General features: G+C 35.2%; 92 protein-coding genes, 1 tRNA gene and 1 riboswitch (2 of these 94 running past the window's edge). Of the genes, 37 read left to right on the forward strand and 56 right to left on the reverse strand.

All coding sequences use genetic code 11. From position 1 onward, the window contains the following. A protein-coding gene (locus tag OD90_RS00555) for an OmpA family protein (protein WP_144665280.1) crosses the window boundary here: on the forward strand, window positions 1-1681 show its 3' portion. The gene continues 344 nt to the left of window position 1, outside the view; the window shows 1681 of its 2025 coding nt (coding positions 345-2025); the start codon falls outside the window, past its left edge; it ends in the stop codon at window positions 1679-1681. Window positions 1682-1839: 158 nt separating this feature from the next. On the opposite strand, the gene OD90_RS00560 is transcribed toward OD90_RS00555, so the two are convergent. From OD90_RS00560 to OD90_RS00570, 3 genes are all read right to left on the reverse strand, one after another. Continuing rightward, window positions 1840-2727, reverse strand: coding sequence for a mechanosensitive ion channel family protein (locus OD90_RS00560; protein WP_144665281.1), 888 nt, complete (start codon window positions 2725-2727; stop codon window positions 1840-1842). 136 nt (window positions 2728-2863) lie between these two features. After that, the gene (locus tag OD90_RS00565; protein WP_144665282.1) at window positions 2864-3934 is read right to left on the reverse strand and encodes an endonuclease/exonuclease/phosphatase family protein; all 1071 of its coding nucleotides are present in this window, start codon (window positions 3932-3934) and stop codon (window positions 2864-2866) included. A 66-nt stretch (window positions 3935-4000) separates the two neighbouring features. Next, window positions 4001-5137, reverse strand: coding sequence for a TlpA disulfide reductase family protein (locus OD90_RS00570; protein ID WP_144665283.1), 1137 nt, complete (start codon window positions 5135-5137; stop codon window positions 4001-4003). 78 nt (window positions 5138-5215) lie between these two features. Between OD90_RS00570 and OD90_RS00575 the strand changes: the two genes are divergently transcribed. After that, window positions 5216-7603: a GAF domain-containing protein gene (locus tag OD90_RS00575; RefSeq protein ID WP_144665284.1), complete on the forward strand. Its 2388-nt coding sequence runs from the start codon at window positions 5216-5218 to the stop codon at window positions 7601-7603. A 71-nt stretch (window positions 7604-7674) separates the two neighbouring features. On the opposite strand, the gene OD90_RS00580 is transcribed toward OD90_RS00575, so the two are convergent. Beyond that, window positions 7675-8916 carry a Pycsar system effector family protein gene (locus OD90_RS00580; RefSeq protein WP_144665285.1) on the reverse strand — a complete coding sequence of 414 codons (1242 nt, stop codon included), beginning with the start codon at window positions 8914-8916 and terminating at the stop codon, window positions 7675-7677. Window positions 8917-8963: 47 nt separating this feature from the next. Between OD90_RS00580 and OD90_RS00585 the strand changes: the two genes are divergently transcribed. Next, window positions 8964-12686 (forward strand): metallophosphoesterase, encoded by a 3723-nt coding sequence (locus tag OD90_RS00585; RefSeq protein ID WP_144665286.1) that lies wholly within the window; start codon window positions 8964-8966, stop codon window positions 12684-12686. 654 nt (window positions 12687-13340) lie between these two features. Here the strand turns inward: OD90_RS00585 and OD90_RS00590 are convergent. From OD90_RS00590 to OD90_RS00635, 10 genes are all read right to left on the reverse strand, one after another. Next, window positions 13341-17024 carry an outer membrane protein assembly factor gene (locus OD90_RS00590; protein ID WP_261374435.1) on the reverse strand — a complete coding sequence of 1228 codons (3684 nt, stop codon included), beginning with the start codon at window positions 17022-17024 and terminating at the stop codon, window positions 13341-13343. A 153-nt stretch (window positions 17025-17177) separates the two neighbouring features. Beyond that, window positions 17178-17555, reverse strand: a complete 378-nt coding sequence (locus OD90_RS00595) for a hypothetical protein (protein ID WP_144665287.1) — start codon at window positions 17553-17555, stop codon at window positions 17178-17180. Between the two features lie 250 nt (window positions 17556-17805). Next, window positions 17806-18891 (reverse strand): endonuclease/exonuclease/phosphatase family protein, encoded by a 1086-nt coding sequence (locus OD90_RS00600; RefSeq protein WP_144665288.1) that lies wholly within the window; start codon window positions 18889-18891, stop codon window positions 17806-17808. A gap of 170 nt (window positions 18892-19061) precedes the next feature. Then, a complete protein-coding gene (locus OD90_RS00605; protein WP_144665289.1) occupies window positions 19062-19379 on the reverse strand; it encodes a heavy metal-binding domain-containing protein in 318 nt (105 codons plus the stop codon). A 65-nt stretch (window positions 19380-19444) separates the two neighbouring features. Beyond that, window positions 19445-21214: a mechanosensitive ion channel family protein gene (locus OD90_RS00610; protein WP_144665290.1), complete on the reverse strand. Its 1770-nt coding sequence runs from the start codon at window positions 21212-21214 to the stop codon at window positions 19445-19447. Window positions 21215-21228: 14 nt separating this feature from the next. After that, window positions 21229-21942, reverse strand: a complete 714-nt coding sequence (locus OD90_RS00615) for a pirin family protein (RefSeq protein ID WP_144665291.1) — start codon at window positions 21940-21942, stop codon at window positions 21229-21231. 168 nt (window positions 21943-22110) lie between these two features. Next, window positions 22111-22617, reverse strand: coding sequence for a GreA/GreB family elongation factor (locus OD90_RS00620; RefSeq protein ID WP_144665292.1), 507 nt, complete (start codon window positions 22615-22617; stop codon window positions 22111-22113). A 5-nt stretch (window positions 22618-22622) separates the two neighbouring features. After that, on the reverse strand, window positions 22623-24359 hold the full coding sequence (locus OD90_RS00625) for an FAD/NAD(P)-binding protein (RefSeq protein ID WP_144665293.1): 1737 nt from the start codon (window positions 24357-24359) through the stop codon (window positions 22623-22625). Window positions 24360-24551: 192 nt separating this feature from the next. Then, window positions 24552-25130 carry a YceI family protein gene (locus tag OD90_RS00630; RefSeq protein WP_144665294.1) on the reverse strand — a complete coding sequence of 193 codons (579 nt, stop codon included), beginning with the start codon at window positions 25128-25130 and terminating at the stop codon, window positions 24552-24554. A gap of 96 nt (window positions 25131-25226) precedes the next feature. Beyond that, window positions 25227-25817, reverse strand: a complete 591-nt coding sequence (locus OD90_RS00635) for a Crp/Fnr family transcriptional regulator (protein WP_144665295.1) — start codon at window positions 25815-25817, stop codon at window positions 25227-25229. Between the two features lie 356 nt (window positions 25818-26173). Here OD90_RS00635 and OD90_RS00640 point away from each other — a divergent pair, with 356 nt between their 5' ends. From OD90_RS00640 to OD90_RS00650, 3 genes are all read left to right on the forward strand, one after another. After that, a complete protein-coding gene (locus OD90_RS00640; protein ID WP_144665296.1) occupies window positions 26174-27568 on the forward strand; it encodes a sensor histidine kinase in 1395 nt (464 codons plus the stop codon). Continuing rightward, window positions 27568-28299 (forward strand): response regulator transcription factor, encoded by a 732-nt coding sequence (locus OD90_RS00645; RefSeq protein WP_144665297.1) that lies wholly within the window; start codon window positions 27568-27570, stop codon window positions 28297-28299. The genes OD90_RS00640 and OD90_RS00645 overlap by 1 nt, the downstream gene beginning before the upstream one ends. Before the next feature lie 134 nt (window positions 28300-28433). Continuing rightward, window positions 28434-29726 carry a hypothetical protein gene (locus OD90_RS00650; protein WP_144665298.1) on the forward strand — a complete coding sequence of 431 codons (1293 nt, stop codon included), beginning with the start codon at window positions 28434-28436 and terminating at the stop codon, window positions 29724-29726. 102 nt (window positions 29727-29828) lie between these two features. Here OD90_RS00650 and OD90_RS00655 read toward each other — a convergent pair whose 3' ends face one another. Continuing rightward, window positions 29829-30179 (reverse strand): hypothetical protein, encoded by a 351-nt coding sequence (locus OD90_RS00655; RefSeq protein ID WP_144665299.1) that lies wholly within the window; start codon window positions 30177-30179, stop codon window positions 29829-29831. 161 nt (window positions 30180-30340) lie between these two features. Continuing rightward, window positions 30341-31645, reverse strand: a complete 1305-nt coding sequence (locus tag OD90_RS00660; protein WP_144665300.1) for a DUF2254 domain-containing protein — start codon at window positions 31643-31645, stop codon at window positions 30341-30343. A 247-nt stretch (window positions 31646-31892) separates the two neighbouring features. Between OD90_RS00660 and OD90_RS00665 the strand changes: the two genes are divergently transcribed. After that, the gene (locus tag OD90_RS00665) at window positions 31893-32774 is read left to right on the forward strand and encodes a hypothetical protein (RefSeq protein ID WP_144665301.1); all 882 of its coding nucleotides are present in this window, start codon (window positions 31893-31895) and stop codon (window positions 32772-32774) included. Between the two features lie 134 nt (window positions 32775-32908). On the opposite strand, the gene OD90_RS00670 is transcribed toward OD90_RS00665, so the two are convergent. The 4 genes from OD90_RS00670 to hutI all read right to left on the reverse strand — a co-directional run bounded on the left by OD90_RS00670 (window position 32909) and on the right by hutI (window position 36694). Then, window positions 32909-33712, reverse strand: coding sequence for an MBL fold metallo-hydrolase (locus OD90_RS00670; protein WP_144665302.1), 804 nt, complete (start codon window positions 33710-33712; stop codon window positions 32909-32911). A 137-nt stretch (window positions 33713-33849) separates the two neighbouring features. Continuing rightward, window positions 33850-34308, reverse strand: a complete 459-nt coding sequence (locus OD90_RS00675; RefSeq protein ID WP_144669601.1) for a GNAT family N-acetyltransferase — start codon at window positions 34306-34308, stop codon at window positions 33850-33852. Then, window positions 34289-35308 (reverse strand): formimidoylglutamase, encoded by a 1020-nt coding sequence (locus tag OD90_RS00680; RefSeq protein ID WP_144665303.1) that lies wholly within the window; start codon window positions 35306-35308, stop codon window positions 34289-34291. Before OD90_RS00680 ends, OD90_RS00675 begins: the two co-directional genes overlap by 20 nt. Window positions 35309-35449: 141 nt before the next feature. Beyond that, on the reverse strand, window positions 35450-36694 hold the full coding sequence (gene hutI, locus OD90_RS00685; protein ID WP_144665304.1) for an imidazolonepropionase: 1245 nt from the start codon (window positions 36692-36694) through the stop codon (window positions 35450-35452). A gap of 158 nt (window positions 36695-36852) precedes the next feature. On the opposite strand from hutI, the gene OD90_RS00690 reads away from it, so the two are divergent. Beyond that, window positions 36853-38028, forward strand: a complete 1176-nt coding sequence (locus OD90_RS00690; RefSeq protein ID WP_144665305.1) for a trans-sulfuration enzyme family protein — start codon at window positions 36853-36855, stop codon at window positions 38026-38028. An 81-nt stretch (window positions 38029-38109) separates the two neighbouring features. Then, entirely contained in the window at window positions 38110-38826 is a 717-nt protein-coding gene (bshB1, locus tag OD90_RS00695; RefSeq protein ID WP_144665306.1) for a bacillithiol biosynthesis deacetylase BshB1, read from the forward strand. A gap of 60 nt (window positions 38827-38886) precedes the next feature. Here bshB1 and OD90_RS00700 read toward each other — a convergent pair. The 6 genes from OD90_RS00700 to OD90_RS00725 form a co-directional block, all read right to left on the reverse strand. Then, window positions 38887-38962: transfer RNA gene (locus tag OD90_RS00700), tRNA-His, on the reverse strand. Between the two features lie 120 nt (window positions 38963-39082). Continuing rightward, window positions 39083-40147 carry a M28 family metallopeptidase gene (locus OD90_RS00705; protein WP_144665307.1) on the reverse strand — a complete coding sequence of 355 codons (1065 nt, stop codon included), beginning with the start codon at window positions 40145-40147 and terminating at the stop codon, window positions 39083-39085. Window positions 40148-40331: 184 nt separating this feature from the next. Then, a complete protein-coding gene (gene dnaN / locus OD90_RS00710; RefSeq protein WP_144665308.1) occupies window positions 40332-41450 on the reverse strand; it encodes a DNA polymerase III subunit beta in 1119 nt (372 codons plus the stop codon). Window positions 41451-41569: 119 nt separating this feature from the next. Next, a complete protein-coding gene (gene gldG, locus OD90_RS00715; RefSeq protein ID WP_144665309.1) occupies window positions 41570-44014 on the reverse strand; it encodes a gliding motility-associated ABC transporter substrate-binding protein GldG in 2445 nt (814 codons plus the stop codon). A gap of 51 nt (window positions 44015-44065) precedes the next feature. Continuing rightward, complete coding sequence (locus tag OD90_RS00720; RefSeq protein ID WP_261374436.1) at window positions 44066-44737, reverse strand: vancomycin high temperature exclusion protein; 672 nt, start codon at window positions 44735-44737, stop codon at window positions 44066-44068. Between the two features lie 9 nt (window positions 44738-44746). Further along, the gene (locus tag OD90_RS00725) at window positions 44747-45133 is read right to left on the reverse strand and encodes an acyl-CoA thioesterase (protein ID WP_144669603.1); all 387 of its coding nucleotides are present in this window, start codon (window positions 45131-45133) and stop codon (window positions 44747-44749) included. Between the two features lie 77 nt (window positions 45134-45210). Here OD90_RS00725 and OD90_RS00730 point away from each other — a divergent pair, with 77 nt between their 5' ends. After that, the gene (locus tag OD90_RS00730) at window positions 45211-45843 is read left to right on the forward strand and encodes an NAD(P)H-dependent oxidoreductase (protein ID WP_144665310.1); all 633 of its coding nucleotides are present in this window, start codon (window positions 45211-45213) and stop codon (window positions 45841-45843) included. Between the two features lie 67 nt (window positions 45844-45910). Here the strand turns inward: OD90_RS00730 and uvrB are convergent, their stop codons facing one another. From uvrB to OD90_RS00745, 3 genes are all read right to left on the reverse strand, one after another. Then, window positions 45911-47911 (reverse strand): excinuclease ABC subunit UvrB, encoded by a 2001-nt coding sequence (uvrB, locus tag OD90_RS00735; protein WP_144665311.1) that lies wholly within the window; start codon window positions 47909-47911, stop codon window positions 45911-45913. Window positions 47912-48004: 93 nt separating this feature from the next. Then, complete coding sequence (locus OD90_RS00740; protein WP_144665312.1) at window positions 48005-49183, reverse strand: aspartate aminotransferase family protein; 1179 nt, start codon at window positions 49181-49183, stop codon at window positions 48005-48007. An 89-nt stretch (window positions 49184-49272) separates the two neighbouring features. Then, on the reverse strand, window positions 49273-49851 hold the full coding sequence (locus OD90_RS00745) for a DUF2892 domain-containing protein (RefSeq protein ID WP_144665318.1): 579 nt from the start codon (window positions 49849-49851) through the stop codon (window positions 49273-49275). A gap of 197 nt (window positions 49852-50048) precedes the next feature. On the opposite strand from OD90_RS00745, the gene rpmH reads away from it, so the two are divergent. From rpmH to OD90_RS00760, 3 genes are all read left to right on the forward strand, one after another. Next, window positions 50049-50210, forward strand: coding sequence for a 50S ribosomal protein L34 (gene rpmH / locus OD90_RS00750; protein WP_144665320.1), 162 nt, complete (start codon window positions 50049-50051; stop codon window positions 50208-50210). A gap of 105 nt (window positions 50211-50315) precedes the next feature. Beyond that, window positions 50316-53168: a carbamoyl-phosphate synthase large subunit gene (carB, locus tag OD90_RS00755; protein WP_144665323.1), complete on the forward strand. Its 2853-nt coding sequence runs from the start codon at window positions 50316-50318 to the stop codon at window positions 53166-53168. A gap of 209 nt (window positions 53169-53377) precedes the next feature. Then, window positions 53378-53725: a T9SS type A sorting domain-containing protein gene (locus OD90_RS00760; protein WP_144665325.1), complete on the forward strand. Its 348-nt coding sequence runs from the start codon at window positions 53378-53380 to the stop codon at window positions 53723-53725. Window positions 53726-53775: 50 nt separating this feature from the next. Here the strand turns inward: OD90_RS00760 and OD90_RS00765 are convergent, their stop codons facing one another. The 5 genes from OD90_RS00765 to OD90_RS00785 are packed head-to-tail and all read right to left on the reverse strand — an operon-like array spanning window position 53776 to window position 58581. Next, window positions 53776-54141, reverse strand: a complete 366-nt coding sequence (locus tag OD90_RS00765) for a 6-phosphogluconate dehydrogenase (RefSeq protein ID WP_144665327.1) — start codon at window positions 54139-54141, stop codon at window positions 53776-53778. 10 nt (window positions 54142-54151) lie between these two features. Then, window positions 54152-55561, reverse strand: coding sequence for a DNA recombination protein RmuC (gene rmuC, locus OD90_RS00770; RefSeq protein ID WP_144665329.1), 1410 nt, complete (start codon window positions 55559-55561; stop codon window positions 54152-54154). 32 nt (window positions 55562-55593) lie between these two features. Next, a complete protein-coding gene (locus OD90_RS00775; protein WP_144665331.1) occupies window positions 55594-56385 on the reverse strand; it encodes an ABC transporter ATP-binding protein in 792 nt (263 codons plus the stop codon). After that, complete coding sequence (locus OD90_RS00780; RefSeq protein WP_144665333.1) at window positions 56385-57410, reverse strand: iron ABC transporter permease; 1026 nt, start codon at window positions 57408-57410, stop codon at window positions 56385-56387. Before OD90_RS00780 ends, OD90_RS00775 begins: the two co-directional genes overlap by 1 nt. After that, on the reverse strand, window positions 57403-58581 hold the full coding sequence (locus OD90_RS00785) for an ABC transporter substrate-binding protein (protein ID WP_144665335.1): 1179 nt from the start codon (window positions 58579-58581) through the stop codon (window positions 57403-57405). Before OD90_RS00785 ends, OD90_RS00780 begins: the two co-directional genes overlap by 8 nt. 101 nt (window positions 58582-58682) lie before the next feature. After that, window positions 58683-58891: riboswitch (cobalamin riboswitch) on the forward strand. A gap of 32 nt (window positions 58892-58923) precedes the next feature. On the opposite strand from OD90_RS00785, the gene OD90_RS00790 reads away from it, so the two are divergent. Both OD90_RS00790 and OD90_RS00795 read left to right on the forward strand, forming a co-directional pair. After that, complete coding sequence (locus OD90_RS00790) at window positions 58924-60795, forward strand: TonB-dependent receptor plug domain-containing protein (protein WP_144665337.1); 1872 nt, start codon at window positions 58924-58926, stop codon at window positions 60793-60795. An 8-nt stretch (window positions 60796-60803) separates the two neighbouring features. Then, on the forward strand, window positions 60804-61856 hold the full coding sequence (locus OD90_RS00795) for a DUF5074 domain-containing protein (protein WP_144665339.1): 1053 nt from the start codon (window positions 60804-60806) through the stop codon (window positions 61854-61856). Window positions 61857-61927: 71 nt separating this feature from the next. Here OD90_RS00795 and OD90_RS00800 read toward each other — a convergent pair whose 3' ends face one another. From OD90_RS00800 to OD90_RS00810, 3 genes are read right to left on the reverse strand one after another with little or no spacing between them, the layout of a single operon-like run. Beyond that, window positions 61928-63373, reverse strand: coding sequence for a S41 family peptidase (locus OD90_RS00800; protein ID WP_144665341.1), 1446 nt, complete (start codon window positions 63371-63373; stop codon window positions 61928-61930). A 50-nt stretch (window positions 63374-63423) separates the two neighbouring features. Beyond that, window positions 63424-64092 carry a hypothetical protein gene (locus tag OD90_RS00805; RefSeq protein WP_144665343.1) on the reverse strand — a complete coding sequence of 223 codons (669 nt, stop codon included), beginning with the start codon at window positions 64090-64092 and terminating at the stop codon, window positions 63424-63426. Then, complete coding sequence (locus OD90_RS00810) at window positions 64085-65362, reverse strand: exo-beta-N-acetylmuramidase NamZ domain-containing protein (protein ID WP_144665345.1); 1278 nt, start codon at window positions 65360-65362, stop codon at window positions 64085-64087. Before OD90_RS00810 ends, OD90_RS00805 begins: the two co-directional genes overlap by 8 nt. On the opposite strand from OD90_RS00810, the gene OD90_RS00815 reads away from it, so the two are divergent. From OD90_RS00815 to fsa, 3 genes are all read left to right on the forward strand, one after another. Continuing rightward, window positions 65363-66595 carry an ABC transporter permease gene (locus OD90_RS00815; protein ID WP_144665347.1) on the forward strand — a complete coding sequence of 411 codons (1233 nt, stop codon included), beginning with the start codon at window positions 65363-65365 and terminating at the stop codon, window positions 66593-66595. A gap of 78 nt (window positions 66596-66673) precedes the next feature. Further along, window positions 66674-67477, forward strand: coding sequence for an SDR family oxidoreductase (locus tag OD90_RS00820; protein ID WP_144665349.1), 804 nt, complete (start codon window positions 66674-66676; stop codon window positions 67475-67477). A gap of 77 nt (window positions 67478-67554) precedes the next feature. After that, entirely contained in the window at window positions 67555-68211 is a 657-nt protein-coding gene (gene fsa, locus OD90_RS00825; RefSeq protein ID WP_144665351.1) for a fructose-6-phosphate aldolase, read from the forward strand. Window positions 68212-68290: 79 nt separating this feature from the next. On the opposite strand, the gene OD90_RS00830 is transcribed toward fsa, so the two are convergent. Beyond that, window positions 68291-69694, reverse strand: coding sequence for a TlpA family protein disulfide reductase (locus OD90_RS00830; RefSeq protein ID WP_144665353.1), 1404 nt, complete (start codon window positions 69692-69694; stop codon window positions 68291-68293). 164 nt (window positions 69695-69858) lie between these two features. Here OD90_RS00830 and OD90_RS00835 point away from each other — a divergent pair, with 164 nt between their 5' ends. Further along, window positions 69859-71478 (forward strand): ABC-F family ATP-binding cassette domain-containing protein, encoded by a 1620-nt coding sequence (locus OD90_RS00835; protein WP_144665355.1) that lies wholly within the window; start codon window positions 69859-69861, stop codon window positions 71476-71478. A 72-nt stretch (window positions 71479-71550) separates the two neighbouring features. Here OD90_RS00835 and OD90_RS00840 read toward each other — a convergent pair whose 3' ends face one another. The 3 genes from OD90_RS00840 to pheT all read right to left on the reverse strand — a co-directional run bounded on the left by OD90_RS00840 (window position 71551) and on the right by pheT (window position 75404). Beyond that, window positions 71551-72066 carry a putative signal transducing protein gene (locus OD90_RS00840; protein WP_144665357.1) on the reverse strand — a complete coding sequence of 172 codons (516 nt, stop codon included), beginning with the start codon at window positions 72064-72066 and terminating at the stop codon, window positions 71551-71553. Window positions 72067-72069: 3 nt separating this feature from the next. After that, on the reverse strand, window positions 72070-72792 hold the full coding sequence (locus tag OD90_RS00845; RefSeq protein WP_144665359.1) for a hypothetical protein: 723 nt from the start codon (window positions 72790-72792) through the stop codon (window positions 72070-72072). Window positions 72793-72977: 185 nt separating this feature from the next. Continuing rightward, window positions 72978-75404, reverse strand: a complete 2427-nt coding sequence (gene pheT, locus OD90_RS00850; RefSeq protein ID WP_144665361.1) for a phenylalanine--tRNA ligase subunit beta — start codon at window positions 75402-75404, stop codon at window positions 72978-72980. A 311-nt stretch (window positions 75405-75715) separates the two neighbouring features. On the opposite strand from pheT, the gene OD90_RS00855 reads away from it, so the two are divergent. Next, complete coding sequence (locus tag OD90_RS00855; RefSeq protein WP_144665363.1) at window positions 75716-77752, forward strand: endonuclease; 2037 nt, start codon at window positions 75716-75718, stop codon at window positions 77750-77752. A gap of 68 nt (window positions 77753-77820) precedes the next feature. Here OD90_RS00855 and recG read toward each other — a convergent pair whose 3' ends face one another. Next, window positions 77821-79923: an ATP-dependent DNA helicase RecG gene (gene recG, locus OD90_RS00860; protein WP_144665365.1), complete on the reverse strand. Its 2103-nt coding sequence runs from the start codon at window positions 79921-79923 to the stop codon at window positions 77821-77823. Between the two features lie 76 nt (window positions 79924-79999). On the opposite strand from recG, the gene OD90_RS00865 reads away from it, so the two are divergent. Next, window positions 80000-82102, forward strand: a complete 2103-nt coding sequence (locus tag OD90_RS00865; RefSeq protein ID WP_144665367.1) for a M1 family metallopeptidase — start codon at window positions 80000-80002, stop codon at window positions 82100-82102. A 21-nt stretch (window positions 82103-82123) separates the two neighbouring features. Here OD90_RS00865 and OD90_RS00870 read toward each other — a convergent pair whose 3' ends face one another. Further along, complete coding sequence (locus tag OD90_RS00870) at window positions 82124-82642, reverse strand: hypothetical protein (protein WP_144665369.1); 519 nt, start codon at window positions 82640-82642, stop codon at window positions 82124-82126. Between the two features lie 156 nt (window positions 82643-82798). Here OD90_RS00870 and OD90_RS00875 point away from each other — a divergent pair, with 156 nt between their 5' ends. After that, window positions 82799-83839 (forward strand): flavin-containing monooxygenase, encoded by a 1041-nt coding sequence (locus OD90_RS00875; protein WP_144669604.1) that lies wholly within the window; start codon window positions 82799-82801, stop codon window positions 83837-83839. A gap of 13 nt (window positions 83840-83852) precedes the next feature. Here the strand turns inward: OD90_RS00875 and OD90_RS00880 are convergent, their stop codons facing one another. Next, window positions 83853-85454, reverse strand: coding sequence for an FMN-binding glutamate synthase family protein (locus tag OD90_RS00880; RefSeq protein WP_144665371.1), 1602 nt, complete (start codon window positions 85452-85454; stop codon window positions 83853-83855). A gap of 80 nt (window positions 85455-85534) precedes the next feature. Here OD90_RS00880 and OD90_RS00885 point away from each other — a divergent pair, with 80 nt between their 5' ends. From OD90_RS00885 to OD90_RS00900, 4 genes are all read left to right on the forward strand, one after another. Then, window positions 85535-86626 (forward strand): DUF3810 domain-containing protein, encoded by a 1092-nt coding sequence (locus OD90_RS00885; protein WP_144665373.1) that lies wholly within the window; start codon window positions 85535-85537, stop codon window positions 86624-86626. Window positions 86627-86710: 84 nt separating this feature from the next. Further along, a complete protein-coding gene (locus OD90_RS00890; RefSeq protein WP_144665375.1) occupies window positions 86711-89668 on the forward strand; it encodes an amidohydrolase family protein in 2958 nt (985 codons plus the stop codon). A 1-nt stretch (window position 89669) separates the two neighbouring features. Further along, window positions 89670-90956, forward strand: coding sequence for an amidohydrolase family protein (locus OD90_RS00895; protein ID WP_186434684.1), 1287 nt, complete (start codon window positions 89670-89672; stop codon window positions 90954-90956). Between the two features lie 296 nt (window positions 90957-91252). Continuing rightward, window positions 91253-92779 carry an NAD(P)H-hydrate dehydratase gene (locus OD90_RS00900; RefSeq protein ID WP_144665379.1) on the forward strand — a complete coding sequence of 509 codons (1527 nt, stop codon included), beginning with the start codon at window positions 91253-91255 and terminating at the stop codon, window positions 92777-92779. A gap of 90 nt (window positions 92780-92869) precedes the next feature. Here OD90_RS00900 and OD90_RS00905 read toward each other — a convergent pair whose 3' ends face one another. The 9 genes from OD90_RS00905 to OD90_RS00945 form a co-directional block, all read right to left on the reverse strand. Further along, complete coding sequence (locus OD90_RS00905; protein ID WP_144665381.1) at window positions 92870-93436, reverse strand: type 1 periplasmic binding fold superfamily protein; 567 nt, start codon at window positions 93434-93436, stop codon at window positions 92870-92872. Window positions 93437-93509: 73 nt separating this feature from the next. Next, on the reverse strand, window positions 93510-95909 hold the full coding sequence (locus OD90_RS00910; protein ID WP_144665383.1) for a TonB-dependent receptor: 2400 nt from the start codon (window positions 95907-95909) through the stop codon (window positions 93510-93512). 39 nt (window positions 95910-95948) lie between these two features. Then, entirely contained in the window at window positions 95949-96230 is a 282-nt protein-coding gene (locus OD90_RS00915) for a hypothetical protein (protein ID WP_144665385.1), read from the reverse strand. A gap of 47 nt (window positions 96231-96277) precedes the next feature. Beyond that, window positions 96278-96796, reverse strand: a complete 519-nt coding sequence (locus OD90_RS00920; protein WP_144665387.1) for a DUF6787 family protein — start codon at window positions 96794-96796, stop codon at window positions 96278-96280. Between the two features lie 18 nt (window positions 96797-96814). Further along, on the reverse strand, window positions 96815-97222 hold the full coding sequence (locus tag OD90_RS00925) for a DUF6146 family protein (protein ID WP_144665389.1): 408 nt from the start codon (window positions 97220-97222) through the stop codon (window positions 96815-96817). A gap of 203 nt (window positions 97223-97425) precedes the next feature. Further along, a complete protein-coding gene (locus OD90_RS00930) occupies window positions 97426-98061 on the reverse strand; it encodes a DUF937 domain-containing protein (RefSeq protein WP_144665391.1) in 636 nt (211 codons plus the stop codon). A gap of 111 nt (window positions 98062-98172) precedes the next feature. Beyond that, window positions 98173-99123 (reverse strand): D-2-hydroxyacid dehydrogenase, encoded by a 951-nt coding sequence (locus tag OD90_RS00935; RefSeq protein ID WP_144665393.1) that lies wholly within the window; start codon window positions 99121-99123, stop codon window positions 98173-98175. A gap of 70 nt (window positions 99124-99193) precedes the next feature. Next, window positions 99194-100258, reverse strand: a complete 1065-nt coding sequence (gene serC, locus OD90_RS00940; RefSeq protein WP_144665395.1) for a 3-phosphoserine/phosphohydroxythreonine transaminase — start codon at window positions 100256-100258, stop codon at window positions 99194-99196. A gap of 73 nt (window positions 100259-100331) precedes the next feature. After that, window positions 100332-101411: an acyl-CoA reductase gene (locus OD90_RS00945; RefSeq protein ID WP_144665397.1), complete on the reverse strand. Its 1080-nt coding sequence runs from the start codon at window positions 101409-101411 to the stop codon at window positions 100332-100334. Between the two features lie 62 nt (window positions 101412-101473). Between OD90_RS00945 and OD90_RS00950 the strand changes: the two genes are divergently transcribed. Further along, window positions 101474-101827, forward strand: coding sequence for a 4Fe-4S dicluster domain-containing protein (locus tag OD90_RS00950; protein ID WP_144665399.1), 354 nt, complete (start codon window positions 101474-101476; stop codon window positions 101825-101827). Window positions 101828-101887: 60 nt separating this feature from the next. Here the strand turns inward: OD90_RS00950 and OD90_RS00955 are convergent, their stop codons facing one another. The 3 genes from OD90_RS00955 to OD90_RS00965 all read right to left on the reverse strand — a co-directional run bounded on the left by OD90_RS00955 (window position 101888) and on the right by OD90_RS00965 (window position 104670). Beyond that, a complete protein-coding gene (locus OD90_RS00955; RefSeq protein WP_144665401.1) occupies window positions 101888-102460 on the reverse strand; it encodes a hypothetical protein in 573 nt (190 codons plus the stop codon). 171 nt (window positions 102461-102631) lie between these two features. Then, window positions 102632-103039 carry a tRNA (adenosine(37)-N6)-threonylcarbamoyltransferase complex ATPase subunit type 1 TsaE gene (gene tsaE, locus OD90_RS00960; protein WP_144665403.1) on the reverse strand — a complete coding sequence of 136 codons (408 nt, stop codon included), beginning with the start codon at window positions 103037-103039 and terminating at the stop codon, window positions 102632-102634. A gap of 83 nt (window positions 103040-103122) precedes the next feature. After that, window positions 103123-104670 (reverse strand): bifunctional response regulator/alkaline phosphatase family protein, encoded by a 1548-nt coding sequence (locus OD90_RS00965; RefSeq protein WP_144665405.1) that lies wholly within the window; start codon window positions 104668-104670, stop codon window positions 103123-103125. A gap of 166 nt (window positions 104671-104836) precedes the next feature. Here OD90_RS00965 and OD90_RS00970 point away from each other — a divergent pair, with 166 nt between their 5' ends. The 10 genes from OD90_RS00970 to OD90_RS01015 all read left to right on the forward strand — a co-directional run. After that, complete coding sequence (locus tag OD90_RS00970) at window positions 104837-106072, forward strand: HD domain-containing protein (RefSeq protein ID WP_144665407.1); 1236 nt, start codon at window positions 104837-104839, stop codon at window positions 106070-106072. Window positions 106073-106093: 21 nt separating this feature from the next. Continuing rightward, window positions 106094-107116: a UDP-3-O-(3-hydroxymyristoyl)glucosamine N-acyltransferase gene (gene lpxD, locus OD90_RS00975; RefSeq protein WP_144665409.1), complete on the forward strand. Its 1023-nt coding sequence runs from the start codon at window positions 106094-106096 to the stop codon at window positions 107114-107116. After that, entirely contained in the window at window positions 107113-108519 is a 1407-nt protein-coding gene (locus OD90_RS00980) for a bifunctional UDP-3-O-[3-hydroxymyristoyl] N-acetylglucosamine deacetylase/3-hydroxyacyl-ACP dehydratase (protein WP_144665411.1), read from the forward strand. Before lpxD ends, OD90_RS00980 begins: the two co-directional genes overlap by 4 nt. A gap of 1 nt (window position 108520) precedes the next feature. After that, the gene (gene lpxA, locus OD90_RS00985; protein WP_144665413.1) at window positions 108521-109303 is read left to right on the forward strand and encodes an acyl-ACP--UDP-N-acetylglucosamine O-acyltransferase; all 783 of its coding nucleotides are present in this window, start codon (window positions 108521-108523) and stop codon (window positions 109301-109303) included. A 178-nt stretch (window positions 109304-109481) separates the two neighbouring features. Further along, window positions 109482-110048 (forward strand): elongation factor P, encoded by a 567-nt coding sequence (gene efp, locus OD90_RS00990; RefSeq protein ID WP_144665415.1) that lies wholly within the window; start codon window positions 109482-109484, stop codon window positions 110046-110048. A 113-nt stretch (window positions 110049-110161) separates the two neighbouring features. After that, the gene (locus tag OD90_RS00995) at window positions 110162-111097 is read left to right on the forward strand and encodes a UDP-3-O-(3-hydroxymyristoyl)glucosamine N-acyltransferase (RefSeq protein ID WP_144665417.1); all 936 of its coding nucleotides are present in this window, start codon (window positions 110162-110164) and stop codon (window positions 111095-111097) included. Continuing rightward, window positions 111097-111498 carry a nuclear transport factor 2 family protein gene (locus OD90_RS01000; RefSeq protein WP_144665419.1) on the forward strand — a complete coding sequence of 134 codons (402 nt, stop codon included), beginning with the start codon at window positions 111097-111099 and terminating at the stop codon, window positions 111496-111498. The genes OD90_RS00995 and OD90_RS01000 overlap by 1 nt, the downstream gene beginning before the upstream one ends. Before the next feature lie 72 nt (window positions 111499-111570). Next, window positions 111571-112443: a succinate--CoA ligase subunit alpha gene (gene sucD / locus OD90_RS01005; RefSeq protein WP_144665421.1), complete on the forward strand. Its 873-nt coding sequence runs from the start codon at window positions 111571-111573 to the stop codon at window positions 112441-112443. 276 nt (window positions 112444-112719) lie between these two features. Then, the gene (gene fabG / locus OD90_RS01010) at window positions 112720-113466 is read left to right on the forward strand and encodes a 3-oxoacyl-[acyl-carrier-protein] reductase (protein ID WP_144665423.1); all 747 of its coding nucleotides are present in this window, start codon (window positions 112720-112722) and stop codon (window positions 113464-113466) included. A gap of 79 nt (window positions 113467-113545) precedes the next feature. Next, window positions 113546-115343: the 5' portion of a VWA domain-containing protein gene (locus OD90_RS01015; protein WP_144665425.1), read on the forward strand. The gene runs 236 nt beyond the window's last position; 1798 of the gene's 2034 nt are visible here — the first part of the coding sequence; it begins with the start codon at window positions 113546-113548; its stop codon lies beyond the right edge, outside the window.

A 115343-nucleotide genomic window follows, 5' to 3' on the forward strand; every position in this document is an offset into this window, starting at 1 on the left:
ATATCATAATAATGGTGGACGACCTTTTGATAAAGAAAAAGCCTTACAGATACTAAAAGAACTAGAAGGTACCAACTCAGCCTTTAAAATAGTTAAAAGCAATTTAAGCTCTGAGTCTGATGATTTTGGAGCTGTAAGAGTAGGTGATAGCATATTTTTTGTTTCAGATAGACCTAGTGAAAATGTTTTAAGTAATTTATTTGGCAAGCGTTTTAAAACAACACAACGCCCCTTTTTAGATATTTATGGAGTACGTGTAAATGATAAAAATGAATTTGCAGATGAGCCTGTTTTATTATCTAAAGCTATTAATTCTAAATTACACGATGGAAACTTTTGCTTTAATTCTGAAGGTTCAGAAATGTTTATCTCTCGTAGTGCATTCAGTGAGGGTGATACAGATCGAATATTTGACGAAGAAGGAACAAATCGCGTTCACTTGTATAAAAGTGTTCGTATCGATGGTATTTGGAGAGAGGCAGAGCGCTTACCATTTGTAAGAGATGAATTCTCTTATATGCACCCATCACTTACGAGGGATGGTAGACGTTTATATTTCTCATCAGATATGGATGGGGGCCTTGGAGGTTTTGATATTTATTATGTAATGATTAGCCTTGATGGATCTTATGGAACACCTGTTAATCTAGGCCCTACAATTAATACAACTCAAAGAGATCAATTTCCCTATGTTTCTGGAACTGGAGATCTTTATTATTCAACAAATGGTCGTGTAGGTCTTGGTATGTTAGATGTTTTTGTGGCGCCACTTACCGTCAAAGGCTTTACAGAACCTATAAATTTGGGAGCACCTATAAACTCAAAGTATGACGATTTTAGTTTTTCTTATTATAAAGATAATAACGGTTTAGTAGCTACTAGTCGTAATGGAACAAATGATGACATATATAGCTTTATTCAAAACGGAGATTTTATTAAAAGAGAATTCAATACATTATTTGAAATACGTGACGCTGTAACAAATGAATTAATTCCTAATGCCAAAATAAGAATTGAAGGATACCAAGGGAAAGAAATTTATAATGAAAGTAAAGAGGCTCCATCAGCATTTAATATTCCACTCGCTGTAGATGACTATACATTTATTGGTTCTGGAGATAATTATCCAGAAACTAGGATGAAAATTGAAGTACGCGGAAATACTAATGAACCCTACGTGTTCAAAGTAGATAGAATCTTTACAGAAGAAGAACTACGAATAATCGATGAGAAAAACTTAGCAAAGGATCTCAAAGAAAAAGATCCAAGTCGTTTTGAACTTCTAACAGATACAATAGGACCAGAGGTCATAGAAAAAGATGGAAGATTATATATAGATGTCGCACCTATCTATTTTGACTTTGATTTATCAGTTATTAGAGAGGATTCAGAAAAAGTACTAGATGAGTTGGCAAAGAAGCTATTAAAGTATGAAAAGATAAAACTTAAAATTGAGTCACATACAGATAGTCGTGGCCCAGCAGCGTATAACTTACCACTCTCAGAAAGACGTGCTAAGTCAACTTTTGATTACCTAGTAAGCAAAGGTGTAAATCCGTCTCGTTTAGAATACAAAGGCTTCGGCAGTTCAGATCCTGTAGTTAAATGTGCCGCTGGAGAATGTACTGATGAGCAATATCAATTAAATAGGCGAAGTGAATTTGAAATTACAGGTTATTAATCAATTATAGATACACAATCAAAAACCCCATTTAATAATTATTAAATGGGGTTTTTAGTTACTTTAAATCCGACATGCTGTTTTACCAATTTCTTTAAACTAATTATAAAAAAACCAATATGGAGTAGCTTTTAAATTATTAATAAAATTAGTAAAAACTAAGATTCATTACCATTATGAGCCTTGGTTTGCAATGTATTGTCAAATTGTAGTGTTCTAATCGGGAATGGAATATTTATATCATTGGTGTCAAATGATTTCTTGATGGCAAGCATTCCTTTGTGTTTTGCAGAAAGTTTTTGTTTTCCATTTACACAATCTACCCAGTATCTACAGATAAAATTAATTGAACTACCGCCAAATTCAGTATAGAAAAACTCTACCTCTTCATTTTTTCCATCCTGAGAAAATTTTTCATTTATGGTATCTTTGGTAAGTTTTTCTACCAGCTCTAAATCAGATTCATAACCTACGCCACATTCTATAATAATACGCATGCGTTTAGTCACAGAGTAATTTTTCATAGGGTTATCTGTAACTGTTTTATTAGGAATCACTACAATATTATTATCTGGCTCTCTTATACTAAAATTGTTAAGCTTAATATCTTCAATAAACCCAGTGTAACCACTTGTTTCAATCCAATCCCCTATGTTAACCCTTTTTCTAAAAGATAGAATAACACCAGCGATTCCATTTGCTAAAGCTCCTTGTAAAGCAAGACCTATTACTAAACCTGAAACCCCAGCACCAGCAATAAGCGTATTTAATGTTTTATCCAGATTAAGCACTCCTAAGGCAAGGAAAAGTCCTATAAGTACCACAATTACCGCAAGAGCTCTCCCTATAAGTTTTACAATAGATCTTTGGGGAACATATTTCTGAATGATCTTTTGAGAATACTTATTTACAAAGCGAGATATAAAATAGGCAATAAGCAAAACAACTACTGCCACCCCAAGATTCGGTAGATTTTTAATAAATGCTTCAACCCAGCCCCATAATTTGTCACTAAGATTGTTAAATGATTCTGTAATTTTATCCATAGTACATTTAGTAAGTTTTGCGGTAAATTAATAATAGAGTTAAAAGAAATCAATTTTTTTAACCATCATTAACGGTCTATTTCATTAGAATTTATAATATAAGTTACGCTTTCGCGAAAGCGTAGCCCCTATAAAACTATAAAGCAATCCTTGGATTACCCTGTGTTTTTTTTGCAGATAAATGCCCCTCTTCGATAATATCTTCTATTTCTTCGTGAACATCTTCAGGGATGCTGGGGTTTTCAACATCAGTGTCTTTTAAAGGAAATGCAATTTCGTAATACATAGCAAAGTGATCTGAACCAAATGTTTCGAGACGATTCATTTTTGTTACATGGAGATCTTTTGAGTAAAATAGGTGATCTAAAGGAAACCTTAGTAACCAATAATTTGCATGAAAAGAAGGGTATAACCCCCGACCTACACGTGGGTCGTGATATCCAGTGATTTTTGTAAAAAGGCGAGATGTTTTTGACCACACTACATCATTTAAATCCCCACAAACTACAGTAGCATCTTTTGATTCTCTACAAATCTTCCCTACAATCATAAGTTCTGCATCTCTTTCTTTTGATGTTTCATTTTCAGTAGGACTAGGTGGAGCAGGATGGATCGCAATGAGATTAAATTGCTGGTGAGCAAATTTTAATTCACAATGGATGGATGGAATATCTTGTTCAACTAAGTATTTAACGTCTGCTGTTTGGAACGGAACTTTGGAATACATATGCATTCCATAAAAATTATCTAAAGGTACTTTTACAGTATGCTTGTATTCTGGAAATGCTTTAGAAATAGCTTTCTCCCACTTTTGATCAGACTCCATAGTGATGAAAATGTCTGGGGAATTCTTTTTTACAATTGATATAAACTTATCGTAGTTATGATTGGTTTGAAGCACATTTGCGGTAATTAACGTAAGCTTGTCTTCATGAAATGTTGCTTGTGGTTTACGTCTATGATAAAAAGGAGTGTATGGCTGTATTAACCATAGCTGATAAGATAAAACAGCTGCCAATAATCCTAAAAGGATATAATGGATATCTTGAAAAGAAGACCAAAATATAAACCCAGCAATAAGCAGTAAAATCTGTATAAAAGCTGTTTGAATTCGTACAAAATCAAAAAATCGTACACACCAGTGGCTAGACGGGAGTAGAGGTAGGAGAGGAAATAGAATAAAAATTACATATAGGGCTATAAGCATACGTAAAAATATAAAAGCATCGCCTTTAATGCGATGCTTTTTACAATAGTTTAAGATTGAATGTTTTTAGCTCTCTCCTAGAAGTTCTGCCATTTTTGCGCCTAAGGCAGGACCTCTAAGGTCTTTTGCGATAATTACGCCATTCTCATCAAGTAAAAAAGTAGCAGGTATTGCTCGTACACCATATTTTCTAGGGATAGGATCTTGCCAAAATTGAAGATTTGACACATGGTTCCAGTCCATTTTATCTTTAATGATGGCTTTTTTCCAACGTTCTTCTTGTCCTGGGCGATCTAGTGATACGCTTATGATATTAAGTCCTTTATCGTGATATTGATTATATACATTCACAACATTAGGATTTTCTCTACGACAGGGTCCACACCAAGATGCCCAAAAGTCAATAATTGTATATTTTCCTAAGACTTCATTAAGTGATAATTCTTTGCCATCGGGAGTTTTTGCTGTAAAATCTGGTGCTTTATTGCCTACGCTAGCAAGATTACTCGCAATACGTTGTGACTTAAGTTGTGCAATGTAATTCTCTACACTATTTCCTATAATAGAGTTTTGTACATCACTGGAAAGGCTGTTAAAATAGCTTTCTGTTTCTTCTATAGTTAATTTCTTAGCATTTACAAGGTCAGATAACGCCATTATAGCAACCATTTTATCAGGGTTATTAGTAACTAGTTGCTTTTTATCTTCAACAGAGGATTTATCTAAAGCTGCAATTTGTTTTCTTAATAAGTTCACCATTATACCATCAGTTTCTCTTTGCGAGACTTGCATATCAATAGACAACTTTTGTTTTTTTGTAGATTCAATCCTGTTTTTATTACGATACTGGTTGAATAGCTCATTTTCTACACTTCCTTCTACTAGAGAAGTTGCAATACTATCTTTATAAAGTGTAATCATGACTGGTTTATCCTCTTTTACTAACAAAAGTGGAGGTTGATTTTTTTCTATACTAAGCAACAGAAGCCCTTTTCCATCTGATATAGTAGTATCAAAGGAAAATTTTTCTGATGCCACTATTGCGGTATCAATGGCAATCCGTTTATTATTTTCGCCAAGTTCTTCAAGCACTATTTGAGTACCCTCTGGCACCCCCACAGCAGTTCCCTTTATACGATTAGTGTCTTTATTTGAGCAAGAAGATACTAGAACGATGAGTAATAAAATAAATATTCGATTCATTTTCTGTAATTTTAGGTAACAAAAATACGACTACATCGTATAATACAGAAAGGATGTGGATCTTTGTAGGTAAATAGTATGAAAAACACCTGGCATTTTAAACAGCAAGAATCACCTTTAGAGTTGCGCTTTAGTTTATCAAAACTAGCTCAACACTATAAGGAGCAGCTTTCTGATGCCACTGGTTCTCAGCTCCACAGGGCGCAAGAAATAACTGGGCTAATTGAAAGTAACCCTAAACTTGTAACTGGGCTTAAAAATACCGAGGAAATTGCTCAATACCAAAAGGAGATAGACAATTGTCTGAATGACTTGTTTCCAAATGCATTACAGCATAATGAAATTAAGGTTGCTTCTATGCCATTTCAAGAAGCTGCGATCAAATCAAGCCAGCGTTATAAAGATATTGTCGCGATACCTGGAAACGGCTTTATTCCTAAAATAAAAAATTTTAATGATGATCATTATTATATAATGGGATGTAGCATTATTTTAATGAAATGCTATAATTTTAAAATTGACTTCAGGAGACCATTTTTCTATGAAATACCAGATGCTACTGGTATGATGAGACATTATAGAATGCTATATAATGCAGATTATGTCGCTATAGAAAAGAAAAAGAATACACCTGTTATAACCCAAGAAGATGTAGATATACTCTTGGATAGTTTTGAAAATATTGATTTGTGGAGAGAGAAATTCCCTCCAGAAAGTTATATTTTTAAAGGATTTGTGATCGCTAATCTCTATGACGCAACCACAGATGCCTCCATATCAAATTTAAAATCTGGTTTGTTGAGGTATGAACAAGAAAACCATGATTTTACACACGACTTTCATACAATATTTCAATCTCTTTTTAATCTTCCAGAATTACAAATAGGTTTTTCAAATTATAATAAAGAACAACAAACTTTTGAACTTGTTCCTTTTAAAGAAATAAGCAGTTATTTGCTATATGGACAGTCTGAGGGATCATGTAATAGTATTTTATGTAAAGGTTCTTATGACTCTGTTTTCAAAACAGGTTCTTATTTTGCAATTTCAGATGTTGTAAAATATCACAAGCAGAACCCATCCATAAAGATGTACGAAAATCTTTATGATCAAGGTATTAAGAGTGTGATTTTAGCACCCATAAGAAACAACGGACAGCTATTAGGTATTCTGGAACTTGCTTCACCTAACAAAGGAGCGCTTAACAGTATTAACTCTAATAAACTGGCAGATGTAATGCCCTATTTAGTTGACTCTGTTTTGAGGAGTAAAGAAAAACAGGAGAATGAAATTGACCTTATTATACAAAATGAATGTACCTCTATACACAAAAGTGTGTACTGGAAATTTGAACAAGAGGCAAAACGATTTTTAAAGTTACAACTAGAGGGGGATAGTAATGTTCAGTTTAGAGATGTAGTCTTTAGAAACGTCTACCCATTATTTGCTCAGGTTGATATTAAGGGCTCTTCAGAGGCTCGAAATACTGCTACACAACAAGATATTTTACTGCAATTATCTAATGCAATAGAAATACTTGAGGAAGCTTTTAAAAATGAAAACTTACCTATTTACGAGCAATTAATTTTTACTCTTCAAGAATATTTTAAAGAAACCACGCTTGCTCTGGAAGTAGATAGTGAGCGTAAAATTTTAAACTTTTTAAGCTCAAATATACGCCCTTTATTTTCTCATTTATTAAAGAAAAACGATGAGTTACATAAACTCATATCTTCTTATAGAAGCCAGCTAGAAGATAACTTAGGTTTGGTTTATAAACATCGTAAGGTTTACGACGAGTCTGTTATGCTTCTTAACCGTCGCATGGCATCATTACTTGAAAGAAAACAAAAAGAAGCACAAAAGATGTACCCTCATTTTTTTGAGCTTTTTAAAACAGATGGGGTTGAACATAATATGTATATAGGAGAATCTATCACTAAGGACGAAAGTTTTAATAAGATTTACCTATATAACTTAAGATTATGGCAATTACAAATGGTTTGTGAGATGGAGAATGTACATTTCTCGCTTTCGCGAAAGCAAGAAAAACCACTTGAAGTAGCTTCTATGATTTTAGTATTTAATACATCACTTTCTGTTCGTTATCGTATGGATGAAAAACGTTTTGATGTTGATGGCACTTATAATGCTAGATACGAGGTTGTGAAAAAACGTGTAGATAAGGCATTTATAAAGGGCACCGAAGAGCGTATCACACAAGCTGGTAAATTGACAATTGTATATTCTCAAAGGGAAGATGAAAAAGAATATTTAAAGTATATAAGCTTCTTACAAGCTAAAAATCAGCTAGGAGATCAAATAGAAATTCTCGAGTTAGAGGATTTACAGGCTGTAACGGGACTAAAAGCTATACGGGTTAATATTCTATATAAACAGCAAAAAGGACCTAATAAAAAGGAATTTTATACCTACGAAGATTTAATTGACGAAATATCGTCTTAATTATTGAGCTCGGTAAAAAAAATCAGGTCTGTATAATTTATACAGACCTGATTTTGATTTTTACTGTTATGCTATATAAGGCTAGAAATTATATTTGCCAGTCCTTCTACATCTTCTACAACCTCTACAACTTTATCGCGATACGCAAAGAAAATCGCAAATGTCAAAACAGAAATGATAATTCCTACCATAAATACATTATAAGTTATACGCAGGAGTTTATACTTTCTATCTAAAACTACTCCTAAGAAATATAAATCTTTAGTGAGTGCAGAATAGATGTAATCTTTATCTTGAAGCATTTCTCCTATAGCCCACTCATAATCCTCTAGCTTCATCTTATGAAAATTTCCAAAGAACAGAAGGTTTACCTTTTTCTTCCGTACATCTTCTTTGTCAAACTCCCCACGAGTCACATTAGGTCTAGTGGCAAGAATACTCAAGACCATAGAAAGCACAGCAAACATAACAAAGATTGCCGTGGGATAAATAAGGTGTGCATTACTAGGTGATTCCAGTTTGGGAATAAGATTAGCAAGTGCCAATGAGATTACAATGGCATTTACAGAGAGTAAGATATTTGCTTTTGTATCTGCAATATCGCTCAGTTTAATATGATTACGCAAAGCAATACGATACATAGACTGTATTCCTTTTTCTGGACTAGCATCTTTAAGTTTAACCTTAATTCTCTCTTTCTTGCGCATTTTTTTATTTTTCTTGCGCGTTTTCAAAAGTTTTTTAAGATTTTCATCCTTCTTAGGCTTCCAATTCTCTAAGGCATAATCTGTATAATATTGATGCTTTACAGTAAACATCTCTATATTAGCTTTCACCCATTCTTCAGGGGTGTAGTCTTTGATGCCTTTTATTTTAAGCTCTTGTCTCAAATATTCACTTGCTTCTGGAAAATATCCTTTTGAGAAGTGCGAAGCATCAGCATCTCTAAGTACTTTTTCTAAAAATGTTTGAGGCTCCACGCGCATATCTGTCGCTAGGATAATATTGACTATTTCATCTGTTAATTCGCTGTCGACATTATTTTCCTGAAGAAACTCTCGAGCAATTTTTGCGCTTTCTGCCTCATGGTCTTTGGTCCCATTTATATACCCAACATCATGCAGAAGTGCAGCTAGTTGTAAAGCGAGCTTTTCATCATCTTTAAGTTTTCTTTCACTATTATCTATTATTTCTTGGGTACTTTTAAGAACTCTTTTAGTATGCACGTAGTTGTGATAAATACACGTTTTAGGAAGTTCATTATCAAATAGTTCAGAAACAAATTGATCAGCTTTTTTTAAGATTTGGCTCATGGTTATTAACTAATATTAGAGACTAAAAATACATCAAATAATAACAGATGAATAAAAATTACCTTTTTCTTAACGTCTTGCTCTGCCTGCTCTTAAGCGGCTGTGCAACGTACAATGCAAAATATCTAGATGAAAAATTTCAACCAGAAAATTTTGATAACAGTTCGCTTTCGCGAAAGCGTATAAACACCTCTTTTTATTTAATAGGTGACGCTGGTGGAGATAAAGATGGTGGGAGTACGTATGCTCTTGATGCTTTTAAAAAAGTTATAGATACCTCAAAAACTGAAAATGATTATGCCATATTTTTAGGAGATAATATATACGAGGCCGGACTTCCTAAGAAAAAAAGCCCAGAGCGTAAAGAAGCAGAAAGAAGACTAAATATACAAATAGCTTCTGTTGAAAATTTTGAAGGAAAGAAATTATTTATTCCAGGAAATCATGATTGGTACGCAGGAGGTGTAGAGGGAGTAAAACGTCAAGAGAAATATATAAAAGATGCTTTTGATGATAATGAGGCTTTTCAACCAGAGAACGGTTGCCCTATCGAGATGAAAGGTGTAAATGATGAGATAGAGTTAATGATTATTGATACACAATGGTATTTAGAAAATTGGGATAATCATCCTACGATAAATGATGAGTGTACCATTAGAACAAGGGAGGCATTATTTCTTGAGATCGAGAATGAGTTTAAGAAAAATAATGAAAAAACAATAGTTGTTGTCATGCATCACCCTATGTATACTAATGGTATTCACGGAGGAAAGTACAGTATTGATAAACACTTATACCCATCACAGAGTAAATTTCCATTACCAATACTTGCATCACTCGTTACTCAAATACGGTCGCAGGGAGGGGTTTCTATACAGGATAGATATAATAAACAGTATAATGAGTTAATGCAACGTATCTCTGTCTTAGCAAGTGATACTGATAAGGTAATATTTGCTTCTGGACATGAACATAGCTTACAATATATTGAGCACGATGCCATTAAACAGATCGTAAGTGGTGCGGGCGCAAAGCAATCTGCAGCAGCCTTAGGTGATGATGGTCTTTTCTCTTATGGAGGTCAAGGGTTTGCAATCTTAGATATATTTGAAGACGAGTCTTCTGCCGTGCGCTTCTACAGCGCTGTAGACGGAAATCCTAAGCTTTTATTTACTAAAGAGGTATTCCCCCCTAGAAAGAAAGTAAACTTAGATTCCTTACCAAAATTTTATCCACAAACCGTTAAAGCATCAATATACCAGCAAAATGACACAGATGTTTCTGAAGTTCATAAATCACTTTGGGGAGACCACTATAGAGAAGTCTATGGCACTCCAGTTACGGCTCAAGTAGCTACGCTAGACACACTTATGGGTGGGTTTACAGTAGATAGAAAAGGAGGTGGTCATCAAACAAGGTCTTTACGACTAAGAGACAAAGATGGTAGAGCATATAATTTAAGAGCTTTACGAAAGAGCGCAGTACAATTTTTACAAAGTGTTGCTTTCAAAGATAAATTTGTACAGGAAGAATTTAAAAATACTTTTACAGAAGATTTAATTTTAGACTTCTATACTTCTGCGCATCCTTATGCATCATTAGCCGTAGCAGAGCTTTCTAATGCGGTAGGTATTTATCATACAAATCCTAAGCTAGTATATATCCCTAAGCATAAAGCATTAGGTAAGTACAATGATGAATATGGAGATGAATTATACTTTATAGAAGAGAGACCCGATGAAGATTTCCTGATGGTAGATTCTTTTGGAAATCCAGACAGTATTGATAGCACAGAAGACTTATTTGAGAATTTACGAGATGATGAAGAGTATCAGGTAGATGAAAACGCTTTTTTGAGAGCACGTATTTTTGATATGCTCATAGGAGACTGGGATAGACATACGGACCAATGGAGATGGGCAAGATTTGATGAGAATGGAAAAAAAATTTATAAACCTATTCCAAGAGATAGAGATCAAGTCTTTTCTAAATTTGACGGAGCAATCTTAGGAACATTAAAAACATTAATACCCGCAGTACAACAATTTCAAAATTATGATGGTGATGTAGAAAATGTAAAATGGATTAATGAAGCAGGCATTAAGATGGACCGTACGTTACTAAGGAATGCCACAAAGCAAGATTGGATACGTGAAGCGCAGTTTATTCAAGATAATCTTTCTGATGAAGAGATAGATATCGCTTTTTCTAAGCTTCCATTGGAAGTGCAAGATCTGGGTGTTAGTACGATAAAGGAAAGTTTGAGAGAACGTAGATCAAATATTGTTGATATTGCAAAAGACTACTATAATTACATTTCTTCACTAATAATTATTACGGGAACAGATAAGGATGATCACTTTGAAATTACAAGAGGAAATGGAGAAACAAGAGTACAAATTTCTAGAATCAAAGATGATAAAGTCCAAGAACCTTTTGTAGATAGGCTCATTAGATCTGATGAAACTAGAGAAATATGGATATATGGATTAGATGATGATGATGTATTTCATGTAAGTGGTGAGGGCAAAAGACCTATAAAAATGAAAATCATAGGTGGTCAGAACAACGATATTTATGATATAGAAGATGGGCGTAGACTAAAGGTTTTTGAACACAAAACAAAACCTAATACTGTTAAACAGAGAGGTGGTGCACATATTAAATTTTCAAACATTTATAATTTCAATACCTATGATCCACTTAAGAAAAAGAGTGTATCTAATAGTATTCTTCCTGCCATAGGTTTTAACCCAGACGATGGGTTCTTGGTAGGAATATCAGATGTATTTACCACTTTTGGGTTTAAAAATGACCCTTTTTCTAGTAAGCATACTTTTAATGCTACCTATTCATTTGCCACAAAGGCGATTAACTTAAACTATGAAGGTGATTTTGCAAATGCCTTTGGACAGTGGAATCTCGTGGTAGGAGGTAAGTTTACCAATGAAAGCTTTTCCCGTAACTTCTTTGGTTTTGGTAATGAAACAGAAAATTTTGACGATGATTTAGGTCTAGATTACAATAGAGTACGCAATGGTGAGTTAGGTGCACACCTAGGTGTTGAGAGTGATAATACCTTTGGAAGCAAATTAAGAATAATAGCAAATTTTGAAAGAATTGAGATAGAACAAACAGAAGGTAGAGTTCTAGCAGACCCAGAAATCTTTACGCCAGATCTTAACAATTTCTATGGAGGGCAATCCTTTGTTGGAGTAGAAGGGGCTTACACTTATGTAAGTGCAGATAATGATGCTAACCCCACTAGAGGATTTGAATTTGCAGCGATTGTAGGTGGTAAGCGTAACCTTAGTTCTGGAGATAGAATGTATGCGTATCTCAACCCTAAAATGGGATTCTATAATGCGCTCTCTCGTAATAGAAAACTCGTTTTAAAAACGCTTATTCAATCGCAACTTAGATTGGGTGATGACTTTGAATTTTATCAAGCAGCTTCATTAGGAGCACGTACAGGATTAAGAGGTTATCGCTTTAATAGATTTACTGGAGAAGCAGCACTAGCAGGCTCTGCAGACTTGAGGTATAGCTTTGACCAATTCTCTGCTGGGTTATTACCTGTTCAAATCGGTGTTTTTGGTGGAGGAGATTTAGGTAGAGTTTGGGTTGATAATCAAGAAAGTGATAAATGGCATAATGACTTTGGGGGAGGATTTTGGGTCAATATGATTGATACCGTTTCAGGACAAGTAGGAGCATTTGTGGGAGAAGATGGAATGCGTATTGATTTTAGATTCGGTGTTCGTTTGTAGACCCTGCCTTATTACATTTTTAGTAACCTCAAGAACATCAATTATTTTAAAATGGTTGACAGTTTTAAATAGTTTAATTAATCCTGCGAGGTAACTTCGCAGGATTTTTTTTTTGATTAGAGCTAGTTCTTTAGCTCTTTTGAAAGCATACTTTTCTGATTGATAAAAAACTTGTTTGCTAAACCAAAAAAATGTACAGCAGTAGGATAGGCTCAGCCCTGGTTATTGTGGGACTTGTGAGATAAAAATTTTTATGATAGAAGTCTTTGCTGTTGATCATAGATATTAATAGTGGTATTAACTACTTTATTCTTTAGTTTTTCATCAGAGTGTTCATCTTCAAAGTACTTGATTTCTGAGCTGAAGTCTCTTTAGATTTAGGCATTTAGTGTTTGATTGTATTTGTTCAGTCTAAGGAACCCCGTTTACAGAACCAAAACATAACAAAATAATGCAGAGACAATAATCTTGCCCTGAATACCGTAAGTTTTTTTGTATTTCTATAAGTCATCTCGCACATTTCTAGGATGCTTTCGCGAAAGCGTAACTAATCTATAGTCTTCATGCTTCTTGTTCTAGCAGTGACATTTTTAAGATGCTATAAATTAGTGCTTCATCAACATAAAAAAGCTAAGTAAAATTATTACAAATCATTTAAAGACCCATGGAGAATGCAAAACCAAGTCTACCGCCTTCTGGCCCCGTAAAATAATTAATAGAAGCATTTACGACCGCTGCTGTAGATAACTTTACTCCACCTCCATAGCTATAATGCAGCTGTTTACTTTTCTCCTCTGTGATCCAGACGCGACCAGTATCATAACCTAAATACCCTTGCATTCTTAAAGGAAATAGTGCCGTACGTAACGGTTTAAATTTGTAAGCCAAATCTATAGATCCTGTCAATGACTGTTTTCCAGTAAATCTACTTTGTCTATAAGACCTCAAACCATTATCAGCTCCTATATTTGCTAACTTATAGAAGGGTATGCTTTCACCAAAACGAATTTGACCCTTTACAGAGGTTTTAAAAATTAAATTTCTAGAAGTATCTATAGCGTTCCAAAAAGTAATACTAGGATCCAAGATGCCTACAGTTGCTGTACTATTCAATTCGTCAGAAAACTCACCGTTTACAGTAAAGTTCATTCCCCTTGTTGGAAAAAGTACATCATCTATACTATGATAGGCATAGGTTGCATCTACAGTAAAGTAATCTGTAGATGTAATCAAATCGGGTTCTCGTAATTTATCACCTAGATCGTAATGTTCTGCAAGTAATTGAATTGCTGCTGCCGTACCGTACTCCCCATTGTAATAAGTACCTATCCCTCCAGAAAAATGCTGCATGACTATTCTATTTGCATCAAAAGAATTAGATCTATTTTCTGACTCGTTACCTAATCCAAAGAAATTCTGTGTGTAATTTGCTGTGGTAGCTCTCGCATTTGCTTGAAAGTTCCAATCTTTAAAAAGATGCCCACGATGCCATGCCATGCGAGCATCGGCTGCTTGCGTTAAAGAGAAATACTGTACACTTATATCAGTTTTTGTAGTAAAAGGGTTTCCTTCAAATCCTTTTGTTTTTTTACTTACGTTAAGATGCGGAGTTACTCCAGTATCTGGATTGTACGATAGTTCAAGGCCAAATCCAGAACCTCCACCAGGCATACGCTCTGTATCATAAATATGATTTTCATAAATATCATCTATATGATAGCTAGCATTTCCTTTTTTCTTTATTTCATTTTTATACGATTTCTGATCGTAAATCGTAACATTATTCCCTCCATTAACGATAAATGTATCCTCATCTAAACCTCCAGTAATTACAACTTTAATCGGACTTGATTTTGTTGCTTGAACTTCAAATATATCTTTGTCATCTAATCCATATATCCAAAGATCCTTCGTTTGAGATGGGCTAAAATAACGATCAAATAAAAGCGTTCCTTTCTCACCATCTTTGATTCTATGTGCCGTCACATGAACACCTCCTTCTGGAGTGTTTGTAATTACAAAATGATCATCTTTATCAGTTCCTTTTAAGGTCTGAAAAGTCATAAAATGATCGTAATAGCGTGTAACAATATCATTGAGGTTACGCTTTCGCGAAAGCAAATCGTCTTGAATACCTTTCCAAATGTCATCTTGAATTTCCTTAGGAGCTTCACTAAATGCTTTTGATACGACCTCTGGAGTGATCCGATCTTGTATAAATTTTATTTCTTCCTCCCATACGGACCAGTCTGATCGTTGCACAAGGGCTCTGTCTAGATTAATAGCACTTCTGCTAAATTGTTCTATATAGGGTATGTTGGGACCATATTTTCCAAACTGTCTAGTACCACTCATAAACTTTTGTAAACGTTCTAAAAAACTTCCATCAAAGTTTGCAAATACTTGATCTCTATCTCTAGGTACCGCAATATAGTTTGTGATCCCATCTTTCTCATCTATTTGAGATTGTGCCCATCTCCATTGATCTTCGTGTCGGTCCCAATCACCTATGAGCATATCAAATATGCGAGCCCTTATATAAACACGTTCATCAAGCTTGTTTTGCTCATCTTCACGTATTTCTTCAAAAAGATCAGGCGTACTTTCTACTTCTTTACTATTAGAAAACATATGTGAATTACTAAAGTCACCGTCTGGCTTCTCGACAATCATATATAATAAATTACCATGAGTTTCATTGAACTCACCAAGAGCCTTTTGTTTAGGTACGAAATAGAGCTTGGGATGTGTGTGATTAATTTTTATTGATCCCGCTAGTCTAGGTATTGCAAATGCTCCATAGGGGTGTGCTGCAGTGTAAAAGTCTTCAATTATAGTTGCAGGAACCGTTCCTTCAAAATAATCATCTGCATTAAGGTCATTGTATCCAGCAGATTTTAGAAAAGCGATTGGATCTTTTGCAATGGCGCGCATATTGAATTCTTTGTCATCCTTAGTAACAAGTCTAAGAGATAGTGTTTGATTACCACCACCAGCTCTTTCTACTTTAAGACCACCGTATAAAGTATCTAAAATGGCAACAGGAGCTTCTACGGGAACACCATAGACGTAGCGATAATGCTTTCCCCAAAATTTTTCATATTTAGCACTTTTAACAACACTTTCTGCAGGATATACAGAAGCAATTTTTGTTTTTGGGAAACTACTGCTTAGGCTATCTATATTGTACTCTTTTGGCTTTGGGAAGGCTTGTTTATTATAAATTTCTGTAAATTCAGTTCCATTAAAGGTGTAGAAATGCACAGATGATGATCCATCTTTATAAATTCTCGTTTCAGAAATACCTGGTTTTGTGGATGTAAAAAGCCCTCTTTTACCAAGACGAGCAGGTTTTACTGAACTACCAGTACCAGAGATTACTTGCTTTATACTTTTATGATCTATATATTGTAGAGAGCGCTCGTGTCCTGAAAGTACAATAACATTAGGCGCCTCAAAAGCGGCTAGCTCTATAATTTCCATAAGCTCATTCATAAGAGGATTATAACGATCCTGTTTTGACAAGCCTCCTTGAGAACGTAAGAATGACCAAAAGGTTCCTGCTACTGGTATAAAAACATTTTCTGTTGTAGGTCTATATACAACTTCTGCTGGAATTTCTCCTCCATATACACCATTTGTATAAAGAGGGTGGTGCATAGCTATAAGTATTGTTTTGTGCCGTGCTTTCCGCATCTCACTACTTAGTAGCGCTTTAAACTGTTCTCGCGTTTTAATTTGACATTTGTCATTGATTCCCGCCACCTTACTCCAATCTTCGATGTACCATTGAGAATTGATGAGCATAACCTCAATATCGTCACTCACATCAATAACTTCGAGAGGGCAACCATTTTTAGGTAAAAAATGGTCTTCCTCCTGATAATAATCTTCAATATAAGTTTCGATTTTTTCAAGACCTTCAACACCATATTCATTCCACTCTTGTTCACCAGTAAGGAAAAGTGTCTGTCCTTTAAACTTTGTAGAAAGATCAAGTTGAAGCGTCAAAGTTTCCTCATTTTGAGGTGTCTTTAGATTACTGCTATGTATATTATCACCTAAGAAAAGTAAAAAGTCACCGTCTTTACTTTTTAGGGATAGAGATTCTTTTAAAGCCTCTAGGAATTCTTTGTCAGGACCTTTTTTATAGGCTCCTACATTTGCTATGCTGTAAAAGCTTCTGTATGAATTAGACGTGTTAAGATATGTTAGACGTTTATTTGTGTCTTTAAACAAGTCAGAGTGAACTGCACATCCTTGAATAAATGTAATACAAGCCATAGCAATAATGATCTTGTATTTTGAAAAATGCCTGAGTAATAATTTAGATTTCAATAGTTGATATTTTGAGCAAGATACGAGGATATATGCCTAATTTTTTCCTACTAAAAACATAAATTATGTTAACTGATCTTTTCTAAGTACTGCATAAAAATAAACCTCCATACAGCTAACTGTATGGAGGTTTATAATTAATGGTTATAAAGATTAAATCCTTATAAAATCTTTGTTGAGGTTTGCGTCTTCAATCATATTTCTAGTAAAACTTAAGTGTCCCTTTGTTGTTACTATTCTAAATCTGTAATCTTTTACTTTGGTTAAAGTATCGAGTAATAACCATTTTGATTTTAATAATTTTGGCTTAGCTGATTTTAGGCTTACTTCAAAAAAGTATTTAATACCTCTTTTCTCAGCAACGATATCTGGTGTTAAAGCATTTCCTGTTTCTTGACGAGTATAGGAGTGAGGGGTTGTATAGCCTTCGACATCTGCTTTGATATTTTCGAATCCTTTATTTTCTAGATATTCGATAGTTTCTGTTAAAAATTCTGTGTTTTTCTCTACGTTCTTGTCTACTTGTATCATAGTCTGTAATATACGGAGAGATAGCGGTAGATTTTCCCAAGGCCGGGTTAAAGCTTGATAGTTTATAGTTAAAATAAATGTTTTAATTGGTATAAGCTTTTCGCAAGAGCGTTATTGAAATATATTCAACCTGTTTGTAATCTAGCTATTTTACTATAAAAGTAAATGAGGGTATGTAATCTTACATACCCTCATTTATAGTATAATACAAAGTTTATCAATTTTTGAATATTCAAAAATTAGGTTCGCATTACATATTTGGCATGTCAATATTTAATAAATTTTGTTTGTCCATTTGATCTCTCGCACTTTTTAGTTCACTTTCAGTTGGTTTTGTAGGTAATTGGTCTTTTGCCTTATTAGGCTCGAGTGTCAATTCTGTATATAGCGGGAAGTGATCAGAATTTATCCCATCTGTATGATCAAATGATTTAACTCTAAATTCTTCAGAAGTGAAAATATGATCTAATGGCCAACGCATCAAGATATTTTTTGCATTAAAAGTATTGTGAAAACCTCGACCTATACGAGGGTCTAATAATCTACTTACTTTTCTAAATAATGACGTTGTGCGAGACCAAGTAACATCGTTAAAGTCGCCTAAAACAATAACAGGCATCTTACGGTCATTAACCGTTAAGGCTGTTTTCATCATTTCCGTATCTCTATCAGAACTCATAGGGTTATGCTGGGGCATAGGTGGCGTGGGATGTATGGTGTATAGTTGAAATTGTTCTCCACTAGGAAGAGAAACTACTGCCTCCATAGAAGGAATTTCCTTATCAACTAAATGACGAATTTTCTGATTAGAAATAGGTAATCTAGAATAAAAAAGCATTCCGTACGTATTATCAAGTGGTTCTAGCATTTGATAACGATAGTTTTTTGCTAAAGATTGATGAACAGCATTTTTCCATGATTGATCTGTCTCCATGAGCAAAATAATATCTGGATCTTTTTTAGAAATTTGATCTAATACTAATTGATACTCCTTGTTTTTCTGAAGAACGTTTGCACTGTAGATCTTTAAAGTATTAGATGATTCAGTGATAGTACTGTCATGAACCTCATAAGAAGCAAGTGGCGTGTACTCATAGATTTTTACCATTTGATAAATAAAGCAAGCTAAAAGTATGCCTACAAATATATAGTCTTTATAATATTTTACATCAAAGCGAATAAAATATACTGCTAATGCTATAAAAGTAAGACCAGTAAGCTGTGCATGCGGAAAGTCAAATACGCGAATCCACCAATAATCTAATGCAATAAGAGGAAGCAGCGTTAATAATATGGCGATAATGCCAAAACCTTGAAGAAAGCTTTTTAATTTCAAAATATATGAGTTTGGTTAGTTGGAACCAAATTAGATGTATTTGAATAAGTAAGCTCTTAAATACTTCCCAAATAGTAAAACATTAAGAAATATTTCTAAAAGTAATTTCGTAGAATTTAAGTTGTTTAGATAACAACTTGTAAATTATTAGAGGCTTTAAGACAAAAAAATCATTCGTAACTTACAGCAGTTCCCATTACAGATATGGCTCTGGTGAGACCATCTCGAGTTATCTCCATGTCCATTGAGATACCTATTACTGCCATTGCTTGTTTTTCCTTAGCTAGGATAGCTAGTTTCTCAAAAGCTTCTTTTTTACCTGCTTCAATACCCTCTTCTGCATTTTCATAAATTTTCTCAGTTTTAAAATGATCCATAAAACTCATGCCCTTACTGGTGTTTGGTTTCACATAGACAGTGGCTGTAATAATTCCTATATAGTTATTTATTAATTTTCCTTGTATACTGTTAGTCGTTGTAAGTAGCATAGATTTGTATTTTTTCTATAAGAAAATGATATTAGAAATTGTTACGCTTTCGCGAAAGCAAAAATTTAAAAATCCTCTTTCTCTTTTGTAGTAGATTCTTTTTGAATCATAACGCGCTGTGTGGCGAGATGCTCCCCACTATTGAGGGTGGCAATAAACTTAACAAGCTCTTCCCTTAAATAACAATGGAGATCCCACGTGGTTGAAGCATCCTTTGCACTACAAAGACCACGTATTTCTATAGATTTTTCTGTGACGTTAGTAACCTGTACCACTGGTTCATGTTGTTCATCCCAATGTTCTGAATTTACTAATAGTTGAGCAAACTTTTCTCTCACTTTCTGTACGTCAATATGGTAATCTGCATAGACAACAACGGGTCGTACTTGATGCGCATTTGTCATTGACCAGTTTTCAAAAGGCTTAGAAATAATATCTTTCAAGGGAACAATTAATCTTCTAGCATCCCATGTCCTTACAACCATGTAGGTAAAACGAATATCTTCTACATAACCCCATTCGTTTTCTATATATACAGTATCTCCTATACTGGCAGGTTGAGTAAGTGCGATTTGAATTCCTGCAATAATATTGCCTAAGGTATTTTGTGCAGCCACACCTAGAATAATGGTGATTAATCCTGCAGAGGCTAGCAAGGAAATACCTAATTTCTCTAGGGACCTAAACTGTGATAGAATCACAGAGATAGCCACAATAATTATTATGATCGTTAAGATTCTACGAGCAACAGAAATATAGGTCATAATCATACGGGCTCGCTTATTTTCTTCTAATGAAGAATCTCCCACACGATTTTCTGCTACGTAAGCAAAGAAGTAGTCAATAAAATTCATTAAAAACCACGCGATAGATGCAATCACTATTACAAGTAAAATAGCATATAGTGTGCTAGCCAGTGTTCCTGAAAAGGATATGAGATAGGTAAGCGTTAGGTAGAAGAAAAGAACACCAAGTACAATACCAGCGGGAGTGGCCATTTTTGTAGCGATAGATTTGAGCCAAGGTCTTTTAGATTTTAGAAATAACTTTCGAGTAATGTAGGCAAAGAACTTGCCTAGAAAATAAGATATAAAAATGAGCAAAATTGTACCCATAAGTTTCCATAATGGAATTCCAAAAATTGCTACTCTTGCCCAGTCTGGCATTGCTCTGTCTAACTTTCTAGGGCCATAAATGGCATAGAGACTTTCAATATTTTCAACAGTGTTTGCGCTTATCATCCAGAAGGCACCCCAGTTTTTGAGGCGTACACGTTGCAATCTCAAGACAGCATCGCGTCCATCAAGAGCAACTTCTCCAAAAACGACACTTCTTCTAGGCTCTCCTGCAATAGGTTGATTTGTAGATGTTCCTATATCCACCTGGCCGTCTGGTCTGTCAGATATATTTCCCCAATCGATACTTACTCGTTGATTAAGTACAAAGTAAAATTTCTCTGCTAATACCGCTGCCTCTTCTTTAGTAACCTCCTTAGGAAACAAATTGAGGTTGAGTGCATAGGCAGCGTCCTCAAAATTACCTTGCTTGCAACTATTTATAAAATGTTCTAGCGTAGCTTGTGGACTTTGAAAATTAAATTTACGTGGAGGTAACCCTATATTGTCATTAAGACGATCTAATTGATAATAAGCTTCATTGTAATCACCAATAGGATTGCTTAAATAAGTGCCTTTCTTTGGGATGGTGTCACTAAGCTTGGGGTATTCTTGACCGTTCTGCTTAGTTTCATTTTTATCTTGCGCAAGAAGTATAGGCTGTATACATAGTGTTAAGAGGATTATATGAAAGAAAAAATTAAATTTTAGAGAAGGCATAGTTTGTAAGCTATTTAAAATTCCATAGGAACTTCAATGATTAAAATTTTAGAGTCAGATTGTATAGTAATCTCTACTTTGTCAACATCAGAGATACCTATTGCATCTCTTTTATTAAGAAGATTTCCTGCGATCTGTGCATTTCCTTCTAACACAAAAAGGAATATTCCATCACCCTTTTTTTTAAGAGAATAAATGGTAGTTGTTTCCTCAATAAATTCTCCTATATGAAACCATGCATCTTGATAGATCCATACTCCTTCATCACTTTTATTAGGAGATAGAATCTGTACAAATTCGTTCTTTTTTCCATCTTCATTTATCTTCAACTGGTCATAACGAGGGTCTACGGGTCGTTTATTAGGAAGGATCCATATTTGAAGAAACTTTACTTCTTGATCACTATTTTTATTATACTCACTATGGTCTACACCTGTTCCTGCACTCATCACTTGAATATCTCCTTCTTTAATGACGGTTTTGTTTCCCATACTGTCACTATGCTCAAGATCTCCTGATAATGGAATCGAAACAATCTCCATATTAAGATGTCTGTGCATATCAAACCCACGACCTCCAGCTACAGTATCATCATTTAAAACGCGCATGGCACCAAAGTTCATTCTTGATGGATCATGATAACCAGCAAAGCTAAAAGTGTGATGACTTTTAAGCCATCCATGATTAGCATAGCCTCGTGAATCTGCTTTATATATAGTAGTTTTCATATTTATTTTGATTTAGAAGAGCAACTTTTTAGCGTTAGTGTAAGAAACTAAATACATCACAATAGCACTGTTTTATAACTATAGAATGTTTTTTATTAAAAATACAGTATCATGAGAGGTATGAAGATAATTTTAAAAGTATATTAACGCAATTAGATAAATAAGCGATCATTCTGTAGGGTATTCAATTTGTTTTATAGTTATTTTCCTGACTTTATTGCCCATTTTAAAATCAATAATGTCATCAAGTCTCTTACCTACAAGTGATCTCGCTATAGGAGCTGTAAAAGCAATTTTTTGTTTGGTTACATTTGCTTCGTCTACGCCTACAATTTGTATAGTAACAGGTTTTTTTAATCCTTCTATAATGTATGTTACAATTGCTCCAAAGCGTATTTCTCCAATATCTTTAATTTTATCAAGGGTACGGGCAGTATTTATGCGCTCTATCAAAAGATTACGCTTTCCATTCAAAACGGCGAGGGCACGTCGTCTCTCACGATCATCAGTTTCGGCTAGGTTTCCAATTTGATGGTCTAATTTTTTTAATTCATTTTTTAGTTCCAGTAAACCAACTGATGTAACATAATTTGTAGTTCCAGCCGGCAAAGCTGCTCTAGGTGGTATAATAGGCGTTTCCTCTTGATCATCTTCTTTTACAAATCCTCTACTCATAATCTTTATTTTTCTAGCATACACTTTATTGAATGGTTTGCCCAGCTTGTAATGCGCTTTCCAAAACATTCTAAAATAGCATCCACTCCTATAACACTTCCTTTAGAGAGCCTTCCTAACACAGCTAGCGGCACAAAACTTTTATCTTCAGGAACTTCAACATAGCCATAATCATCAGTTCTTATACCCAGATCAGTGTGTTTAGGTTCTATCATTTTATCTTTTAGAAGATTCTGAATAAGAGTTGTATTTACTTTTACTAATTCTGGAGCGTCTAACACGGCATTAATCATGGTATGTACGTCTAATTCTTGCTCCTCAAGTTTTAGTTTCCAACCCTCATTATGTAAGTTTATGTCTGGATCCTTAAGGACACTAAGGTCTAAGTATCCTGCTTTTGTGAGTGCAATAAGCTGCTGTATACTTTCTACTGGAGGTCCATATGTATATCTTTTTGAGGCCTCATCCAGTGCAATTACCTCTGCGACTACAGCGTCTGGGAGTTCAGGATAAGAAAACTCTGAATATATTGTAGGCTGGCAATGTCTCCACACTTGACCAATGCAATAGTCTAATGTTATTTGTACCTCTCCTATGGCCATTCCTACCTGATCTTGCATCATTTCGAGAGTGGGTAATTTATGGGATAGAAGTAAAGGGTGGTCTATTTCTTTGTTACTTATATAATTGATTGCTAGATAATACAGTTCTGATGAGGTATAGTCATGCTCAATAGCCTTACTTCCTAAACTGAGAAAGATAGGCACCACTACTTCTGCCATGCTTTCTAAGAGAAAATAGTGATGTTTTGCAGTATGTTCACCACATGCACCTTGGTTTACCGCTTTTGCAAAAGCAGACAATGCATCTTCACTAGGAGCAAATAGGTCATCTACAGTTTTATTGAGTGGTTTAGGTACCATAGGCAGTCCATCTAAAGAAAAAGGAACAAATTTCTCTGGATGTTTTTCTGATGGTTTAAATGCGACCTCTCTGGTGTGTTCATTTAAAATTTCGAAATGCGCTCCTTTCTTTATGGTGAGTGCTCGTAGAAGATCAATGGTTGCCAGACCGAAACCTCTAAAGCCAACAACCGTAGTTTTATCAATGGTGGCTTGTAATATTTTTTCTACTGGATAAGGTTCTGTAAAAGTTTGAGGCACTTTATTTTCTTTTGCGTGCTCTTGCCATTTTTTAAGTTGTTCCGAGAGTTCGGTATCTTGATGTCCTACGGTCAGGACGATTTCATCTATACCTTTAATAGACTGTTGTTTAGTGATAATCTCAAAGTGTGGTGGTATATACTTTATATCAACCACTTTTTCCTTTATGACTAATAACAGTCCAAAGCCTTGCAAAGCTTTTACGATAGTTTCAAACCTAGCATTGAGGTAAGTACCCATTTTTGCTCTAGGAGGAAACGTATCTGGAGTATTATCAGTAATGGTATCTTTCTCTTTTTCTATCCAATCGCTATATGAGGGAAAACCTGGTATAATAGAAGTTCCAAATTGTATTTCAGGTCGGCCCTTCAAACCTTGCAAACCTCGCTCCGTAATGTTAAGCCAGTTTGTTGTGACTTGTTCGGGGTTCCAAACCCAGCCGGCGCCTGGATATGCAAAGGGTTCAAAGAGCGTAACTTTTACTTCTTTATTACTTTCAGAATTAAATAAAGCGAGATACAAACTTTCTAAAGCATAAAGTCCTCTAGGTCCACCGCCTATAATTGCATAATTTCTCATAAATTGTATTGTATTACAAAACTATAGGTTGACTCCCAAACAGCGTTGTCCTTTATGATAGCGTTGGGATAAATTGGGTTCACAAATTGATTTAGGAACGCAATTGTAATTTGATAAAACACCAAAATAAAATAGCGTACAGGTATTAATGCTGTACGCTATTAAATTACATTTACACTTGTAAAGTGACTGTTAAAATTCTAGATCTGCAATAAGATCAAATTCATCATAAATAGCTTTATCTTTTAAGTTGTCAAAAAAGCTAGTAGAACCGTAACGTACATCATACTTAGAGCGATCCACTTTTAAAGTTGCATTTGCTTTATTACCATAAATGGACACAACAAGTGTTACAGGGTTTGTTTTTCCTTTAATTGTTAAATTACCAACTACATCATAAGAATTCTTACCAGTAGGAGTTACTTTGGTAAAGTTGAGAGTTGCTGTTGGGAAAGTAGCAACTCCAAAAAAGTCATCAGACTTTAAATGCCCTTCTAGTTGCCCTTTTGACTCTCCTTCTAAATCTGTGCTCACAATTGTATTCATGGCAATGGTAAAGTTACCTCCGGTTAGCACATCTTCATTAAATTCTAGATGCCCAGAAGTAAGGTCAATTGTACCTTGGTGTGATCCAGTTACTTTGTAACCTTTCCAAGTTACTTTACTTTCTGATAATTTGATTGCTTTTTTTTCTGAGTTCATAGTGTTGAAGGATAAATTAAGTAGCGCTGTTACTAGTAACAGTACACTGGTTTTGATTACATTTTTCATTTTCTTCTAATTTGATTAACGGTATACAAAGGTCTGTAAGTGGTGACCTCTAGAAAATGAATTAGATTATGAAATCATGTTAAGCTAGATTAACATCTAGTGATCCCTCAACAATTGGCTTTTTATCTTACTTAAAAATTCTTTTGTAATTCCGAGATATGAGGCGATCATATACTGGGGTACTCGATTTTCAATTTCTGGATAGGTATTTTTAAAAATAAGATACCTTTCTTTTGCAGAGAGACTAAAATTACGAATGAGTCTTTTTTGAGAAGCTACAAATGCACGCTCAGATATTTTTCTAAAAAGCCTATCAATTTTGGGTATCTCATCATACAATTCTTGAAGCACATCGTACGTAAATTGTATTAATACCGTATTTTCAATACACTGTACATTAAAATCTGCTGGGGTTTGTGTTATAAAACTACCTAAGTCTGAGGTCCACCAATCTTCAATAGAAATTAGAATGATGTGTTCTTGTCCCTCCTTATCTGCATAAAATGTTTTAGTGCATCCAGAAATAATGAAATTTGCCGTTGTACAAACGTTTCCTTGCTGAACAATATATTGATCTTTAAGATAACGGCGAGCCTGTACTTTTTTAATAAGTAGCTCCTCCTCAGCATTAGATAAATCAATATATCTACGGATATAGTTTAAAAGGCTTGAATAATCTTCAGTCATAGCAAATACTCGAAGATAAAAAACATTTTATTACAAAATCTTGCAATTATTTAAGAGAGTTATCTTTTCAAGCGCTAAGAAAGGATACACATGCAGGTTAATAGGATACTTTTCATAAAATACTTTTCCATTAACATTAGTCAAAAGCCTTTTAAAAATGAAGTATTGCGCTGTTTTCAAGGTTAATGCATGGTTAATGATACAAAGATGTTATGTGTAAACTAGGTTTGCTACTACTTTTACAAAACCTAATAATCACATAACTTGCTTAGTTGTACTTTACTAATCTGATAAACAATAAATATATGCTTTTTGCTTTCGCGAAAGCGTACAAACATTAAAGTTAAACATCTGTAATGAAAAGTAAATTCACTCTTTTAATACTCATTTCTGCACTCGCATTACTTGCATTGTGTGGTATACAAGCGTATTTGATAGCAAATACTTATGAGCTAAAAAAAGAGGCGTTTATGAATGAAGCCGATGATGCCGTCTCAGAAATTTCAAATAATCGTGTGCTAGATTCAATTTATGATATTTTAATAGAAGATAATTTAGAAAATCATTTAGCAGATTATTTAAATAACCGTATTACTAAACGCCAGGCTGTTGATCGCTTTTTTAGAACGGCAGATGAATTTAACAAGAAATACCTACCTGTTTACAAAGAGCAAGTAGCAAACTTAAATTTAGGGTATGAGATTGTATTTCAGTATGATCTACTTAGTATAGGTATCATTGATTATCCGGAGGTCGATACATTGTTTATCAAAGAAAATGGGATGCGAAGTAAGATTTTTGGGTCTAATTTTAGACCAGGAGAGGTTAGAGTCATCAACACCTCACGTACGTATGATACCAACCAATATATAGAGCAAAGAGGAGACACTATTGTGACAAGTTCTTATGATTTTGAGGTACGTACCCAGCAACGTATTCAAGTTCCACATTGGAAAGCCATAGTATTAAAACGTATGTGGGTGCTTATTGTTGGGAGTATTATTCTCTTTCTATTTGTCATAGGACTGCTCTATTATTCTATAAAAAACCTAATCACTCAAAAGAATATTGCAGTAGTAAAAACAGATTTCATTAATAATGTCACACATGAACTCAAAACACCACTGGCTACTTTAAGTATTGCCACAAAAAGTTTAAGGAATGATGCGATACGCAATAATGAAGACGCTTTTGAAAATACTTTAGGAATTGTAGAACGGCAAAATAATAGGTTGCAAAAATTAATAGATCAGGTGCTTACCAATAGTCTCAAAGCAGAAGAGATACATCTACACAAAGAACAGGTTTCTGACTCTATTTTCTTTAATGACCTTATTGCAGATTTTAAGATGGCAACGCAGCATTCCTCTATTGCCATCGTGAATGGAATTTATCAACCTGAGGTATTATTAAGAGTAGATAGATTTCACCTCACTACTGCACTACTTAACATTTTAGAGAATGCTGTAAAATATGGAAAACCCTCTATTAAAATCAGTATAACATCCACTATGGAAAATGGCTGTTATGTATTAAATATTACAGATAATGGTATTGGTATCACAGAAAAGGACCAGCAAGCCATTTTTGATAAATTTTACCGAGCAAAAACTGGAAATGTCCATGATGTAAAAGGTCTAGGTCTAGGCCTGTATTTTACACACCAAATTATCACAGCTCATGGAGGGACAATTTCATTAAAAAGCAAAGAAGGAGTAGGAACCACATTTACAATAAAATTACCTGTATAATGACAAAGCATCATATTTTATTAGCCGAAGATGATTTTGATTTTGGGAGTATTCTCAAGCAGTATCTCGAGGTACATAACTTTGAAGTTACTTGGTGTGAAGATGGGGAAGCGGCTCATAACGCTTTCGCGAAAGCGTACTCAGAAAAAAATCCTTACAGTATCTGTGTGTTAGATGTTATGATGCCAAAGATGGATGGATTTACCCTAGCCGAAAAATTAATAGAGATACATCCAGAAATCCCATTTGTGTTTCTCACGGCACGCAAAATGAAGGAAGATCGTATACAGGGATTAAAATTAGGTGCAGATGATTACATCGTAAAGCCTTTTGAGGCAGATATTCTCGTATTACGTTTAAATAATATTTTGAAAAGATCCCAACGGGCAATTTTAAATAGACAAAACTCACATAAAAATGTAGAGAATAGTTGTCAAAAAATTGGAAACTATCAATTTGACTTAAAGAATCACATACTAACTATAGGTGATAAAAAGCAATCACTCACAGAGCGAGAAGCCCTATTAATTCAATTTTTCTATAAAAATAAAAATCAAATGCTCCGAAGAGAGAACATACTTACAAACATCTGGGAAAGCGACGACTTTTTCTCGGGAAGAAGTATGGATGTTTTCATCAGTCGGCTTCGGAAATATTTTAAGGAAGATCCTTCCATCTCAATTGCTAGCACGAGAGGGGTGGGGTTAACCTTTAAGATTATGGACGAATAAAATAAAACTTTATTCTGAAGTTATTTTACAACCTATATACGTAATCGATCATCACTGATTTTGATGAAGTATATAAAAATCAAAAATCGAACAGTTAATCATTTTCTCTTCATAGAGAATTAAAATTAAAAATTATGAAAACACTTAGGAATATACTTGTACTTGCTGTATTGGGAATAACAACGACGGGCATTGCTCAAACACTACCTCCCACACCTCCAGCAAAACCTGCGCGACCAGCAAGAGCCGCAGCGCCAGCCACACCTGTAAACGTGTATGAAGATGCCTCTACAAGAGTTACCACAAACTCTTCAAATAGATCTGTGATTACTCAAACTGGGAATAAAGGGGGTAATATTTCCTTTTCTGTAAGTAGTTCAAACGATGAGTATCGTTTAAAGTCAAAATTTCCAAATAGATGTTACCCAGAAGTCAAAGAATTTTTACTTCAAGAAATGGGGACAAAAAACATGCAGAGTAGTGCAAAATCCATGGTATGGAGCCTAGAAGGAGATGATAATACGGTATATGAAATAGAATTACAGGAGCGTAAACTTGATATAGAGCTTGATAAGGAAATAGCATCTCCAGAGCTTATTTCAAAGTTTGAAGACATGGGGATTATATTACGAACCCTTATATCTGGAGGTAGTGAGCGACAAGAAGTAGCACGTTTAGAAAGAGAAGCAGATCGTGCACAAAGAGATGCAGAACGAATGCAGCGTGAAGCAGAGCGTCTTGAGGCTATGTCTGTGCGTGAAGCAGAGCGTCTTTCCCGTGAAGCTGAAAGACTCTCGCGAGAAGCTTACAAATTATCACTTATATCTAAGAGAGGAGGAGGTATAGATGGGTATGTTAGAGAGGTATTACAACATCAAAGCACTGTTTACCCTTCAAAAATTAGTAAGGGAACAGGGTGGAAGTGGCCAGCAATGCAAGAAGCTCTTTTAAATAAGTTAATGGAAGATGGTTTTTTGAAGAAAGGAGAAGAGCTCGTATTTGTAAAAGAAGACAGCGGAATGTATGTAAACGGAGATAAAATGAATCCGGCTTCTTGGTCAAGTTACAATTCACTTTTTAGAAAAAATGGTTACGCCTCCATAGATGACGTAAGTTTTTATAAAAAGGAAAATCATATTGCTGTGATTAACGCAACTTTTGATTTAGAAGATTTACATGACAATCTTGTACGTAATGGATTGTTGAAAAAGGGCAATGAACAAATCAAAGTCGATATTAATGGGAACTCAATTGTCGTAAATGGAAAAAAACTCTCAGACGCAGGTGCAGCTCGTTGGAATGCTGTTCTACACACCAATTTAGTTATTCCTGCACCAGGCAAAACGCTTATTGTGGGTAGTAATTTTATGAGTTTGGGATACTCTTTTGGGAAAAATACATTGGGGACATGGATGTCCTTAGATTAAATTTTTAATCACTGATAATAGAAAAGCCTGATCTGTTGCTTGAGCAGGCTTTTCTTTTTTAAAATGAAATAAATTACGCTTTCGCGAAAGCGGTTATTGTATTTACTCCTCTTCTTCACTGTGGCTTTCCTTTGCTAAAAGCTTAGGAGAAATCTTATAAGTAGCTGAATATGTGAGACCAGCTTGTTCTTTCTTAAAAGTAGTAAACGCTCTTTGGGACCAACTATAATCTGTAGCTTTTTTTTTATGATCTTCGTGTGTTGTATTTGCGTAAGCTTTTCCTTTAAAATATGCTTCAATAGTATAGATCCCTATTCCATAGTATTTAGCTCGACTTAAAATTTTTTCAAAATCTGTTTCTGTAAAGAGGTAGCTTTGCTCTGTATCCTTCACACCCTTAAGAGCCTTAAGGTCTTTGAATAGATATTGCTCTAAAAATTCTTCTTTTTCCATGTGGTAAAAATCGACATTCTGGATGGGTTAGTGGTAGTATAATCACCAAAGAATTTTATAGTAACAGCTTAATAATTTTTAAAAACTAATTTAACTACAAACTACCCTGAAGATTTCAGGAAAGTTACTCACTTTATGGTGAGGAAAAGTTTTTTTATCCATCAGCTTAGTTGCTTCTTGTTGAAACTTGCACCAAGCTTCTCAATTTTTTCAAGGTCAGATTCATTTTTTATATAGGCTCTAGCATCATCTAAAATTAGCAGTGCTTGTTTATTTATAATTTTAGGATATTCCTTATCTACACACTCTGTGTCTTTTAAGTAATGTAGAGAAATGAGCATTTTATGCATCATCACAAAATCTGCTTTACAATACTGTCGCAAACTTGCAAAAATGAAATAAAGTAGCTGCTCAAAGTTGACAGTGTTAAGAGAGACTACAGGTTCTTTAGTAGCATCTAAAATGTAGCTTGTATCTCTTTTAAGCATTCTAAGAGAAAATAATTCTGTCAAGTAATCTAAGCATGTAATGGCAGTTCCAGGGTCGTTAATCCCTGGGCTCATTGCTTTTACAGCAATTTCAGTGAGTTGTTTAAAACCCAAGACATAATTGAGCTTCACAATCTCGCTTCTTGAAAAGCCAAAACAAGATTGCAATTTATCTTGAGCCTCATCATCTAATGCTTCACTTGATTTCACAATAGGTACGTCTGCAAGTACAAATTCTCCTTTAGCAACTAGCATTTTGAAACGTGACTTATTCTCCATTGCAAGTTTTGATAAAGATGTAAAAGCAATGTCATTAAGATGTCCTGAAGTCTTGCTATTGTATTCATTCCAATCGGATGTATTTTCAAAAACCTTATCATGATTACCACTTTCTTCTTTATCGATGAGTGTCTTTAAGCGTACAGATGCTACAGAGAAGATCCTATCTGTAATATTATTAATTTGTATAGCTTGAGAAATACTATGTATAAAATAAATAAATGCACCTAACACGTGAATTCCTAAAATAATTCCCACCAACACAGCAAAACCAGGTAATTGATATTTGTTATCTGTAGGCTCAATACTGAGTAAAATAATAATACAATAAATAATGACCGCTATATAAAAACCAAGAACGTATTGATGTTTTTTGTTTGAGATGAGACCAGGTAAAATACGAGGTGAGTAGTTGCTGGACGCTTGATTAAGTAAAAGCATTACCATAGAGAAAGAAAACACCATAAGGGATATTATCCCTCCTATAAAGGTACTCAGTAGCGTACGAGCTGTTTCTGCGTCATTAATAACGAGCCAGGGTGTATTCTCAATAAGATTTTTTGAAACACCTCTGTCTTCTGCATAAAGCATAAGTAAGGCAAATAATAATCCAAAGATTGCAATCAAGCTTGGAAAAAATGCAATATTCCCTGTGACCTGACTATACAGCATTTTAAGTTTGGTGTAGAGCTTATTCATAGACACAATTTCCGTAAAATAGTTTGTCTTCTCTTACTTTTTAGATATTCATTAACAAGATTTCAAAAAGAGATTTTTTTTATTCGCTTTCGCGAAAGCGGTGTTTCAAATAGGCCTCTATGTCCTAAAAGACACGTACATTTAATTACAAAATCTAGACGTTTATGAAAAGTTTTTTTTTAAATGTGAGAGAAATAAAATCCAATCTTTATTATTGTACGTATAACCAATAAACCAAATTTTAATTATGGACAACGAAAAGAACAATAACGGTATTAAAATTATCGCAGGAATTCTAGCAGTACTTCTAGTAGTTGCTGGAGCATTTGCTGTAAAATTGTACAATCAAGAAAAAGACACCCGATCACAACTTACTAAAGAAAAGAACGTAGTGCTCTCAGATCTTAAAGAAATGGTTAATAAGTATGATGTAGTCATAGAAGAGAACAATCTCAAGGACACTGAGCTTAATGATGCACGTGATAAAATACAATCTCTCATAGGGGACATCGAAGCAAAAGATGCTACTATAGCTAGTCTAGGAAGATATCGTGCAGAGGTTTTTAAACTACGTAATGAGCGTGACTTCTTATTTGCCCAAAACGACTCTTTACGTGGTAGTAATGAAATGCTTGCTATGCGTGTGGATAGTACAACCTATGAATTAGAAGTACAACGTGGTCTTGGAGACTCTCTATACCTTGAAAACACAAAACTTTTTGAGCGCGTGGCTATAGGAGCTGCACTTGCAGCAAATAAATTGCGAGCAGTTGGAGTGATAGAACGTTCTTCTGGAAAACTTGTAGAAAACTCAAACAATAGACGTATAGATAAAGTGAGAGCCTGTTATACAGTACCTCAAAACAGACTTGCAGAAGCTGGTGATAGAGAGCTATATGTTCAAGTAATTGATCCTTCTGGAAAAACTTTAGGAAGTGCAGAGACCGTTGCATTTGATGGAGAAATGATTACTTACAGTACGATATCAAAGTTTTACTATGAAAATGCTGCACTAGATATTTGTGAAAATATAGCCCCATCAGGTAAAGAATTTGCAGAAGGGAAATATGAAGTAAAGATTTATGATGAAGCAAAATTAATTGCTCAGACATCTTTTACAATGAAGTAAGATTTGTTTTAATAAAGTAAAAAATCCGCAGTACAATTGCTACTGCGGATTTTTTTATTTTAGATTGAAAATAGCCAAAAAAGATAAGAGGCTAATGTTAGTTTATATTTTAAAGCATATTTGAATTTATTCTCTTAATTCATTTCAGGATACCAATCTAGTTGAACCACTTCAATAAATTCATTATTATCATTTATGAGCTTTGCAAATTTTTCAACATCACTCAATCCATTTTTCCCTCTATAATGGTAAGGGTATACCTTTGTTGGCGCAAAATCTAGAACTGCGCTTGCAGCATTCTCTACGGTCATTGTATATGGTAAGTTCATACAAACAAAAGCAACATCTATATCTTTTAAATTACGCATTTCTGGAATATCCTCCGTATCGCCAGAAAAATAAATACGCTTTCCAGCCTTTTCAATTACATATCCGTTACCGCGACCCTTGGGGTGTTTATCAAGGTCTTCTTTACGTAAATTATACATAGGTATGGCATTTATGGTAAACCCCGCTACGTCTGCACTATTCCCATTATCTAGAATCACAATATTTTTTTTTAGATTTTCAGGTAACTTTAAAGCAACCGCTTGAGGCACTATAAACTTAGCTCCATTTGTGTTCATACCTTCTAATGTTTCAACATTCAGATGATCACCATGAATATCTGTGATTAAAACAACATCTGGTGAATTGTATTTTTCATAGATACTACCCCCACCTACTGGATCTACATACATGGTTGTCCCGTCCCAACTTAAAATGGTTGAGGCGTGAGAAATGGGCGTGATGTCAAAATTTTTACTGTCTGAAGTAGATAAATTTTCTTCCTTTACGGTTTTCTCAGCAACGATCTCATCGTTTTTTGTCGTCTTTTCTTTACAGCTTGTAAAAGCTAGGGTTGTGACAGCTATCACAGCAAGTGTAATCTTTTTCATAACGGTATTTTTTAATTTAAACATTGTAGGATATCAAAATGATTTTTTTAAATTTTCAGAGCAATATCGTTACGAAGTTATAGCATCACTTATAGATTCAAGAACTGGTTATCAAAATCTTAACGGTATTTATAGTTTTAAAAAACTAATTCCATTTTTATGTTTGCTCTCTCATAACTGGCATTAGCTTCAACTGGTATTTCTTTAAATCCATATTTTTTATAAATGTGGATAGCATTTTCTAAAACTGTATTGGAGTAGAGTATAAGGGAAGGTTTTTCATGTGTTCTAGCAAATGAAATACAATGCTCCATTAAGTGCTTGCCAATGCCTCTACCTCTTGATTCTGGAAGAACCGCCATTTTAGTCAACTCAAAAATATCCTCTTGAGAAGTGGGCATTAAAGCTACTGTACCAAGTATTTTATTATCTTCTTTTGCAAAGAAAATAAATCCTCCTTTGTGGATGATATAGTGCTCAGGATCACTTAAAACAGCTAGGTCATAAGGTTCTACATAAAAGTAGGTCTCAAGCCATTCTATATTGAGTTTCTTGAAATCTTTTGCGTACTGAGAGTTATATGATATTATTTCCATCATTGTTTTGTATAAAATCTGTAACTAAGTAAGTCAGTGCTTTTCCTACCTGCTGAGAGTTTGCTAGTGAAGGTGCAGCTTCACATATATGAAAATAGCGACAATATCTAGACGCTGAAAGTAATTTTACAAACGATCTAGTTGTGTTAAGGGAAAACCCGCTTGGACTCATTGCACTACTGGGAAAACTTGCTATACTGTCACAATCAAGTTCTAACCCAAAAGATTCATCAATTATAGTATTTATAAAATCGCTAAATGCTTCTAATTGTGCATTGGGGAAAAGCATATCCTCCATAAACTTGTATGTGATAGTATGACCATGTTTTTTATTATGTTCCTCTATAAAATTGAATACGTACTGTGGAGTATAATTTTTATGCAGCCCAAAGACTCCATATTTATTTAAATATGGTCCTTCTTTATCATTTAAGGCATATGAAAATCCATTACCGCTATGTCTATAATCTGTAAGCCTTAAGTCTGTATGTGCATCTATATTCACACAATTAAGAGCTTGCCCTAAAGCATTTGTCGCACCTTTTAAATTTCCATAAGCATTATTGTGACCACCTCCTATAACAATAGGTATTTTACCAGCTTCTATGATGCGCTGTACCACAATAGCCACTTTATTATCTATTCTTTTTACAATAGCACCTAATATATTTCTGTCAGTTTTTTCATTGATTTCTTCATCTGGTGAAACTGTGATTTTCCCTAAAAGTATAACATTAGATTCCTTGTTATAGGAGTTTACTTGAATGTTGCAAAATGAATTTAAGAAAACATTCCAAGCGTTACTAGCACCAGATTTTCCATAATTTGCTTGTACTCCAATGTCTTCACAAATACCAAAAATCACAAACTTTTGTGTAAGTTCAGAAAGAGAATCAAGGCTGTCGCAAAGAGTAATTTTTTCACCAAGTTTTGTTTCGCTTTCGCGAAAGCGTATCAAGGATTCTAGTTCTTCTTTTTGCTGTAATTGTAATTGGATCATACATTCAAAAATTTATTGTGTAACAAAGAGACACGTTTTATGAATATTCTTAATAGCCGAAGACTCCCTAGGGTACATAGACCATTTCCATTCAAAAATAATCACTACTGTTTTTTTGTTTTACATCAAAATTAGATCAAATCATAAAACCTCTCCGTTTACGATCAGAGTTTCTATTTGGCTTTCGCCAAAATGATATGGTATTGCTTTGTATGAATTAAGAGGTTTTGTAATAATTAAATTTGCTTTTTTCCCCTTAGTAATACTACCTGTTTCATTGGCAACATCCATAGAGAAGGCTCCATTGATCGTAGCAGCAATTATTGCCTCTGCTGGTGTCATTTTTAAATTGATGCACGCTTGAGAAACTACAAAATTCATTGACAAGCTTGGGGAAGTGCCAGGGTTATAATCGGTTGCAATAGCAATAGGTAATCCTGCACTAATGATACGTCTTGCAGGAGTATAGGGTATATTTATAAAAAATGAACACCCAGGTAGTGCTACAGGAATGGTTGTAGATCCTTGAAGAGCTTTAATATCTTGATCCGTAAGTTCCTCTAAGTGATCTACAGAAAGTGCATCTAGTGCTACGGCTTTCTCGATGCCTCCTATACTTGTAAATTGATTTACGTGCACTTTAGGTTTAAGACGGTACTTTATTCCTGCTGTTAAAATGGTGTCCATTTCTTGAACTGTAAAATACCCTGTCTCACAAAATATATCAACAAAATCTACAAGGGGACTGTCAGTTTCAGTACTGCTACAAAAAGAAGGTATCATCTCCTCAACAATCTCTTTTATGTATGCATCTCTATTTTCTTTGAATCGCTCGGGAATTGCATGGGCTGCAAGTAGGGTAGCTTTTATGGGTATAGCTACGTCTTTCTTAAGTCTCTGTATAACACGTAACATTTTGAGTTCTGCTTCAACAGTAAGGCCATATCCAGATTTAATTTCTATAGCTCCTGTCCCTAAAGATATTGCTTTGTGAAGTCTCTTTAAAGCATCTTTGTAAAGATCATCTTCAGACATTTCTCTCAATCTGCGGGCACTGTTTAAAATCCCTCCACCTCGACTAGCGATTTCTTGATAGGATAAACCATTAATACGATCTACAAACTCATCTTCCCGTGTAGCTGCATAGATAAGATGCGTGTGTGAATCACACCACATAGGCATAACGATTTGCCCCGTAGCATCTATAACTTCATCTGCGGCAATAGGATGTAAGTCATCCATAAGTCCATATTCATAAATGCGATCTTCCTTAATAACGAGATATGCGTTTTCTAGCATATGTAACTCGTTCATATTATCGCCTGCGACTGGTTTTTGATATTCTCCTGTCACCAATAGCTGGTGAATGTTTGTAATTAATTTCATTGCGAATAAAGGTAACAACTTTATCTCAGTCTATTTTATCAAAAAAAATAACTAGAATAACAAGTCGGTCGTTAAAATTTTGAATTTGATGATCAAAGAAAATCATTCTCAAACGGGAACGGTTTTTCGTATTTTTAAAGAATAAAAATTGAAAGAAAATGAGTACTACTTACAAAGGAATTCATACTATTTGTACGCACGCTGGTCAGCTTATAGATGAGCAGCATAAAGGGGCCGTTTCTCCCATTTATCTATCCTCGTCTTATGCTTTTATGGATGTCGATGTAAAGCGTTATCCTCGTTACTTTAATACGCCTAATCAAGAAGGGTTAAGTAAGAAAATTGCCGCTTTAGAAAAGACAGAAGCTGCAATGATTTTTGGGAGTGGTATGGCTGCGGTGAGTACTTCATTACTTTCCTTTTTACAGTCTGGAGACCATATAGTCTTACAACAAACATTGTATGGTGGAACCTATAATCTTGTTGTCGAAGAATTTGAAAAATACGGAATAAAGTATACGTTCACAGAAGATCTAAGTGAATCCGCTTTCGCGAAAGCGATAACGCCACAAACCAAGGTAATATACATAGAAACCCCATCTAATCCACTTATGAAGGTGACAGATATGTCTATGGTTACGAAGCTTGCTAAAAAACATGGTATTATAACTATGATAGATAATACATTTGCGAGTCCTATCAATCAAAATCCAGTAGATTTTGGTGTTGATGTCATTATTCATTCGGCTACTAAATATATGGGCGGACATAGCGACATTTGTGCTGGCGCAGTCGCCAGTTCTCAAGAACATATAGATAAAATCTGGCATCTAGCAAAAAACTTGGGTGGTAGTCTAAGTGATATGACCGTTTGGATGCTTGAACGTAGTATGAAAACTATGTCTTTGCGAGTAAAAGCACAAAACAAAAATGCCAAGAAAATAGCAAAGTGGCTTGAAGAAAAAGAAGAAATTTCTGTGGTTTATTATCCAGGTTTAAAATCACATAAGGATTATCATTTAGCAAAAAAACAGATGAAAGGTTTTGGCGGAATGATGTCATTCGAGCTTGCCCCTCATATAGACCCAGAGTTGTTTCAAAAAGCACTTCATCTTATAAAACCATCTATGAGTCTAGCTGGAGTGGAGAGTACGATGCTATCCCCGGCTCAAACATCTCATTTTCTTTTAGGTGAAGAAGAACGTAAAAAACAGGGTATAGCAGAGGGATTAATACGATTTTCTGTAGGCATAGAGGATAAAGAAGACCTAATGGCAGATATTGACCAAGCGCTAGAAGCAGTCATTAAAAAGACTGTTTTAGTAGCAGATTAATCTATTGATTTTTCTCCAACTCATTTTAAAAAGGTAAAAAAAATGAAACATTTTTAGCTAAACAATCAATAAACAAAATTTATGAAATTAGACATACTTGCCATAGGTGCACATCCAGATGATGTAGAATTAGGTTGCGGTGCAACCCTTGCAAAAGAAATAGCAAATGGCAAAAAAGTAGGTATACTAGACCTTACTCGTGGTGAGTTGGGTACTCGTGGAAGCGCAGCTATTAGAGATCAAGAATCTCAAGCGTCTGCAGAAATTTTAGGTGTAGCAATGCGTGAAAACCTAGCACTTGCAGATGGTTTTTTTGAGAATACTAAAGAGAATCAACTTAAAATTATTGAAGTGATTCGGAAGTATAAGCCTGATATGGTGCTTTGTAACGCAATCGAAGACAGACATATTGATCATGGAAAGGGAAGTAAATTAGCCAGCGATGCTTGTTTTTTAAGTGGTTTAGTAAAAATAGAAACATATTTAAATGGAGTATCACAAGAAAAGTGGAGGCCTAAGTTCGTCTATCATTACATACAGTGGAAGAATATTACACCCGATGTAGTAGTGGATGTGAGTGGGTTTATAGATAAGAAGTGTGAAGCTGTATTTGCCTATAGTTCGCAATTTCATGACCCAAATAATAAGGATGGGGATACGCCTATCTCAAGTAAAACATTTAAGGAAAGTATTAATTACAGGGCTCGCGATTTAGGGAGACTTATTGGTACTGAGTATGGAGAAGGATTTACTGTAGAACGTTATCCAGCAGTAGCAAGTTTATTTGATCTGATATGAGATTGAGTGAGAGTTATTTGCAAATAAAAAAGTCTTCAGATTTCTCTGAAGACTTTAGAAGGGTGGAAGACCGGTCTCGAACCGGCGACCTCTGGTACCACAAACCAGCGCTCTAACCAACTGAGCTACAACCACCATTTTGCGAGGGCAAAGATACTTAATATTGATACATACACAACATTTTAAACAAAAAAAGGAGTGAAAATTTTCACTCCTTTTTTAATTTTCTGATTTACAGTGCGTATATATATTAAAATTATTGAGCTTTATCTACCACTGGACGTTCTTTGCGATTTGCAAGTTCCCAAGCGGTTGCAAAAACTAGTTGCGCTCTCTTCTCTAAAAGGGGGTAGTTTATTTTATCTGGTGTATCGCTTATCTGGTGATAATCATCATGTACTCCATTAAAATAAAAAATGATAGGAACGTTTTTCTTAGCAAAATTGTAGTGATCAGAGCGGTAGTAAAAGCGATTAGGCTCGTTTTCTACATTGTATCTATAGTCAAGATTAATGTCAAAGTACTTTTTGTTTACAGCCGTTGAAATATTATGTAGATCTGTACTTAATTTATCAGAACCTATAAGGTATACGTAGTTATTGTCTTCTAAGTGTGCATCGTCATTACGTCCTATCATATCTATGTTGAGATCTGCAATTGTATTTTCTAGTGGATACACAGGATTTTCTGAGTAGTAAGCAGATCCATAAAGACCTTTTTCTTCTCCGGTTACATGTAGAAATAATATGGATCTTTTTGGGCCCTTTCCTTCAATTACAGCTTGTTTAAATGCTTCTGCAATCTCTAAGATGGCTACAGTTCCAGATCCATCATCATCTGCACCATTAAAAACGTTTCCTTTGCCATCCATACCTACATGATCTAAGTGAGCAGAAAGAACTAGTACTTCTTCAGGCTTTTCAGAACCTTTAATAAAAGCGAGTACATTTTCAGAATCATTTAATCCGCTTCCTTTTCTAAAAAAAGTATTAGGAACTATTTGATAGTAATCACCTTTATTACCCGGTGCAACTCCTAAATTTTTATAGTAATTTTTTAAATACTCTGCGGCTTTTTTTTGTCCGGGCTCACCTGTATTACGTCCTTCAAATTCATCACTTGCATAAATATAGAGCATGTCTTGCAGTTCGTTTGCAGTTATTGTTCCTGCATATTTGTTAACGTCTGCTTCATTACTTTCTAGTCCTGTAAGGTCAACGATGGTAGGTTTTGCAGGTTCTTGAGGGGTCACGACAGTTTTTGTTTCATTACAAGAAATAGCAATAATCCCTAGGCTTAATAGCGCAATGTATTTTTTCATATAATTATTTTGTTAAGAGGCTTAAAAGTAAGTATTTCAATACACTATAGAAAAGGCATTTGCAAAAGTTTCTAAGTGTGATTACGTATTATGTAGATTAGGATACACTTTCGCGAAAGCGTAACAAAAAACCACTCAAATTGAGTGGCTTTCTATTGGTTGGTTAGGTAATTAAATTTAAATGCTAGTTGTTAAGCATTACTGGCATTACCAGCATGGTAACATATTCACCTTCATCAAGTCCATCCACGGGAGTAAGAATTCCAGCTCTATTAGGTAATGACATTTCTAAAGACACATCATTTGCATTTAAGTTATTAAGCATTTCAGTTAAGAAGCGAGAGTTAAAACCTATTTGCATATCGTCTCCTTGATAATCACAAGTAAGACGTTCTTCGGCTTTGTTGCTATAATCAATGTCTTCTGCAGAAATATTAAGTTCTGCACCAGCAATTTTTAAACGAATCTGGTGAGTTGTCTTATTTGAAAATATAGATACTCGACGTACAGAATTTAAAAACTGATTACGGTCAATAGAAAGTCTGTTAGGGTTTTCTTTTGGTATGACCGCTTCATAATTAGGGTATTTGCCATCGATTAGACGACAGACAAGCTCTACATTATCAAACGTAAATTTTGCGTTACTCTCATTATACTCTACAGAAATTTCATCATCAGAAGTAGCAAGAATGCCTTTAAGCAAGTTCAGCGGCTTTTTTGGCATGATGAATTCAGCAGCTTGTGAAGCGACCACATCTGTGCGCATATACTTTACTAATTTATGTGCATCTGTGGCTACAAAAGTAAGTCCGTCTGTTGCAAATTGAAAAAATACACCACTCATTACGGGGCGTAGGTCGTCATTTCCAGTTGCAAAAATTGTATTACTTATTGCGGTCGCTAGTACGTTTCCAGGTATTTTAACAACACTTGGATCTTCTAAGGATACAGCATTTGGGAACTCAGCTCCATCTGCATACGCAAGTGCATATTTACCATGATTAGAGCTTATTTCAATTGTATTATTTTCGTGCTGAGTAAAAGTTAAAGGCTGCTCAGGAAAGGTTTTGAGTGTGTCAAGCAATAAGCGAGCTGGAATTGCTATAGATCCATTATCACTAGATTCTACATCTAGCTTTGCCGTCATAGTTGTTTCAAGATCTGAAGCAGATACAGTGAGTGAGTTTCCGTCTAATTCAAAAAGAAAATTATCGAGAATAGGGAGCGTATTACTGTTGTTGATCACCCCACCCAGTACTTGTAGTTGTTTGAGAAGGTACGAACTAGATACTATAAATTTCATAAAAAGTTAGGTTTTGCAATGGCAAGAAAATAAATATTTTTTGTAGAGGCTTAGAATTCTACTACGTTCATACAAATATATTTGAATTGCCACGGCTACAGAAAATAACTTATCAACAGCTAGTGGGCGAATTTTCTTTTTCTAATCCAGCCATAAATGACTCCAAAAATTATTAATATAGTCAGAGGCACCGCCATAGTCAAGACTTTCCACGTACTTAGATTTTGTGCAGTTTTCTTACCATCTAGAAATGGAAGTGCAATCTCTTTAGTCCTTATGTTAATAAGACCAGTGTCATCTAGCAGATAATTTACAGCATTGAGTAAAAATTCCTTGTTACCGTAACCTGTACGCGTATAATAGTCAAAGCCAAGTTCGAGAGGATTTCCCTTTCTGTCTATTTCATTTGCGATAATATCCCCATCAGAGATGAGAATAAACTTTGAGGGTTTTGTAGCGCTTTCGCGAAAGCTATCTTTATGTACTCCACTAGGTAACACTCTATTTTTAAAAGCGCTTTCAAAATTTCCTTCTAATAGAACGGCTAGCGGTTGATTTCCAGCATTGAAATCTCCTTCTATGGGTTCTTGATCTACCTGCGCTAGTGATATTTCTCTTGGAACGGCCTCTATCTTTGTTAAAATACTAGAAGTGAGCAACACAGTTTGATCAATAGATGGGGTATTCTTAAGTAATTCTATAGGGCTAGCGTAGTTAAATTTAACGGGCCTTTCAATATTCGTGTTAATAGGATGTGTGTTTAAGCCGGGAACTTGTGGTCTGTAAAACCATGGTAATTGTACATACTGTGAAGAACTCCCATCACCAGCAGCTACACTTAGTGGGGCAGAGTAGAGGTCTACTACTAATGCTGGGTTTATACGCACTCCATAGTTGAAAAATTGATCATTAAGATTTAAATCACGCTCAAAAGCAATCGCCTTACTGGTGTCGTTACGTAAACTATCATCTTCCATTATGACTGCATCTAGCATCCAGAGGGTATTTCCTCCATTTAGAATGTATTGATCAATTACATATTTTTGTTTTTCTGTAAATGGTTTTGTGGGCTTAGCAATCACAACTAGATCAAAGGTGTTTTGAAGAGCGTTTAAAGCCTTTGAAGGATCTTGATTTGCAACATTCATAGGGAAAGGGGCAATACTATAAGTTTCTCCTAGCTTACGGAACATATCTGCAATTTTTGCATCAGGTAATTCACCATTATCTCTGAGAACAGCAATTCGCTTAGATTTTGCATTTACAGAGCGATTGAACCCTTCGGCAAAGGCGTATTCTAAATTCTGAATAGAACTATAGACTAACTGTTCTGGAGAGCTTCCCGCTACATTTTTAACTAATGATACTGGGATAGCCTTATCATTGTAATTAATAGTCGCCCAAGGAAAAATGGTTTGTGTAGTTTCTTGACCATCACTCTTAACTTTAAGTGGGATTGTGTTCATCCCAAAAGAGTTAAACTGCGCAGAAACCTCTGCAGGGTTTTGTCCTTCTTCAACAGGGTTAGAAAACGCAAAAAGAATTTTTGGATTGTATGCCTGCATTTCTTCTAGAAGATACTGCGTTTCATTTTGCAATTTCTTAAACTCTGAGGGAAATGTACCCTCTAAAAACACATCAATTATAAGCGGACTGTTTATTTGATCTAAGATATCCTTAGTTGGGTCACTTAGACTATACCTCTGATCTTGCGTTAGGTCATAACGTTTATGAATGGTGGAGGCTATCAGATTTATCATTATGAGCACTAATAACCCTATTAGTATAGATGGCGTAGTTTTAAATACTTTTACAAATACAGATTTTTCCTTTTTATATTGCTGTCTTTGTAACCTACGCACAGTAAGAAATAGTAAGAAAGCAGTAAGCGATATAAAATAAACCAAATCCCTAGAGTCTATTACCCCACGACTAATGCTTTCATAATGAGATTGAATTCCAAGATTTTCAATAATTCGATCCCCACTACCTAAAAAATGATAATTAGCAATACCTTCTAACCCATAATAAAGCAAAAAACATATAAACACAGCACTTATAAAAGCCACGATCTGATTATCTGTAAGCGAGGAAGTGTATATACCTATAGAGGTATACACACCTGATAGAAATAACAGACCTATATAAGACCCAATAGTCACTCCAGTGTCTAGGTTACCTGTAGGATTACCTAATTGATATATTGCAATCACATAAATTAAAGTAGGTGCTAAAGCGATTATAATTAATAAGAAGGCTCCTAAATATTTGCCTAACGTAAGTTGTAAAGTGGTAATAGGCTTTGTGAGTAGTAATTCTAATGTACCTTGTTTTTGCTCATCACTTAAACTCCGCATTGTTATAGCTGGGATGAGAAGTAAAAAAATCCATGGTGCAAGCTGAAAGAAGGGGGCAAGATCTGCAAATCCACTATTAGGAATGTTAAATTGCCCCTCAAAGAACCAAAGAAATAAACCTGTGATTACGAGAAATAACGCAATTACAAGATAGCCAATGGCGCTAGTAAAAAATGAGGAAACTTCTTTTTTGAGTATGGCTATCAAGGGCTTAAATTTTATCTAGTAAAACTACAGTAGTTTTTTTATTTCTAAAAATTAATTAGTTGGATAAGTAGATTGTGGAGGTCCATCAATTGGGATGTGCGCTCCTAGATATTTGGGCTCTTTACCAATAGTGAGCTCTAAGAATGCCTTCACGTTAGCTAGAAGTTCTCTCTTTTTATTTCGATCTTCTTGTTGGTAAGCACGTTTATCTCCTATGAGACCATAGTAGTTAAGGTTTAATTTGTTTGCAATATAAATAGCTCTAGGTAAGTGAAACTCTTGAGTGACCACGACTGCATTTTTTACATTAAAGACAGAACTTGCTCGATACATACTGTCGTAAGTATCAAACCCTGCATAGTCTAGAAAGATAATGTCTTCTGGTACTCCTTGTTGCATTAAATATTCTTTCATAGCCTGTGGCTCATTGTATGATTTTGTACCATTATCGCCACTCAGTAAAAAACGCTCTACCTTGCCATTATTGTATAATTGTAATGCGCTTTCTACTCTATCTTCTAGCATTGTAGATAGATTTCCATTTGCACGTACACTGGCACCTAATACGATAACTGTGTAAACTGATGGGATCTCATCGATTTTATTTGAAATTTGATCCTTTGTAGAGGATTGAATATACCATGATAGCCCCATTATAAAACTAATCATGAGCACTCCCAATATGAGGAGTGTGTAGATGCTTTTTTTAACAATTTTAGTCACAAGTTAAATTTATAAAATTGAAATTGGTTTTTTATCGTCATCTATGGCCACAAATGTAAATCTTCCAGCGACTGCAAGTTCACGATCTTCACTATACATATCCTCTTTAAATATTTCCACGCGTACAATGCAACTCGTATTACCTACTTTTTCTACATGTGCTACTAACTCTACAAAACTACCTTGAGGGATTGATTTTGTAAAGTCTATTTGATCAGTAGACACAGTTACTACCTTCTTACGACTAAAGCGCGTAGCACAAATAAAAGCAGCTTCATCCATCATGTGCAAAGCAGTTCCTCCAAAAAGGGTATCATAATGATTTGTTGTGTTTGGAAATACAGCCTTGAAGATGCGGGTTTCAGATTTACTTATGCGATTTTCTATACTAGCCATCATCTTAGATTTTTTTAAAAAGGAGACCTCTCACTAAGAAGCTCATTGTATCTTTGCAAGGTCTTAAAACCCAATAAATGACACAAGTATTAGAAGCGCTAAAATGGCGATACGCTACAAAAAAATTTAACCCTAACAATAAATTATCTTTTGAGAAGATAAATACTCTAAAAAAAGCTTTTAATCTTACAGCTACTAGTTTTGGTTTACAGCCTGTACGTCTTGTGGTTTTAAATGATAAGACTATACAAGAGAAATTAGTTGCTGCGTCAATGGGGCAGCGCCAAGTTGCAGATGCATCCCATTTACTCATACTTTGTATTGAAAAAAATGTAGGTAAAGTATACGTAGAAAATTACTTTGATAGAGTTAAGGATATTAGAAGTACCCCTGAAGAGGTTTTAAAACCCTTCAAGAACTATTTGCTCGATCATTTTACAACAACTTCAGAGCAAGAAAAGCAATTGTGGGCAGCAAAACAAGCGTACCTTGTTATGGGTAATCTTCTTACTGTGTGCGCGCTAGAAGGAATAGACGCTTGTCCTATGGAGGGGTTTGTTCCTAGTGAGTATAATGATATTTTAGGGCTTGCAGAGAAAGGTATAGAGGCTGTTCTAGTACTGCCTGTAGGGTACAGAGCAGAAGACGATATGTTTTCAGATTTTAAAAAGGTACGTAAGCCGCTGGAAAATTCAGTGATAGATATGTAATTGCTTTATGCTTTCGCGAAAGCGTATTTTAAAACTATTAAAGCGAAGTAAACATGACGAGGACACGTTATGCTAATTCCTTAAGTTGGTCTTGAAAAGCTTTGATTTGATCACGTAATTTTGCTGCTTGCATAAAGTCTAATTCTTTTGCGGCAGTTTCCATAGCCTTACGTGTAGTACGTATTTTCTTTTCAATTTGCGGTTTAGTAAGATATTCTTCTGCATCCTCGGCAGCGAGGTTTACAAGTTCTTCGGCTTCGACTTTATAGGTGGCTTTGCGCGTTAAGGCATTGTCTAGCGATTTTTTAATCGCCATAGGTGTCAAGCCGTTTTTAGTGTTATAATCAATTTGCTTCTGACGGCGATAGTTACTATCGTCTATGGTTTCTTGCATGGACTTCGTAACTTTATCTGCATACATGATGGCCTTGCCGTTTACGTTTCTGGCTGCTCTACCAATTGTTTGAGTTAGGGAACGATTGCTACGTAAAAACCCCTCTTTATCTGCATCAAGAATAGCAACTAGTGAGACTTCCGGTAGGTCTAATCCTTCTCTTAGTAAATTAACTCCTACAAGAACATCATATAATCCCTTGCGAAGGTCTTGCATAATTTCTACTCGCTCTAAAGTATCTACATCTGAGTGTATATATCGTGTTCTTATATCAATTCGTGTAAGGTATTTTGTGAGTTCCTCTGCCATACGCTTTGTGAGTGTAGTTACTAAAATGCGCTCGTCTCTCTCTACAACTTTATTTATCTCCTCTATGAGATCATCTATTTGATTAAGTGAAGGTCGTACTTCTACAATAGGGTCTAATAGACCTGTAGGTCTAATGATTTGCTCCACGTAAGTTCCTTCAGATTTTTGTAATTCATAATCTGCAGGTGTGGCAGAAACATAAATTACCTGATTCTGTAAAGCTTCCCACTCTTCAAATTTAAGCGGTCTATTATCCATAGCCGCAGGCAATCTAAATCCATATTCTACCAGATTTTCTTTTCTACTCCTATCACCTCCGTACATGGCACTTACTTGAGAAACCGTTACGTGACTTTCATCTACAACCATAAGATAATCACTAGGGAAGTAGTCTAACAAACAGAAAGGTCTTGTTCCAGGCTCACGACCGTCTAAGTATCGAGAGTAATTTTCAATACCAGAGCAATATCCTAGCTCTCGTATCATTTCAAGATCAAAATTAGTGCGTTCATCGAGGCGTTTTGCCTCCAGATGTTTTCCTACTTCCTCAAAGAAGCCTACTTGCTTCACAAGATCTTCCCCTATTTGATTAATGGCTCCTTGTAAAACATCTGGTGAGGTAACAAACATGTTTGCAGGGTAGATCCTAAGTCTTGAGTATTTTTCAATAACCTCTGCACTCTTTGGGTCAAAAGCTTCAATTTCTTCAATTTCATCTCCAAAAAAGTGAACCCTAAAAGCCATATCTGAGTAGCCAGGAAAAATTTCAACAATATCTCCTTTTATTCTAAAGTTACCTCGGTTAAAGTCTCCTTCAGTACGCGAGTATAAACTTTGTACAAGCTTTTTAAGTAACATCGTGCGAGCAATGACCTGATCTGTTTTAATTTCAATAACATTTTTTTGAAATTCTACAGGGTTACCTATACCATATAAGCAGGATACAGAGGCAACTACAAGCACGTCCCTTCGTCCAGAAAGGAGTGATGAGGTAGTGCTCAACCTCATTTTCTCTATCTCTTCGTTAATAGATAAATCTTTCTCAATGTATACTCCAGAGGATGGGATAAACGCTTCGGGCTGATAATAATCATAGTAAGACACAAAGTATTCAACAGCATTATCTGGAAAAAAAGCTTTAAACTCACTGTATAATTGTGCTGCAAGTGTCTTATTATGTGCAAGTACTAATGTAGGTTTTTGAACATTCTCTATTACGTTTGCAATCGTAAATGTTTTTCCACTTCCAGTAACTCCTAATAATGTTTGGTAAGTTTCTTTTGCATGAATCCCTTCTGTCAAAGATTTAATTGCAGAGGGTTGATCACCAGTAGGTTTAAAGTCAGATTGTAGTGTAAATTTCAAGCGCTTTCTTTTGTATAAAAATACGGGTTTTTTACGCTTTCGCGAAAGCGTAAAACTCCTAAAGAAATCATAAGAATTAGGGTGTTATTAGGCTCATTCAATTTCAGAGAGCACTTCTAAAATAATAGCACAGCCTTTTCTAATTTCTTTTTCTGAAATTATTAATGGAGGCGTAATACGAATGGCTTTACTCTCAAAGAGTAACCAAAATAAAATGAGACCTCTGTCTTGACACTTTAAAATAACTTCTGATGCAATCTCTGCAGATGGGGTAATTAACGCGAGCATGAGTCCGCGACCTCGAATTTCTTCAATTAAAGGATGTACTAATAGAGACCTAAATAGTTGCTCTTTCTTCAGCGTCTCTTCTATAAGGTCTGATTCGGTTATTTCTTGTAAGGTGGCTAGTGCCGCAGCAGCAATTACTGGGTGACCGCCAAAGGTGGTAATGTGTCCTAATTTTGGATTGTCAGAAAGCAAAGTCATCAATTCTCTTGATGCTGTGAAAGCACCTATAGGCATCCCACCTCCAAGACCTTTACCAGTAACTAAAATATCTGGCGTGACATTGTAGTGCTCAAAACCAAATAGCTTACCTGTACGTCCCATTCCAGGTTGTACTTCATCAAGAACTAATAAAGCTCCTACATCATCACATCGTGTCTTGACTTTATGAAGAAAATCATTGATAGGCTCAATAAAGCCTGCGCCACCTTGAATAGTTTCTAGAAAAACAGCAGCTGTTCTTTTAGAAATCCGATCGAGGTACCGTTCACAATTAAATTTAATAAAAGAAATATCACCTACCATAGGTCTAAAAGGAGCAGTACGTTCTTCATTGCTCATAAGACTCAATGCTCCATAACTATTACCGTGATATGCATTTACAGCTGCGATAATTTCTGTGCGTCCTGTGGCTCTACGAGCCAACTTTATTGCACCATCTATGGCTTCTGTACCACTATTAACTAAATAGGTACTTTCTAAAGGAGAAGGCAAGTGTTGAGCGAGTAGTTTTGTGAGTTGCACAGCTGGAGATTGTGCGTATTCTCCATATACCATGACGTGCATATATTTATCCAGTTGTGACTTGATCGCATCTTTTACTCTGGGATGTTGGTGTCCTAGGCTGCATGCAGAAACACCTGCTACAAAATCTAAATATCTTTTTTCTGAGGTATCATAAATATAGCTTCCCTCTGCACGATGCACTTCCATCGCTAGGGGATGCGGCGTGGTTTGAGCTTGATATTTGAAAAAGTCAGATTTCAAAATGATTATGGGAAGCTTGTAGCTGTTTTGATTTTGCTTTCGCGGAAGCGTCTACATTATTATATATCTAAATGCATGCTAATAATTTATTAACGTTGTCTTCTTCCAGCTCTAGCAGATGTAGGTTGTCCATATTGCCGCTTAGGCTGGTTCCCTGCGCGTTTCATGTTTGCCTTCATTTCTTTAAGTTGACCTGCTAACATATTGTGTTTATCGTGAGCCTCTGCTTCTTTTAGTAATGTTTGTGCTTCACGTTTACGATTTTTGGTCATTGCAATACCTGCAAGATTTAATTTTGCCATAGCAAGATCTGCACTCATCGATAATCCTAAATTAATTGCTTTCTTGAAATGCTTTTCGGCAAGTGTCATATTATCTTGGCTTACCATTAAGCCTTGAAGATAATAGTAATATCCTTGCTGTTTTTTTACAAGCGCAGCTTCTGGGTTTTTAATCTTAGAAAGCCATTTTTGTGCACCTGGAAAGTCTTGTTTTCTTAAACGTAAGAAGGCTAGGACAATAATTTCATTTTTAAAATAAAGGAGGACGAATATTGCAGCTAATAAAATAAGCATGATTCCATTTCCTATTTCATTTTCTATAAATTGCCAAACAGCGAGGGCGATTGTTGCTACTGCGAGAAAAAGTTTGATATTTTTATTAAACATTATCTTTTATTTAATCAGATTAAGGAGTTATTTTTGCGCTTAGTTAAGCAGATTGCAAAGGTAGTTAAAAGCGAGTAAAATATTTTTTATTTTCCATTTGTGATTGTAAAAATAGATTGTATATTTGCGCCCAGCTTAGAAAGCGATAAGAACGAATTAAAATCACATTGGTCTTAAAGACCCTAAAGTAATAGATTATGCCGAAAAGAACGTTTCAGCCATCAAAGAGAAAAAGAAGAAATAAGCACGGTTTTAGAGAGCGTATGGCTTCAGTAAACGGTCGTAAAGTTTTAGCACGTCGTCGTGCTAAAGGAAGAAAGAAAATATCTGTTTCTTCTGAGACGCGTCATAAAAAATAATGCATCCGTATTGATGTACATATTAAGGTGTTACTTTTTTTAAGTAACACCTTTTTTTATACCCTGTCAGTTCATAATTTTAGAAATTAAGAAATACTATTTTAAATGCCTAAAAACAAAAACCTAAAGTCCATCCTTCTCATCGGTTCTGGGCCTATTGTAATTGGTCAAGCGTGTGAATTTGATTATGCTGGTTCTCAATCCTTACGTTCTTTACGTGAAGATGGTATCGAAACCATACTTATTAACTCAAATCCTGCCACTATAATGACAGACCCGTCTATGGCAGACCACGTGTATTTATTACCGCTTAACACAAAATCAATTGTTCAGATTTTGAAAGAGCATCCACAAATAGATGCAGTGCTTCCCACAATGGGGGGGCAGACAGCACTCAATTTATGTATTGAAGCAGATGAGAAAGGCATCTGGAAAGATTTTGGAGTAGATTTAATAGGAGTAGATATTGATGCTATTAATATTACGGAAGATAGAGATCAATTTAAAAACTTAATGCGAGAGATAGGGATACCTATGGCTCCTCAAGCGAGCGCTAATTCTTTTTTAACGGGTAAAGAAATTGCCCAAGAGTTTGGGTTTCCACTTGTAATTCGATCTTCCTTTACATTAGGAGGAGCAGGAGCATCTTTTGTTTATAAAGAAGAAGATTTTGATGAGTTACTCTCTCATGGTCTAGAGGTGTCGCCGGTACATGAGGTAATGATAGACAAAGCCTTGATAGGTTGGAAAGAGTATGAGTTAGAGTTATTAAGAGATGCAAATGATAATGTTGTAATTATTTGTACTATAGAAAATATGGATCCTATGGGGATTCACACAGGAGATTCTATTACTGTGGCTCCAGCTATGACCCTATCTGATGTTACGTATCAGAAAATGCGTGATATGGCTATACACATGATGCGCAGTATAGGTGATTTTGCAGGAGGGTGTAATGTTCAATTTGCTGTAAATCCTGATAATGAAGAAGAAATTATTGCAATTGAAATAAATCCACGTGTATCTCGATCATCTGCATTAGCCTCTAAGGCTACAGGTTATCCTATTGCAAAAATAGCGACAAAGCTAGCTATAGGCTACAACCTAGATGAACTTGATAACCAAATAACAAAATCTACATCAGCACTATTTGAGCCCACATTAGATTATGTGATTGTTAAAATACCGCGATGGAACTTTGACAAATTCGAAGGTAGTGATCGTACTTTAGGTTTACAGATGAAATCTGTAGGCGAGGTGATGGGCATAGGTCGCTCGTTCCAAGAAGCACTTCATAAAGCTACACAATCATTAGAGATAAAACGTAACGGCTTAGGAGCAGATGGTAAAGGATTAAAGAGCTATGATCAAATCATAGAAAAGCTTACAAATGCGAGTTGGGATCGTGTATTTGTCATTTATGACGCAATTGCAATGGGAATTCCGCTCAAACGTATTCATGAGATCACTAAAATAGATATGTGGTTCTTAAAGCAGTATGAAGAACTGCATTTGATGGATCAAGAAATATCTAATTATAAAATTGATACCTTACCTCGAGAGTTGCTACTGGAAGCAAAACAGCGGGGATTTGCAGATCGTCAAATTGCACACATGCTAGGGTGTCTTGAAAGTGAAGTTTACAATAAAAGAGATGAACTAAAAATAAATAGAGTCTACAAGCTTGTAGACACATGTGCGGCAGAGTTTGTTGCAAAAACACCTTATTTCTATTCTACATTTGAAAATGAGATGGAAACTGCAGATGGGAATAAATTTTCTCATAATGAAAGTATTGTCTCAGATAAGAAGAAAATAATTGTATTAGGATCTGGACCCAATAGAATTGGACAAGGGATTGAATTTGATTATTGCTGTGTACATGGTGTACTTGCCGCGGCAGAATGTGGTTACGAAACTATCATGATTAACTGTAATCCAGAAACGGTTTCTACAGATTTTGACACAGCCGATAAACTCTATTTTGAGCCTGTTTTTTGGGAGCATATTTACGACATCATAAGGCATGAAAAGCCAGAAGGTGTCATTGTACAACTAGGAGGACAAACAGCACTCAAGCTTGCAGAAAAGCTAGATCGCTATGGTATAAAGATTTTGGGAACAAGCTACAAAGCTTTAGATCTTGCAGAAGATAGAGGAAGCTTCTCATCTCTTTTAAAAGATTTAGATATTCCTTACCCTGAATTTGATGTAGCCGAAACAGCAGATGAAGCACTAGCAGTAGCTAAGAAATTAGATTACCCAATTCTTGTGCGCCCTTCTTATGTATTAGGAGGTCAAGGAATGAAAATAGTTATTAATGACGAAGACCTAGAAGAGCACGTAGTAGATTTATTACAAAAAATACCTAATAACAAACTGTTGCTAGATCATTATTTAGATGGAGCAATTGAAGCAGAAGCAGATGCCATTTGTGACGGGGAAGATGTTTATATTATTGGGATCATGGAGCACATAGAACCTTGTGGTATTCACTCTGGAGATTCTAACGCGACACTTCCACCATTCAATCTAGGTGATTTAGTGTTGGAGCAAATTAAAGATCACACCCGTAAGATAGCCTTAGCTTTAGAGACCGTAGGCCTTATTAATATACAGTTTGCGGTTAAAGATGATAAAGTTTATATCATTGAAGCAAATCCTAGAGCATCCCGTACGGTACCATTTATTGCAAAGGCATATAAAGAACCTTACGTTAACTATGCGACGAAAGTGATGTTAGGAGAGAAAAAAGTAAAGGATTTTAATTTTAATCCACAACTAGAAGGATATGCTATTAAGCAACCAGTATTTTCTTTCAATAAATTTCCTAATGTAAATAAAAAGCTAGGTCCAGAAATGAAAAGTACTGGAGAAAGTATCCTGTTTATTGATAACTTAAGAGATGATGCCTTTTATGATTTATATGCAAGAAGAAAAATGTATTTAAGTAAGTAATTGTTTTCTTATAAATACGCTTTCGCGAAAGCTAAACCCATAAACCTCCATGTAATCATGGAGGTTTTTTCGTCTAAATACATATATATTGCTCCATATCACGTTTTTTAGCGTTAATATAAGTTAATGATGTAATATTATTCTTACATAATGATGATTAATTGAATATCTATTAATATATTGCTTATGTAATCAAAAAGAAAGAAAAGATGTTAAAAAAAATACTAATCACAGCAAGCTTTATTTTAGTGACACTTACATCTTTTTCTCAAACGAAAGACTTGGCAATAGCCAAAATTCCAGAGCTTACATTATCACATAGAAGCGATCAGGTAGCTGTCTACCCAAATCCTGCAAATAGTGAAATTTCAATCTCTAATAAATCAGGTTTAATATTAAAACTCACAGTATTTAATATTTTAGGAGATGAATTAATAACTCAAAAAATTACTAATGGGCTAACTGATATCAATGTGAGTAATTTACCAGCAGGAACTTATATTGTTGCATTTGCAGACGAGCAAAAAGTAACAACCCAGAGACTTATTATTGGATAGTTTTCAAGATTAGAATAGATAAAAAAAGGGCTGCAATTGCAGCCCTTTTTTTATCTATTGAAGTGGGGTGATTTTTCTGGAGTTACTTTCGTTATAAAATATTTAGTATCCCCCCAAAAGGAAAATGTTCCAAATCGTTCTATATAATCTACTTTCACATATTGGCCTTGATAAGTATTAAGACTTTTTATTACGTCGTCTTCTTTATCCAAGACGGAGAAGCTAAAAATTTGTGCACCGCTTATGCCTTGACTAATCTCTCCTTCCCAAGTTTTGAAAACTACTCCCTTGTTAGAAAATTTAATAAGTTCTCCAGCACGAGTACCTTTACTGTAAGGCACATAATAAACAAAGGCAAACCATCCAGCTGCCATTAAGAAGATAGTCGTAAGGACGACAAAGAGTATTTTTTTCATAATATTTTTATTAGTCTTTCAAAGTTAGTGTATCATCATCACCTAACGCTCTTTTTATAATCGCATCAGGAAGTGCTTTTTTTGCTTTGGCTCCCATCTTTTTGAGTCTTTCTACTCTTGTAATTAAATTTCCGTTGCCTTCTACAAGTTTATTCATGGCGGCTGAGTATCCTTGTTTTGCATCATCCATTTTTTTACCTACCGAAGTTAGATCAGTCACAAGCCCATGAAATTTATCGTATAAGGCCCCTGCTTGCTTAGCAATTTCTAAAGCATTTTGTTGCTGTTTTTCATTGTTCCACATGCTATCAATAGTGCGTAGAGTTGCTAGCAGGGTAGAAGGGGTAACAATAACAATATTTTTTTCAAATGCTTGATTGTATAATTGGTTGTCACTATTTATTGCGATGGCAAATGCAGGCTCTATAGGAATAAAGAGTAGTACAAAATCTGGACTTTCTATTTGATAAAGGTCGTGGTAGTTTTTATCGCTAAGCTGTTGTACATGACGTTTAAGCGCGTTAATATGTTCTTTAAGGTGAGCGTCTCTTAAAATTTTATCATCCTCATTTACAAAACGCTCATAAGCTCTTAATGACACTTTGCTATCTACGATCATCTTTTTATTATCGGGAAGATGGATCACGACATCTGGCAACACACGATTACCTTCTTCAGTAGTAAAACTCTGTTGCATAAAATACTCTCGATCTTTTTCAAGACCAGATTTTTCTAGTACGCGTTCTAGTACAAGTTCTCCCCAGTTACCCTGCATCTTACTATCACCTTTTAAAGCTTTGGTGAGGTTGCTGGCCTCTTTAGTCATTTGCTCATTAAGGGCTGTTAATCCTTTAATTTGCTCTCGAAGGGCAGAGGTTCTATCAATAGCTTCTTTATTTGTTTCTTCTACTCTTTTTTCAAAATGTTGAATTTTTTCTTGAAGGGGTTTGAGGATGATATCAAGATTTTGCTTGTTTTGTAAAGTAAATTTTGAAGATTTATCTTCCAGTATTTTTTGAGCTACAATTTCAAAGTCCTTGGTAAATTTTTCTTGAAGTTGCTGCAATTCCATATTTTTTTCTTCCATACGTAATTTTAGATTAGAAAAATCTACATTACGTGCGGTCAGTTCATTTTGAAATTGATCTTTTTCTTCCCTCAAGTACGCAAGCTGCTTCTCATTAGCTGCTCTCAAGGCCGTGAGTTGTAGGTCTTTTTCTGCACGTATTTCTGAGATTTGATTTTCTGCTTTCGCGAAAGCGTCTTTACTCTCGGTCACGTTTAGTTGTGCTTGTGAAAGTCGTTCCTCTATACTAGAAAGCTCACCTTTCTTTTTAAGATTTGCAATAAAAAAACCTAGAGCGGCACCTATAAGAAGTGCGCCAGTAGCAATAAGTAAAAGGAGAAGAGATTCATTCATACTGTAAATATAAAAAGAACCTAACGCAATAATTACTCTAAATCAAATCGTTTTTGAACAGTATTAAAGGTAATATGTTTACTTGGAAATAAGGAGCTGAATATATCTGTCTTTATTAGATTTTCTGGTGAGTCCATAAAAACACCTTCTTTGTGTAGCACAATAAGAGAGTCACATCTCTCAATAGCGTATTCTATATCGTGTGTAGAAAAAAGTACGGTCTTATTTTGATCGTGTGCAATGCTTGCTAGAAGCTTTAGTAAAGATGCTTTGTGATGTAAGTCAAGATGTGATAGTGGTTCATCTAGCAACATTACATCTGTGTCTTGAGCGAGTGCTCTCGCTATAAGAACGCGTTGTAATTGTCCATCACTAAGTTCTGAGCATTTTTTATGTCTAATAGTATATGTTTCGGTAACATGTAATGCTTCTTTTATGTGAGTAAGGTCTACTTTATTTAAAGTCCCTATCCAATTGGTATAAGGTTGCCGTCCCAATCCAACAAGCTCAGAAACACTCAAGTTTTTTGAAGTGTTTTCTTGTGTGAGTACAACACTTATTTTTTTTGCAACAGTCAAGTTGTCTAGAGTTGTTAAAGGTTTTTGATTTAAAAAAATTGTTCCAGCAAGTGGTGGTTGTAACCCAGAAAGTGTACGTAGTAACGTAGACTTACCAGAGCCATTGATACCTATTAGACCAGTGAGAGTACTTTTTTTTAAATCAAAAGAGATATTATCTAAAATCCTGCTTTGAGATTTTTTTGTAACGTATCCTACAGAGAGACCTTTTGTGGTTAGTGTACTATGTAATGTGCTTTTTTTCATTAAAACAGTACTTTCTTTTTACGAACTAATAACCAAATAACTACTGGAGCACCTAATAATGCAGAAATTGCATTAATGGGTAATGTATATTGGCTATAAGGAACTTGTGCAAGCGTATCACAAAGGAGCATAAGTATTGCACCTCCTATCATTACAGCGGGCAATAAGATAACATGATTTGCTGTAGGTATGACTTGTCTTATAAGGTGTGGAACCGCAAGACCTATAAACGCAATAGGGCCTGCAAAGGCCGTAATACTTCCTGCTAAGAGGCTTGTGGAAATAATAATAGTAAGTCTTGTCCTAGAAAATTTTAGCCCTAATGTTTTTGCATACATATCACCTAACAATAGAGTGTTAAGTGATTTTAAGCTTAGGATGGATAAAAAAATACCTATAACAAAACAACCAGTAAGTATATAAACTCCACGCCACGAAAGATCCCCTAAACTGCCAAAAGACCAAAAAATAAAACGCTGCAGCTCTTCAGCTTTACTAAAATAAGAGAGTACACTCACAACCGCACTTGTGATACTCCCTACCATGAGTCCGATTATAAGAAGAGCCATAGTATCACGCACCCGAGATGCAACTGATAACACAATGAGCAACACGGAAGCACTACCAACACTTGATGCCAAAATCAATCCCCATTTTCCCGAAATATATATTGAGGAAATACCAATGGCAGTGCCACCCAGAATATACAAAGCTACTCCTAAACTGGCTCCACTACTAATACCAAGTACAAAAGGACCAGCAAGTGGGTTTCTAAACAGCGTTTGCATTAATAAACCCGCTACAGCAAGTCCTGCACCAGCTATGACAGCTGTTATAGCTTTAGGTAATCTATAGTCTAAGAGGATATATTCCCAAGACTTCTTTGACAACTCACCACCGGTAAAACCTTCAAAAATTTCATTTATAGGAATGTGTACAGACCCTAGACTTAAATTGAGAAAAAAACTAAGTAGTAGTACTAAAGTCAATCCTATAAAGCAATATGTATATGTAGATTTACTCATCTAAAGGAGTAAAAAATATAGAAGATTTAGGCATTTGTTCTGGATGTAATATACTTACTAAATCTTCTAATACAAGATCTGGTCTATTAGGTGCAAGCTCGTAATATAAAACTCCGCCCTTAATCCCCTTTTGTTTAGCAAACGTATAAATCCTTTTATTTTTAAAAGAATCAAACTCGCCATAAACTTTATTGTCACTTAATAATTTTGAATAGCTAGTATATTGTGCTGGCGCTATCCAAAATGCTGCATCTTGACCTTCATCTAATACAGCTTCAACACTCATCGTAATACTACCAGTACCAGCGGTTTGTGACCAAAGGTAATTTCCGCCCGCATCATCTATAATTTTTGCTTGCCAACTTTCTCCGTTAGGTACATACCAAACGTCTTTATACATAGCACCACTTAAAACAGTAGGTTTGTCAACAATTTTTTTGGCTTTTTCTTTCGTTGATAAGTAATTTCTTTCAATCCTCTTGAAAATACTATCTGCCTCATGTGCTTTGTTATACAGCGCGCCAAAAAATTTAATCCATTCAGCTTTTCCAAGTGGATGGGTTTCTACCCAATCACCATTATAAATTACGGGTATTTTAGCATTTTGTAGCGTATTTAAAGTTTTATTTTCACCTTCTACTCCAAAGGACACCACCACATCTGGCGATAGCTCTATTACAAGTTCTGTGTTGAGAGATTCATTATATCCTACTTCTTTGATTAAATTTTGATCAATACGCTTTCGCGAAAGCGGACTCGAAATGTAATCTAACCCTGGAAACCCAACTAATGTTTGCGCTACGCCCAACGTTTCTAGTGAAGGAATATGTGTAGTAGAGGTAACAATTATAGACTGGATAGGGGTGATTAGAGTTTGATCAATGCGGTTACTATTTTTTAGAGAATCTGCAAGTTGAGTATTATTTGAGTCATTTAGAAGCGCATATGAATATACCTTGTCAGAACCTGGGAAAGCCTTGGTAATATCAAGTATGGTATAATCTTTATATGAAGTGATGTTAAAGCCCTCTGCGTAGGTAACTGCATTTTCTAATTGTACAGACTCCACTGTTGAAGATGTTTCTTTAATGGGTTCACTCTGCTGCTTACAACTTAATAGTTGTAAATTAATTAAAAGTAGAATAACAGGTGCTAGAACCATTTTTTTCATAGTTCAAAAATAGCATTTATGAAATAAGAAATAGACTCCTCATTTTAAATGTTATTTTCTTTACTGTTTATTTTGCAAATAGACACATAGAAGTTAGTTATATTTGCCTTGAAATTTTTGGTTCTGATACACTTCACAAGTGTTGAAGATTAAAAGGGAATTCCGTCAATAATCGGAAGCTGTTCCCGCAACTGTGAGCTAAGTCCTTGAAAGGGCTAGTTGCAAATACATAACCACTGTCTTAAGGTGTAAAGATGGGAAGGTGCAACAAAAGCAAGCCAGGAGACCTGCCATGATTGAACATAAAATCCAGCGACTTTCGGGTAAAAAGTCGGTAGATGAATGAAAGATATATTTACAATTTTAATCTTTGTGCTTTGTATTACAAGTGCAACTTCCCAAATAGATACTCTGCAGTACCTGCCAGAGGTGATTCTCAGTGACATAAAGTTACAGAAGCATAGTACAGGAGTTTCTATACACACGATTACAGATAGTATCATAAAAGGATCTAAAACTTCTCTAACAGAAATACTTAGTGCAAATAGTTTAATTTATTTTAAAGATAATGGGCCTGGTGGTGTTTCCTCACCATCATTTAGAGGCACAAGTGCGCAACAGACTGCGGTTGTTTGGAACGGTATTAATGTAAATAGTCAATTAACAGGACAGACGGATTTCAATACGATTTCTTCTAGAAATTATAGTAACATTACTGTTAGGTCAGGTGGTGGAAGTATTATATATGGATCTGGCGCAGTAGGAGGAAGTGTTCATTTAGAAAATAAAATATCTTTTAATAAAGCAAATACAACCAGTATAATAGCAGGGTACGGGAGTTTCAATACAAAGGTTGCGGCAGCAAAAACAATAGTTGCTAAGGAAAAAATATATGTAGATCTTGGAGTGGATTATCAGTCTAGTGACAATGATTTCAAATATTTAGAATCTGATAGGCGTAATGAAAATGGCTCTTTTGAAAATTTAGATGCTAGTTTAAATTTTGGCTATACGTTATCCTCCTCCTTAGTCTCTAAAAATGTCGTAAAATTCCATCATAATACGTACGTAGGGGACCGTAATTTTTCTGGTACTCTTACCGCACCTAGTGATGATGCTTATGAAGATAGGACGTCAAAGACACTAGCTATTTGGGATCAAAAACGATCTGATTATAAAGGATCACTTAAAATTGGGCATATTTTTGAGCAATTTAAATACTTTGCAAACAATGATAATAAGGATCAATATAGTTTAGGTAAATCAAGTAGGTATGTAGCACACTACGATGGGGCTATACGTATAGATAATTCTAAAAATCTAACACTTTCTGGAGAGTTTAATGCTATTTCTGGAGATGGTAGTTCTATCGAAAAATCTTCAAGAAAAAGTACTTCTGCCATTGCCTTGTGGAAGCATAGGCTAAATGACCAGCTTAATTACGAGTTACAAATGAGGCAAGAATTTATAGACAACTACAAGAGTCCTTTTTTGTTAAGTCTAGGGGTAGAATACGCTTTCGCGAAAGCAAATAAAAACCCGCGCTATATCCTCTCCTTGAACGCTTCACGGAACTATAGAATTCCTACATTTAATGATCTCTATTGGGAGGGTGCGGGTTCCATGGGTAATATTAATCTGCTACCAGAAACCAGTTTGCAAGTCGATGTAGGACAGAAATTAAACTTTAAAGAAGTACTACTTGATCTTAGAGGTTATTATATACAAACTAAAGATCTTATAAGATGGCAACCCAATACGAGTGGGATTTGGATTCCAGTTAATATTGCCGATGCAAAACATTATGGTATTGAATTTTCAGGAACCTATCATATACAATTAGGTAAACATTACTTTGAAACAGATGTGAGGTATGGTCATACGATCGCAAAAGATATATCTACAAATAAACAACTTATTTATGTGCCTAAACATAAGGCTACTTTTTCTATTACGCATAGATATAATTGGATACAGTTTTTTGCTCAGAATATAGTTCAAAGTAATGTATTTACTACTTCTGACCATACTGCTACTGTGAAGGGATACTATTTGATACATACTGGTTTAACAGCAAGTATATTAAATAAAAAAAATAATAAGATGTCTATTACGGCTAGATTAAATAATGCACTCAATACAAATTATGAAACAGTCGCTTTTAGACCTAATCCAGGTCAAAATTTATTAATACAAACCACTTATACATTTTAAAACTAGTTATGAAATTAAAAATTCTATTTATTACAATTACTGCTTTACTAATTTACTCTTGTGAAAATGATGATATTCCAGATTTTGAACCACTTGGTGACTATCAATATGGACTTCTTATAACAAATCAAGGTCCATTTAATAATGGTTTTGGTTCTGTGTCTTACGTTGATCCAAACTTATCAGAAGCAGAGAATACAATTTTTCAAAATGTAAATGAAGACAACCTAGGTAATGTTATAAATGCTATAGGCTTTTATGAAAACAAAGCTTATGTCGTTGCTAATGTGAGTAATCGTATCACCGTTGTAGATAGGTTTACCTTTACAGAAATGGGCCGTATTGAAGATGGTTTAAATAATCCAAGATTTTTTCAAGCTGTAAATGGAAAAGGTTATGTGTCAAATTGGGGGGATCCTAATAATCCATCAGACGATTATATAGCTGTGATTGATCTTGATACTAATGAAATAATTAAAGAAATCACCGTAAGCGAGGGTCCAGAAAAAATTGCTAGGGCAGGTTCTGTTGTGTATGTACTGCATCAAGGTGGCTATAATGTGAATAATGAAGTCTCAGTTATAGATACCCTCTCGGACGAAATTATTTCTACATTATCAATAGGAGATGTTCCTAACAGTTACGATTTTGATGCACAAGGTAATTTGTGGATTTTGTCTGGTGGAGCACCATCATATACTGGTGAAGAAACGAACGGAAGTATTTCTGTTATTAGTACCACTTCAAACGAAGTTTCTGAAACATTTAATTTTGATACAACAGTGCACCCTAGTGCTTTAAATATCGAAAACGGTAATGTATATTATTATAACAATGGTGAAGTATATGAAGGGAATAGCTTTGACTTCGAGGTTCCTACTGAATCTATATTAAGTGGCCTCAATTTCTTTAACATGAAAGTTTCTGGCAATGCCATTTTAGGCGTCGATGCTGGGGATTTTAATAGTAACGGGGAGCTGGTGATCTATAACCTTAGCTCTTTGAGAATTTTCAATACCATAGAACTAGGAGTTATTCCAGACCAAATTTATTTGAACTAATAGTCTCAAGTAAATAATAATTATAAAAAAATGGCGAGCATTTCTGCTCGCCATTTTTTTAAATGTATTTTTTATTCTATACTCGGCTCGGTAATCATGCGTTGGTATAAAGCCTCTGTTTGCTCATTATCAAATAGAGTAGGAGTGTGTTCGCCATTATAGATCTTGCTCAAGCTTCTACCATTTAAAATAGCATTTATTGCAGCATCGAGTAATGGTTCTCCAGGTTCACCTAAGGTTCCATACGTTCTGAAGTTCTCTACAATTTCTATTTCAGGAGTAAATCCATCAAAGTAATCAGTTAGGCCATTTGCATTTACAGATTTGAAAGTTAGCGGTAGCATTACGTATCTATGATTTGGGTTTGCATTAGCGCGTCTAAAGTCTGGAGCATCATATAATAAAAAAGAGCCTTCAAATTTTCCAGTCGTATTGGTTCCTATTTGTATCACCTCAATATAAGGATTTAGTCCACTTATAATGAGTTCACTCGCAGAGGCAGTGCGATTTGTTGTAAGAATGTAAACCTTATTTAAACCGAGGCTATTAATGCTAGCGCCACTAGCTGAAGAGCCTAAGTTGTTATTGAAGTATCTTATTGTTTCGTTATCTGGATTTCTATCTGCATTATATTGCTGGGTGATAAATTCTTGTCCTTCAAATTGACCTGTAATCATAGTAGAAAGATCATTAGCCGTTTCTACAGAACCTCCACCATTGTATCTTAAGTCTAGAATAAGATCAGTAACTCCTGCGTTTTGAAATTGTGCAAAAGCCTCATTGAGTGCCGGGTCAAACTCATTTGTAAAGCTAGTATAGTGTAAATAACCTACAGACTCGCCGTCTACATTAAGAACTTTTGTTGTATGAACAGGGTTAATGGTAAGCTCTGTTTTATTTAATACGATTTCTTCTCCAGTTAATGTGAAACCATTAGTGTCATCAAATGTGGCTAAGCTTATAGAATAAGTTTCTGGAGAGAAGAACTCAATGAAACTTGTATCAGAAGTAATTGCACTCCCAGAAGGATCTTGTAATGCAAAACCATCAACCATCGTAAATAACATTCCTCTTTCAACACCTGCTTGATCTGCTGGACTATCATTTACTACATATCTAACTGCTCCAAAAGCCTTAGTATCATCTGTAGGGTCTATAAACAGTGAGAAATTCATCCCGTTTGAGGTTCTAATTCCAGAAAGTGCATTCTCCAATTCAATGTAATCGCTTCTTAAAACGCTAAAACGATCTCTTGGTGAAATTAAAGCATCAAATGTAGCTTCTGGAGATTCAAACTGAGCTAAATATTCTAGTCGTTCATTTTCAGTGTCAAAAAAGTCGTTTGCCAGCTCTGGTACATCTGCTTTATATAGAGACCATATGTTGAGGCCTCTATATATGAAATCTGATATTTCAAGAGTACTAGCAGGTCTTATAATATCATCAAGATCGTCATCGCAGCTTGAAAAAATAAGTAAGCCACAAATGGCAAGTAACAATGGGGATTTTTTTATCATAGTATTTCAAATATAATTAACTAACGTAAAAGTTACCTATTTCTGTTAAATTAAAAGTTTTTAAGTAATAGCAATAATTTAGAAACTTCAGTATTAAGTTTTTGCAAATCATTTTTTCGAGTACGGTATCCTATAAAAGTAGAGAAATAAATATATGTATTAGAACCCTTTAGATGATATAAATCTTCTATCCCGCTTTTGTAAAAGTAAGACCCATCACTTATACTCTCAACTTCATACCCTATCCATTCCTTAGTAAAAAATAAAGAAGCCTTTCTATTGAATAATAAGATAAGCCGAGGAGATGTATGGCTTATTATGTTTTTTGTGATATCAAGTTGTTCTCTTAAAAACCCTCTGCCTATATTATTTTTTAGAAAAGCATTAATTTCTTTTTGCTCAGAATGCTTTTGATAGAAAAGGTCGCAATAGGATACCAGACCGTCATAGGGTTTAAGTAAATTATGAAATTTTTTAAAATATCTATCTCTTTCTAATTCATCATAATTATAAGATAAACCATCAGATCGCAAAAAATCTACACGCTCTGAGGGGTTAATGCCCATAATAAGCAGTTTTGCATGAGTATTAACTGTTGAGTAAGCAAATCCTCTTAGAATAATTTTTCTTAGGTGCTCATCTTCAATATGATTTTCGTATTTCTTGAAAAGAGTGTGTAATTCCGATTTTAATACATCATGAAATTTGGTTCTACTCATATAAAAGATATTTAGAACGTATTTTTTTAAAGTGCTCTATATCTTCTGTCCAACTACTTTTTATTTCCTCAAATGGAATTCCAGCTTCAATTGCTTTTTGTAAATCTTCTGTTCCAGCATGTAGTGTAAAACTCGCTGTTTTAAAAAACGAATCTTTATCATTACTTGCCTTATATGCTTCTATAAGCCACTGTAGATTTACAGAGGATAGATCATCTACTTCTCGTAAGTCCTTTCCGTTACATAATAATCCATTATACTTTGGAGACTTTGCTCCAAAGTTAGGTTGCGGTGTATATGCATATGTAAATTGAGACTTAGAAAAATCTGGTGCTCCAAAAATTTGAAATTGCATTTCAGTTCCTCTTCCTGCATTAACGGTCGTACCTTCAAAAAAGCCTAAACTAGGGTAGAGGTTAATACTTTTGCTATTAGGTAAATTTGGAGAAGGGCGCACAGGTAGCTTGTATGTAGTCGTATATTTCCAATTTCTTAATGGAATAACTTTAAGATCTGTCTTAACATTGTTCTTAAGCCATTTTTCACCATTAATCATTTTTGCATACTCGCCTATTGTCATTCCATAAACAAGTGGTATTTCATGCATACCCAAGAAGCTACTATGTTCTTTTCTTAAGGTAGGACCATCAATATAATGCGCATTAGGATTAGGTCTATCTAAAACAATTAAAGGGATGTCCTTTTCAGCCGCAGCCTCCATCACATAAGTGAGTGTCGAGATATACGTGTAAAATCGTACACCTACATCCTGTATATCAAAAAGTAGAATGTCTAACCCTTCTAATTGCTCCTGTGAAGGTTTTTTATTATTACCATAAATAGATATAATGTTTAATCCAGTTTTTGGATCCTTACCATCTTTTACATCTTCTCCAGCATCTACATCACCCCGGAAACCGTGCTCAGGAGAAAATACTTTTGATACATTTATACCGCTAGTTAAAAGTGAGTCTACTAAGTGTATACTTTCTTCTTCAGAATGTGGATACGTTCTAAATATAAGTCCACTTTTATTAGTCACAACTCCTACATTCTTTCCACGTAATAGTGGAAAATATTGTTCTGTTTGATTTGCCCCTACTAAGATTTTTAAGTTTTGTTGTTGAGTAAACACCTTAGCTTTTGTAGAGTCTTTTTCTTTATGAATATTCGCTTTCGCGAAAGCGTTATTCCCGCCTCCCTTATTTGCGCAAGAAATAAGAAGTAAGAGCGTTAAAAAAACGGTATTTTTGATAAAAAGTAAACGCATTTGAATCTTGAATATTTTATAGCAAAACGCCTTAATGGCGAGACATCGTATAAAAGTAGTGCTTCCAGCACGATAATTAAAATTGCCATAGTAGCCATTGCACTAGGAATGGTGATGATGCTAGTTGCTATTTCTATAACGTTAGGATTGCAAAGAGAAATAAGACAAAAGGTTTCTGCCTTTTCTGGAGATATGCTGGTATCTAATTTTGATGGTAATGACAGTGAGGAAACTGTAAATCCAGTATCAATTAATCAAGATTTTTATCCAGATTTTACCTCTGTGCCAGAGGTGACGCACGTACAGGCGATTACGACTCGTGCCGGAATTATACGTACAGCCGAAACGTTTGAAGGAGTAATGGTAAAAGGCCTGGGGGATGATTACGATTGGTCTCGTATAGAAAATTACATAGTTGATGGCCGTAAGCCAGATTTTACGGGGCAAATAACTACAGAGACTCTAATGAGTACGTATCTAGCAAATAGGCTTAACCTAACAGTAGGCGATAAGGCTATTATTTATTTTGTAAATCAAGAAAGTGGCAAGTTTAGACCTTTGCGACTTGATATTGTAGGCCTTTATGAAAGTGCTTTTCAAGAATTTGATAAGGTGTATATCATGGCAGATAGACGCCAACTTACCCGTATCAATAAATGGGAAAAGGATGAAGTAGGAGCTTTTGAAGTTTTTATAGATGATTTTGATGAGATAGAGCGCGTTAACAATGAAGTATATAAAAATACGGGATCTACCTTAAGATCTATATCTGTAATTCAAAAGAACTATAACATTTTTGAGTGGATCAAGCTGTTTGACTTTAATATGATTTTGATCATCATTGTAATGATACTTGTGGCGGGTATAAATATGATAGTAGCCTTATTAGTTTTAGTTCTTGAACGCACACAAATGATAGGAGTTTTAAAGGCTTTAGGAAGTTCAGATTGGAGTATACGCAAAGTGTTTTTATATAATGCGATGTATCTCATAGGTCTCGGATTATTCTGGGGAAATCTTATAGGTCTAGGGTTATTAGCAATTCAAAAATATTTTGGTGTGATTACGCTCAACCCCGCTACCTATTATGTAAAACAAGCACCCGTTGTGTTAGAGTTAGGATATATTCTTGCCCTAAACCTAGGTGTTTTTATAGTTTGTGTTTTAATGTTATTGGTTCCATCGTTTATCATTACAAAAATAAGTCCTGTAAAAGCAATGCGATTTGATTAATAGAGCTACGCTTTCGCGAAAGCGTAAAACCAAAAACTATTTATCAAGTATTATCTTTGCCGAATTTTAAAACTATCTATGTCTAAAGTCGTACTCATTACTGGCGCTTCCTCTGGAATAGGTCAAGCTATAGCACAACACCTCGTTGCTCAATCTTATATTACTTATGGCACTAGCAGAAACCCTAAAAAGTCTTCTGAAAAAGGAGTGCATATGGTGGCATTAGATGTCACAAAGCCAGAAACAATAACTGCAGCAGTTAAAAATATCATAGCAAAAGAAGGGAAAATTGATTATCTTATAAATAATGCCGGTATGGGTATTACAGGTCCCTTAGAAGAGACACCAGATGCAGAAACTAAAAGAGTTTTTGAGACCAACTATTTTGGGGCATTAGAAGTTATTAAAGCAGTACTTCCTACTATGCGTAGTAGTCGAAGTGGGATGGTTATAAATATAACTTCTATAGCAGGATATATGGGGCTGCCTTACAGAGGAATCTATTCTGCCACAAAAGGAGCACTAGGTATTACTACAGAAGCGTATCGCATGGAACTTAAAGAGTTTAATGTGAAAATGACTACAGTTGCACCAGGAGATTTTGCTACAAACATTGCTGCTGGTAGATATCATGCTCCATTACTAGATGACTCTCCCTATCGCGAAAACTATAAAAACACGCTCTCTCTTATGGATAAACATGTAGACGATGGTATGAGCCCGCTTGTGATGGCAAAGGTTATACATCGCATCATGAAGACTAAAAATCCAAAAGTGCATTACCGTGTGGGATTTTTTATGCAACGCTTTAGTATAGCGCTTAAAAGGATACTTCCGGATACATGGTATGAAAAGTTATTACTCAACCACTATGATCTGTAGTTAACAAACAATTAGAGTATTAGAAAAGGACAAGGTTAACGTTTTGATTACATTTGTGTATAACCAAAAACGAATCGATGAAATTTTTTATAGATACCGCAAATCTTGACCAAATTAGAGAGGCTCAAGATCTAGGAGTTCTTGATGGTGTGACAACAAACCCATCATTAATGGCAAAAGAAGGAATCACAGGACTAGATAATATATTACAACATTATAAGGATATCTGTGAGATAGTTACTGGCGATGTGAGTGCAGAAGTTATTTCTACAGAGTACGATGATATGATTAAGGAAGGGGAAGAACTCGCTAGACTTCATGATCAAATTGTAGTGAAAGTACCTATGATAAAAGATGGTATTAAGGCAATTAAATATTTTAGTGACAAGGGAATAAGAACCAATTGCACACTGGTGTTTTCAAGTGGTCAAGCATTGCTAGCGGCAAAAGCTGGAGCAACCTATGTTTCTCCTTTTATAGGGAGATTAGATGATATCTCAACAGATGGATTAAATCTTATTGCAGAAATACGACATATCTACGATAATTATATGTTTGAAACTCAAATTCTAGCAGCCTCTGTACGTCACACAATGCATGTAATAGACTGTGCCAAAATAGGAGCAGATGTCATGACAGGCCCATTGTCTTCTATAGAAGGACTATTAAAACACCCACTTACAGATAGTGGTCTTGCAAAATTTCTTGCAGATTATGAGAAAGGAAATCAATAACTGCGACGCTAGTTTAAACAAGAAAGCCTTCAATTACTAATTGAAGGCTTTCTTGTTTTTGCAAGGTAATTTATGAAAGCTATAACTTTAAATAAGCTATTAAGTCATTTTCAAATTTTGCATTTTGAAGATTTGCGTGACTATTTAAAATAGTTCCATTTTTATCAAGGACAATAGTTTTATTTATATCATTGATTACTAGTTGCTTTCTAGCTTGTTTAGGATTTAGAAATCGAAATTCTTTTTGAGAAGAATAGCCGTTTTTTTGTAAATGCTTAAGCCATGTGTCTTGTTCTGTATTTATATTTATTCCCACAAAATTAAACTCAGGATACTTCTTTTGTAGTTCTGCAGCCTTTTGGTGAGAGCTTTTCATATGAGGTAAATTTAAATAAGACCAAAAGTATAATACAGAAGGGCTTTCAAAAGCTTTACTCATAATATTTGCTTTCCCCTCAGTATTCAAGACAGCAAGTTTTGGAATTTTATTCCCAGCTTGCATACTTTTATTATTTGCATAGGTATCATTAAGAGCCTCGATAGTTTCTTGAGAGGAGGAGACTTCTTTTATTTCATCAAAAAGAGCATCAACTTTCTTTAGGTCATTACTGTTTGCGATAAAAATGCGTGCAACTTGTTTGAGCATGCGTTCTTTCTGCCTGCTATTAGTGATAAGACTATCTATCATTTTCACTTTGTGATGATTATGAAGATATGAAGTTCTGTCAAAATTATGTTGATCTCCATATTCCATATATGCGAGGTTATTCATATAACTATTCACATACCTTTGAAAACTAAAAAGCTCTTCAATATTTCTATTATTTAGATCTACGCTTTCGCGAAAATTGTAAAAATTAGGGTTAAGATTTTTTATGAATTCATATTTATCTTCTCCATACCTAGCAAAAGGATACCACTCTTTACGCTGATAATTATCTAACACGCTTGCTGCAGAAGCTATTTCAGAAAAATTGTCAGAAAAATTTTCTTTTGCAAGAAATTCATTGAGCCCCCGTGTATGAACTATCGCCATGGAGTCAAGCATCTTTTCAAAATTTTCAGGGTTTTTCTGATATCGTTGTTTTAAGAAATTATTTTCTTCTTCCCAGTGTAAGAATTTATTTATTAGAAAATTATTTTTTGCAGCACCATAGCCAGAAAATGTAAGGGATTCATCAAACTCTTTAGTATTTACACGTAGTAGTAAACTATCTCCTTCTTCTATATGTAGTAATTGAAACTCTCCGTGTACAAAACGGTAAAGTCCTTCTTCTAGATTTGAAAAAGTATACGAAAATTTATTTCTTCTATCAAGAGGAATACTATCAGTAACTTTTTCATTTTTATAAAGCAATATATAGCTCTGGACAGGATTGATAATCTCTCCACTTAAAAAGGTTCCGTTGGCTTTTGTAGATTCACTAGAATCACAACTGTTACAGAGGGTAAATATGATTATAAGGGCAGCAACGTATTTCATAAATCAAGTACTTCTTTACACCATCTAAGGTGTTTGCAGTATTTTCAAAAGTAACTTTAATGAATTTGGGTAGTTGTTAATGAGAAGTTAAAAGCATTTTAGGTTGTGTACTATTATATTTCTTTAATTATAGGTATTTTTGCACGCTTAAAATAAGGTGCTTTATGTTATCAGTTTCTAATCTTTCAGTTCAATTTGGTAAACGTGTATTATTTGATGAAGTAAATACTTCATTCACCTCAGGTAATTGCTATGGTATAATAGGTGCTAATGGTGCTGGTAAGTCTACATTTTTAAAAATTCTTACAGGGCAGCAAGACCCTACCTCTGGCCACGTACATTTAGAGCCAGGAAAACGTATGTCTGTCTTAGAACAAAATCACTACGCGTATGATGAGTATAACGTACTTGAAACTGTAGTGATGGGAAATAAGCCTTTATATAAGATTAAGGCAGAGATAGATGCACTGTACGCAGATTATTCTGATGAAAATGCAGATAGAATAGGGGAGCTACAGGTACAGTTCGAAGAAATGAACGGCTGGAATGCAGATACAGACGCTGCTGTAATGTTGTCTAACCTTGGAATTAAAGAAGATTTGCATTTTACGTCTATGGCAGATCTAGACGGTAAGCAACGTGTTCGTGTATTGATTGCGCAAGCTCTTTTTGGAAATCCAGATGTACTCATTATGGATGAGCCTACCAATGACTTAGATTATGAAACAATTAATTGGCTAGAAAATTTCTTAGCAAATTATGATAATTGTGTTATTGTCGTTTCTCACGACCGTCACTTTCTAGACGCTGTATGTACACATATCTCAGATATAGACCACAATAAAATTACACATTATAGCGGGAATTATACCTTTTGGTATGAATCATCTCAATTAGCAGCTAGGCAGCGTGCACAACAAAATAAAAAGGCAGAAGAAAAGAAAAAGGAATTACAAGAATTTATCGCTCGATTTTCTGCAAATGTGGCAAAGTCAAAACAAGCAACATCTCGTAAAAAGATGATCGACAAGCTAGATATAGAAACTATTAAGCCATCTAGCCGTCGCTATCCAGGGATAATTTTTGATCGCGATAGAGAAGCAGGAGATCAAATATTTAGTTGTTCAGGTCTATCTGCTTCCTTAGATGGAGAAGTGTTATTTAAGAATATTGATATCAACCTTAATAAAGGAGATAAAGCTGTAATCTTTTCTCGCGATAGCCGTGCTACACAAGCATTTTATGAAATCATTAATGGCAATCAAAAGGCTGATGCTGGTACTTACGATTTTGGAGTAACTACCACTCAATCGTACTTACCTTTAGATAACTCTTCATTCTTTCAAGATGGAAGTTTAAACTTGGTAGATTGGTTACGTCAATACGCACAGACTGAAGAGGAACGTGAAGAAGTGTTTTTGAGAGGCTTTTTAGGTAAAATGATTTTTAGTGGAGAGGAAGCTCTTAAAAAATCAAATGTTTTATCAGGAGGAGAGAAGGTACGTTGTATGATTTCTCGTATGATGATGAAACGTGCTAATATCTTAATGGTAGACGAGCCTACAAACCACCTAGACTTAGAATCGATCACAGCCTTTAATAATGCACTCAAAAATTTTAAAGGCACGGTGATGTTGACAACGCACGATCATGAATTTGCTAGCACCGTAGGAAACAGAGTAATCGAGCTCACACCCACAGGAGTCATAGATCGCTTTATAAACTTTGATGAGTATATGAGTGATAAAAAAATAAAGGAACAGCGTGACGCGATGTATGTATAAGTATTAATATATTTTACAAACTAAAAAAGCCCAAAACTCATATGTTTTGGGCTTTTTTAGTTTACAATTAATTTATTTTTTAAAAAACTCTATTAATCTATATAGGCAAAAGATTATTAAGGCCCCACTTATCGCTATACGCCACATTGGTAATTCTTCACCCTCAAGAAGAGGGTACAGTCTCCACAAGGAATATGCTATAAATGAAAAATAGAAGAAAGCAAGTCCCTTAGAGATTTTTTTAGCTTCTGAAGGAGCAGACGCTTTTTTGCTTGTATATGTGATTTTAGGTTCAGCTTTTGTATTTTGGGCTAAATTTTCTAACTCTGATGCAGAAATAGCATTATTCTCAAAGTCCTGGAGTGTTGACGCAACAATACGTTTAGCCTTTATAATATCTTGTTTTCCTACTAATAATCTTGTGTTGTCGGGAGAACCTAGTGCGTACCCGCCTAATTTTGCACTCTCGTTATCGTCACGCACGATGCTTGAAATTTCATGTTCCTCTAAAATAGATTGTAACCTTTTAGTTTCAATAGCAGATCCTGTGTGAATTTTCTCATATTGAGAGTCAGAAAGTATACTCATATATTATTTTGTTTTGTCATATTTACTATTCCATATAGCTTTATTGAAGTTCTTTCCTAGTGCAAAGCCATAAAAAAGAACCACCGCAGCAATGGATTTAAACATAAAGAAAAAAACCATTACATCCTGTGATGTATCTTGATTTTTCGTAAAAAGGCCATCTGGAACGAACCAAGTTGCAAAAAGGCTCAAAACAATCATTGTTATAATAAGATTTTCAAAAGATTTAAATGACCAGGCCCAGCACTTACGTAACGGGCTTAAATCATTACCCCATTTGTGAATCAAATAATAATACCCATTACCTATAGGAGCAAAAAGTAGCGGATCATCTGATTTTTCTAGCACAAACATTTTTGAAGGGGCTATTATCTTATAGCCATTTAGTTCAGTAGCGTGTTTGTTTTCTAAGTATTTAATTTCATCCAGAACACCTTGAGGGTACTTACCTTTAAAGTATTTTGTGTCTAAAAAACGAAGCCTATAATCCACACAAATCTTTTTAATTTGGTTAATGTGGAAGATTCGATCGGTAGCAAGCAAGTCAAAATTAAATACATTATAACCGATAGTTGATGAATCTTTTAATGTGTTTAAAATTCCACTTTCGCGAAAGCGGTCATTTTCAAAAACCTGAAGTACTTGGTCTAGAATATTTTGTTCTGTTTCGCTCTTACGACGTTCATGAAGTAGTTTTTCATGAATGTTTGTTCTAGATAATAGCATTTTTTGTTTTAAATATACAATACAAAACATTGAGAGTCAACGTGCAACTTTCAATTTTTATGAATACTTACTAGATGAAAAGTGTTAGAATAGCATAATAATGGGCAGAAATAAAACAATGTGCTTTAAAACATAACATCCCAATGTTCAATATGAACATTGGGATGTTATGGAAAATCTAATGTTTAACGTAGCGTAGCGCCGAGTTCTCTCTCAAAACGTTGCTGTAATTTACTCATTGTTTTATCGATTTGCTTATCGGTAAGTGTGCTTTTTTCATCTTGCAATAAAAAACTTACCGCATAGCTTTTTTTGCCATCAGGAAGATTTGCACCTTCATAAACGTCAAAAAGATTTACCTCTTTTAGTAATTTTTTCTCAGTTTGATTTGCAATGTTTGTAATCTCTTCAAAATTCACTTTTTTGTCTAAAAGCAAAGCAAAATCACGACGTACAGAAGGATATTTTGGGATCTCTTTAAATTTAATATCAGTTCGAGCAGCGATTTCCAAAACGTAATCCCAGTTAAAATCAGCAAAATAAACGTCTTGCGTTAGATCAAATTTCTTGAGAACAGCTTTACTTACTTTACCATAAGTAACTAATTGTTTTTTACCTAAGGAAAGGCCCATAGCATCTGAGTACATGTCATTTATTGCTACAGATGATTTTAATTTGTTTATTCCTAATTTTTCAAAAATAGAACTGACGATACCTTTTAAATAAAAGAAATTAGTGCTTTCATTATTGCTTGACCAAGTTTCTTCTGTTTTGTGACCCGTAACAAATAACGTCAAGTGTTTGTCCTCTTGATACCCATCACTATAATTATGATACGTTTTCCCAAATTCAAATAGCTTAACATTGCTTCTGCGTCTGTTTACATTATATGAAATAGCCTCTAGTCCGGAGAATAACATAGACTGTCTTAAGACACTTAATTCTTTTCCAAGCGGGTTTAGCATTTCAACGTGATGATGCTCATTTATATTTGTTGATAGAGTACTGTAGCTCGGAGTTGTAAGACTATTTGCCATCATCTCATAAAAACCGAGTGAAGCAAGTTGATTACCTATTACATTAGTTATTTTATGATCTTCAAACCTTGATGAGGTTGAGACCGTAGCATTGAGTTTATTTCCAAAGTTGATATTATTATATCCATATACACGCAAAATTTCTTCAATAACATCTGCTTCTCTGGTAACGTCATTTCGAAACGCTGGAATTGTCATACCGATCCCACTTTCTGTAACGTTATTTATTTTAATGTCAAGTGACATTAAAATACTTTTTATAACCTCTCTTGGAAGTTCTTCTCCAATAAGCTTAGTAGCATTATCAAAGTTGAGAAAAACCTGTTGGTCCTCTATTTTCTTAGGGTAAATGTCTACAATCTCACTAGTAATTTCTCCACCGGCAACTTCCATCATTAAGATAGCCGCACGAGTAAGTGCGTATTCTGTTATATTAGGATCAATGCCTCGTTCAAAACGAAAAGATGCATCTGTATTGAGACCATGTCGTTTTGCTGTTTTGCGTATAGAAACAGGGTTAAAGTAAGCGCTTTCTAAGAAAATTGACTGTGTTGCTTCAGTCACACCGCTATCTGCTCCTCCAAAAACTCCAGCAATACACATGGGTTTCTCTCCATCACAAATCATAAGATCTTCTTCGTGAAGTTCTCTTTCTATTCCGTCCAGTGTGGTAAATTTAGTACCTGCCTCGAGCGTTTTTACTTCAATTTTATTTTCTGCAATTTTATTCAAATCGAAGGCGTGCAATGGCTGTCCTAATTCGTGCAAAACATAGTTTGTAACATCTACAATATTATTTATGGGAGACAACCCTATCGCTTTTAATTTATGCTGTAACCATTCTGGTGAATCTGTGACCTTAAGGCCACTAATGACTACGCCAGCATACCTAGGCGCTTTCTCGCCATCTAGTACTTCTACATCTATTTTATTAAGACGTTTTTCGATTTTAAAAGAAGAGGTAGAGGGAGTAATAAGTGCTTTGTTTATTTCATGCTGTAATAAACCTGCTTTTAGATCTCTAGCAACACCCCAGTGGCTCATAGCATCTGCTCGGTTGGGTGTTAGGCCTATTTCAAAAACTTGGTCATTTTCGATGTCAAACACAGCTGCAGCTGCAGTTCCCGGAATAAGTGCATCATCAAGAACCATAATACCATCATGGCTGTTTCCGAGACCAAGCTCATCTTCTGCGCATATCATACCATGAGACTCTTCTCCTCTAATTTTTCCTTTTTTTATTGTCCAAGCCTCACCTTCTTGAGTATATAACGTAGTTCCTATAGTAGCTACAGGTACTTTTTGACCTGCAGCAACATTCTTAGCTCCACAAACAATCTGTACAGGAGCATCTCCTCCTATATCTACAGTTGTAACCTTTAGTCTATCTGCATTGCTATGTTGCTCACATGTAAGAATATGTCCTATGACAATACCTTCAAGTCCACCTTTGACACTATGGTAGGCTTGTATCCCTTCGATCTCTAGTCCTAAATCTGTGAGCAGCTCTCCAGTCTTTTCAGCAGACCAGTCTATATCAATAAATTGTTTGAGCCAGTTGTAAGAAATTTTCATAAATGCGTTGCAATTTTTGAGGTGTCAAAGATAGAACAAGATCACTAGTAGGCAAAGCGTGTAGTGTGTTATCTCATCGTTAATTTATGCCTTTCGGCGAAAATTTGATACTCATTCAGAATGGCCTTTTTTTCTTTAACCTAAGCTTTCTTAACATTATGTAAAAAAAATATCTTAAACATAACATTAAAGTAATATACAATTTTACAAACTGGAATATATTGACCTGAATATGATGAAAATCTCATCTATCTAAACAACAAATGGTTATCCTTTTTTAAGGTGTAATAAGCATTAAATTAAGTTCAGTTATGAAGAAACAATTACTTTTTTTATGTTACGTTTTTGTAACAACATTAATTTTCGCGCAAGCGCCACCCTACTATAATGATGTTGATATATCATTGAGTGGCCAAAACCTTAAAAATGAACTGGCGACTAAAGTTACAAATACTCATACTACTTTTTTGAGTTATACTCCAGGAGTTTGGGAAGCCTTAAAGGCGGCAGATCTTGATCCTCAGAATAGTAATAATGTATTGCTTATCTACGGTTCTAATGATACAGATGGAAATAGTAAGACAGATCGTTCAAGAAGTAAAAACAATAATGGCGGTAGTGCAGGACAATGGAATCGTGAGCACGTATACCCTAAATCGTTAGGAAACCCTAATCTAGGCACAACAGGTGCTGGGGCAGATGCCCATCACATAAGACCTGCAGACATTGAATTAAATTCTTCTCGCAGTAATAGAAGATTTGCAGATGGATCTGGAGTGGCTGGGATTACTCCACAGGGCTATTTTTATCCTGGAGATGAGTGGAAAGGAGATGTGGCTCGTATGGTGCTCTTTATGTATGTGCGTTATGGAAACAGATGCTTACCATCTGTGGTAGGCGTAGGTAATTCTATTTCAGGCGATACAGGTATGATTGATCTTTTTCTACAATGGAATGCAGAGGATCCAGTAAGTGATTTTGAAGACAACCGTAATAGTATCTTAGCGGGTATTCAAGGTAATAGAAATCCCTTTATCGATAATCCTGCATTTGCAACATCTATTTGGGGTGGAGTGCAGGCAGAAGATCGTTTTGGAAATACTACCGGCGGTGACGGTGGTGTTGATGTCGTAGATTCTTTGTTTATTTCTGAATATGTGGAGGGTTCTTCTTATAACAAAGCTATTGAGATTGCAAACTTTACAAGTGCTAACGTAAATTTAGATGGATATGAGCTACGTAAGCAAACTAACGGAGCAGGCAGTTGGAGTACTGGTTATAGCCTTTCTGGAATCGTAGCTAATACTTCTGTATTTGTTATTGCAAACAGCAGTGCATCTAGTGGGATTATAAATAATGCAGACGTAAGCACCTCAAACAGTGCTTTAAGTTTTAATGGAAACGACGCTATAGGTCTTTTTAAAAATGGAATACTTATAGATGTTGTAGGTGTATTTAATGGAGGAAGTGCAAACTTCGGGAAGGATAAAACGCTTAGAAGGAAAAGCACTGTAGCTGCACCTAATACTACATACACAATAGCAGAATGGGATTCGTTTGTATCAAATACATTTTCTGATCTAGGTGCACATACCTTTGATGGAAACTCATCAACACCTATACCAGATCCAGAACCTCTAGTGTATTGTAATGCTAGTGGATCAAACGCAAGTTATGAGTTTATTGATTTAGTGAGTTTAGGGGGGATGACCAATTCATCAGGATCTAATGGTGGTTATGGTGATTTTATGTCTCAAACAGCTACACTTGGATATGGATCTAATACAATTATATTAAGTGTAGGTTTTTCTGGACAATCATACACAGAAAACTGGGCAGTTTGGATTGATTTTAATCAGGATGCCACTTTTGAAACTGGTGAGAAGGTTGTAATGGGATCAACGTCTAGCTCTGGAAATTTATCTTATAATTTTAATATTCCTTCATCTGCTATGACAGGGATGACAAGAATGCGTGTTGCAATGAAATGGAATGGAAATCCAACAGCATGTGAAGCATTTAGTTACGGAGAGGTAGAGGATTATACCATTAATATTTCAGCAAGTAGAGCATCAGCTACATCACAAACTGGTGTTAAAGCAGAGGGAACTCTAAGCTCAGAAAAAGCTGTGTTTGATTTACAGGTCAAAGAGCAAGCATCTGTTTTAGTTTTGCAGCTAGCAGATAAACGTGTAGTAGATTATAGTTTATTTAACATGCTAGGACAGCAAGTGTCAACTGGTCGTTTCCAGAACAGAAAAGAGTTTCCTTCTCTAGAGTCAGGTCTATACATCGTTAAAATATCTGATGGACAGCGTACAATACAAAAGAAATTTATTAAACAATAATGTTCAATTTTTATGATAGTAAAAAGGCCCGCAATTAAATTGCGGGCCTTTTTTCACAAAACAATTTATTAAGATATATAACTCCAAATATTCTTGAACTTCATCATCTGTGCATACATAAAGCGAATAATTTGATTTTCTTCTTTTTGAAATTTGGGATCATCCTTTACGACTGACCAGGCATAACTTCTTGCAATCTTTAAGATGTCATTATCTTTAATGATATCAGCTATTTTCAAGTTAAGGACTCCACTTTGTTGCGTTCCTGTAATGTCTCCCGGACCTCTAAGTTTTAAATCTACCTCTGCTATTTCAAAGCCATCATTAGTACGAGTCATAGTTTCCAGTCTCACCTTACTATCACTTGATAATTTGTGGCTAGTCATTAAAATACAATAGCTTTGCTCAGCTCCACGCCCCACGCGGCCACGTAACTGATGTAGCTGGCTTAAACCAAAGCGTTCTGCACTTTCAATAATCATAACGGATGCATTAGGAACATTTACTCCTACCTCAATAACGGTTGTGGCAACCATAATTTGAGTTTCACCTTTGATAAATCGGTTCATTTCAATATCCTTATCATCAGGTTTCATTTTACCGTGAACAATAGAAATTTGATATTGAGGTTTTGGAAATTCTCGGGAGATACTCTCATAACCATCCATTAAATCTTTATAGTCCATAGCCTCACTTTCTTGAATTAATGGATAAACTATATAAACCTGTCTCCCTAATTCAATTTCATCTTTAATGAATCTAAACACCTTTAGTCTATTTGCATCATAGCGATGTACTGTTTTTATAGTTTTTCTCCCTGGCGGTAACTCATCAATTATACTTACGTCTAAATCTCCATAAACGGTCATGGCAAGTGTACGGGGTATAGGTGTAGCAGTCATGACGAGCACATGAGGAGGAAACTCATTTTTGTGCCATAATTTACTACGTTGCTTAACACCAAAACGATGTTGTTCATCTATTACAGCGAGCCCAAGATTTTTAAATTTTACTTTATCTTCTAATAGCGCATGCGTACCAACTAATATATTTAGCTCCCCATTTTCTAATTGTTCATGTATTTTCTTGCGTTCTGAAGTTTTTGTAGAACCTTGTAGTAATGCGATTGTGATATTCAAGTCTTTACATAAATCAACTAGTCCCGTATAGTGTTGTACAGCTAGTATGGCTGTGGGCGCCATTAAACAAGCTTGATAATTATTATCTAAAGCAATAATCATAGACAAAAGTGCGACTATGGTTTTACCTGACCCTACATCTCCTTGTAAAAGTCTATTCATCTGTGCATTTGTACCCAGATCATAGCGTATTTCTTTGACTACTCTTTTTTGAGCATTAGTTAGCTCAAAAGGAAGGTGGTTATTATAAAATGTTGTAAAAAGTGATCCTACTTTCTCAAATGGATACCCTTTTATTTTAGACCGATGATTTATATTCTTAAAGGCTAGTTGTAATTGTATATAAAAAAATTCTTCAAATTTTAAACGGTACTGTGCACGGGCTAGATGTTCTTGAGATTGAGGGAAATGAATGTTTAATAACGCATCTCGTTTTGACATGAGTTTAAGCTCAGAGAGAATAGGCTTTGATAAACTTTCATATAGGTGATTGTTTGCCTCTTTAAAAAGTGATTGCATGATAGAATTTACAACCTTATTAGTGATTCCTCTTCCAGCAAGTTTTTCAGTAGAGGGATATACAGGTTGCATCGCAGAACGTATATTTTGCTCATGTTCTTTAAGCAATTCTATTTCTGGATGTGGCATAGAAAAGGTGCCATTGTAATAATTGAGCTTTCCAAAAATCACATATGGAGTATTTAATTTCAAACTTTCTCTAATCCACTTATGACCCCGGAACCATACTAAATCCATTTTCCCTCCATCATCTTTAAATGTAGCAACAAGTCTCCGTCCTTTACCTTCCACCATTTTTATACTTGTGATTTTTCCTATAATCTGAACATCTGCGCTATTGCGTTCAAGTTGTGATATGGTATAGTAGGTTGTTTTATCAATGTATCTGTTTGGAAAAAAATGCATCAAATCTTGATAGGTCTGAATTCCCAATTCAGATCGTAGTAAATCTGCCCGGTTAGGACCTACTCCTTTGAGATAGTCAATAGGTTTTTGAAGAAATGTGGGATTCATAACTGCTAAGTTACTTCCTTTAATTCAAAATTTACAATTAAGAATAGCGTGGCTTAAAAGTTGTTATTTTTGAAATATGAAACACAGCTGGTTATTTATTGTTTTAGTATTCGCTTTCGCGAAAGCGTATTCTCAAGAAATCTCTCCACAGACAAGTATTGTGGATGTGCAAAAGATCGCAGCAACTTTGGAGCTAAACGTAGAAAATGAAACTATTTCTGGTAAAGTAAACATGGTTTTTAAAATGCTAGAAAACGCAAATGAGGTTTCCCTAGACGCTAAAAATATGCAATTGAAGGGGAAAACAGCACCTTCACAAATACGAGTAACAGCAACTAAAGACAATATTACATTCTTTGATAATTTTAAAAAAGGAAAGAGATATGAAGTGTTCTTCTCTTACGAAGCCACTCCTAGGCAAGCGGCTTATTTTGTAAAGAATGAAACTAAAACTCAATTTTGGACACAAGGTCAAGGAAAGTACACCTCTCACTGGTTGCCCAGTATAGATGATATGAATGATAAAATAGAATTTGATATTTCGCTTCGTCATTCCACTGAAGAAGTAGCAGTTTCTAATGGTAGATTTAGTCAAGAGCGCGGGCCTAATGGAAGTATACTCTCTACTTTTGATATGGAAAAACCTATCTCTAGTTATCTGGTTGGACTCGTACTAGGGGAGTACTTACACGAGAGTGAAATAAGTAGTTCTGGAATTCCTTTAGAGTATTATTATTACCCAGAAGATTCTCTAAAAGTCGCCTCTACTTACAAGTATTCGAAACAAATTTTCAATTTTTTAGAATCTGAAATAGGAGTGCCATTTCCATTTGCTACTTATAAACAAGTACCGGTCAAGGATTTCCTATATGCGGGAATGGAGAACGCAAGTTGTACCATCTTTTCAGATAATTTTATGGTCGATTCTATTGGGTTTACAGATCGCAACTACGTGAATGTGAATGCTCACGAGCTAGCCCATCAATGGTTTGGAGATTTAGTAACAGAAACAAAAAGTGAGCATCATTGGTTACAAGAGGGGTTTGCTACTTACTATGCCTTGCTGGCAGAAAGAGAAATTTTTGGGGATGACTATTTTTATTTCAAGCTTTTTGAGACTGCAGAACAGTTACGTGAATTAAGCGATCAAGGAAAAGGTGAAAAGTTATTGTCTGCAGGTGGTAGTAGTTTGACATATTATCAAAAAGGGGCTTGGGCCTTACATATCTTAAAAGAAAAGGTAGGGGAGGACGCTTTCGCGAAAGCGGTTCAGTCTTATTTAAAAAAATATGCATATCAAAACGTTACTACTACAGAGTTTATGGCTGAGGTAGCTTCCTTTACAGAAATAGACCTTTCAGATTTTAAAAAAAATTGGCTTAATCAATCTGCATTTCAATCAGAAGACGCTTTGCAAGCCCTTAAAAAAAGCAAATTTATGCAGCAGTATTTTGAATTACAATCTGCTAGGATGAGACCGCTTTCTTCAAAATATATTCAACTTATGGATGCGATAGAAAGTTGTAATGATTATTTAGGTCAAGAAGCTATTTATCAAATTTCAGACGAGTCCACACAGTCCGTATTGCCCATTTATAAAAAAGCAATAGAAAGCTCAAACATTTATATACGTCAGGGAATCGCTACCTCTTTGAATGAGGTTCCTGAACAATTAGAAAAGGATTTTCATAAATTACTTAGTGATTCTAGTTACGTTACAAAGGAACAAGCCTTTTTTAAACTTTGGGTTTATTATAAGCAACGTAACAATGTCAAAGCGCAACATAAACTTCTTGATTTTATGGGTGCAACCTATGGTTTTGCAGATGGAAATATTAGAACTCTGTGGCTTACGTTATCACTAGCTACGCCTAACTTTAAACCCCATGAATCTGTTACCCGTTATCAAGAATTAATAGATTACACTGACCCAGCAAAGCCTTATCAATTAAGAGAAAATGCATTTAGATACTTAAATCAATTACAGTCTTTTGAAAAACAGAGCCTCAAGAATCTTGTAGAAGCAAGCGTTCATCATGTATGGCGGTTTAGAGAAAATTCAAGAAAACTATTGAGTAGTGTTCTAAGCAATACAGAAAATCAGCATTTGCTTGAAAGTATAAAAAAGGATCTTACAGGGAAAGAACTCGATTATTTACAGAAAATCAAAGCATTGTGATTTGACTTAACTCAGAGTAGATTAAATTATTTCACTCACCTCTTGCTTAATGAATTCTAGGCCTAACTCGCTAGGAGCTGCTTTATCAATAAGGTCACGTAAAAGCGTTTCTCTTAACTGGTCACTAGTAGTTATTTTTGAGCTCATATTTGTTTTTCTAATGATAGCTGCTGTAGTGCTCTTGGAGGTGCGAATAACATTCCAACACTCTTGAGTTACATAAATTTGCTGTGCGAGATTATGATCAAACTCTTCCTCTATAGTACGTAACAGTAATGATTCATAATCATTAGGATCTTCATTATAAGGTTTTACACGTGTTAATAGCTTTCCTGGGGAGATGCGTTCTAGAAATAATGTGAGACGCTCATATGCTTGTAACCTTTGTGGTAACGCAGCTTTCTGATTGTTTTGATGTAATAAAAACCTGCGGCGACCCTCCTGCTCTTTTGTGTATTGATTAAAGAAGTAGTACGATACTAAAGCTACAATGATAGCGGGTAGTAAATTAAATGCAAGGTTCACTATATCTTGTGTCATAGGAGAAGTAGATTTTGGGTTATCTAAACTAGGATGTAACAAACATAACGGGTTTTACCTTTACTGGCAAATACTTTTGAAAGAGGTATTTTATTTTAGTTGTTTGGCATCAGTTGAAATTGAAGTAGTTACTTTTGCGCAAAATTAAAAAAAATGATGTTTGATTATGTAGTAATTGGGGGGGCGCAAGCTGGCTTATCAATAGCATACCATCTTAAAAAACTAGGGAGGAAATTTATAGTTATTGATAGTAAGAAGGAAGTGGGTGCATCTTGGATTAATAGATGGGATTCTCTAAAATTATTCACACCAACTGAATTTAACCATTTACCCGGTTTAAATTTTGATGCTCCAAAAGGACATTATCCATCAAAATATGAAGTAGCAGCCTATTTTAAAAAATATGTTGAGGAGTATGAAATTCCAATTAAATTGAATACACTCGTCACATCGGTTAGTAAAAAGAAAGATAAATTTTACATTAAATTTAATGACGGTATTTATGAGAGTAAGAACGTTGTTGTAGCAACAGGTCCTTTTCATATACCCTACACACCTCCATGCAATACTAAAATTTCAAAAAACGTACTTCAATTTCACAGTAATTACTATAAAGGCGTTCACCAATTAAAAGACGGTGATGCTTTAGTTGTAGGTGGAGGTGACTCTGGATATCAAATTCTGGATGAGATTTCTAGAGATTCATCTAGAACTGTATACTTTTCTGGTGACACTAAAGTAAAAACGTTGCCGCAACAATTTTTGGGTAAAACATTATGGTGGTGGTTTACTAGAATTGGGTTTTTACGCTACAATAAATACAGCTGGGTAGGAAGAGTTCTAAGTGGAGTTACCCAACCCGTGATAGGAGTAGATGTCAAAGGTATCTTATCTAGAAACAATGTGATACCAGTGGGAAGGACAAAAGATGCAGAGGGTAAAAAAATACGTTTTACGAATACTACCGTATCATCTATTCAAAATATAGTTTGGGCAACAGGGTATCGCCCTAATTTTACTTGGATTGATGGATTGGCACTGGACCACCATGGATATCCAGAAAACTATAGAGGTGTAAGTTCTATTGAAGGTCTATATTTTATAGGACTTCCTTGGCTATATACTAGAGGATCTGCAACCTTGGGGGGTGTTTCAAAAGACGCTAGATATCTCGCTGATTTTTTTGATAAAAAATAGGATTCTATTTATTTTAATATCTTACATCATCTTGATCTATTGACTTTGCGACCTCTTTACGATTATAATTACCACCTAGGTCAGGACATTTCATCAACGTTTTGGTGTTTTTAAATGGGACTGGAACTTTATGGTATGAATAAACATCAGCTAGTGTTTGTGTAAGACTTTTATCTCCTAAATTGATATCCACATCATCCATTGTTAATTGGCAAGGATGCTCATACCCACAAGCGCGTGTAATCTCTAATAATTCCTTTTTAAAATTCTTGAAATAATAGTGTGTGCGCTCTGCCTTATCTGGAATATTAATTCCTCTTTGTAACCATTTACTTTGTGTAGCTATACCTGTAGGACACGTATTATTATGGCAAACTTTAGCTTGTATACAACCTACTGCAAGCATAGCCTCGCGAGCTACATTAATACAATCAACTCCCATAGCAAATGCCATAGCAGCTTTTGCAGGAAAGCCAAGTTTACCAGAGCCTATAAAAACAATCCGTTCTGTAAGTTGACGTTCTTTAAATATTTTATAGATGTCTGAAAATCCATATACCCAAGGTAAAGCAACATGATCTGCAAAGCTTGGCGGAGCTGCACCCGTTCCTCCTTCGCCGCCATCTATAGTGATAAAATCTGGTCCCTTACCTGTCGTTTTCATGATATCTGCGAGCTCTTTCCAAGATTCTAGCTTTCCTATAGCAGCCTTTATACCCACAGGCAATCCAGTTTCTGAAGCAATTTCCTCAACAAACTGTATGAGTTCTGGAACATTATTAAACGCCTTGTGGTTAGGTGGAGAAAGAACATCTTCTCCTACTTTTACACCCCGTATTTCTGCAATTTCTTCTGTGATTTTTGACCCAGGTAGTACTCCTCCTTTTCCAGGCTTGGCTCCTTGCGAGAGTTTAACCTCTATGGCTCTGATTTGTGGGTTTTTTGCAACCAAATTTTTCATTTTTTCCATGGAGAAATTGCCATCTTCAGCACGTACTCCAAAATATCCTGTTCCAAAATGAAAAACAACATCACTGCCTGTTTTGTGATAAGATGAGAGACCTCCTTCTCCTGTATTGTGATAAGCATAAGCCTTTGAACAGCCACGATTAAGAGATTCTACTGCCTTTGCAGATAGGCTTCCATAACTCATCGCACTTACATTTATGACAGAGCTCGGTCTGTAAGGGCGGTCACGTCTACCTGCACCCATAACCTTTGCGCAAGCTAAAAAATAGGGATCCTTAGCATTAGGGTGATTGTCTTCCACTTTAAAGGGCATCATGGCATTATTTATAAAAATATATTGCGATTGAGTGATGTCACGATCTGTCCCAAAACCTTCATAATTATTTTCATTTTTTGCACTTGCGTAGATCCAACCGCGCTCTATACGATTAAAAGGTAGTTCTTCACGGTTATTTGCCACGATATATTGACGCAGTTCTGGACCAATACTTTCTAGCAGATATCGGAAGTGGCCCACAATTGGAAAATTGCGTAATATAATGTGTCTTTTTTGAACAAAAGCATCGTAAATCCCCAGTATAATTAGAAATAATATCACCCAAACCCACCATTTTATATTTCCAATAAACTCTAAAAACACTTCCATTCTTTAATTTTTTACTAAAATACAATTCGAAAATAACTGTTTAATAAAATTTAAAGTAACATTGTGACATAAATCTACTTTTGAAAAAGAACCGCACCTATATTATTATTGCTTTAGCACTGCCATTACAGATGCTTCTCGTTCGCTTACTAGCAAAATATCCTACATTAATAGAAGAATGGTATAGTAATGGATTATACCCGATACTTTCAAAAGGGTTTAGGTATGCCCTTGGCTGGCTTCCATTTTCTTTTGGAGATCTGTTATACTTTGCAGTTATTCTTTTCGCTTTAAGCGAAATAATAAAACTTGTAACGCACAGGTTCAAAACCTATAAGTCATTTTTAATTAAAGGATGTGCCGTGCTCTCTGTGATCTATTTTGCATTTCACTTGTTATGGGGGATGAATTATTATAGGCAGCCTTTACACAAAGCTATTGGTGTTGAGAATGAATATACTACAGAGGAGTTAGTAGCAGTTACAGTAAAACTGATTGAACGAAGTAATATACTTCATAGAAAACTTTCTGTAAGTGATAGTCTTAAAGTTAGTTTTGGGAAGGGTGATTTAGAAGCTTACCGTAGGGAAGTTTTTAAACAAACCTTATACGGATATAAGTCACTACAAGAAAAATTCCCAAAACTAAATTATCCTCCACCGAGTATTAAAAATTCTTTATGGAGATATCCACTTTCTATTATGGGATATAGCGGTTACTTGAATCCTATTACAAACGAAGCTCAAATTAACGGAATGATTCCTCCTCACCGTTGGCCTGTAGTTTCTTGCCACGAGCAAGCGCATCAACTAGGTTTTGCAAAAGAAAATGAAGCAAACTTTATTGCAGTAATGGCTACACTACATAATGAAGATCTTTATTTCCAGTATTCGGGTAGCATATTTGCATTACGCTATTGTATAAATGATGTATATAGTAGAGATGCAGAGCTAGGAGAAGAACTTAAGAGTTGTATGAATTTAGGTATTCTCGCAAATTATCAAGACTCGCGTGCTTTTTGGGATGAGATGGATAACCCATTAGAACCTATTTTTGACTTATTATATGGTAATTATTTAAAAGCAAACAATCAACCTGCAGGACTTTTAAGTTACAGCTATATGGTAGCGTTGCTTGTAAATTATGACAAGCAATTTCCAAATACGTTTTGATGTTAAAGTCTCTTAAAATTTTCCTAAAGCCTCTCGCTTGCTAGCAACGCTCTTTATCTTTAGTAGCTAATCAATTTAATAAACATGTTCTTTAAAAAACTACTCTTTTTTGGATTAGTCTCTTGTTCGTTATCAGTCTTTGGTCAAGAGTACTTTCCTGCTAACGGTGGTGTAAAATCTACAAATGAAAATTTCACGGTTTTTACAAACGCCACCATTCACACATCACCATCAGAAATTATTAAAAAAGGCACCCTTGTGGTTCAAGACGGAAAGGTAACCGCTGTTGGGAGATCAGTTGAGATTCCGGACAATGCGTTACGTATAGATCTTAATGGTAAACACATATACTCTTCATTTATAGACATCTATACAGACTTCGGTATTAAAGCACCAAAAAGAGAATCTGGAGGTGGCCGTGGATCTCAATACGATAATACCCGCGAAGGCCATTATTGGAATGACCATATACGTGCAGAGCAGAATGGGTACGATGATTTTAAGTATGATACAAAAAAAGCAAGTGAGTTTCTCGAGGCTGGATTTGGAGTGGTAGCAACGCATCAACACGATGGTATTGCACGTGGTACAGGTGCTTTAATAGCACTTAATAACGATGGTACAAAAGCGCAACGCATTTTAGAAGATCAATTTGGTCAATATTTTTCGTTTGATAAAAGTAATACCTCTAACCAGTCATACCCTACTTCAAAAATGGGAGCAACGGCTTTATTACGTCAGGTACAGCATGATTTAGACTGGTATGAGAAAGGAAATATAGAGACGAAAGATCTTTCTTTAGAAGCGCTTTCGCGAAATAAAGCACTCCCTCAATTCTTTGAAGGCGAAGGGCTTTATGATGACTTACGAATTGATCGCATTGGAGATGAATTTGATATCAATTACGTAATCGTGGCTGGAGGAGATGAATATAAAAGAATAGGTGAAGTTAAAGAAATGAATAGAACTTTGATTTTACCACTCAAATTTCCTGATGCCTTCGATATGGAAAATCCATATGCAGCAGAGTATGTAGCACTCTCAGACATGAAGCATTGGAATCAAGCACCTACAAACCCAAAAGCGTTGCAGGACGCTGGAGTAACTTTTGCGCTTACTACCTTTTCACACAAATCTCCAAAAGATTTTAAAAAGCATTTAATGAAAGCCATAAAATATGGTCTATCAAAAGAAAAAGCTCTCGAAGCGCTTACTACAATTCCTGCCAGACTAATTGGACAATCCGGAAAAGTAGGAACGTTGACGAAAGGTGCTTGGGCTAATTTTATGATAACTTCAGATGAAATTTTCGAAGAGGATACAAAACTTTACGAGCATTGGATTCAAGGGAAAAAGAAGGTTTTTAAAGATATGACCACAGTTGATATTGATGGCTCTTATGCTATTGAAATAGATGGCATGTCCTATACCTTAGAAATTGAAAATTCTACAGAAAAACCTAAGGCAACTCTCAAAAAAGGATCAGAAAAAATTGCTAGTGAGTTTTCTTATAAAGATGATTGGATGACGCTTGTTTTTGCGAAAGCAGAAGGAAAATTTGTAAGGCTTATTGCTCGTGCCGCTGCAGAGGGACTTAATGGGAAAGCTGTACTAGCAGATGGAAGTGAAAAATCATTTTCTTCAACAAAAACAGCACTAAAAAGTAAAGAAGATAAGAAAGGCAAAGAGGATAAAGAAACAGTAGACATTATGCCATTAACTTTCCCTAACATGGCATTTGGGTACCAGTCACAACCTACTTCTCAAACTATTTTAATTACAAACGCGACCGTTTGGACTAATGAAGCAGAAGGCATTTTAAAAAATACAGATGTACTTATTAAAAACGGAAAAATAAGCGCGATAGGTAAAGGCCTAAAAGCAAATGGTGCGATGCAAGTAGATGGTACTGGAAAGCACCTCACTTCTGGAATTGTAGATGAGCATTCACATATTGCAGCTTTTGCCATAAATGAAGCGGGACATAATTCTACGGCAGAGGTACGCATGTATGATGTTGTAAATCCAGATGATTCTGATATTTATAGAAATCTTGCGGGAGGTGTAACTTCAATACAATTGTTGCATGGATCTGCAAATCCTATTGGAGGGCAATCTGCTGTGATGAAACTTAAATGGGGAGCAGCTATAGACGAAATGGTTCTTAAAGATAAAAAACGTATCAAATTTGCACTAGGTGAGAACGTTAAACAAGCTAACTGGAATAGTTATTCTCGATTCCCACAAACAAGAATGGGAGTGGAGCAGGTATTTGTAGATTATTTTACGAGAGCTCGTGAATATGAGAAGAAGAAAAATAGTGGACAGCCTTATCGTATTGATGAGGAAATGGAAACTATAGTAGAAATTTTGAATATGGATCGCTTAATTTCATGCCACTCTTATGTTCAGAGTGAGATAAATATGACGATGAAAGTTGCAGAGCAATTTGGCTTCAACGTTGATACGTTTACACATATTCTTGAAGGATATAAAGTAGCCGATAAAATGGCAGCTCATGGAGCCGGTGGTTCTACCTTCTCAGATTGGTGGGCTTATAAGTATGAGGTAAATGATGCAATACCTTACAATGCTGCAATAATGCATAATGCTGGAGTTACGGTAGCTATAAATTCTGATGATGGGGAAATGTCAAGACGTTTGAATCAAGAAGCCGCTAAAATCCATAAATATGGAGGAGTATCAGAAGAAGATGTTTGGAAAATGGTCACTTTAAATCCTGCAAAACTTTTAAAAATGGATGATAAAGTAGGAAGTATTAAAGTTGGGAAAGATGGTGATGTAGTTGTTTGGTCAGACCATCCTTTAAGTATTAAAGCAAGGGCAGAAAAAACAATCATAGAAGGAGCAGTATACTTTGATATAGAAAAGGATAAATCACTACGCAAAACAGTTGCACAAGAGAAAGCTCAACTTACTGCAATGATGATTGCAGCAAAGAATAAAGGCTTGAAAACAACTCCAGCAAAAAAGAAAGAAAAGCAACGTATGCATTGTGATACAGAAAAAACACTATACTAATATGAAAGCATTATATAGAATACTCGTAGCTGTAGTTTTCATTTTTGGAACAACAGCTTATGGACAACAAACCCCTGCAGATACCCAAGCTACTGCTTACACTATAACAGGGGCCACAGCACACTTAGGTAACGGTGATGTTATCAAAAATGCAACAATTATTTTTGAAAATGGAAAAATCACTTCTGTAGAAAGTAATAGTACTGCTACAAAAGGAGAGGTGATCAACGCGCAAGGAAAGCATGTTTACCCTGGATTTATCGCGACAAACACTACATTAGGCCTCGTAGAGGTAGGTGCTGTAAGGCAATCTAATGATGATGATGAGATAGGAGATTTTATACCTCACGTAAGAGGTATCATTGCGTATAACGCAGAGTCAAAAGTTGTAGAAAGTATGCGCCCTAACGGAGTTCTATTAGCGCAAATACGTCCAGTTGGAGGTATGATTTCAGGATCTTCATCTGTCGTGCAACTTGATGCTTGGAATTGGGAAGACGCTGCTTATAAAACAGACGAAGGTATATTTCTTGACTGGCCTAATACAATGACAAGAGGGCGCTGGTGGCTAGGCGAGGAGCCCGGTTTTAAGCCTAGCAAGAAATATGCAGAAGAGGTACAAACTGTAAAAAATTTCTTTTCAAATGCTAAGGCATACCAAGGAGGCAGTAGGATTACAAACTTACCTTATCAGGCTATGAAAGGCGTTTTTGATGGTACTCAAAAGGTATATATTTCTGCAAATGATCAACGACAGATTTTAGATGTTATCGCTTTCGCGAAAGCGTATGATCTTAAAAACATTGTATTAGTTGGTGGGTATCAAGCTTATAAAGTAGCCAGCGAACTCGTAGCTGCAAATATTCCAGTGATTTTACAAAGAGTTCAGGGACTACCATCCATGGAAGATCATGACTATGATTTACCTTATAGAATGCCAAAGTTACTTATGGACGCAGGTGTCACTGTAGCTTTAGGTTATGATGCCGAATACTGGCAGGTACGTAACCTTCCTTTTTATGCGGGACAAGTAACGCAATTTGGAATGAGTGATGAAGATGCCCTTAAAATGATTACAGAGAATCCAGCAAAAATTATGGGAATTTCTAATACAACAGGAACTTTAGAAGTAGGCAAAGATGCAACACTTTTTATAAGTGATGGGAATGCATTAGACATGCGTACAAACCAACTTTCCAGAGCTTTTATACAAGGACGCGATATTAGCCTAGAGTCTCATCAGACAAGACTTTGGAAACGATATGCAGAGAAATACAATAATGATTAACTTCTTTATTTATTAATAAATTTTGAAAAACCCGAATCTAAACATTCGGGTTTTTTTATAGAAGTAAATATCTTTTAGTAACTATAAATTTTAATTAAAAAATCACAAACTGATAAATTAATTAGATGAGACATAATAGGGCAGATATTTATTGATTCGCTAATTTTCGTCTAAAGTATTCTCCTAACAGCCTTAAGTACTATAATTTTGCATATGTGGTTAACTAAAGGTTTTCTTTAAAAACGCCTAACTTTTTTTCATTTTGATATCAAAATGGATTCATTCAAAATTTATTTATGAAAATTTATACTCCAGAACAAATTTACGCTGCAGATAAAGCAACTATAGCAAAGGAAGGAATTCCATCCTATAATTTAATGGAACGCGCTGGTGGATATGTGTATGAGTGGATACATCAGAGATTACAAGGGCAACCAGTACCTATTAAAGTTTTTTGCGGTATAGGAAATAATGGCGGAGATGGTCTTGTTATAGCGAGATTACTACTTAAGAATGGTTATAACGTAGATACTTATATTGTAAACTGCAGTGAAAAGCGTTCACCAGATTTCTTGCTTGCTTACGATGAACTTAAAAGCGAAGTAAAAAAATGGCCAGAACTCATCAAAGATAAAAATGATTTTCCTGAGATAAGCCCGCAAGATATCGTGGTAGATGCCATTTTTGGGATAGGATTAAATCGATGTCCTGATGATTGGGTCAAAGAGTTGTTTGTAAAGATTAATCAATCTAAAGCATACACCCTCTCTATAGATATGCCATCAGGAATGTACGCACATAAGGGGCTTGATCAAGATGATGTAGTTATTAATGCAACATTTGTGTTAAGTTTCATGTCACCAAAACTTGCTTTCTTTTTACCAGATACTGGTAAATATGTGCAGATGTGGGATACTATAGATATTGGGTTGGATCCTGAGTTTTTATCAAATTTGAATACAGATGCCGTACTCGTAGGTAAACAAGATATACAGAAACTCTATCGTGGCAGATCTCAATTCTCACACAAGGGAATGTTTGGTCATAGTATGATTATAGGTGGAAGTTTTGGTAAAATGGGAGCAGTAACGCTTGCTTGTAAAGCTGCATCCAGAGCAGGAAGTGGTTTAGTCACCGCTTATGTTCCTCAAATAGGGGTGTCTATATTGCAAACAGCACTTCCAGAAATTATGGTTGAGACAGATAATTTTAATGGTAAAGTGTTTGAAGAAATTGATTTTCAAACGGAAGCAACCGCAATAGGTATTGGTCCTGGAATGGGAACTGACGAGAAAACTATAAGTGCAATGCAAGCATTCCTTAAAACTCAAAAATCCCCTATTATAATTGATGCAGATGCGATTAATTGTATTTCAAGAAGACCAGACTTGATGGATGAAGTTCCAGAACTTTCGATATTTACACCGCATCCAGGAGAGTTAGAGCGACTAGTAGGGAAGTGGAAAGATGATTTTGATAAACTTGAAAAAACTGCAAAATTTGCTAAGAAATACAATGTGATTTTAGCAATAAAAGGAGCACATACAATAACTATTTATGAAGGAAACTACCATATAAACACAACGGGTAACCCAGGCCTGTCTACAGCCGGTACAGGTGATGTGCTCACTGGAGCAATTACAGGGTTACTTGCTCAAAATTACAAACCATTGGAAGCGACTATAATGGGAGTTTATTTGCATGGACTAGCTGCAGATATTGCCGTAAATCAATACGGTGTTGAGGGTCTCATAGCTGGCGATGTAGTGGAGTTTTTAGGTAGAGCAGTGATGGATCTTTTTGCAAAGCCAGAAAAAGAATAACACAACACTTTTGTGAATTCTAACTTAAAGAAAAAGTCCTATTAGCTTCATTGGAGCTAATAGGACTTTTTATTGATTTATAGAAATTTCTTATTCTATAATTACTGGGAACACAACTTGCGCATCTGTTTCTCCTCCAGCACCGTTTAAGGTACCATCATTTGGTTTTGAAGGTTCATGGCGCAAGGTTACTGTTATATTTCCTGCACTAGGGTTACCTGTAACTAGAGCTATTTCAGTTCCTAACGGATTTCCATTTGAATCAAAATTACTATAAGTAATATTCGTATCTAAAGAGGTTTGAACTGTAAAAATAATTTGATGCTCGAGAGCTTCTTCTTCAACCTCTTCAGTTATATTCTCTGCTGGAGATACGGTTTCGTTTAAAAATTGAATTCTAGATGTATAATTTGTATTTGCATCAAGATTATCAGAAACGGTAATTACAGGTTCATCTCCACCTTCACCATCAGTATCTACAGATCTCAAGACAATAACCTCTCCATCTACAGTATTTGTGAGAGTAATTTGTACTGTTGATATAACCTCTTCTTCATTAATAACTTGAGGTATTAAACCATCATCATCATTATCTATACAAGAAAATATTGTAAGTGATATAAAAAGAACTGTAGTAAAATAAATTATTTTTTTCATGATATGTTATTTTTTGTTTTATAATATTAGGATTAATTGTTGTTGGTGCTTCCGCTTTCGCGAAAGCGAAATTTTAAAAATCAAAACGTATTTGTAGTAAAATATTTCTTCCTATATCATCTGCATAGTAACGTTGTCTATTCAGATACTCTCTGTAAGAAGTGTTAAAAATATTATTAACCATCAGGCCTAAGTTTAGTGTAGATTTTTCAGTTAATTTTAAGTCTATATCACCTCTAAAATTTAGGAGGTGATAGCCATCTGGTGGAGTACTAACATCTACAATTTCAAAAGTTTCTGTTTGAGGTAAAAAGACCTGAAAATTATTGTTAGGGAATTCATTTTGCCTAAAAACATAATTGCTTTCTAGTTTAATTTTTAAATTATTAGCTTTAGGAATTTCATAACTTATAGCGTTACGAGTACTTGCAGCTGGGATATCAATAAGAGGCCTATCTAGTGATATATCTTTACCTTTAACTAGCGAAAATTGATTAGTTATCATAAGATTGTCACGCAATTGTATGCGATTATCTATGTCAAAACCTAGTAGCCTTGCTTGTGTTTGTCTATAGGTCCCAACTTGAAAGCTACCTCGTATGGTTCTTTGAACAGCGGTAGGTTCAATTAGTATAAAATCTTCAATAAAATTAGCAAAGGGAGCTACAGTAAAAGTCCAATTATCTGTGTCATGGGTAAAGTTTATAGAAAATTTATGAGCAACTTCTTTATCAAATCTTAAATCTCCAATTTCTATTCTTGCTGCACTTTGATGTAAACCGTCGCTAAAAAGCTCTGAAATATTAGGTGATCTTGAAGCGATTGCATAGTTAATTGCAATATTATCTTTATCATTCAGTTCATAAGCACCTCCTAGAGTTCCTGAAAAATTAAGGTAGGTAAAATCTGGTTTTGTAAAAATTTGTTCTCCTATTTCTTGGCGTTCAAATTCTGTAAAATCTATATCGTATCCCCTCTCTTCCCAAAGAGATTTTGTATAAAATTTTTCAGCAAGGATTCGATTATAGTCCAATCGTACCCCTCCTTCTATTGTAAGATTATCAAACTGCTTTGAGCCCAAAAGATACATCCCAAAATCCTGAGCTTGATAGTCAGGAATTAATCGTCTCACACCCGTATTAGGATTAGGGAAATGCTTTGCATAGCTACCAGATATTCCAACTTTTGCAGTAACTGTATTGTCTGCCGTATACTCAAAATCTACTTGAGCGCTTACTGTTTCTAATTGTAAATCAATAGATGGTCTAGTGTCATCACTATCACGCCTCACATCAAATTCTAATCTATCATTACGTTGATAATCGTATTGCGCTTTTAGCTTTCCAAAACTCTCAAAGCGGTAAAATCCATTTACTTTTGCGATTTGATGTTTTACATCTTGATAAGGAGAATTTATATTATAGGTAAAATCTCTTACAACAAATGGTTCTTCTCTGTTAATTGCAATTACAAGATCTTCTGCGCCGCCTAGGTGTGAGGAGCGTAAAATCCCAGAGGTTTTATCAAAAATAGAGTAGCTTCCTTCAAGACCAAATCTATATTTATTAAATCCTATTCGTGCTGCAAAATTTTCTTCGGAGGCTGCTGTGTTACTCAAAACATAATCCGGAGCTTCAAAATCACCAAAACGTTTGACGCTGCTATTTACGCTAGCGTACCAACCATTGTTAAAAGATTTTGTGAGGGCAGTTGCTAATGAGCCACCACGACCATTAGAAGCGCCAGTAAGAAGTATGCGACCGTACAATGTATCTTTAACTGGAATAGTTTCAGGTTCTATAATTATGGTGCCTCCTACAGCATCACCACCGTACTGTAATCCAGCTGCGCCCTTAATAACAGTAACCTCTCCAGCAGCATTCACATCAATATTTGGTGCATGTTCTACACCCCATTCTTGATCCTCCAATCTGGTACCGCTAGTAATCATAACTACGCGGCTACTGTGTAAACCTTGTATCACTGGCTTTACAACAGTGTTACCCGTATTTAGAGATGATATGCCACTCAATTGACTTAACGCATCCCCCAGCGAAGCTGCACTATTAGCTTGTAACACATCATGAGAAATTACTTGTTCTGTTGCAGTCTTACTTTTTGATTTGTGCGCGTGCGCTATAAGTTCTACACCACCTAAAGTTTCTAGATGGTGTTCCATATTTATATTACGTGTGGTGTTACCGTTTACCGCAACCTTAACAGCTTGAGTTTCACATTCTGGATGTGACACCTGTAGATTATAGGTTGCTTTGCACAAGCCAGAAATCATATATTTACCTTCTGCATTTGTGGTTGCAGATTCTTCAGATCCCGCAACAATTACAGTTGCGTTTTCTAAAACCGTATTATCATGTAAGTCTATGATATATCCAGATAATGTGTAAGTGCAGTTTTGTGCAAATACAGTTGTAGTACCTAGCACAAAGAGGCATAGGCATATTTTAAATTTCATAATAAATTATTTTGTTAATGATTGAGTTTTCTTCAATAATTAACAAAATGGAGGGCCTCGGTTAGTTGTAGATGTAGGTATTTCTATGTAACCTTTTGTTGGAAGGTAAAGAGTTGCTCTGAAGAACTGTTGCGGTAAAAGTGATTCCGTTTTCGCGAAAGCGTATACCCCTACTTTTACCATCTGCATGTCACCAAGGTCACAATCTAATGAAGAGGCATGTACATGTGTATCTGAGGTAGCACATGTTTCATAGTGTTGATGGTCACTAACTGCATGTGCAAAATTTACTACAGCAGGTAACAAAAAGGCAATTAGCACGAAAAGTGCTATACATCTATTAATTATATGCTTGCTGTTATTCAAAATTATGTTGAAAATAAAAAGCCTAAACCTATTCTAGATACCATTTTTATTGCAAATGCTTTAAAAAATGCAAACTGTCCAAAAATCCATCCGAAAAATACCAAAAGCACTTGATAAATGGGGAAGATTAACAGAATTCTAACAGGCCAGTATATCCATCCACTCACAACTGTTTTATCTAAGCCTACAAGCTCCATGAGTGGGTCAGATAGTTTACCAGCTGTAGAGCCAGTAATTGCAAATACTAGAAACATCGCAATGAGTTCCCAACGGTACGTAACGCCCCACCTCTTATAAAGTTTAGAAAATAGCCAAAGTGTGAGCTTTATTATTAAAAATGAAATAATTAAAATGCCCAAGATTAAAACAAAAAAATAGGGAATTGAATTTTGTTCAAAAAAATTATTGATGATGACTCGACTTATAAGATAAGCCGAAAAAAGAGTAGCGATTAGACCGAGGATAATGTGGATGAATTGCCAGTTTTGAGTTATCTCCCAGCGCTTTTTAAAGTTTTTCATAGCGCTGCAAAAATACAATTATCGGAGTTTCTGATTATATCGTTCTTGAAAAAATTCAAACCAATTAAATAATAGATAATTTACTTCGTATCCATAATCTGTAAAATTATCATAGTTGATCTGTTGGATATATAAGTTAGGATCATAAATAGAAGGTTGTAAAACACGATTATTGAAGTTAGTAACCGTAATTTTATTACGTGTTTCTAGATATTGTTGCCCGTAAAACCCTCTGGGCGGTTGAGTAACAAGCCAGTTGTTAAAACCAGGTTCTATAATCAATATTTCGTATTCTAAGCTATCGTTTACAATACGGATGGTGTCATTCACGTTTTTAGAATTGCTAGCACTATCTATCTTAGTATTTGTAGTTGCACAACCTATGACCATTACTGTAAGAAGTAGTATGAAGAGTATCTTTCTCATAATTTTAAAAATAGGAATAAAAAATAGAGATAATAGATACTTTGTCTTCATATTAACGAATACAAGAGGCTTTGTGTCAATTTGATATGAGTAAAATCTAGAAGAATTAGCTTATTTAGATTCTTATAAACCAAGTATATAATACCAAAAAAGGCACTCTTATCAAGAGTGCCTTTTAGTAATACTTATAAAATGTGAAGTTTTTATTTTCCAAACAGTCCTCCTAAAAGACCTCCTAATCCTCCTTTTTTCTTGTTACTACCTAGTACCATACCTGCAACATCATCAAGTATGCTTCCGTCTCCGTCTGAATCTAGAAGGGTGGTAATTAAACTTTGGTTTTCCTTTGGTTGTCCTCCAAGCATACTTCCTAAAAGAGCATTCATGCCATTTCCATCATTAATATTGGAATCTTTAGTTTGTTTTCCTAATACTCCCATAAGAATAGGCGCGGCTACTTTTAATATTTGAGCAATAGAGTTTGGGTCAACCCCAGACTTTGCGCTTAAAGCATTTTCAACATTTGATTGCTTACCGCCTAAAAGATGTTTTAGAATACCTGCACCATCAGACATAAGGCCTTCATCTGGACCCCCATTACCCATAATATCTCCTATACTTTCTAAAATACCTCCATTATGCTTATTAGACAACGCGCCCATTAGACCAGCTGCTCCTTGGGGTGTTTGCACATTTTTTTTCATAGCACCCATGAGTACTGGTAATGCCATGCTCAATACATCTGCTGTTTTTTGCTCTGAAGTATTTGATTTTGCACTTGCACCACTTATAAGGCTTTTGCCTAAGTCACTATTCAAAAGATCTAGTAATCCTGCCATTATTGATTGTATTTAGTTAAATAATGGTAAAAGGTACAAATTAAATACCACATTAGATGCTATCAAAAACCGCCACGCGGGCGGTTTTTAAAATATAATAGTTCAATTTTTTTAATTTAAAATTGCTATAATCTGCTCAGCAAGTTCAGTGCCTATTCTATCTTGAGCACCACTTGTAGCAGCACCTATATGTGGTGTAAGACTAACTTTAGGATGCATTAAAACTTGAACTGCTGGTGTAGGTTCATTTTCAAAAACGTCTAAACCTGCAAAAGAAATTTTACCAGAGTCTAATGAGGCTAGAAGCGCTACTTCATCTAAAACACCACCTCTGGCGGCATTTACGATGCCCGCTCCATCTTTCATTAATTCCAGCTCTTTTTTTCCAATAACGTATTCCTTTTGCGCTGGAATATGGAGTGATATAAAGTCTGATTCTTTTAAGAGTTCTTCCTTTGAAATGGAAGAAAAATGACATGTAACCGATTGTCCATCAAAAAAAGGAACGGTCACAGAGGCTTTATCCATGAATGGGTCACTGTAAATAACTTTCATGCCTACTCCTAAAGCAATCTTTGCAGTCTCTTGACCTATGCGCCCAAAACCAATGATACCTATCGTTTTACCTCTAAGCTCTATACCTTTTGCGTACGCTTTTTTAAGGTTCTTAAATTTTGTATCTCCATCAAGAGGCATATTTCTATTTGAATCATACAAAAAACGGACTCCTGTATACAAATGAGCAAAAACAAGCTCAGCTACAGAAGCAGAAGATGCTGCCGGTGTATTAATTACGTCTAGCCCTTTATCTCTAGCATATTGCACATCAATATTATCCATGCCAACACCACCACGACCTACTACTTTAATGGAAGGGCATGCATCAATAAGCTCTTTACGTACCGTCGTTGCACTACGTACAAGAATAACATCTATTGCATTGCTATTGATGAAATTTTCAAGTTGATCTTGGGCAACATTTGTCGTGATAACTTCGAAGCCTGCAGCTTCAAGTGAATCTATCCCTGTTTGTGATATACCGTCGTTAGCTAATACTTTCATAAAAATTTTATTATATCTCTTTTATAAAAAGAGAAGTTCAGTATTTATTTATATTAGAGGATACTTACTATTAAGCCTTTCTTTCTAGCTCACTCATGACGTCAACAAGTACTCCTACGCTATCCATTGAGAGGGCATTGTACATAGAAGCTCTATAACCTCCTACACTTCTGTGACCGTTAAGACCGTTAATTCCTGCTTCTTTCCACATTGCGTCAAAGGTTTCTTTTAAGTCACCGTCCGTTAGAGAAAATGTAGCATTCATGGTAGAGCGATCCTCTTCTGCAGCAAAACCTTTAAAAAGAGGGTTCAGATCTATCTCACTGTATAGGAGTGTAGCTTTGCGATCATTAATTTCTTCTATAGCGCTAATACCTCCTAGTTTCTTAAGCCACCTCATGGTAAGCATTGACACATATACCGCATATACTGGAGGTGTATTGAACATACTTCCTTTGCTTATATGTGTCTGGTAATTGAGCATTGAAGGGATTTGTCTGGTAACTTTCCCTAAAATGTCCTCCCTTAGTACGACAAGTGTTGTACCTGCTGGGCCCATATTTTTTTGAGCTCCTGCATAAATTAAATCAAACTGGCCAAAGTCAATATCTCTAGAGAAAATATCACTACTCATATCGCATATGAGTGGACAGTCTACTTTAGGAAAATGTTTAATTTGTGTACCAAATATCGTATTGTTGCTAGTAAGGTGTAGGTAGTCTAGATCTTCAGGTAGCATAAAACCTTTTGGGATATAGTTATAGTTTGCATCCTTACTTGAGGCAACTTGAGCAACTTCACCAAATAGTTTTGCTTCCTTAATGGCTTTATCACTCCATGTACCTGTGTTAATATATCCCGCTTTGTTTTGAAGAATATTGTAGGCCACCATTAAGAATTGGGTACTTGCACCACCTTGTAGGAATAACGCTTTATAGCCTTTTCCTTCTAAATTAAGTAACTCTAAAGCAAGGTTTCTAGCCTCATCCATAACGTCAACAAAGTCCTTACTTCTATGTGAAATTTCTAGAATAGAAAGACCAGAGTTGTTAAAATTTAATATCGCTTCTGAGGCTTCTTGAAAAACTTCTTGAGGTAATATACAAGGTCCTGCGCTAAAATTGTGCTTTTTCATTTGGTACTTTTTTTACATTACAAAGATGCCCAAAAGTGGAGAAATACCAAGAGGCAAATTGATAATTTATTGGCTAAATGTTTAATAAAAATGCAATTGTATCCACATCATCAGCGTAGTCCTCAAGATTGGGTTTTTGAGTTTTACCAAAGGGGACGATTGTTTTTATTCCGCTTTCGCGAAAGCGATTACTTACCACACACTGTATTTTATCTTTATCTGAGAGAAGTTGTTGTTCTAGACTTTCTTGAGAAATATAAGTTTCGTAAAAAAGTGTTGCGATAGGGGAGCCGTAGTTCTTATCTTCCTTTAACATTAGAAAGCCATTTTCCAAAAGGTCAAATAGACTCATGAGGTACACGGCTTTGTTGTAATCATAATTATTTGCATATTTTGCTACATTCATAAGTCTATTCCAAGAATAAATTGCCTTAAAGAGGTTGTCAAAATTGTAGCCTTCAGGTACAAATAATTTTGAAACATTACGGCAGCCTAACCCAAAATACCTAAATACATCTTCAGATAGTTTCTGGAGTTCTTCACTAGTTTCCTTACCAGTCAAAACAGCTACTGAGTTTCGATTTTTCCGAATGATATTTGGTTTTTTACCAAAATAATATTCAAAATAACGTGCCGTATTATCACTACCAGTTGCTATGACAGCATCATGTGCTGGCAATTTCTCCTCAGTAAAGTTAATCCTGCCTTTAAATCCATTAGCTGCATATTCTAGATATTTAGCTAAAAAGGGGAGGAGATGCTTATCGTTACTGGACTGTTTTCCTATAAAATTATGACCCGTAATTATTACGCATAAGAAGTCGTGAAAACCAACTAGTGGTATATTTCCAGCCATGATAACGGCGATAATCTTAGCTGATTGTTGTTTTGGAAACCTTTCTTTGTAAGGAATTAGCCATTTTGTAAGGTTTTCTTCTGTTAAAGTATTTGCCCAGCCTTCAATAGCAAATAAAACATTTTCCTTAGTAAACCATCCATTAGATTGCTGTGCAAGTTTTATTTGATGTATCATACCATCAAAAAACAGATCATTGTAAGGCACCCCTTCCTTTTGTGAGATGGTTTCTCTTGAGAACTGGCTTAAAAACTTACCTAATTCTGAAAAAGCGTTAATTCTTTGTTGAAGCGTCATATCGTTTTGGCAAATCGCGGTCTAGGCGTTATTTTTGTGCAAAGTTACCCAAAAAGAAACCTATGGCAATTATCATAACAGACGAATGTATAAACTGTGGGGCTTGCGAGCCAGAATGTCCTAACACAGCTATCTATGAAGGAGCAGATGACTGGCGCTATGCCGATGGTACAGATCTAGATGGATCTGTTGTGTTGCCTAATGGAAAAGAAGTAGACGCTAATGATGCTCAAGAACCTATAAGTGATGAGGTTTACTACATCATTCCTGATAAATGCACTGAGTGCAAAGGCTTTCATGAAGAACCACAATGTGCCGCTGTTTGTCCAGTAGATTGTTGTGTGCCTGATGATGATCACGTTGAGACAGAAGAGGAATTGCTTAAAAAACAGGCTTTTATGCATAAGGATGCCTAAATGCCTAACTTAAAGAAGGATATATAAATAAAACTCTTTTTATTTATAAACACCAAAACTCTATTCTTTGAATTCTTCATTATCATGAACTTCTGGTAGATCCAAATTTGAATCTGCTGGAATTTTTACAATTTTACCATTCCATTTTACGCGTTTAAATTCTTGGCTTAAATCTACACCGTAAATGCGATCAAATATGTTAATTCTAATCGTATACGATAAAGTAGCAATTAGAGCTATGATAGGTATGATAAAGATAATTTCCTTACTGTCTGTAAATTGTAAATCATCATTTAAAGTCACCACTATTTGAACAATGTACATGCTCATAGGTATAAGAATAACATGATACCACCAGTGTTTGCAAGTAAAAAACCATATAACTAGCAACATAAAAGGAGCTAGCTTACCAAATAATACCCAAAATAATACTTGAACATCTTGATAGTAATTACTTTGAATCGTTCCTAGAAATGTTTTATAAGAAACCTCTGATGGAATGATTAAGTAGGAGTAAAAAAACAAAGGAGACAATGCTATTATAAGGGCTATTATTGTACCTGTAGCTAAAATTCTTGATTTTGACTTATGTTTTTTTTTGAGATGATCGATTACTGACTGTTTATCCTGCATCCTTTACTGTTTAGGTATAAAGAAATATTTTTTAGCGAGTTACTTATTAAATTTCACGATGAAAATTAAAAGCAAGTGTCAGTATACTGATATTCTGTTTAAAGTAATGTTAAAATGAATAAAAAGATTAACAACACATTAAGATACTAATTTTTAATTTGCTGCTAGTCTTTAATTTAATTCAAACGCCCTCTCTCTTTCATTTATAGACATCATTGAAACAGATTGAGAATCTTTTGGAATGTAGTTTCTTATTTTTTCTGGCCATTCTATGAATATCCAATCTCCTTGATAAATATACTCTTCAAAACCAATATCTAATGCCTCCTCTTCTTGTTTAATACGGTAGAAATCAAAATGATATATTTGCTCACCTGTATTAGAAACATGTTCATTTACAATTGAAAAAGTGGGACTGCTCGAAGAAGCTTCCACCCCTAATTGTTTTAAGATTGATTTTATAAGCGTGGTTTTTCCAGCTCCCATTTCTCCATAAAACAATAAAGTTTTACTTTTTGATTTCGTAATAATCTCTTTGGCAACTTGATCTATTTGAGAAAGTGTATACGTAGTTTGCATTAATTATTATTATAAAAGGTCTACATTGTAATTGGTTAAAAGGGGCATATATGTTAAGTAGGAGGTTGGGACTTAATAGTATATTATTTTGGTTCCATCACTACGAATGGTATAATCATCTCCTCTAAACTTACGCCCCCGTGTTGATATGTGTTTCGATAATAACCTACATAATGATTAAAATTATTAGGGTAAGCAAAAAATAGATCCCCTTTTGCAAATATGAAAGAACTACTCATATTTATTGTGGGTAAATGAATAGTTCTTGGGTCTTCTGCAGCAAAAACCTCTTTATTTTCATAAGTTAAACTCTTTCCGGTTTTATAACGTAAATTAAGGCTAGTATTCTTATCTCCAATCACTTTTGAAGGATTCTTGACATTAATAGTTCCATGGTCTGTGGTAATAATTAATTTCATTCCCATTTCTTGAGCCTGTTGTATCATCTCAAGTAAAGGGGAGTTTTTAAACCAACTTTCTGTAAGAGATCTGTACGATTTATCATTACTAGCAAGTTCTTTAATCACTTCCATTTCTGTTTTTGAGTGAGAGAGCATATCCACAAAATTATATACGACCACAGTCAGATCATTTTCTTTTTGTGACTTAAAATTATCTGCTAGTTTTTTTCCTTTTTTAAGATTGGTAATTTTATGATATTCCCATTTTACATCCAGCGATAGTCTTTTGAGTTGCGCTTCTAAAAAGTCTGCTTCGTGCATGTTCTTACCGCCTTCATCTGTATCATCCAGCCATAAATCTGGATGCTTTTTTTTCATATCTGCCGGCATGAGTCCAGAAAATATTGAATTACGTGCATATTGTGTTGCTGTTGGTAAAATACTATAGTAAGGGGTTTCGTATGTTTTCTTATAGTAGGATTGTAAATGTGGCTCAAATGCTTTCCATTGATCGTACCTTAAATTATCTATTACCACAAATAGCGTAGGCTTCCCAGTTTTTATGTGAGGAGCTACCTTATTTTTAAATAGCGTATGAGACATTGTAGGAGCGTCGTGACCATCAAACCAATCTCTATAGTTTTTATCTACAAATTTGCAGAACTGATTATTTGCCTCAACCTTTTGTGACTCAAGAATTTCAAACATACCTGTATCTTCAATGCCTTCTAGCTCCATTTCCCAATAAATAAGCTTTTGATAGAGCTCTGCCCACTCTTCAAAGCTATTCACCATAGAAAGATCCATCGCAATTTTACGAAACTCTTGTTGGTAAGATGAAGTGGTTTTCTGGCTAATCAGTCTACTGTGATCTAAGTTTTTCTTGAGACTTAAAAGAATTTGATTTGGATTAACAGGCTTTATAAGGTAATCAACAATTTTGGAACCGATAGCTTCTTCCATAATGTATTCTTCTTCACTCTTAGTGATCATTACTATAGGTACGCTTTCTCTTTTGTTTTTAATTTCGCTGAGCGTTTCTAATCCCGTCAATCCAGGCATATTTTCATCTAAGAAAATGATATCAAAATTCTTTTCGTCTATCATTTCCACTGCTTCTGCACCATTATCACAAGTAGTAACGCTGTAATTTTTCTTCTCAAGAAATAAAATATGTGGTTTTAGTAAATCAATTTCATCATCTACCCAAAGTATTTGTATGTTGCTCATATGTGATTATATCTTTTTAATAAAATGTAATTATTTGTGTATGCCTAATTAGTTCAGTTTCCTAACCATCGTGAATGTAAAACAGGTAAGGTGTAAGTAGCATTTTAAGGCTTATCTTTGAAGTAATCAAGCTTTCGCGAAAGCGGAATTAAAAAACCACAACAAATTGGCATCAGTTTCCAGTTCTAACAAAACTACAATAATTAACGACCCTATTTACGGGTTTATTACTATCCCAAATGGGGTCATATTTGATCTTATCCAGCACAAGTATTTTCAACGATTGAGACGTATCTCTCAAATGGGGCTCTCGTATCTAGTTTATCCAGGAGCGCACCACACTCGATTTCAACATGCCATAGGTTGTTTAGGAGTTATGCAAAAAGCCTTAAAAGTGCTTGTAGATAAGGGAGTTACTATTTCTGAGGAAGAAAAAAATGGTGTTCTAATCGCTATATTACTACATGATATTGGGCATGGTCCATTCTCACATGCTATGGAACATAGTATTGTAGAAGGAGTCAATCATGAGCATATTTCCCTCCTTTTTATGGAGTCTTTAAATGAAGAGTTTAACGGAAGTTTAACGCTGGCTATTCAAATTTTTAAAGGCACGTACCATCGTGCCTTCTTAAATCAACTAGTATCTGGACAACTTGATATGGATAGAACAGACTATCTTAAACGAGATAGCTTTTACACGGGTATGGCCGAAGGTAATATAAATACTGAGCGCATTGTCGCAATGCTTAATGTAAAAGATGATGAACTCGTTGTAGAAGAAAAAGGTATTTACACCGTAGAAAAATTTCTAGTAGCCCGTAGGCTCATGTACTGGCAGGTTTATTTACATAAAACAGGTATTGTTGCAGAGCAATTAATTACTAGAGTATTAAAAAGAGCAAAGGAGTTGTCTCATAGTGGAGTGCAATTACATTCTAGTGCTGCCTTATCCCATTTTTTAAATTATAGGATAGGCGTTGAGAATATTGAAAAAAGCCTGGATATTTTTTCTCAATTAGACGACTATGATATTATTTCGGCTATGAAAGAATGGTGTAGTCATGAAGATTTTGTGCTTTCTGAATTGTCCAAGTGTGTGATTGAAAGAGATTTGCTAAAGGTGAAAATCCGAAAAAAACCTTTTAAAAAATCAAAAATAGCACTCCACAAAGCAATGCTTATGGATACGTATAGAATTTCAGAAGATGAAGCATCTTATTTTGTATTTGCTGGAACCATTTCAAATCAAGCTTATAATTATAAAAAGGGAGGAATCAATATTCTTCTCAATAATGGAAAAATAATTGATGTTGTAAAAGCTAGTGACCAGCTTAGTTTAAAGTCACTTACTAAGGAGGTCGTAAAAAACTATCTCTGTTACCCAAAAGTCAAAGGTTAATTTTTCCTATTTTTGTGAGTAATGAAATTCACCGCCGCTCAAATTGCAGGAATTCTCGAAGGCACCGTAGAAGGTGACCCTGAAGTAGAAGTTTCCAAACTCGCCAAAATAGAAGAAGGAGTACCAGGTTCTCTAACTTTTCTAGCAAACCCTAAGTATGCATCATTCATTTATTCTACAAATGCAAGTATCACTATCGTTAATAGTGACTTCGTGGCAGAGAGTGATATTAAAACAACTCTCATAAGAGTTGAGGATGCCTATAAGTCCTTTTCTAAATTGCTAGAATATTATAACCAAGTAAAGCTTAATAAAACGGGTATTGAACAGCCCTGCTTTATTTCGGATACAGCTAAATATGGTGACTCATTATATCTTGGTGCTTTCTCCTACATAGGAGAGAATGTAATAATAGGAAATAATGTAAAAATTTATCCGAATGTGTATGTGGGTGATAATGTAACGATAGGGGATAATTGTGTGCTTTTTGCAGGATCTAAGGTATACTCTGATAGTGTGATAGGTAATACTGTGTATATACATAGTGGTGCTATTGTAGGGGCAGATGGTTTTGGTTTTACTCCAAATGATAAAGGAGAGTATTCAAAAGTTCCACAAACGGGAAATGTGATAATAGCAGATCACGTTGATATAGGGGCTGGAACAACTATAGATCGAGCGACATTAGGTTCTACTGTTATACATGAAGGTGTCAAATTAGATAATCAAATTCAAATCGCTCACAATGTTGAAATAGGAGCGCATACAGCAATCGCAGCGCAGACAGGAGTTGCTGGCTCAACAAAAATTGGAAAACACTGCCTTATAGGTGGTCAAGTAGGAATCGCTGGTCATTTAACCATTGGTGATCGTGTGCGTATTCAAGCTCAATCTGGAATAGGTCGTAACATAAAAGATGACGAAACATTACAAGGTTCTCCTTCTTTCAACTATGCAGATTGGAATAGATCCTATGTATACTTTAAAAACTTACCTAAGATTGCTAAGGCAGTCAATAAATTAGAAAAACAAATCAAAAAATGAGTGAAGCTTTAGCAAAACAAAAAACAATCGCTAAGGATGTGAGTCTAAAAGGAGTGGGACTGCACACAGGTGCAGAAGTTACAATGACTTTTAAACCTGCACCAGAAAATCACGGCTACCAGTTTAAAAGAGTTGATTTAGAAGGTATGCCAGTTATTGCTGCCGATGCTTCTTTAGTGACTAACACACAGCGGGGTACTAACTTAGAGAAAGGTGATGTATCTATCCAAACAACGGAGCATGTCCTAGCTGCTTGTGTAGGTTTAGAAGTAGATAACTTAATTATAGAGCTTAATGCTTCAGAACCTCCTATAATGGATGGGTCTTCTAAGTTTTTTGTAGAAGCACTTGAAAATGCAGGAATAATTGAGCAAGAAGCAGAAAGGGATGAGTATGTTGTAAAAGAAATTATAACGTACCGAGATGAAGAAACAGGAAGTGAGATTATATTGATGCCAGCAGATGAGTATCAAGTTACAACCATGGTTGATTTTGGAACAAAGGTTTTAGGAACACAGAATGCTAGTATCTCAAACCTTTCAGAATTCAAATCAGAAATTTCTGATAGTAGAACTTTTAGCTTCTTACATGAGATTGAAATGCTCCTTGAACATGGTCTCATTAAAGGTGGAGACCTAAATAATGCCATTGTATATGTAGATAAAGAGCTATCTCAAAGTACTATGGAAAAACTCAAGGTTGCATTTAATAAAGATAACATTTCAGTCAAACCTAATGGTATATTAGATAATTTAACCTTGCACCATGCAAATGAAGCGGCCCGTCATAAACTGCTAGATGTTATCGGGGATCTTGCACTAGTAGGTACTCGCTTAAAGGGTAAAATTATAGCAAATAAGCCAGGCCACTTTGTGAATACTCAGTTTGCAAAAAAACTGCAAAAAATTATAAAGAATGAACGTAGAAACTACGTTCCAGATGTGGATTTGCATGCTAAACCTGTTAAGGATATCAATCAAATAATGGAAATGCTTCCACATAGGCCTCCATTTTTATTAGTAGATAGAATTTTAGAGCTCACTGAAAAGCATGTGATAGGTGTGAAAAATGTGACTATGAATGAGCCGTTTTTTGTAGGACATTTTCCAGGCTCACCAGTAATGCCAGGAGTTTTACAAATTGAGGCAATGGCACAAACAGGAGGAATTCTGGTATTAAGCACAGTTCCTGATCCAGAGAATTATCTAACCTATTTATTAAAAATAGATAATGTGCGCTACAAGCATCAAGTGGTACCTGGGGATACACTTATTTTTAAGCTTGATCTTATAGCACCAATTCGTAGAGGGATTTGTGTAATGCAGGCAAAAGCGTATGCAAACGGAAAACTAGTGTCAGAAGCTGAGATCATGGCGCAAATCGTTAAAGTAAAAAATAACTAATATGAATCAACCGTTAGCATACGTTCATCCAGGTGCAAAAATTGCAAAGAATGTAGTAATAGAACCTTTTACCACTATTCATAATAATGTTGTGATAGGAGAAGGAAGTTGGATAGGATCTAATGTTACTATTATGGAAGGAGCGCGCATAGGTAAAAATGTGAGTATTTTTCCTGGAGCAGTAATATCTGCAGTTCCTCAAGATAAAAAGTTTAATGATGAAGATACGGTAACGATCATAGGAGATAACACCACAATAAGAGAGTGCGTTACGATTAATAGAGGAACTTCAGATCGTATGAAAACTCAGGTAGGTAATAATTGTTGGATTATGGCGTATTGTCATATCGCCCACGATTGTGTCGTTGGAGATAACTGTATTTTTTCAAACAATAGCACGCTTGCAGGTCATATAACCGTAGGTGATCATGTAGTACTTGCAGGTATGGCGGCAGTGCAACAATTTTGCACAATAGGTAGTCATGCTTTTGTAACGGGTGGCTCTTTAGTGCGTAAAGATGTACCTCCTTTTGTTAAGGCTGGACGTGAGCCTTTAAGTTACGTAGGAATTAACTCTATAGGATTACGTCGCAGAGGATTTTCTACAGAGAAAATACGTGAGATACAAGATATTTTTAGAATTTTATATCAAAAGAATTACAATAATACACAAGCAGTGGCTATTATTGAGGCAGAGATGGAAGCAACTGCAGAGCGAGATGAAATATTACAATTTATTCGTAATTCCCAGCGCGGTATTATGAAGGGCTATTTTAGCTCATAGTACGAGTTCGCTTTCGCGAAAGTGTACATCTATACTTTTAATTTAAAGCTTGTTGTCATAAAAAGGATAGGACATCAAACTGCGAGAATAAAAAGTTTTCCTATTTTCGCGCAAGCGCAACATAATAATTGATAATCAACTTGGGACAATAATTTGATCCCAGAATTAATACCAAAAAATGGCAACAACATCAGATATACGTAACGGACTTTGTATAAATTATAATCACGACATTTATAAAATTGTTGAATTTTTACACGTAAAACCTGGGAAAGGACCTGCTTTTGTACGTACTAAAATGAAAAGTGTAACTACTGGAAAAGTTTTAGATAACACATTTTCTGCAGGTCACAAAATTGATGAAGTAAGAGTAGAAACTCATAAATTTCAATTTTTGTATAATGATGCAGAGGGATATCATTTTATGAATACAGAGGATTATACGCAAATTGCATTACAAGAAACCGCTCTTGATCGCTCTGATTTGTTAAAAGAAGGAGAAGTAGTTACTGTACTTATCAATACAGAAGATAATGCGCCTCTTTCTGTAGATATGCCAGCTTCTGTCATACTTGAAGTAACACATACAGAACCTGGAGTAAAAGGTAATACTGCTACAAATGCGACAAAGCCAGCTACAGTAGAAACAGGAGCAGAGGTAAACGTACCACTTTTTATAAATGAGGGAGATAAAATTAAAGTAGAAACTGATAAAGGAACCTATAAAGAGCGTGTGAAAGAATAATTTTTCACATTCATTCGAATCATAAAATCCTGCAATTTTGCGGGATTTTTTATTTTATAGGAATTGTTTTTTCATTGTTGTGACAACGATATATAGGTATTATATTCGTAGTCGTGAAATTTTCAAAAATATATACTCTTAAAGAGATTGCTAGTATAATAAATACTACCTACATAGGTGATGATTCTTTCCCTGTAAGTGGGATGAATGAAATTCATGTGGTAGAGCCAGGAGATGTTGTTTTTGTGGATCATCCTAAATATTATGATAAAGCACTTCAGAGTGCAGCCACAATCATCCTTATAAACAAAAAAGTTACTTGTCCTGAAGGGAAAGCATTACTCATATCTGATGATCCTTTTAGGGATTTTAATAAACTTACAGATCATTTTAATTCTTTTATAAGCTCAGACAAGATGATTGCAGACTCTGCAAACATAGGCAGTGGTACTAGAATCCAGCCTAATGTTTTTGTGGGTAATAATGTCTCTATTGGAAGTGATTGTCTCATTCACCCCAACGTAGTCTTGTACGATAATACGGTTATAGGCGATAACGTTGTAATTCATGCTGGAGCGATATTGGGTGCAGACGCTTTTTATTATAAAAATCGACCAGAAGGATTTGATAAATTAAAATCTGGAGGCCGCGTGATTGTAAAAAACAATGTAGAAATAGGGGCTGGAGCAACAATTGACAAAGGAGTTACTGGTGATACAACGATAGGGGAAGGGTCAAAACTAGACAATCAAGTTCATATAGGGCATGATACAGTTTTGGGCAAAAAAGTACTAATTGCCGCACAGACAACCGTGGCTGGCTGCGTCGTAATTGAAGATGAGGTAACTTTGTGGGGACAAGTAGGCATCACGAGTGGAATTACCATCGGTAAAAAGGCAGTAATATCGGCACAAAGTGGCGTAAGCAAATCACTTGAAGGAGGTAAAAATTATTTTGGATCTCCAGCTGGTGAAATTAGAACAAAATATAAAGAACTGGCAGCATTACGTCAAGTTCAAGAAGTATTAGAAAAACTAAAGAGAGAGTAATGGCTAAGAGTAATAAAAAAATTGTGGCAGAGTTCTATAATTCTGATTTTTTCAATGAACCAGAAAATATAGACAAATTCTTACATCCAGAAATGAAACTTTTTTGGAATGCTAAGACAGGTTATAGCCATATGGATATAGAGGACATAAGAAATATGGCAGCAGAAGCTGGAAAATCTTTTGATTCTGTAAGGCCAGAGGTCACGCACCTCTTTTCTAAAGAAAACCAAGTAACTATTCGTTTTACTTATTTTGTAACTACGATTGAGCAGCCTGAAATAGAATTACCAATTGCTCATTTTATGGCAATATGGGAGTTAACTGATGGTCTTTTGCATAGAGGGTATCAAATGAGTCAGCCCATAGAAGAATCTAAAGAGGCAATGAAGTCTTGGAAGTAAAAATCTCTCATTTTTACTTTAGAATACATATTCAAACTGCTATTTTTGCAGTGCAAATTTTAAAACAAACTAATGAGCGTTTTAGTCAATAAGGATTCAAAAATAATTGTTCAAGGATTTACTGGAAGTGAAGGTACTTTTCACGCAGGTCAAATGATCGAATATGGAACAAATGTAGTTGGTGGAGTTACTCCAGGTAAAGGAGGGCAAACTCATCTCGATAAGCCTGTTTTTAATACGGTGCAAGAAGCAGTAGATAAAGTAGGAGCTGATACTACAATTATTTTTGTACCGCCAGCATTTGCTGCCGATGCAATTATGGAAGCAGCAGACGCGGGAATAAAAGTAATTATTACCATTACTGAAGGAATTCCAGTATCAGATATGATCAAAGCCTCAAATTATATAAGTACAAGAAACTGTCGTCTTATTGGACCTAACTGTCCTGGTGTAATTACTCCAGGTGAAGCAAAAGTAGGTATTATGCCAGGATTTGTTTTTAAGAAAGGAAAAGTTGGTATTGTTTCAAAATCTGGAACACTTACCTATGAAGCGGCAGACCAAGTTGTAAAACAAGGGCTTGGTATTACTACAGCTATCGGTATTGGTGGAGATCCAATTATTGGAACTACCACTAAAGAGGCAGTAGAGCTTCTTATTAATGACCCTGAAACTGAAGCTGTTGTAATGATAGGTGAAATAGGAGGGCAACTTGAAGGAGATGCTGCAAAATGGTATAAGGAAAGCGGAAGCAAAAAACCAGTAATAGGTTTTATTGCAGGAGAAACAGCACCAGCGGGACGTACAATGGGTCATGCAGGAGCAATCGTAGGAGGATCTGATGATACAGCGCAAGCAAAGAAAGCAATAATGCGTGAGTGTGGAATTCATGTAGTAGATAGTCCAGCAGAAATAGGTAAAAAAGTTGCCGAAGTTCTAGGATAATCTTAGTGACATATTTTTAAAAAAACCTCTCAACTTCGAGAGGTTTTTTTGTGCCCTATGCTTAGCGTAATTCTTATATTTGAGTATAGAATAAATGTGATTGTTTTTAAAAATATCTATTTGTAAAGTAAAAATATAATCACCAAGAGCTTTAGCGTCGAGTGCTTGAGTATTGAAAAGCTTCCACACATACTTTACAGATAGACTTAAGCATATTAAATTTAAGTCACAAAATGTATCTATTGAAATAATTTATAATTACTGACCAATTAATATATGAAATTACTAGAAGGAAAAACCGCGATCATTACTGGAGCAAGTAGAGGTATAGGTAAAGGAATAGCTCAAGTCTTTGCTCAACATGGAGCAAATGTAGCATTCACATATAGTTCTTCTGCGAGCGCAGCTGAAGAGCTAGAGAAGGAATTATCTAACAGCGGAGTAAAAGTGAAAGGGTATAAAAGTAATGCTGCAGATTTTGAACAAGCTCAAGACCTTGTGAAAAATGTTTTAGAAGACTTTGGAGCTATAGATATTCTAATCAATAATGCTGGTATTACTAAAGATAATCTCTTGATGCGTATGTCTGAAAAAGATTTTGATCAAGTTCTTGAAGTAAATTTAAAGTCTGTTTTCAATATGACGAAGGCAGTGCAGCGCACAATGCTCAAGCAACGTAAAGGAAGTATTGTTAATATGAGTTCTGTTGTAGGAGTAAAAGGAAATGCTGGTCAAGCAAATTATGCGGCATCTAAGGCAGGTATGATTGGTTTTTCAAAGTCAATGGCATTAGAACTAGGATCTCGTAATATCCGTACAAATGTCATTGCTCCTGGTTTTATTGAGACAGAGATGACAGCAAAGCTAGATGAGGCGACGGTTGCTGGATGGAGGCAAGAAATACCTCTTAAGCGAGGGGGCTCTCCAGAGGATATAGCAAATGCATGTGTATTTTTAGCTAGTGATCTTAGTGCCTATATCACGGGTCAAGTTATTAATGTAGACGGAGGTATGCTTACCTAAAAAGTATTTGCACAATATAAAAAGTTATAATTTATATCTTTCTATACACCATTTTATATTAATAGTAAACAGAATAATATTGCAAAAACACACACTACTTTTACTAATTGGCGCTGCTATACTGTCATTAGGAGTAGCTGGGTTTCAATATTTTTACAACACAAGATCTGTAACAAAACGCAATAAAGTGTATGCTTTGTTGCGTTTTTTTTCAATTTTTTGCTTACTTACGTTACTTATAAATCCAAGTTATAAGCAGGTTTCTTATTTTACAGAAAAGCCTACACTTGCTATTGCAATTGACAATTCATCGAGTATTAAATATTTGGACTATGATCTTAAAGCGGTTCATGCGGTAGATCGCTTTCGCGAAAGCGAATCTCTTTCAAAACTTTTTGATCTAGATTTTTATAGTTTTGGAGAAGAATTCAAAACTTTAGATTCATTAACTTTTAAGGATAGACAAACGAGTATATCTGCTTCCTTAAATGGTCTTGAGGCTATTTATGGAAATGCTATCGCACCTGTAGTTTTGATGACAGATGGCAATCAAACCTATGGAGAAGATTTTAAGTATACTACTCAAAACTATAAGCAGCAAGTATATCCAATTATTTTAGGCGATACTTTGGTGTATGAAGATCTAAGAATAGGACAAGTAAATGTAAATCGCTACGCCTATATAAATAATAAATTTCCCGTTGAGATATTTACAACGTATACAGGAAATAAAGATACAAGAACAAGGCTCTCCATTAAATCTGGATCAACAACTCTTTTTTCTAAAACTTTAAACTTTAATCAAGACAATACTTCTCAGGTAATAAACGCCCTTATTCCGGCTAGTACAGTGGGTGTAAAACAATTTAAGATTAGCTTATCACCCTTAATAGAAGAAAAGAATACTAATAATAATTTTAAAAATTTTGCAGTAGAAATTATTGATCAAAAAACAAATATACTACTCATTAGTTCTATTGTACATCCCGATATAGGGATGCTTAAAAAAAGTATAGAAAGTAATAGATTACGCACTTTAGAAATCAATAAACCTAGTAAGAGTATTTCAAAAATTAACGATTATGAGCTAGTAATCCTCTATCAACCAGATGCAAGTTTTAAAAGAGTTTTTGAAGAACTTAAAAGCTTAAATAAAAATGCGATAACGATTACGGGAGCTGCTACAGACTGGAGGTCATTAAATAGTTTTCAGAGTACTGTAAAGCAAGAAATTACAGGCCAAGAGGAGGAAGTACAGGGGAAGCTGAACATCAATTTTTCCTCATTTGTAATACCAGATTTAGATTTTTCAAACCTACCACCACTTACTACTGCATTTGGAGAAGTAACATTTACAACTAACATAGATGTTGCCGTGACCCAACAAATAGGATCTTTGCAAACAGCTAACCCACTTATTGTAACTACAGATCAGAATGGAAGGAGAGGTGTTTATGTGTTAGGAGAGGGGTTATGGAGGTGGCGCGCACAGAGTTTTATCGACCATAAAAGTTTTGAAAAGTTTGATGGTTTTATTGATAATTTAGTTCAGTATGCTGCCTCAAACACTAAAAAAAGTAGACTAACTTTAGAGTACGAACGCTTCTATTACGGTAATGGTGAAGTGAGATTATATGCCCAATATTTTGATAAAAACTATAATTTTAATGAAAGAGCACGCCTAACTATTAATGTAGTTAATCAAGAGACTAAGGTGTCTTCAACTATACCATTACTTCTTAAGGGGAATACCTATCTTGCAGATCTAAATAACCTAAATGCTGGAGAATATTCTTTTACAGTTTCTGTAGAAGGTCAAGGATTATCACGCTCAGGAACATTCACAATCATACCATTTGAAATTGAGCAACAATTTC

It is taken from the genome of Dokdonia sp. Hel_I_53 (assembly GCF_007827465.1).
In the GTDB taxonomy this organism is placed as follows: Bacteria; Bacteroidota; Bacteroidia; order Flavobacteriales; family Flavobacteriaceae; genus Dokdonia.

What these genes read in the sequence shown, in the direction of transcription:
- OD90_RS00610 (WP_144665290.1), bottom strand. Translation starts at nt 21,214, where the DNA reads ATGCCTTCTCTAAAATTTAATTTTTTCTTTCATATAATCCTCTTAACA.
- OD90_RS00855 (WP_144665363.1), top strand. Translation starts at nt 75,716, where the DNA reads ATGAAGAAACAATTACTTTTTTTATGTTACGTTTTTGTAACAACATTA.
- OD90_RS00580 (WP_144665285.1), bottom strand. Translation starts at nt 8,916, where the DNA reads ATGAGCCAAATCTTAAAAAAAGCTGATCAATTTGTTTCTGAACTATTT.
- OD90_RS00830 (WP_144665353.1), bottom strand. Translation starts at nt 69,694, where the DNA reads ATGAAATACGTTGCTGCCCTTATAATCATATTTACCCTCTGTAACAGT.
- OD90_RS00930 (WP_144665391.1), bottom strand. Translation starts at nt 98,061, where the DNA reads ATGGCAGGATTACTAGATCTTTTGAATAGTGACTTAGGCAAAAGCCTT.
- OD90_RS00980 (WP_144665411.1), top strand. Translation starts at nt 107,113, where the DNA reads ATGAGTGAAGCTTTAGCAAAACAAAAAACAATCGCTAAGGATGTGAGT.
- OD90_RS00560 (WP_144665281.1), bottom strand. Translation starts at nt 2,727, where the DNA reads ATGGATAAAATTACAGAATCATTTAACAATCTTAGTGACAAATTATGG.
- OD90_RS00910 (WP_144665383.1), bottom strand. Translation starts at nt 95,909, where the DNA reads ATGAAATTTAAAATATGCCTATGCCTCTTTGTGCTAGGTACTACAACT.
- OD90_RS00820 (WP_144665349.1), top strand. Translation starts at nt 66,674, where the DNA reads ATGTCTAAAGTCGTACTCATTACTGGCGCTTCCTCTGGAATAGGTCAA.
- OD90_RS00605 (WP_144665289.1), bottom strand. Translation starts at nt 19,379, where the DNA reads ATGCTACTTACAACGACTAACAGTATACAAGGAAAATTAATAAATAAC.
- tsaE (WP_144665403.1), bottom strand. Translation starts at nt 103,039, where the DNA reads ATGCAAACTACGTATACACTTTCTCAAATAGATCAAGTTGCCAAAGAG.
- OD90_RS00920 (WP_144665387.1), bottom strand. Translation starts at nt 96,796, where the DNA reads ATGAAAAACTTTAAAAAGCGCTGGGAGATAACTCAAAACTGGCAATTC.
- OD90_RS00665 (WP_144665301.1), top strand. Translation starts at nt 31,893, where the DNA reads ATGGACAACGAAAAGAACAATAACGGTATTAAAATTATCGCAGGAATT.
- sucD (WP_144665421.1), top strand. Translation starts at nt 111,571, where the DNA reads ATGAGCGTTTTAGTCAATAAGGATTCAAAAATAATTGTTCAAGGATTT.
- OD90_RS00575 (WP_144665284.1), top strand. Translation starts at nt 5,216, where the DNA reads ATGAAAAACACCTGGCATTTTAAACAGCAAGAATCACCTTTAGAGTTG.
- OD90_RS00780 (WP_144665333.1), bottom strand. Translation starts at nt 57,410, where the DNA reads ATGAGTAAATCTACATATACATATTGCTTTATAGGATTGACTTTAGTA.
- OD90_RS00655 (WP_144665299.1), bottom strand. Translation starts at nt 30,179, where the DNA reads ATGGAAAAAGAAGAATTTTTAGAGCAATATCTATTCAAAGACCTTAAG.
- OD90_RS00880 (WP_144665371.1), bottom strand. Translation starts at nt 85,454, where the DNA reads ATGGAAGTGTTTTTAGAGTTTATTGGAAATATAAAATGGTGGGTTTGG.
- OD90_RS00680 (WP_144665303.1), bottom strand. Translation starts at nt 35,308, where the DNA reads ATGATCCAATTACAATTACAGCAAAAAGAAGAACTAGAATCCTTGATA.
- OD90_RS00725 (WP_144669603.1), bottom strand. Translation starts at nt 45,133, where the DNA reads ATGGCTAGTATAGAAAATCGCATAAGTAAATCTGAAACCCGCATCTTC.
- OD90_RS00835 (WP_144665355.1), top strand. Translation starts at nt 69,859, where the DNA reads ATGTTATCAGTTTCTAATCTTTCAGTTCAATTTGGTAAACGTGTATTA.
- bshB1 (WP_144665306.1), top strand. Translation starts at nt 38,110, where the DNA reads ATGAAATTAGACATACTTGCCATAGGTGCACATCCAGATGATGTAGAA.
- OD90_RS00615 (WP_144665291.1), bottom strand. Translation starts at nt 21,942, where the DNA reads ATGAAAACTACTATATATAAAGCAGATTCACGAGGCTATGCTAATCAT.
- OD90_RS00905 (WP_144665381.1), bottom strand. Translation starts at nt 93,436, where the DNA reads ATGAAAAAAATAATTTATTTTACTACAGTTCTTTTTATATCACTTACA.
- fabG (WP_144665423.1), top strand. Translation starts at nt 112,720, where the DNA reads ATGAAATTACTAGAAGGAAAAACCGCGATCATTACTGGAGCAAGTAGA.
- OD90_RS00795 (WP_144665339.1), top strand. Translation starts at nt 60,804, where the DNA reads ATGAAATTAAAAATTCTATTTATTACAATTACTGCTTTACTAATTTAC.
- OD90_RS00660 (WP_144665300.1), bottom strand. Translation starts at nt 31,645, where the DNA reads ATGAATAAGCTCTACACCAAACTTAAAATGCTGTATAGTCAGGTCACA.
- OD90_RS00945 (WP_144665397.1), bottom strand. Translation starts at nt 101,411, where the DNA reads ATGACGCTTCAACAAAGAATTAACGCTTTTTCAGAATTAGGTAAGTTT.
- carB (WP_144665323.1), top strand. Translation starts at nt 50,316, where the DNA reads ATGCCTAAAAACAAAAACCTAAAGTCCATCCTTCTCATCGGTTCTGGG.
- OD90_RS00900 (WP_144665379.1), top strand. Translation starts at nt 91,253, where the DNA reads ATGAAAATTTATACTCCAGAACAAATTTACGCTGCAGATAAAGCAACT.
- lpxA (WP_144665413.1), top strand. Translation starts at nt 108,521, where the DNA reads ATGAATCAACCGTTAGCATACGTTCATCCAGGTGCAAAAATTGCAAAG.
- efp (WP_144665415.1), top strand. Translation starts at nt 109,482, where the DNA reads ATGGCAACAACATCAGATATACGTAACGGACTTTGTATAAATTATAAT.
- OD90_RS00585 (WP_144665286.1), top strand. Translation starts at nt 8,964, where the DNA reads ATGAATAAAAATTACCTTTTTCTTAACGTCTTGCTCTGCCTGCTCTTA.
- OD90_RS00840 (WP_144665357.1), bottom strand. Translation starts at nt 72,066, where the DNA reads ATGAGTATACTTTCTGACTCTCAATATGAGAAAATTCACACAGGATCT.
- pheT (WP_144665361.1), bottom strand. Translation starts at nt 75,404, where the DNA reads ATGAAAATTTCTTACAACTGGCTCAAACAATTTATTGATATAGACTGG.
- OD90_RS00760 (WP_144665325.1), top strand. Translation starts at nt 53,378, where the DNA reads ATGTTAAAAAAAATACTAATCACAGCAAGCTTTATTTTAGTGACACTT.
- OD90_RS00935 (WP_144665393.1), bottom strand. Translation starts at nt 99,123, where the DNA reads ATGAAAGTATTAGCTAACGACGGTATATCACAAACAGGGATAGATTCA.
- lpxD (WP_144665409.1), top strand. Translation starts at nt 106,094, where the DNA reads ATGAAATTCACCGCCGCTCAAATTGCAGGAATTCTCGAAGGCACCGTA.
- serC (WP_144665395.1), bottom strand. Translation starts at nt 100,258, where the DNA reads ATGAAAAAGCACAATTTTAGCGCAGGACCTTGTATATTACCTCAAGAA.
- OD90_RS00705 (WP_144665307.1), bottom strand. Translation starts at nt 40,147, where the DNA reads ATGAAAAAATACATTGCGCTATTAAGCCTAGGGATTATTGCTATTTCT.
- rmuC (WP_144665329.1), bottom strand. Translation starts at nt 55,561, where the DNA reads ATGAATGAATCTCTTCTCCTTTTACTTATTGCTACTGGCGCACTTCTT.
- OD90_RS00635 (WP_144665295.1), bottom strand. Translation starts at nt 25,817, where the DNA reads ATGACTGAAGATTATTCAAGCCTTTTAAACTATATCCGTAGATATATT.
- hutI (WP_144665304.1), bottom strand. Translation starts at nt 36,694, where the DNA reads ATGAAATTAATTACAAACATTCACCAGCTATTGGTGACAGGAGAATAT.
- OD90_RS00895 (WP_186434684.1), top strand. Translation starts at nt 89,670, where the DNA reads ATGAAAGCATTATATAGAATACTCGTAGCTGTAGTTTTCATTTTTGGA.
- OD90_RS00645 (WP_144665297.1), top strand. Translation starts at nt 27,568, where the DNA reads ATGACAAAGCATCATATTTTATTAGCCGAAGATGATTTTGATTTTGGG.
- OD90_RS00690 (WP_144665305.1), top strand. Translation starts at nt 36,853, where the DNA reads ATGAGTACTACTTACAAAGGAATTCATACTATTTGTACGCACGCTGGT.
- OD90_RS00805 (WP_144665343.1), bottom strand. Translation starts at nt 64,092, where the DNA reads ATGAGTAGAACCAAATTTCATGATGTATTAAAATCGGAATTACACACT.
- OD90_RS00620 (WP_144665292.1), bottom strand. Translation starts at nt 22,617, where the DNA reads ATGAGTAGAGGATTTGTAAAAGAAGATGATCAAGAGGAAACGCCTATT.
- OD90_RS00650 (WP_144665298.1), top strand. Translation starts at nt 28,434, where the DNA reads ATGAAAACACTTAGGAATATACTTGTACTTGCTGTATTGGGAATAACA.
- OD90_RS00870 (WP_144665369.1), bottom strand. Translation starts at nt 82,642, where the DNA reads ATGACACAAGATATAGTGAACCTTGCATTTAATTTACTACCCGCTATC.
- OD90_RS00630 (WP_144665294.1), bottom strand. Translation starts at nt 25,130, where the DNA reads ATGAAAAATGTAATCAAAACCAGTGTACTGTTACTAGTAACAGCGCTA.
- OD90_RS00955 (WP_144665401.1), bottom strand. Translation starts at nt 102,460, where the DNA reads ATGCAGGATAAACAGTCAGTAATCGATCATCTCAAAAAAAAACATAAG.
- OD90_RS00775 (WP_144665331.1), bottom strand. Translation starts at nt 56,385, where the DNA reads ATGAAAAAAAGCACATTACATAGTACACTAACCACAAAAGGTCTCTCT.
- OD90_RS00570 (WP_144665283.1), bottom strand. Translation starts at nt 5,137, where the DNA reads ATGAATCGAATATTTATTTTATTACTCATCGTTCTAGTATCTTCTTGC.
- rpmH (WP_144665320.1), top strand. Translation starts at nt 50,049, where the DNA reads ATGCCGAAAAGAACGTTTCAGCCATCAAAGAGAAAAAGAAGAAATAAG.
- OD90_RS00785 (WP_144665335.1), bottom strand. Translation starts at nt 58,581, where the DNA reads ATGAAAAAAATGGTTCTAGCACCTGTTATTCTACTTTTAATTAATTTA.
- OD90_RS00730 (WP_144665310.1), top strand. Translation starts at nt 45,211, where the DNA reads ATGACACAAGTATTAGAAGCGCTAAAATGGCGATACGCTACAAAAAAA.
- OD90_RS00965 (WP_144665405.1), bottom strand. Translation starts at nt 104,670, where the DNA reads ATGAGCAACATACAAATACTTTGGGTAGATGATGAAATTGATTTACTA.
- OD90_RS00565 (WP_144665282.1), bottom strand. Translation starts at nt 3,934, where the DNA reads ATGCTTATAGCCCTATATGTAATTTTTATTCTATTTCCTCTCCTACCT.
- OD90_RS00765 (WP_144665327.1), bottom strand. Translation starts at nt 54,141, where the DNA reads ATGAAAAAAATACTCTTTGTCGTCCTTACGACTATCTTCTTAATGGCA.
- OD90_RS00625 (WP_144665293.1), bottom strand. Translation starts at nt 24,359, where the DNA reads ATGAGAAATTATGCAATTATAGGCGGTGGACCTAGAGGACTTTATGCT.
- OD90_RS00670 (WP_144665302.1), bottom strand. Translation starts at nt 33,712, where the DNA reads ATGAAAAAGATTACACTTGCTGTGATAGCTGTCACAACCCTAGCTTTT.
- OD90_RS00595 (WP_144665287.1), bottom strand. Translation starts at nt 17,555, where the DNA reads ATGATACAAGTAGACAAGAACGTAGAGAAAAACACAGAATTTTTAACA.
- fsa (WP_144665351.1), top strand. Translation starts at nt 67,555, where the DNA reads ATGAAATTTTTTATAGATACCGCAAATCTTGACCAAATTAGAGAGGCT.
- OD90_RS00800 (WP_144665341.1), bottom strand. Translation starts at nt 63,373, where the DNA reads ATGATAAAAAAATCCCCATTGTTACTTGCCATTTGTGGCTTACTTATT.
- OD90_RS00865 (WP_144665367.1), top strand. Translation starts at nt 80,000, where the DNA reads ATGAAACACAGCTGGTTATTTATTGTTTTAGTATTCGCTTTCGCGAAA.
- OD90_RS00810 (WP_144665345.1), bottom strand. Translation starts at nt 65,362, where the DNA reads ATGCGTTTACTTTTTATCAAAAATACCGTTTTTTTAACGCTCTTACTT.
- OD90_RS00675 (WP_144669601.1), bottom strand. Translation starts at nt 34,308, where the DNA reads ATGGAAATAATATCATATAACTCTCAGTACGCAAAAGATTTCAAGAAA.
- OD90_RS01000 (WP_144665419.1), top strand. Translation starts at nt 111,097, where the DNA reads ATGGCTAAGAGTAATAAAAAAATTGTGGCAGAGTTCTATAATTCTGAT.
- OD90_RS00845 (WP_144665359.1), bottom strand. Translation starts at nt 72,792, where the DNA reads ATGCTATTATCTAGAACAAACATTCATGAAAAACTACTTCATGAACGT.
- OD90_RS00790 (WP_144665337.1), top strand. Translation starts at nt 58,924, where the DNA reads ATGAAAGATATATTTACAATTTTAATCTTTGTGCTTTGTATTACAAGT.
- OD90_RS00745 (WP_144665318.1), bottom strand. Translation starts at nt 49,851, where the DNA reads ATGTTTAATAAAAATATCAAACTTTTTCTCGCAGTAGCAACAATCGCC.
- dnaN (WP_144665308.1), bottom strand. Translation starts at nt 41,450, where the DNA reads ATGAAATTTATAGTATCTAGTTCGTACCTTCTCAAACAACTACAAGTA.
- OD90_RS00950 (WP_144665399.1), top strand. Translation starts at nt 101,474, where the DNA reads ATGGCAATTATCATAACAGACGAATGTATAAACTGTGGGGCTTGCGAG.
- OD90_RS00640 (WP_144665296.1), top strand. Translation starts at nt 26,174, where the DNA reads ATGAAAAGTAAATTCACTCTTTTAATACTCATTTCTGCACTCGCATTA.
- OD90_RS00875 (WP_144669604.1), top strand. Translation starts at nt 82,799, where the DNA reads ATGTTTGATTATGTAGTAATTGGGGGGGCGCAAGCTGGCTTATCAATA.
- OD90_RS00890 (WP_144665375.1), top strand. Translation starts at nt 86,711, where the DNA reads ATGTTCTTTAAAAAACTACTCTTTTTTGGATTAGTCTCTTGTTCGTTA.
- OD90_RS00925 (WP_144665389.1), bottom strand. Translation starts at nt 97,222, where the DNA reads ATGAGAAAGATACTCTTCATACTACTTCTTACAGTAATGGTCATAGGT.
- recG (WP_144665365.1), bottom strand. Translation starts at nt 79,923, where the DNA reads ATGAATCCCACATTTCTTCAAAAACCTATTGACTATCTCAAAGGAGTA.